General features: G+C 58.5%; 101 protein-coding genes and 1 tRNA gene (1 of these 102 running past the window's edge). 46 read left to right on the plus strand and 56 right to left on the minus strand.

Translation table 11 applies throughout. The annotated features are described in order from the left end of the window. Positions 1-187 precede the first annotated feature (187 nt). On the plus strand, positions 188-1,768 hold the full coding sequence (locus AEAC466_RS28895; protein ID WP_023457264.1) for a hypothetical protein: 1,581 nt from the start codon (positions 188-190) through the stop codon (positions 1,766-1,768). Between the two features lie 332 nt (positions 1,769-2,100). On the opposite strand, the gene AEAC466_RS28900 is transcribed toward AEAC466_RS28895, so the two are convergent. Further along, positions 2,101-3,627: a tryptophan halogenase family protein gene (locus tag AEAC466_RS28900; RefSeq protein WP_031238397.1), complete on the minus strand. Its 1,527-nt coding sequence runs from the start codon at positions 3,625-3,627 to the stop codon at positions 2,101-2,103. A gap of 220 nt (positions 3,628-3,847) precedes the next feature. Further along, positions 3,848-6,811 carry a TonB-dependent receptor gene (locus AEAC466_RS28905; protein ID WP_162148933.1) on the minus strand — a complete coding sequence of 988 codons (2,964 nt, stop codon included), beginning with the start codon at positions 6,809-6,811 and terminating at the stop codon, positions 3,848-3,850. Between the two features lie 613 nt (positions 6,812-7,424). Here AEAC466_RS28905 and AEAC466_RS28910 point away from each other — a divergent pair. Beyond that, the gene (locus tag AEAC466_RS28910; RefSeq protein ID WP_023457268.1) at positions 7,425-8,432 is read left to right on the plus strand and encodes a LacI family DNA-binding transcriptional regulator; all 1,008 of its coding nucleotides are present in this window, start codon (positions 7,425-7,427) and stop codon (positions 8,430-8,432) included. 172 nt (positions 8,433-8,604) lie between these two features. On the opposite strand, the gene AEAC466_RS28915 is transcribed toward AEAC466_RS28910, so the two are convergent. The 4 genes from AEAC466_RS28915 to AEAC466_RS28930 form a co-directional block, all read right to left on the minus strand. Then, positions 8,605-11,349: a TonB-dependent receptor gene (locus AEAC466_RS28915; protein ID WP_031238399.1), complete on the minus strand. Its 2,745-nt coding sequence runs from the start codon at positions 11,347-11,349 to the stop codon at positions 8,605-8,607. A 523-nt stretch (positions 11,350-11,872) separates the two neighbouring features. Continuing rightward, a complete protein-coding gene (locus AEAC466_RS28920; RefSeq protein ID WP_023457270.1) occupies positions 11,873-13,726 on the minus strand; it encodes a glycoside hydrolase family 35 protein in 1,854 nt (617 codons plus the stop codon). A gap of 327 nt (positions 13,727-14,053) precedes the next feature. Beyond that, positions 14,054-14,836 carry a FadR/GntR family transcriptional regulator gene (locus tag AEAC466_RS28925; RefSeq protein WP_023457271.1) on the minus strand — a complete coding sequence of 261 codons (783 nt, stop codon included), beginning with the start codon at positions 14,834-14,836 and terminating at the stop codon, positions 14,054-14,056. Between the two features lie 89 nt (positions 14,837-14,925). After that, positions 14,926-16,401, minus strand: coding sequence for a glycoside hydrolase (locus AEAC466_RS28930; RefSeq protein WP_052025077.1), 1,476 nt, complete (start codon positions 16,399-16,401; stop codon positions 14,926-14,928). Positions 16,402-17,175: 774 nt separating this feature from the next. Between AEAC466_RS28930 and AEAC466_RS28935 the strand changes: the two genes are divergently transcribed. Beyond that, positions 17,176-18,813: a sodium:solute symporter family transporter gene (locus AEAC466_RS28935; RefSeq protein ID WP_023457273.1), complete on the plus strand. Its 1,638-nt coding sequence runs from the start codon at positions 17,176-17,178 to the stop codon at positions 18,811-18,813. A 219-nt stretch (positions 18,814-19,032) separates the two neighbouring features. After that, positions 19,033-20,298: an MFS transporter gene (locus AEAC466_RS28940; RefSeq protein ID WP_155913533.1), complete on the plus strand. Its 1,266-nt coding sequence runs from the start codon at positions 19,033-19,035 to the stop codon at positions 20,296-20,298. Here AEAC466_RS28940 and AEAC466_RS28945 read toward each other — a convergent pair. Together AEAC466_RS28945 and AEAC466_RS28950 are read right to left on the minus strand one after the other, a co-directional pair. Next, positions 20,295-22,037, minus strand: coding sequence for an SLC13 family permease (locus AEAC466_RS28945; protein WP_023457275.1), 1,743 nt, complete (start codon positions 22,035-22,037; stop codon positions 20,295-20,297). The two genes, AEAC466_RS28940 and AEAC466_RS28945, sit on opposite strands and share 4 nt — an antisense overlap. Positions 22,038-22,370: 333 nt before the next feature. Then, positions 22,371-22,457, minus strand: a tRNA-Leu gene (locus AEAC466_RS28950). A 216-nt stretch (positions 22,458-22,673) separates the two neighbouring features. Here AEAC466_RS28950 and AEAC466_RS28955 point away from each other — a divergent pair. Together AEAC466_RS28955 and AEAC466_RS0122220 are read left to right on the plus strand one after the other, a co-directional pair. Continuing rightward, the gene (locus AEAC466_RS28955; protein WP_023457276.1) at positions 22,674-23,651 is read left to right on the plus strand and encodes a complex I NDUFA9 subunit family protein; all 978 of its coding nucleotides are present in this window, start codon (positions 22,674-22,676) and stop codon (positions 23,649-23,651) included. 265 nt (positions 23,652-23,916) lie between these two features. Further along, positions 23,917-25,605 carry a methyl-accepting chemotaxis protein gene (locus tag AEAC466_RS0122220; RefSeq protein ID WP_023457277.1) on the plus strand — a complete coding sequence of 563 codons (1,689 nt, stop codon included), beginning with the start codon at positions 23,917-23,919 and terminating at the stop codon, positions 25,603-25,605. Between the two features lie 57 nt (positions 25,606-25,662). Here the strand turns inward: AEAC466_RS0122220 and ahcY are convergent, their stop codons facing one another. Both ahcY and AEAC466_RS28965 read right to left on the minus strand, forming a co-directional pair. After that, entirely contained in the window at positions 25,663-27,054 is a 1,392-nt protein-coding gene (gene ahcY / locus AEAC466_RS28960; RefSeq protein WP_023457278.1) for an adenosylhomocysteinase, read from the minus strand. Positions 27,055-27,143: 89 nt separating this feature from the next. After that, the gene (locus AEAC466_RS28965; RefSeq protein ID WP_162148934.1) at positions 27,144-28,247 is read right to left on the minus strand and encodes an aspartyl protease family protein; all 1,104 of its coding nucleotides are present in this window, start codon (positions 28,245-28,247) and stop codon (positions 27,144-27,146) included. 96 nt (positions 28,248-28,343) lie between these two features. Between AEAC466_RS28965 and bioB the strand changes: the two genes are divergently transcribed. The 3 genes from bioB to AEAC466_RS28980 all read left to right on the plus strand — a co-directional run bounded on the left by bioB (position 28,344) and on the right by AEAC466_RS28980 (position 32,502). Further along, positions 28,344-29,318, plus strand: a complete 975-nt coding sequence (gene bioB / locus AEAC466_RS28970) for a biotin synthase BioB (protein WP_023457280.1) — start codon at positions 28,344-28,346, stop codon at positions 29,316-29,318. Between the two features lie 61 nt (positions 29,319-29,379). Beyond that, positions 29,380-30,900: an AMP nucleosidase gene (locus AEAC466_RS28975; RefSeq protein ID WP_023457281.1), complete on the plus strand. Its 1,521-nt coding sequence runs from the start codon at positions 29,380-29,382 to the stop codon at positions 30,898-30,900. 198 nt (positions 30,901-31,098) lie between these two features. Further along, positions 31,099-32,502: an anthranilate synthase component I family protein gene (locus AEAC466_RS28980; RefSeq protein ID WP_023457282.1), complete on the plus strand. Its 1,404-nt coding sequence runs from the start codon at positions 31,099-31,101 to the stop codon at positions 32,500-32,502. 109 nt (positions 32,503-32,611) lie between these two features. Here the strand turns inward: AEAC466_RS28980 and AEAC466_RS28985 are convergent, their stop codons facing one another. The 3 genes from AEAC466_RS28985 to AEAC466_RS0122225 form a co-directional block, all read right to left on the minus strand. Beyond that, positions 32,612-33,208, minus strand: a complete 597-nt coding sequence (locus AEAC466_RS28985) for a TadE/TadG family type IV pilus assembly protein (protein WP_023457283.1) — start codon at positions 33,206-33,208, stop codon at positions 32,612-32,614. Further along, entirely contained in the window at positions 33,208-33,741 is a 534-nt protein-coding gene (locus AEAC466_RS28990) for a TadE/TadG family type IV pilus assembly protein (protein ID WP_023457284.1), read from the minus strand. The genes AEAC466_RS28985 and AEAC466_RS28990 overlap by 1 nt, the downstream gene beginning before the upstream one ends. A gap of 103 nt (positions 33,742-33,844) precedes the next feature. Next, complete coding sequence (locus AEAC466_RS0122225) at positions 33,845-34,279, minus strand: pilus assembly protein N-terminal domain-containing protein (protein ID WP_235074188.1); 435 nt, start codon at positions 34,277-34,279, stop codon at positions 33,845-33,847. A gap of 435 nt (positions 34,280-34,714) precedes the next feature. On the opposite strand from AEAC466_RS0122225, the gene AEAC466_RS28995 reads away from it, so the two are divergent. The 10 genes from AEAC466_RS28995 to AEAC466_RS29040 all read left to right on the plus strand — a co-directional run bounded on the left by AEAC466_RS28995 (position 34,715) and on the right by AEAC466_RS29040 (position 44,551). Then, positions 34,715-34,897, plus strand: a complete 183-nt coding sequence (locus tag AEAC466_RS28995) for a Flp family type IVb pilin (RefSeq protein WP_023457286.1) — start codon at positions 34,715-34,717, stop codon at positions 34,895-34,897. A gap of 136 nt (positions 34,898-35,033) precedes the next feature. Beyond that, complete coding sequence (locus AEAC466_RS29000) at positions 35,034-35,201, plus strand: Flp family type IVb pilin (RefSeq protein WP_235074189.1); 168 nt, start codon at positions 35,034-35,036, stop codon at positions 35,199-35,201. A gap of 172 nt (positions 35,202-35,373) precedes the next feature. After that, on the plus strand, positions 35,374-35,919 hold the full coding sequence (locus tag AEAC466_RS29005) for an A24 family peptidase (RefSeq protein WP_235074191.1): 546 nt from the start codon (positions 35,374-35,376) through the stop codon (positions 35,917-35,919). Between the two features lie 225 nt (positions 35,920-36,144). Further along, complete coding sequence (cpaB, locus tag AEAC466_RS29010; RefSeq protein WP_023457289.1) at positions 36,145-37,083, plus strand: Flp pilus assembly protein CpaB; 939 nt, start codon at positions 36,145-36,147, stop codon at positions 37,081-37,083. A gap of 44 nt (positions 37,084-37,127) precedes the next feature. Then, the gene (locus tag AEAC466_RS29015) at positions 37,128-38,639 is read left to right on the plus strand and encodes a type II and III secretion system protein family protein (protein ID WP_235074193.1); all 1,512 of its coding nucleotides are present in this window, start codon (positions 37,128-37,130) and stop codon (positions 38,637-38,639) included. Positions 38,640-38,647: 8 nt separating this feature from the next. Then, entirely contained in the window at positions 38,648-39,346 is a 699-nt protein-coding gene (locus AEAC466_RS29020; RefSeq protein WP_023457291.1) for a CpaD family pilus assembly protein, read from the plus strand. 51 nt (positions 39,347-39,397) lie between these two features. Then, entirely contained in the window at positions 39,398-40,879 is a 1,482-nt protein-coding gene (locus AEAC466_RS29025) for an AAA family ATPase (RefSeq protein ID WP_023457292.1), read from the plus strand. Positions 40,880-40,930: 51 nt separating this feature from the next. Then, positions 40,931-42,520, plus strand: a complete 1,590-nt coding sequence (locus AEAC466_RS29030; RefSeq protein ID WP_052025079.1) for a CpaF family protein — start codon at positions 40,931-40,933, stop codon at positions 42,518-42,520. Positions 42,521-42,524: 4 nt separating this feature from the next. Next, positions 42,525-43,526: a type II secretion system F family protein gene (locus tag AEAC466_RS29035; protein WP_023457294.1), complete on the plus strand. Its 1,002-nt coding sequence runs from the start codon at positions 42,525-42,527 to the stop codon at positions 43,524-43,526. An 8-nt stretch (positions 43,527-43,534) separates the two neighbouring features. Further along, positions 43,535-44,551 carry a type II secretion system F family protein gene (locus tag AEAC466_RS29040; RefSeq protein ID WP_023457295.1) on the plus strand — a complete coding sequence of 339 codons (1,017 nt, stop codon included), beginning with the start codon at positions 43,535-43,537 and terminating at the stop codon, positions 44,549-44,551. A gap of 254 nt (positions 44,552-44,805) precedes the next feature. On the opposite strand, the gene AEAC466_RS29045 is transcribed toward AEAC466_RS29040, so the two are convergent. From AEAC466_RS29045 to AEAC466_RS29055, 3 genes are all read right to left on the minus strand, one after another. After that, positions 44,806-46,623 (minus strand): ribonucleoside-diphosphate reductase subunit alpha, encoded by a 1,818-nt coding sequence (locus tag AEAC466_RS29045; RefSeq protein ID WP_155913550.1) that lies wholly within the window; start codon positions 46,621-46,623, stop codon positions 44,806-44,808. A gap of 322 nt (positions 46,624-46,945) precedes the next feature. After that, entirely contained in the window at positions 46,946-47,311 is a 366-nt protein-coding gene (panD, locus tag AEAC466_RS29050; protein ID WP_023457297.1) for an aspartate 1-decarboxylase, read from the minus strand. Positions 47,312-47,443: 132 nt separating this feature from the next. Beyond that, complete coding sequence (locus tag AEAC466_RS29055) at positions 47,444-48,118, minus strand: TetR/AcrR family transcriptional regulator (protein ID WP_023457298.1); 675 nt, start codon at positions 48,116-48,118, stop codon at positions 47,444-47,446. A 270-nt stretch (positions 48,119-48,388) separates the two neighbouring features. Here AEAC466_RS29055 and AEAC466_RS29060 point away from each other — a divergent pair, with 270 nt between their 5' ends. Next, on the plus strand, positions 48,389-49,465 hold the full coding sequence (locus tag AEAC466_RS29060) for a glycosyltransferase family 4 protein (RefSeq protein ID WP_023457299.1): 1,077 nt from the start codon (positions 48,389-48,391) through the stop codon (positions 49,463-49,465). A gap of 20 nt (positions 49,466-49,485) precedes the next feature. Here the strand turns inward: AEAC466_RS29060 and phnD are convergent, their stop codons facing one another. Further along, the gene (gene phnD, locus AEAC466_RS29065; protein ID WP_162148935.1) at positions 49,486-50,514 is read right to left on the minus strand and encodes a phosphate/phosphite/phosphonate ABC transporter substrate-binding protein; all 1,029 of its coding nucleotides are present in this window, start codon (positions 50,512-50,514) and stop codon (positions 49,486-49,488) included. A gap of 307 nt (positions 50,515-50,821) precedes the next feature. On the opposite strand from phnD, the gene AEAC466_RS29070 reads away from it, so the two are divergent. Beyond that, complete coding sequence (locus AEAC466_RS29070; RefSeq protein ID WP_023457301.1) at positions 50,822-52,093, plus strand: type III PLP-dependent enzyme; 1,272 nt, start codon at positions 50,822-50,824, stop codon at positions 52,091-52,093. A 121-nt stretch (positions 52,094-52,214) separates the two neighbouring features. Here AEAC466_RS29070 and AEAC466_RS29075 read toward each other — a convergent pair whose 3' ends face one another. Further along, positions 52,215-53,237, minus strand: coding sequence for an AraC family transcriptional regulator (locus tag AEAC466_RS29075; RefSeq protein ID WP_023457302.1), 1,023 nt, complete (start codon positions 53,235-53,237; stop codon positions 52,215-52,217). Between the two features lie 528 nt (positions 53,238-53,765). On the opposite strand from AEAC466_RS29075, the gene AEAC466_RS29080 reads away from it, so the two are divergent. After that, a complete protein-coding gene (locus AEAC466_RS29080) occupies positions 53,766-54,821 on the plus strand; it encodes a 1,9-bis(guanidino)-5-aza-nonane synthase (RefSeq protein ID WP_023457303.1) in 1,056 nt (351 codons plus the stop codon). A gap of 424 nt (positions 54,822-55,245) precedes the next feature. On the opposite strand, the gene AEAC466_RS29085 is transcribed toward AEAC466_RS29080, so the two are convergent. Continuing rightward, on the minus strand, positions 55,246-56,802 hold the full coding sequence (locus AEAC466_RS29085) for an ArnT family glycosyltransferase (RefSeq protein WP_023457304.1): 1,557 nt from the start codon (positions 56,800-56,802) through the stop codon (positions 55,246-55,248). A gap of 135 nt (positions 56,803-56,937) precedes the next feature. Between AEAC466_RS29085 and AEAC466_RS29090 the strand changes: the two genes are divergently transcribed. Beyond that, positions 56,938-57,237 (plus strand): hypothetical protein, encoded by a 300-nt coding sequence (locus tag AEAC466_RS29090; RefSeq protein ID WP_023457305.1) that lies wholly within the window; start codon positions 56,938-56,940, stop codon positions 57,235-57,237. On the opposite strand, the gene AEAC466_RS29095 is transcribed toward AEAC466_RS29090, so the two are convergent. From AEAC466_RS29095 to AEAC466_RS29120, 6 genes are all read right to left on the minus strand, one after another. Beyond that, positions 57,234-57,902, minus strand: a complete 669-nt coding sequence (locus tag AEAC466_RS29095; RefSeq protein ID WP_023457306.1) for a MarR family winged helix-turn-helix transcriptional regulator — start codon at positions 57,900-57,902, stop codon at positions 57,234-57,236. The genes AEAC466_RS29090 and AEAC466_RS29095 overlap by 4 nt on opposite strands. 91 nt (positions 57,903-57,993) lie before the next feature. Continuing rightward, positions 57,994-58,737, minus strand: a complete 744-nt coding sequence (locus AEAC466_RS29100; RefSeq protein WP_023457307.1) for an inner membrane-spanning protein YciB — start codon at positions 58,735-58,737, stop codon at positions 57,994-57,996. Next, positions 58,734-59,687, minus strand: a complete 954-nt coding sequence (gene ftsY, locus AEAC466_RS29105) for a signal recognition particle-docking protein FtsY (protein ID WP_023457308.1) — start codon at positions 59,685-59,687, stop codon at positions 58,734-58,736. Before ftsY ends, AEAC466_RS29100 begins: the two co-directional genes overlap by 4 nt. Further along, positions 59,684-60,955 (minus strand): tRNA (N(6)-L-threonylcarbamoyladenosine(37)-C(2))-methylthiotransferase MtaB, encoded by a 1,272-nt coding sequence (mtaB, locus tag AEAC466_RS29110; RefSeq protein WP_023457309.1) that lies wholly within the window; start codon positions 60,953-60,955, stop codon positions 59,684-59,686. Before mtaB ends, ftsY begins: the two co-directional genes overlap by 4 nt. Beyond that, a complete protein-coding gene (gene dapF / locus AEAC466_RS29115; protein WP_023457310.1) occupies positions 60,952-61,785 on the minus strand; it encodes a diaminopimelate epimerase in 834 nt (277 codons plus the stop codon). Before dapF ends, mtaB begins: the two co-directional genes overlap by 4 nt. Before the next feature lie 227 nt (positions 61,786-62,012). Further along, a complete protein-coding gene (locus AEAC466_RS29120) occupies positions 62,013-64,127 on the minus strand; it encodes a M3 family metallopeptidase (RefSeq protein WP_035429438.1) in 2,115 nt (704 codons plus the stop codon). A gap of 161 nt (positions 64,128-64,288) precedes the next feature. On the opposite strand from AEAC466_RS29120, the gene AEAC466_RS29125 reads away from it, so the two are divergent. The 3 genes from AEAC466_RS29125 (at position 64,289) to AEAC466_RS29135 (ending at position 67,179) form a co-directional block, all read left to right on the plus strand. Further along, the gene (locus AEAC466_RS29125; protein WP_023457312.1) at positions 64,289-65,155 is read left to right on the plus strand and encodes a glutamate racemase; all 867 of its coding nucleotides are present in this window, start codon (positions 64,289-64,291) and stop codon (positions 65,153-65,155) included. 2 nt (positions 65,156-65,157) lie between these two features. Then, positions 65,158-66,159 (plus strand): TraB/GumN family protein, encoded by a 1,002-nt coding sequence (locus AEAC466_RS29130; RefSeq protein WP_023457313.1) that lies wholly within the window; start codon positions 65,158-65,160, stop codon positions 66,157-66,159. Positions 66,160-66,231: 72 nt separating this feature from the next. Further along, complete coding sequence (locus AEAC466_RS29135) at positions 66,232-67,179, plus strand: TraB/GumN family protein (protein ID WP_023457314.1); 948 nt, start codon at positions 66,232-66,234, stop codon at positions 67,177-67,179. Between the two features lie 73 nt (positions 67,180-67,252). On the opposite strand, the gene ahpF is transcribed toward AEAC466_RS29135, so the two are convergent. The 3 genes from ahpF to AEAC466_RS29150 all read right to left on the minus strand — a co-directional run bounded on the left by ahpF (position 67,253) and on the right by AEAC466_RS29150 (position 70,148). Next, complete coding sequence (ahpF, locus tag AEAC466_RS29140; RefSeq protein WP_031238410.1) at positions 67,253-68,836, minus strand: alkyl hydroperoxide reductase subunit F; 1,584 nt, start codon at positions 68,834-68,836, stop codon at positions 67,253-67,255. Between the two features lie 97 nt (positions 68,837-68,933). Then, a complete protein-coding gene (gene ahpC, locus AEAC466_RS29145) occupies positions 68,934-69,497 on the minus strand; it encodes an alkyl hydroperoxide reductase subunit C (protein WP_023457316.1) in 564 nt (187 codons plus the stop codon). A 120-nt stretch (positions 69,498-69,617) separates the two neighbouring features. After that, positions 69,618-70,148, minus strand: a complete 531-nt coding sequence (locus AEAC466_RS29150) for a carboxymuconolactone decarboxylase family protein (RefSeq protein ID WP_031238411.1) — start codon at positions 70,146-70,148, stop codon at positions 69,618-69,620. Between the two features lie 85 nt (positions 70,149-70,233). Here AEAC466_RS29150 and AEAC466_RS29155 point away from each other — a divergent pair, with 85 nt between their 5' ends. After that, entirely contained in the window at positions 70,234-71,154 is a 921-nt protein-coding gene (locus AEAC466_RS29155) for a hydrogen peroxide-inducible genes activator (protein ID WP_023457318.1), read from the plus strand. A gap of 84 nt (positions 71,155-71,238) precedes the next feature. Further along, positions 71,239-71,670: a hypothetical protein gene (locus AEAC466_RS29160; RefSeq protein ID WP_031238412.1), complete on the plus strand. Its 432-nt coding sequence runs from the start codon at positions 71,239-71,241 to the stop codon at positions 71,668-71,670. A 41-nt stretch (positions 71,671-71,711) separates the two neighbouring features. Here the strand turns inward: AEAC466_RS29160 and AEAC466_RS29165 are convergent, their stop codons facing one another. Next, complete coding sequence (locus tag AEAC466_RS29165) at positions 71,712-73,748, minus strand: NAD(+) synthase (RefSeq protein WP_031238413.1); 2,037 nt, start codon at positions 73,746-73,748, stop codon at positions 71,712-71,714. A 241-nt stretch (positions 73,749-73,989) separates the two neighbouring features. Here AEAC466_RS29165 and AEAC466_RS29170 point away from each other — a divergent pair, with 241 nt between their 5' ends. The 3 genes from AEAC466_RS29170 (at position 73,990) to AEAC466_RS29180 (ending at position 76,209) form a co-directional block, all read left to right on the plus strand. Further along, on the plus strand, positions 73,990-75,192 hold the full coding sequence (locus AEAC466_RS29170) for a threonine ammonia-lyase (protein WP_023457321.1): 1,203 nt from the start codon (positions 73,990-73,992) through the stop codon (positions 75,190-75,192). Between the two features lie 73 nt (positions 75,193-75,265). Beyond that, positions 75,266-75,691 (plus strand): FKBP-type peptidyl-prolyl cis-trans isomerase, encoded by a 426-nt coding sequence (locus AEAC466_RS29175; protein ID WP_023457322.1) that lies wholly within the window; start codon positions 75,266-75,268, stop codon positions 75,689-75,691. Further along, positions 75,691-76,209 (plus strand): FKBP-type peptidyl-prolyl cis-trans isomerase, encoded by a 519-nt coding sequence (locus AEAC466_RS29180; RefSeq protein ID WP_023457323.1) that lies wholly within the window; start codon positions 75,691-75,693, stop codon positions 76,207-76,209. The genes AEAC466_RS29175 and AEAC466_RS29180 overlap by 1 nt, the downstream gene beginning before the upstream one ends. Before the next feature lie 56 nt (positions 76,210-76,265). Here the strand turns inward: AEAC466_RS29180 and pgi are convergent, their stop codons facing one another. From pgi to AEAC466_RS29205, 5 genes are read right to left on the minus strand one after another with little or no spacing between them, the layout of a single operon-like run. Beyond that, positions 76,266-77,870 (minus strand): glucose-6-phosphate isomerase, encoded by a 1,605-nt coding sequence (gene pgi, locus AEAC466_RS29185; protein WP_023457324.1) that lies wholly within the window; start codon positions 77,868-77,870, stop codon positions 76,266-76,268. After that, on the minus strand, positions 77,867-78,835 hold the full coding sequence (locus tag AEAC466_RS29190; RefSeq protein WP_023457325.1) for a glycosyltransferase family 2 protein: 969 nt from the start codon (positions 78,833-78,835) through the stop codon (positions 77,867-77,869). Before AEAC466_RS29190 ends, pgi begins: the two co-directional genes overlap by 4 nt. 43 nt (positions 78,836-78,878) lie before the next feature. After that, positions 78,879-80,027 carry a tRNA epoxyqueuosine(34) reductase QueG gene (gene queG / locus AEAC466_RS29195; RefSeq protein ID WP_023457326.1) on the minus strand — a complete coding sequence of 383 codons (1,149 nt, stop codon included), beginning with the start codon at positions 80,025-80,027 and terminating at the stop codon, positions 78,879-78,881. A gap of 45 nt (positions 80,028-80,072) precedes the next feature. Further along, positions 80,073-80,774, minus strand: a complete 702-nt coding sequence (fzlA, locus tag AEAC466_RS29200) for an FtsZ-binding protein FzlA (RefSeq protein WP_023457327.1) — start codon at positions 80,772-80,774, stop codon at positions 80,073-80,075. A gap of 9 nt (positions 80,775-80,783) precedes the next feature. After that, a complete protein-coding gene (locus tag AEAC466_RS29205) occupies positions 80,784-81,755 on the minus strand; it encodes a cation diffusion facilitator family transporter (RefSeq protein WP_023457328.1) in 972 nt (323 codons plus the stop codon). 183 nt (positions 81,756-81,938) lie between these two features. On the opposite strand from AEAC466_RS29205, the gene AEAC466_RS29210 reads away from it, so the two are divergent. Both AEAC466_RS29210 and AEAC466_RS29215 read left to right on the plus strand, forming a co-directional pair. Further along, on the plus strand, positions 81,939-83,135 hold the full coding sequence (locus AEAC466_RS29210; protein WP_023457329.1) for a citrate/2-methylcitrate synthase: 1,197 nt from the start codon (positions 81,939-81,941) through the stop codon (positions 83,133-83,135). Between the two features lie 140 nt (positions 83,136-83,275). Next, positions 83,276-84,085 (plus strand): undecaprenyl-diphosphate phosphatase, encoded by an 810-nt coding sequence (locus AEAC466_RS29215; RefSeq protein WP_023457330.1) that lies wholly within the window; start codon positions 83,276-83,278, stop codon positions 84,083-84,085. On the opposite strand, the gene AEAC466_RS29220 is transcribed toward AEAC466_RS29215, so the two are convergent. From AEAC466_RS29220 to AEAC466_RS29230, 3 genes are read right to left on the minus strand one after another with little or no spacing between them, the layout of a single operon-like run. Further along, positions 84,086-84,496 (minus strand): DUF3597 domain-containing protein, encoded by a 411-nt coding sequence (locus AEAC466_RS29220; protein ID WP_023457331.1) that lies wholly within the window; start codon positions 84,494-84,496, stop codon positions 84,086-84,088. A 59-nt stretch (positions 84,497-84,555) separates the two neighbouring features. Next, positions 84,556-85,380, minus strand: a complete 825-nt coding sequence (locus tag AEAC466_RS29225; protein WP_023457332.1) for a TIGR03915 family putative DNA repair protein — start codon at positions 85,378-85,380, stop codon at positions 84,556-84,558. Next, entirely contained in the window at positions 85,377-86,624 is a 1,248-nt protein-coding gene (locus tag AEAC466_RS29230) for a putative DNA modification/repair radical SAM protein (RefSeq protein WP_023457333.1), read from the minus strand. Before AEAC466_RS29230 ends, AEAC466_RS29225 begins: the two co-directional genes overlap by 4 nt. 56 nt (positions 86,625-86,680) lie before the next feature. On the opposite strand from AEAC466_RS29230, the gene cutA reads away from it, so the two are divergent. After that, a complete protein-coding gene (gene cutA / locus AEAC466_RS29235) occupies positions 86,681-86,995 on the plus strand; it encodes a divalent-cation tolerance protein CutA (RefSeq protein ID WP_052025081.1) in 315 nt (104 codons plus the stop codon). On the opposite strand, the gene AEAC466_RS29240 is transcribed toward cutA, so the two are convergent. Next, the gene (locus AEAC466_RS29240) at positions 86,992-87,792 is read right to left on the minus strand and encodes a class I SAM-dependent methyltransferase (RefSeq protein WP_023457335.1); all 801 of its coding nucleotides are present in this window, start codon (positions 87,790-87,792) and stop codon (positions 86,992-86,994) included. The two genes, cutA and AEAC466_RS29240, sit on opposite strands and share 4 nt — an antisense overlap. A gap of 102 nt (positions 87,793-87,894) precedes the next feature. On the opposite strand from AEAC466_RS29240, the gene AEAC466_RS29245 reads away from it, so the two are divergent. Next, entirely contained in the window at positions 87,895-89,019 is a 1,125-nt protein-coding gene (locus AEAC466_RS29245; protein ID WP_023457336.1) for a serine hydrolase domain-containing protein, read from the plus strand. Positions 89,020-89,025: 6 nt separating this feature from the next. On the opposite strand, the gene rarD is transcribed toward AEAC466_RS29245, so the two are convergent. The 3 genes from rarD to AEAC466_RS29260 all read right to left on the minus strand — a co-directional run bounded on the left by rarD (position 89,026) and on the right by AEAC466_RS29260 (position 91,585). Continuing rightward, positions 89,026-89,931 carry an EamA family transporter RarD gene (gene rarD, locus AEAC466_RS29250; RefSeq protein ID WP_023457337.1) on the minus strand — a complete coding sequence of 302 codons (906 nt, stop codon included), beginning with the start codon at positions 89,929-89,931 and terminating at the stop codon, positions 89,026-89,028. Positions 89,932-90,008: 77 nt separating this feature from the next. Continuing rightward, complete coding sequence (locus tag AEAC466_RS29255) at positions 90,009-91,037, minus strand: aspartate-semialdehyde dehydrogenase (protein ID WP_023457338.1); 1,029 nt, start codon at positions 91,035-91,037, stop codon at positions 90,009-90,011. A 131-nt stretch (positions 91,038-91,168) separates the two neighbouring features. Further along, entirely contained in the window at positions 91,169-91,585 is a 417-nt protein-coding gene (locus AEAC466_RS29260; RefSeq protein ID WP_235074195.1) for a response regulator, read from the minus strand. 206 nt (positions 91,586-91,791) lie between these two features. On the opposite strand from AEAC466_RS29260, the gene AEAC466_RS29265 reads away from it, so the two are divergent. Further along, on the plus strand, positions 91,792-92,631 hold the full coding sequence (locus tag AEAC466_RS29265) for an NAD(P)/FAD-dependent oxidoreductase (protein ID WP_023457340.1): 840 nt from the start codon (positions 91,792-91,794) through the stop codon (positions 92,629-92,631). A gap of 85 nt (positions 92,632-92,716) precedes the next feature. Beyond that, positions 92,717-93,844 carry a cell division protein ZapE gene (gene zapE / locus AEAC466_RS29270; RefSeq protein ID WP_031238417.1) on the plus strand — a complete coding sequence of 376 codons (1,128 nt, stop codon included), beginning with the start codon at positions 92,717-92,719 and terminating at the stop codon, positions 93,842-93,844. Positions 93,845-93,847: 3 nt separating this feature from the next. Here zapE and AEAC466_RS29275 read toward each other — a convergent pair whose 3' ends face one another. Continuing rightward, entirely contained in the window at positions 93,848-94,633 is a 786-nt protein-coding gene (locus tag AEAC466_RS29275) for an HpcH/HpaI aldolase/citrate lyase family protein (RefSeq protein WP_023457342.1), read from the minus strand. A 147-nt stretch (positions 94,634-94,780) separates the two neighbouring features. Between AEAC466_RS29275 and AEAC466_RS29280 the strand changes: the two genes are divergently transcribed. Then, a complete protein-coding gene (locus AEAC466_RS29280) occupies positions 94,781-95,530 on the plus strand; it encodes a Bax inhibitor-1/YccA family protein (protein WP_023457343.1) in 750 nt (249 codons plus the stop codon). Positions 95,531-95,602: 72 nt separating this feature from the next. Here the strand turns inward: AEAC466_RS29280 and AEAC466_RS29285 are convergent, their stop codons facing one another. From AEAC466_RS29285 to acnA, 5 genes are all read right to left on the minus strand, one after another. After that, on the minus strand, positions 95,603-95,950 hold the full coding sequence (locus tag AEAC466_RS29285) for a DUF2794 domain-containing protein (RefSeq protein ID WP_023457344.1): 348 nt from the start codon (positions 95,948-95,950) through the stop codon (positions 95,603-95,605). Positions 95,951-96,291: 341 nt separating this feature from the next. Next, positions 96,292-96,930 (minus strand): glutathione S-transferase family protein, encoded by a 639-nt coding sequence (locus AEAC466_RS29290; protein WP_023457346.1) that lies wholly within the window; start codon positions 96,928-96,930, stop codon positions 96,292-96,294. 8 nt (positions 96,931-96,938) lie between these two features. Next, positions 96,939-97,253: a hypothetical protein gene (locus tag AEAC466_RS29295; RefSeq protein ID WP_023457347.1), complete on the minus strand. Its 315-nt coding sequence runs from the start codon at positions 97,251-97,253 to the stop codon at positions 96,939-96,941. A 2-nt stretch (positions 97,254-97,255) separates the two neighbouring features. Continuing rightward, positions 97,256-97,528 carry a hypothetical protein gene (locus AEAC466_RS29300; protein WP_023457348.1) on the minus strand — a complete coding sequence of 91 codons (273 nt, stop codon included), beginning with the start codon at positions 97,526-97,528 and terminating at the stop codon, positions 97,256-97,258. A gap of 114 nt (positions 97,529-97,642) precedes the next feature. Then, positions 97,643-100,348 carry an aconitate hydratase AcnA gene (gene acnA / locus AEAC466_RS29305; protein ID WP_023457349.1) on the minus strand — a complete coding sequence of 902 codons (2,706 nt, stop codon included), beginning with the start codon at positions 100,346-100,348 and terminating at the stop codon, positions 97,643-97,645. 191 nt (positions 100,349-100,539) lie between these two features. Between acnA and ccmA the strand changes: the two genes are divergently transcribed. Next, positions 100,540-101,175, plus strand: coding sequence for a heme ABC exporter ATP-binding protein CcmA (ccmA, locus tag AEAC466_RS29310; protein WP_023457350.1), 636 nt, complete (start codon positions 100,540-100,542; stop codon positions 101,173-101,175). Next, positions 101,168-101,845: a heme exporter protein CcmB gene (gene ccmB / locus AEAC466_RS29315; protein WP_023457351.1), complete on the plus strand. Its 678-nt coding sequence runs from the start codon at positions 101,168-101,170 to the stop codon at positions 101,843-101,845. The genes ccmA and ccmB overlap by 8 nt, the downstream gene beginning before the upstream one ends. A gap of 3 nt (positions 101,846-101,848) precedes the next feature. Here ccmB and AEAC466_RS29320 read toward each other — a convergent pair whose 3' ends face one another. Further along, positions 101,849-102,145: a hypothetical protein gene (locus tag AEAC466_RS29320; protein ID WP_023457352.1), complete on the minus strand. Its 297-nt coding sequence runs from the start codon at positions 102,143-102,145 to the stop codon at positions 101,849-101,851. 109 nt (positions 102,146-102,254) lie between these two features. Between AEAC466_RS29320 and ccmC the strand changes: the two genes are divergently transcribed. The 3 genes from ccmC to AEAC466_RS29335 are packed head-to-tail and all read left to right on the plus strand — an operon-like array spanning position 102,255 to position 103,682. After that, complete coding sequence (gene ccmC, locus AEAC466_RS29325) at positions 102,255-102,974, plus strand: heme ABC transporter permease CcmC (protein ID WP_023457353.1); 720 nt, start codon at positions 102,255-102,257, stop codon at positions 102,972-102,974. Between the two features lie 10 nt (positions 102,975-102,984). Then, positions 102,985-103,146 carry a heme exporter protein CcmD gene (ccmD, locus tag AEAC466_RS29330; protein WP_023457354.1) on the plus strand — a complete coding sequence of 54 codons (162 nt, stop codon included), beginning with the start codon at positions 102,985-102,987 and terminating at the stop codon, positions 103,144-103,146. Then, on the plus strand, positions 103,143-103,682 hold the full coding sequence (locus AEAC466_RS29335) for a DsbE family thiol:disulfide interchange protein (protein WP_023457355.1): 540 nt from the start codon (positions 103,143-103,145) through the stop codon (positions 103,680-103,682). Before ccmD ends, AEAC466_RS29335 begins: the two co-directional genes overlap by 4 nt. Here the strand turns inward: AEAC466_RS29335 and AEAC466_RS29340 are convergent. Both AEAC466_RS29340 and AEAC466_RS29345 read right to left on the minus strand, forming a co-directional pair. Beyond that, positions 103,676-103,879 carry a SlyX family protein gene (locus tag AEAC466_RS29340; RefSeq protein WP_023457356.1) on the minus strand — a complete coding sequence of 68 codons (204 nt, stop codon included), beginning with the start codon at positions 103,877-103,879 and terminating at the stop codon, positions 103,676-103,678. The two genes, AEAC466_RS29335 and AEAC466_RS29340, sit on opposite strands and share 7 nt — an antisense overlap. After that, positions 103,876-104,739, minus strand: a complete 864-nt coding sequence (locus AEAC466_RS29345; RefSeq protein WP_023457357.1) for a prephenate dehydratase — start codon at positions 104,737-104,739, stop codon at positions 103,876-103,878. Before AEAC466_RS29345 ends, AEAC466_RS29340 begins: the two co-directional genes overlap by 4 nt. A gap of 328 nt (positions 104,740-105,067) precedes the next feature. On the opposite strand from AEAC466_RS29345, the gene AEAC466_RS29350 reads away from it, so the two are divergent. Then, on the plus strand, positions 105,068-105,802 hold the full coding sequence (locus tag AEAC466_RS29350) for a c-type cytochrome (RefSeq protein ID WP_023457358.1): 735 nt from the start codon (positions 105,068-105,070) through the stop codon (positions 105,800-105,802). 95 nt (positions 105,803-105,897) lie between these two features. Here the strand turns inward: AEAC466_RS29350 and AEAC466_RS29355 are convergent, their stop codons facing one another. Then, positions 105,898-106,758, minus strand: a complete 861-nt coding sequence (locus tag AEAC466_RS29355; RefSeq protein WP_023457359.1) for a C40 family peptidase — start codon at positions 106,756-106,758, stop codon at positions 105,898-105,900. A 157-nt stretch (positions 106,759-106,915) separates the two neighbouring features. Further along, positions 106,916-108,313: a leucyl aminopeptidase family protein gene (locus tag AEAC466_RS29360; RefSeq protein WP_023457360.1), complete on the minus strand. Its 1,398-nt coding sequence runs from the start codon at positions 108,311-108,313 to the stop codon at positions 106,916-106,918. A 122-nt stretch (positions 108,314-108,435) separates the two neighbouring features. Between AEAC466_RS29360 and AEAC466_RS29365 the strand changes: the two genes are divergently transcribed. Together AEAC466_RS29365 and AEAC466_RS29370 are read left to right on the plus strand one after the other, a co-directional pair. Further along, positions 108,436-109,326 carry a tetratricopeptide repeat protein gene (locus AEAC466_RS29365; RefSeq protein ID WP_023457361.1) on the plus strand — a complete coding sequence of 297 codons (891 nt, stop codon included), beginning with the start codon at positions 108,436-108,438 and terminating at the stop codon, positions 109,324-109,326. A gap of 234 nt (positions 109,327-109,560) precedes the next feature. After that, on the plus strand, positions 109,561-110,619 hold the full coding sequence (locus AEAC466_RS29370) for a ribonucleotide-diphosphate reductase subunit beta (protein WP_023457362.1): 1,059 nt from the start codon (positions 109,561-109,563) through the stop codon (positions 110,617-110,619). A 291-nt stretch (positions 110,620-110,910) separates the two neighbouring features. Here AEAC466_RS29370 and AEAC466_RS29375 read toward each other — a convergent pair whose 3' ends face one another. The 4 genes in view from AEAC466_RS29375 to AEAC466_RS29390 are tightly spaced (at most 8 nt apart) and all read right to left on the minus strand, a layout consistent with a single transcriptional unit that may run on beyond the window. Further along, positions 110,911-111,267, minus strand: a complete 357-nt coding sequence (locus AEAC466_RS29375) for a carboxymuconolactone decarboxylase family protein (protein ID WP_023457363.1) — start codon at positions 111,265-111,267, stop codon at positions 110,911-110,913. 8 nt (positions 111,268-111,275) lie between these two features. After that, on the minus strand, positions 111,276-111,581 hold the full coding sequence (locus tag AEAC466_RS29380) for an ArsR/SmtB family transcription factor (RefSeq protein ID WP_023457364.1): 306 nt from the start codon (positions 111,579-111,581) through the stop codon (positions 111,276-111,278). Beyond that, positions 111,578-114,862, minus strand: coding sequence for an efflux RND transporter permease subunit (locus tag AEAC466_RS29385; protein ID WP_023457365.1), 3,285 nt, complete (start codon positions 114,860-114,862; stop codon positions 111,578-111,580). Before AEAC466_RS29385 ends, AEAC466_RS29380 begins: the two co-directional genes overlap by 4 nt. Continuing rightward, positions 114,859-115,088 carry the 3' portion of an efflux RND transporter periplasmic adaptor subunit gene (locus tag AEAC466_RS29390; protein ID WP_023457366.1) on the minus strand. It continues 796 nt past the right edge of the window, so the window shows 230 of its 1,026 coding nt (coding positions 797-1,026); its start codon lies off the right edge, out of view — the gene reads right to left on this strand; its stop codon occupies positions 114,859-114,861. The genes AEAC466_RS29385 and AEAC466_RS29390 overlap by 4 nt, the downstream gene beginning before the upstream one ends.

A 115,088-nucleotide genomic window follows, 5' to 3' on the forward strand; every position in this document is an offset into this window, starting at 1 on the left:
CACATGGAAAAATTCGGATAACGGCGGATAGTGAAGTCGGCATGTATCGGTGAAAGTGTCTTCATGACAAGCCAATCTGGGGCATTTTTAACAGCGCTTGCTCGCGTTGAAAAGATGCCCGACTTCCTTTCACTATAGAATCCACACTAACATCTTCGTTATTTTTACAATTATAGCGAGATAATGTATGAGCCGTCTAAAGGCCGAGCTTGCAAGAAAGAAGTTTCCCAAGCTCAAGGCAAACATAGGAGAAGTACTGTCGGCCGCAGACCCTGAATCTTTCTGTCAGCTTGTTTGGGCAGTCTGGGGGTTACAACAGTCGGAACCGGTACGGCGGGCGGCAGAGATTATCTCGTACCCAGTTGAAGCTATGACAAACGCGATCGATAGTCGTTGGGCAATTCAACCATGGGAAATTGAAACACTGATGAATCTACATTTCGAGGCTGGTCGTGACCTGCGTCGGCGGCTTGATTCACATGATCAATTCGGCTTGATTGGCGAATTGTGTAATCGCCTTCGCAAATTGGAAGACGTCGAGTCCGCAACGTATTTGGACGAAACCAGCGTACTTATGGAGCTGCATAGAATTGCTCATAGGCAATTCAGTTGGCAGAGAGGATTTGTAAATAGAGCTGATTTTTATCGCTATTTTTATCTTTACGGGATCGGCAACTGTGCTGCTTTTTTTGATGATTATTATGGCCTATCGGTAGAGCAGTTCACGAAGGCGGGCTTTGCATTGCTGGCACTATTCAGCCAACGCCCATTGGCGACAAAACCGTTAGATTTTAGTGCTATTGGACTTAATAAAGCCACTGCTGAGCGCGCCGCATCGCTTATGACAATCTCGCACGCCGAAACTGGCGATGCGTTTCAGGCCTTGCTTAAAAACCTAGACGCTGAAATGCAGCCAATCGCGTATCGCCCGAGCCTTCTCAGGCGAAAGCCAATTATCGCGTATGGACGACATGGTACAAATCTCAGAGCACCATTGCCGCCTCTCATAATGCTTCGCGTTTCGGGAGGAATGTATTACGATTTGCAGCCAGGGGGTGGAGCTATTCGAGATGAGGTGGCGCGCCAGTTCGAAAACTATGTCCGCAGGTTTATTGCTACAGTAATGCCCCGCTTTAATGTCGAGGGAGAATATCGTTACAACCGACCGGGTTTAGGGACGCCTGTCGATTCCCCCGACGCAATAGTATTAGATAGAGGACGTGTCGCAGCCGTCATAGAATGTAAAGCAACGAAGCTGACATTTTCTGCCCAATATGCGGGCGATCCTGCGGTGGCCGCAAGCGATAAATATGACGAGCTGGCGAAAGGCGTGTTCCAGCTTTGGAGATTTTTCTCTCATTGTCGCAGAGGCCTGACGCGCCATCAAATTGATGATGCCACACATGCTCTGCTTCTGACCGTGGACAGTTGGCTCTCCATGTCTCGCAACCTTCAAGTTCACGTGTTAGACCGGGCTAAAGTGAAGGCAAAGAACGAGCCGGGCATCGAATTGCAAGATCAAAAGCCGATAATATTCGCGTCAATTCAGTATTTTGAGAGAGTTCTTCTCCAGGCCGACGAGGACTTGTTTCTTGGCACACTTGCCATTGCGAGAACTGAGAAATTTACAGGTTGGCTTTTGCCTGACATCAAAAAAGAGCTTAGAGACGATGTGGAAGAAAAGCCTTACCCCTTTGATCCAGGCGAGATAATTCCATGGTGGGACGAACTTAACGTCGAAAGCAGACGTGCCCAAAAAGGGGTATGATGCGGTTTTGGAGCGTGATGCAAGCGTAGTGCAAGATTAAAGCAATGGCTCCATACCATTCGCAAAGCCTTGTCTGCACGTCGTTTAGAGAACTCGTCACTCCGTAATATTGTTTTTCATGTGCAAGTTTGTTGGCTTCGTGTTTTCCGCCGTCCACACATGGTATAAGGTGTGGTCTTTGCGCGGGGTCGAAAATGATGGCGACGGCATTTGGGGCGTAGGCCAGTCTATATTGTGGCCGTTTGTGCGCGGCTTTGATTTTGCTCAGGCGCGCCGCGATACTGCACGGTGATCTATTCCTGAGAGATCGGTCTAGGCGCTCAGCGATGGCCCTAAATTGGACTGGCTGCACAATATCGCGCGATGAAGTCTTCGTGCCTCGGCATCAGCGCCACGTTTGATGCCACTACCTTTTCCACGTGATCGACGAGAGCCTGCATGTCTTCGTTTTTGACCCAATCTACAGCCGGGTGGTAGCTGCGCGGCATGATTCCCTGGCCCAACATCACCTGTACCCAGCTGGTTAAGCCAAACAATTCAGTGCCTTCGCGGAAGAACTGACCATTGGCGGCAAACAAATCGATATAGGATTTCACCGAATCCGGGACACGCATGGTTCGCACATAGTTCCAGAATTCGGAATCACTGCGCTCGGTGGCGTAATAATGCAGGATGATAAAGTCTCTGATCCGCTCGTACTCAAACTGCATTTGCGCATTATAGACGTCTTGCAGCACCGGTTCAAAATCCGATTGAGGGAACAAGCTCACCAAGCGCGATATGCCCGATTGGATAAGGAAAATGGCGGTTGATTCCAGCGGTTCGATAAACCCTCCGGCCAGGCCAATCGCGACGACATTCTTATCCCAGAGTTTTCGCCGCTTGCCGGTCGTAAAACGTATGGCTTTCGGATCGGAAAGCGCCCGGCCATCCAGCGAGTTGAGCAACAGATCCGCGGCTTCGGAATCGCTGGTGAACTGGCTGCTATAGACATATCCATTCCCGGTGCGATGCTGTAGCGGGATACGCCATTGCCACCCCGCCGAACGCGCTGTGGACCGCGTGTAAGGGGTTGGCGGCCCAACCTTCTCACACGGCACGGCCAGGGCCCGGTCACAAGGCAGCCAATGCGTCCAGTCCTCAAAACCGGCATGCAGCGTGTCTTCAATCAACAAAGCGCGGAAGCCGGTACAATCGATAAACAGGTCGGCCGTAATCGTCGCCCCGTTTTCAAGCGTTACGCTTTCAACAAAGCCGCTCTCCTTATTCTGATTGACAGCAACGACCTTACCTTCTGTACGCACGACGCCTTGCGCCTCTGCGCGTGTGCGTAAAAAGCGGGCGTAAAGGGTCGCGTCGAAATGGTAGGCGTAGGCGATCTCAGCCAGTGGAGAGTTCGCGGGGGCGTCGCGCGGCGGCGCCATGAACTTGCCCATAGGCGCGGCCACGGTATTGAGTGAGTATTGGCTAATTTCCTTTGCCTTGCGGGCGAAACGGGCCTTCAACCAGTATTGGTGGAAAGGCATTAAGCCCAGGTCACGGCCGATTGTGCCGAATCCGTGTATATAGGAATCGCCAATCTTGCCCCAGTCGTTGAACTGGATACCCAGTTTGAAGGTCCCCTTGGTTTCTCTGACAAACTCCGCTTCATTAATCCCCAACAAGCGGTTGAAGGCTGAAATGTGTGGTACGGTCGCCTCACCCACCCCGATCAGGCCAATCTCTTCAGATTCAACCAATTGAACCAGGATGTCCGTGCCGAATGATTTGGAGATAGCCGCAGCGCTCATCCACCCTGCCGTTCCACCACCGATAACCGCGACGGTTTTTATGGGGCGTTTGGCCTGTTGCAAAGTCATTGGATGTCCAGCGAAGGAAGAGGAAATAAAGGCTCAGCGCTCAGGCCGAGTTTAAAAACTATTCGACGGATAATAGTGGGAAAAATCGTGCTGCGCCAGCATGGCACGTAAATGCAAATTGGCTGGAGTTCAGCGGAATATAGCTCAACTGACTAGAGCAAGTCTGGCAGTGGTTAGGTTCCGGCATTCGCGCGGTGCAAATGCCGGAACCCATTCCGCATTAGAACTTAGCGCCGGTCGAGAGTCTGACCGTAAAGGGCGATCCTACGATGGGGCCGTTTTTGGTGTAAACAGGCTTCTCGCCGAAGTTCGGGAAGTAGACCGAGTTCGGATCGTAGTTGACCCAGTTGAACAGGTTCAGGACATCCGCCCGCACATAACCGTCAACGCCGCTGGGCAGCTTGAAGTTCTTTGAGATCTGCAGGTCGATCTCCTTGTAGCCGATGGTATCCTTCGGTCGTTCGCTAACGATCGTCTGAACGCTGCCGCCATAGCTGTTACAGACGGAGACATTAGGTGTCTGGCAGCCGTAAATCTGCATAGCCGATGTAGGCGTTGCCACTGACAGCTTGGCCGCCATCGACATGTCCCAAGGCAGATCGCGGGAGTAGGTCATGACCAGGCGGTGTTTTGGCACTGCCGTGGACTGCAGAAGCGGATAGTCGCTGATATTCGGGTAGTCGAACAGATATTGGTTGTTACCCACCGAATACGGGTTGATGCCGGCGACATTGTTCTGCTTGGCGTCAGAGTAGGTGTAGGAGACGGTCATGCTCCAACCCGATTCCTTGGTGTAAGGCTTTTGCGCCGCCAGACCGAGCTGGAGGTTTTCATCCTTACCGCCGTTATCCCACAGAATAAGCCCGCCAACACCCGGGACGCCTTGGGCGCCCCATTGACTGCCGTTCTGGAAGTAAGACCCGTCCGCGTAGCGATTACCCAAACGTCCGATAATCGAGTCGTAGCTGGTGATATAGGACAGGGTGGCCTGCGTGTTCCATTCCCCGAGCGTGTTGCGAATCCCAAGGCTGTACTGGTCTGAATACGGCGTCCTGATGTCGTTATTCAGCAAATCCACTTCGTGCGAGGAGGCATCGGTCTGAAGTGTTGAAAGCCCTGCCGGCGTCAGATAGGACGCGTCCCAGGCATAGCAGTGATGGGCCGGATTGACATCTGCCGCCGTAAAGCAGGCGCCAAACGCATCCTGGTTTATGGGAGACGGGAAGTAGATCTGCGGGTTATTGTTCAGGGCGACCTTGGTGGTTTCCAGGGCCAGGGTTCTGAAGAGATTGCGGTTATAAGAGCGGGCGTAACCGCCGAAGAGCACACGTCTGCCGTCACCAGTCAGATCATAAGAGAAGCCCAGTCGCGGCGCGAAATTATTCGGCGCCTTCCGGTTGGACCCCGTGCTGATATAGTTGTCCAGGTTGATGCCGGGAGCTCCGGGTTTGTTTGAAATCTGCAAAGCCAGAACTTGTTTATAGGTCAGAGTCGTGCCGGGATACAGGCTGTTAATCCCTGCCACAACGTCGGACGGCGTGACATAGTTCAGGTAGGCCGGCACCTCTTCGTGATCCCAGCGCAGGCCGAGATTGATTTCCAAGCGATCATTCACCTGCCAGTCGTCTTGAATATAGGCGCTGAATTGCTTGTCGGTGGTGCTCACGCTTGTGTTGGTATAACCCGGCACAATGTTTGGATATTGAACCAGATAGGGCGTTGCGGAAACGCCGCTCGCCGTGACAGCATAGTAATAGGTCGCATTGGACTTGTCAGAGCTGCCGTCCTGCGTGAACAGATCGATGCTGCCGTAGCTGACGCCTATTTTGAGGGTGTGATTGCCGTATGCCTCTAAATTGGCAAAGGTGAGGTCGTCCTGGAGGGTAAAGCCCTTCTGCGAGCTCACCGCACCAACACCTGAGCCCGGACCACCGACATTGATCAATCCGACAGAGCCAGCCGTAGGGTTGCTCACGCTCGACGCGTTTGGATAATATGTATAGGCAAACTGCGGGGAGCCTGTTGTCGTCGACGTCGACGCATTGGTGTCCTGATAAGACAGGCGCAGTTCATTTACCCAGGCGTCGGTGCTATGCTGCCACCGGATGTCCGAACGCTTGACATTATTGGTGTAAGGCGCCTCGGTCGATTTCGCGTTCTGGCCGGTGCCGCCGGTAAACATGTCTTCGAGACGATAGTTGAGGCTTGCCTCAATTCTGTCGTTCGGACTGGGCTCAAAGTCGATTTTCCCGAAATAGAGATCTTCCGTGAACGGATTGGTCAAGGGGCCATATTGGCTCGCGACGTTTGCGGGCAGCAAGGCCTGGGCTTGCGACAGCGATACACCTGCGCCGGGATAGACGTCACTCTGGTTCGACAAATCCTTGTGTTCCCACGTGACGAAGAAGTGCATACGGTCCTTGATGATAGGGCCGCTGAAGGCGAGACCATATTCCTTGCTGGGCGCCTTGCCCTTCTCGGTGCCAGACGCCTTTTCAGACGGGTACTTGGCACGCAAATTCTCGTCGGTATAGGTGCCGAAAATCTCGCCGTGGAACTTGTTGCCACCTGATTTGGTCTGCGCAATGATGATGGCGCTGGCAGCATCGCCATATTCGGCGCTGTAGTTGGAGGTAACAACCTTGTATTCGCCGATGGCGAGCTGAGGGAAGGGGTTGCCCGGATCGCCCGAACCGTTAACACCCGCGCTGCCGGCAAAGCCGGAACCGCCCTGGACGAAGTCCTTCTGCGAGACGCCATCGATATAGACGTTGACCGCAGAAGCCAACTGGGCGCCGCCACGCAGTGAGGTATTGTGGGTGCTGCCGCCGTCCACGTTAAATTGCACGCCCGGAACGGTATCGGCAAATTCCATGAAGTTACGCGTTGCCTGCGGCAAGGCCTGGATATCGTGCAGGGATACGAACTGATTGACTTGCGACGAACGAATTTCAACGGACGGCCTGCGGCCGGTGACTACCACCGTCGTGGTGCCGGTGCTTCCTGCCTTATCCGCACCAAAGTCATAAACCGCAACAGAGGCTACGGCCACCGAGACGTCGGCCGCTTCCTTATCGCCAGCCGTCACGTGATAATTGCCCGAGGGCAGGCCGGCAATGACATAGGTGCCATCGGCGCTGGCCTTGGCTTGGCGCACGGCGCCCGAATTAACGTCTGTGGCCACAACCGTCACGCCAGCCGGCGCCGTTCCGCGCAAAGTGGATCCAGCCGTTTGTGCCCAACCTGCGGTCGGCGCACTTAACGCGGCTGCAATCGCGAGCACCGCCAACGAACTACCTAATCTGGTCAGACTGGACGTCGTCCTTTTGCTGGTCTTTCTCATCGTGTTCCACTTCCTCCTGCTTGTGTAATCTTTTTAAGTTTCGCGTCCTTGGCGGGAGCGCGAATTAAGGTGCCTGCGCGTTTAAGTCTGCCAGGTCATGCCACACAGCGGCGCCCCACAGCGCTAACCGTGGAGTTTGTGCGTGTCTGGCATGCGCATTGAGGGCAAGGCTATCACCAATCATCGCGAAGGCAATGCACATTTGCGCAAATAGCGCTGCAACTTTGCGCCCTGTTGTAATTTTGAGACAATATTATTCTTGCAGTAGTGCGAATGAAATCAATCAATGGGAATTGAAAATTTTAATTAATATTTTGTTTTTTAACGGTTATTGATTTTTGGCATTCCCGGCCGCGCAAGAGTCACGTCATTCACGGCGCTTGATTTGTGATGCAAAGTTTGCATAACCTGTATGTAATTTGCGGAGAGCCGCCGCGCAAGGTAAATAGACTGCATGCAAAAAGAAGCCGCGCCACCCGTGACGCTACAACAGATTGCCCTTCAGGCGGGCGTGTCCGTTTCCACTGTATCCCGCGCATTGGCCCGCCATCCCGCGATCAGTGAGGAGACGCGCGAACTCGTTCTCAGGCTGGCAAAGGAGAGCAATTACGACATCAAGCGCCGCCAGGGAATCGACCATAGTCAGATTATCGTGGTGATGGCGGTGCCCGCCATCAGCACGCAGATGGCTGAGCCATTTCAGTTACGCCTGCTGGGCGGCATTGGAAGTGCCATGCGTGAGCGTCATATCGATTTTTCAATCTCTCATCGCGTGCCAAGGGACGCCGATGGCCTGGCCGAGTTGATGAGCGCTCATCCGACGGGCGGTTTTATTTTTCTTGGCCAGAGCCAGTATCACGAGGCCTTGAACAAGTTCAACAAGCAGGGAAGAGCGCTTGCTGTCTGGGGAGCGCAGCTTGAGGATCAGAATTATTGCTCGGTCGGAACAGATAATTTCTTCGGCGGGCAAAGGGCCACGAGCCATTTGTTGAGATTGGGCCGGCGGCGGATCGCTTTCCTCGGAGCGTGTGATGTGGCTGAAATTGAGCAGCGTCTGGCCGGTTACAAATCCGCACTGGCAAACCATGGCGTTGAAATGGATGCGTCCCTCATACAACACACGAAGCTGGTCTATGACTCAGGTTTTGAAGCCGTGAACGATCTTTTGGATCGCGGGGTGAAATTTGATGGTATTGTGTCTGCTTCGGATATGCTGGCCATTGGTGCGATGCGCGCCTTATCCATGCATGGCATCGTCGTGCCTGACGATGTTTCCGTCGTCGGGTATGATGACATAGATGTTGCCAGTTTTTCGAGCCCGGCGCTCACAACTATTCGTCAGGACGTCCTGAAGGCGGGCCACCTGCTTGTGACGAAGGCCATGCGCCAGCTCGCGGGGCATAATTCGCCATCCGAAAGGCTGCAGACCGAACTCATCGTCCGAGGCTCCTGCGGGGGCTGAGGCCGTTTGGATGTGAGCGCGTGTGCGCCCTGTGACGTCTACGCGCTTGGCGACCATGGCGCAAACACTGCCACGTAAGACTGACTACCTAAAGACCGGCCACCTAAAGAGAAGAAGGGCGCGCCCGAATGGACACGCCCCTCTCACATGTCAGCCAGTCCCTGACCTGCGATCAGTTATATTTGAACCGCAAGGACAGGCCGAGATAGCGGCCTTCGTCGCGGATATCGCGCACGAACGCTCTGCCCGGCTCATAGGTGTGGAAGTTGTGGAACGGCTGGGCCAGAATATTCGAGACATCGAGGTTGATCGTGTAGAAGTCGTTCGGTGAGTAGCTGAACGAGTAGTCCAGGCGATTCACCGCTTCCGTGCCTTCCCCTTCGACGCCGGCGTTACGATTGTCGTATCCGTTTATCCAGCGCGAACGGCCATTATATGAGAGGCGTGTCGAAATCTTGCCCTTCTCGTAAAACAGCGCCAGATTATAGCTCCAGTTCGATACACCCGGAATTTTGACCATTGCGCCGGTGCTGTCGATTGTGGCGGGCAACTGGTTATAGGCATCGATATAGGTCAGGTTCGCCTGAACGCCGAAACCACTCCAGGCGTCGGGCAGGAAGTCGAGGAAGGTCTGTCCGGCGATTTCGATACCCTTGATCTTGCCGTCGCCGGCATTTTCAGGCCGGGAGACTTCCAGCACCCCATAAACCGGATCATTCGTCCGGGTCGTGTAGTTATTAATGAAGCCGTTTACTTTGTGGTAGAATACGGCCACGCTCGCCGAAGTGTTTGGCGACGGATAATATTCCCAGGTTATATCGTAGTTGGACGACGTCAATGGCTTCAGATCCGGGTTGCCCGCCGAGCCATAGGCGTCCGCGGCGGTCGGACTTGGTGTACCGGTATACTGCGAAATACTGAGAGCAGGATTGAGCTGGCTGAAGTCTGGGCGCGTACGTGTCTTGGTGATACCCAGGCGAATCTGCATGTCGTTGGTCGGCCGCAGGCGCATGCTCACGTTCGGAAGTACGTCGATATAGTTCTGGGTAATACTCTTCGGAATGCCCTGTTGGACTCCGTCCCATGTCACGCTCGAAAAGCCGCTATATTTGCCGACCGTATTGACGACACGCACGCCGATATTGCCGTCGACATCCGAGTTGAAGAAGTGCGATTCGTAACGCCCCTGGAGATAGGCGGTGCGGGTCGCTTCCTTAGCATTGAAGCCTCGGTAAGGATTATACCCCATAAGATCGGGCGCCCAGTTTGCTATGCCACCGACATCGTTGAGCTGCGCCATGGCGGCGCGGGTTTCGGCCAGGAGAACCTGACGATTGCCGACAATCCCTTCACGCGACGGCTGAAGATAGCTGCGGAAGCCTTGCTCATTGCCGCGGAAAGTATCCTGAGTGAGAGACAGGTCGCCGACGCCGATCGACGTGAACGGAATCGCGAGCGGGAGAGTCCAGCCGTAACGGTCGTTGCTTTCGAGGAAGGCGTTACGGTCGGAGTATCGCAGCCCAGCCTTGATCTGCTTAAAGATACCCCAGTCGGTATCGTAGACCGCGTCGCCACGCCACTGGATGCCGTTGCCGCCGACCTTGTAAATGCTTTCGTAGTAACCGCGCCAGATGTAGTGGCTTGGGTCTGACACATCCAGGCCGACCGCAGTCCATGCCGCCCCGCCGCCGGCAGTGTAATTGATGTTGATTGGATAAGAGGTGTTGAGCGCCGAATCGAGGCTCCACGACGAGTTCGAATAGACGCTGTTCGTATAAGCCAGATCGGTCGATAGCTTCAGCTTGCCGCTGGTGAAGCTGCCGCCCACCGCGATCTGCTGCGTGTCGGTGCGGTCGTAGCCGGTCGAGCGATAGAACGAAATCGGTTCGCCACCGGTATTGGTCATGCTCTGGATCTTGTTGGTGCCGTCTTCAAACACCACATTCGTCTTCGTGCCGCTCCACAGGGGCGCCTGTGCCCAGTCATTGGAATGTTCAGCGCGATAGGCCTGCCAGAGCAAGTCCGCATAGAGTTCGACCTGCGCATTCGGTTTCCATTGCAGCGTGGCATTAGCGGATGGCCGCCAGCGATGGCCCGTATCCATGTATACGCCGACGGCATCAGGATATCTGGCGGTCTGCCCGGCCACAGTATTGGTTGCGATATATCCGGTCGCCCAACGCACCGCATTGCGGAAATCCTGTTCTGTATAGGACAGATTTAACAGGGCGCCGACTTCGCCGGCGCCGGTATTCCAGCGGTTGGTGATCAGTACGTTGCCATTGGTGTTGAACTTTTTATTCTGATCATTATAGGTTTCGCGGATCGCACCGTCGATTTCAAACCCTTTGAAATCGAACGGGCGGCGCGTACGCACATTGATGAGACCGGCAAGGCCGGGCTCCAGCAGGTCCGCAGTTCCCGACTTGTACACTTCAATGCCCGCCAACGCGCCGGAGGGGAAATCCTGGAGTTGGACACGACGCAGCTCGGCAGTCGAGATGTCGCGGCCGTTGACTGTCGTCGCGACATCGGGCAGGCCCCGCACCAGGACGCCGCTGCCTTCATCGCTGCCGTGAACAATCTGGATACCCGGCAGGCGCGCCAGCGATTCGGCTGCGTTGACGTCCGGGAGCTTGCCGATGTCTTCGGCGACAACGGCATCGACGATTGAGTCGGAGCGGCGCTTGATGGCCTGCGCGGACCGGAGGCTGGCGCGGTAGCCTTTAACAACAACGAGGGTCGAATCAGTCTTCGCCTCCGTAGACTCGGCTGTGGGCTGGGCCTTGGCGGTGCTTGCCTGCGGTGTAGCGTCTGCCTGCGTCGCGGCATCTGACGCTGACTGCGCAAAGGCAGTGCCCTGCGCGGCCAGCAGCACAATAGATGCAGACGCAAGTAGTCTAATTTTCGATTTCATATGTTCCTCCTGGATTTTTTATGAAGGCCGCTGATAACGGACGGCTCTTTGACTTTATTTGTAAGACAATATGACTTAATTTCCACCTTTGATTTTTCAAATCTGACTAAATTGTTGAGATGTGTCGAAATTGTTACAGGGAGGGTTAATGCTGGTAAAGGTGACCGCCTCTAAGGATGCGAAAATCAGCCAGAAAAGTTTATATATATTAGAAAAATCAGATAGATAGTGATATTTTAAGGGGTTGCGCTAAGAGTTCTAATCGAAATGGCTGTGCCGTTCGCCCAAGCTGGAGTCCACAGGGCAAAATTTAAATCATATCATTCAGAGTATCTGGCGGCTTTAAAACTGATTAGTCAGATGCAAAATTACGCAGACCATTGGCCCTGCCGTACCCGATTAGACAGCTTCTGACTGTCGCGCGTCTTAAGCCTGATAGTCGGCGCATTTCGCCATGGAGGCGCGAGTCGTCTTCACGAGACGAGCCCGCGAGATGGGCTTTCATTCGCGAGCATCGCGCCATCTAACCTTTTACCAGCCCAGGCAAATCCCAGATTTCGTTGGCTCCGCCCGCCAATGTGCGTTCCGCGCTCTCGTGCAGGTCCAGGACAACCACTTCGTTTTCGCCTGCCTTGAGCCACGGCCCCGGTACAAACATTGCGCGTTGCGGTCCAACCGACCAGTGGCGGCCAAGATTGTGCCCGTTGACGAAGACGTACCCCTTCCCCCAGCCCCGCATATCAAGGAATGTGAATCCCGGCTTTTCGACCGAGAACGTCCCGCGATAAAATGCGGGGCCGTCCGGGGCCTGCGCGCTGAAGGTCAGGCCCGTCAGGTTATCCATCGGCAGGCCATACTGCGCCCACCCTTCCAGAGGGATACCATTTAGGGTTACGCCACCGATAAGGCCCTTTTGGTCGCGACCAATATTCTTGCCGTAGTTACAATGACCATGGGTATCGACCAAGACGTCGAGCACAGCGCCTTTCGGCAAGTCCACCAAAACAGAGGTTTCTTTCAGGCGTCGGTCGAGGGTGGCTACGGTCTTCCCGTTTATCCGAACGAGGGCGTAGTCGCGAACATCGCCGAATTTGAGCTCTCCCTTGGCCGCGGCCTTTGCCTGATAGCGATACAGCATAAGGCCATGCATCTGTCCCGCGGCGTCCAGTGACTTAGGCGCTTTCTCAAGGGTTGGCTTTAGCAGCAACTGGTCAAGTGGTGCCGCCTGCCTTAAACGGAAGCGCGGTATAATTGCCGGAACTTCCGGTTCGGGAAGCGGCGCGAATGCCGAGGCGGGCAGGTAGTTCTTTAGCAGAGTGGACACTGCCTCGTACTTGGGCGTTGGACGCCCCGCTTCATCCAGGATGGCGTCGTAATCATAACTGGAAATATCCGCCGCGTAGCCCTTGCTGTCCCAGTTGGCGCCTGCGTACCAGGCGAAGGAGGTTCCGCCGTGCAGCATGTAGAAGCTGATGGACATCTTGTGGTCGAGCATCCACTTCAGGCTGGCAATCAACGGCGGAATTTCCATCGTGGCATGGAGATCGCCAAAGGCGTCGAACCAGCCGCCCCACAGTTCCGAATTGAAGAACGGACCATCTGGACGCACTTTCGCGCGAGCGGCAAATTCCTCCTCCGCCTTGTAGTTTGTGCCGAAATTGATGCCGGCTACCACGCCCGGAAGCGAGCCATTGGCGACAAACTGCGAGGGATCGGCGGTGTAAAGCAAGCCCGAGAAGCCGGCGTCACGCTCAGCCTGCATGACCTCAGCCATATAAGCATGGTCCGCACCAAAGGCGCCGTATTCGTTTTCGACCTGGGTCAGAATGATCGGGCCGCCATTGTCGATCAGAAGCGGGGTCAATTCCTGACCCAGCCGCTTAAACCACCGCTTCATTGGCTCAATGAATTTTGGATCGCTTGTCCGCGCAATACCGGTTTCCTCGGGAAACAGCCACGCTGGCAACCCGCCCCCGTCCCACTCGGCGCATACATAAGGCCCCGGACGTAAATTGACCCAAAGACCCTCCTCGTGGGCCATCCGGATGTAGGCAGCGATATCGAGATTGCCGGAAAAGTCGTAAACCTCCGGCGCTGTTTCGTGTACGTTCCAGAACACATATGTGGTCAGGGTGTTAAGCCCCAGGGCCTTAAGTTTGCGCAGCCGGTCCCGCCAATATTCACGAGGAATACGGGGATAGTGCATTTCACCAGCCAGTATCTGAAACGGTCTGCCGTCCAGCATGAACTGGTCGCCGGTGACGGTGAAGCGCGGGCTGGTCGCAGAAGCCGAGGCACCCTCAAAAATGGCGAGACTTGCGCCCATGGCGGCCACGGACGCGACAAAACCGCGTCTGCTCAGATGATGTGAATCCATTTGGCGCTTCTTCCTGCTCAATATGTCTTATTGCCCTGCTGCACCTAGGCCGCCCCGAGCCTTGCGGGAAGGACAGCGCTGCTGCGTATAGAGCGTTATTTTAAGTGCGATTTATTAAGGTGACCTCAGTTGCTTCGCCATGGCGGGCAGTTCAAAGCGTCCCCAGTGATCGCAAATTTATCCTTTTGTGTGCACCTGCCTGCTGAAATTGCAGACAGCGACAAATGATTAATAGTCAGGCAATATAAATTTGGCAATTATAAATGTGATTAAATGGGCGGAAATGTTGCCAAGGGGGAGCAATCCCTGGCAGGTCCTATTGACGAGCTACCCTTCGTTTGGCAGATTTTGACGCCGCTTTTGTGAGCGGCGCGTATCTTCCAGGGCAAATCGGACAAGAGATTCCATCGACCAGCGCGCGGCCCGACCATTGCCGGCTTCAATCGCCTCAAACACACGATAGTGATCCTGCCAGCTATTTCGGGCGTCTTTTGGGTCTGATGATTTCAGCCGCGTGGACCAGGCGATCGCGGCGGCAATGGAGCTGTTCAGGGAGATCAGCACCTCATTTTTAGTCGCGACCAGCAAGGTTTTGTGGAAGTCGATATCCGCAAGGCGGCCCGTCTCGGTCGCCAGGGTCTCGACCCGCATCACCTCCATTGCGTGGCGCATGCGATCGAGTTCCTCCGCCGTTCGGCGCTCGGCTGCCAGCTCCGCCGCTGCGGGCTCATTGATCAGTCTCAACTCAAAAAGACCATCAATGAACTCGTCCGTGGGCGTCGTCTCGAACATCCACCCCATAACCTCGGGGTCCAGCAGGTTCCATTGCGTGCGATCGCAAACACGCGTGCCGCGCTTGGGGCGACTCTCAACGAACCCCTTTGCCGATAAAACCTTCAGCGCTTCCCTGTAAGGTGTCCTGGAAATATTGAGCGCTTCACTGGAGTCCAGCTGATAGGGTAAAATATCGCCTGGCTTATAGACCCCGCGCAGGATGTCTACGGCCAGGCGATGCGCAAGCGTGCCGTGGAGGCGCCCGGTTGACACGGCTTCCTCATAGGTTCCTTCAGCGAAAACCTCGCCTTCGCCAGCATCCTCATGTTCCTGCATTCGTCCACCCGAGTCTGTTTCGATAGGCTTTATGATTTAGGTTGGTGATAGACACAAGATGTCAAGATCTCGGCACGTCCCCGTCCGCACTATCGCAGCTCCACACCGACAGGGCGAAGCACGAAGGTTGTGACCGATTTGGGCGGCGCGACAAGCCCACCGCTATCAAATGTACAAGCGTTACATAGATTTTCCGCTTGGTGGGTGGCGTCTGTGACGGTGGTGGATACCCTGTAAGTCCAGCCGGCGTCGAGTGACGGCAAATTCAGGAACAGGTGTCGCGAATAAAGTCCCGGATTGACATGCACCATAACCACGGTCCGATTGTCCGGCCGAAGGGCTACGACCGTGTCGGTGTCATCCACGGGAATGAACCTGTCGCCAGGCCTTATAAACCGCGAAAAATTGGCCATGGACCAGTATTTTGTCGTGATATGTACCTGCGGTGCAGTTGTGTTATCGTAGTTCATCTTTATTAGCCCCCAGTCGGAGCCTGACGAAGGCGGCTTGGCCTCGTTCTCAATCGCCTGCCACAACACCCACCCGACTGGTCGCAGGCGATTAATGTCGCTGACGATTTGCTCCCCCAGGGCGATCGCGGGACGCATATCATCAAAGGCCTGAGGCACGTTCGGTGGTGACAGATCGACTTCGGACATCCACAGGCGCTTACCGGTAGCCTGGGCGATATCACGTACGGCTGTCTTTCCGGTGGTGTCGTAACTGTGCACGTTGATCTGGTCTATGGTGTCGATAGCGGCCTGATCGAGGCCCGCCCAGTCCTCGACAAAGGTCTGGGCGTTCGTTTCATCCATGGCGGAAAGGGTTGTTGTCAGGCCCCGGTCGCGCAGAGCCTTGGCAACCGCAGTTATGATTTTTGCCTGGCGCGCGGGAGACCAATGCGCCCCCTCCTGCGTATTGCTGGCGTACCAATAGGGTGTATTGGGCTCATTTACGGGTGACAGGGTGCGGAAATGAATTTGGTGCCGCTGCTCAAGTTCCGCTGCAACCCTTACCAGATAATCGGCAAAAATGCCTTCATTTCCCGGCAGCAGATTGTCGGTCAGGCCGTCGACGTTTCCTGAAACTCGACCGCTGACCGTCATGAAATAGGGTGGAGAGTTTGAGAACGCTTCAAAAATCTGATCTTCTCTGGGCACACGCTCACGGATGGCATCCAGCCACCAGCGCTGCCCCGGATCCGCCAACCAATCCCATTGCGACGGATCATCAGGATTCCACCAGTCATTGCCCGATGCGCCCGCCGGCCGCTTCCAGAATCCTGAAATATTAGCCCCGCTGCGCAGGTAAGCCTTCTGTTCAGGCGCGTTGCCGCCGCCAATATTATATCTGGCGATATTAAATCTTAGGCCGTTCTCACCGTATAACAGGTCAGCCAGCCTATCCCGCTGGGCCGAAGGCAATCTCCCTGTCACATTAGCGAACCAGGCTAGTGCGGTTCCCCAGCCTTCAAAAGGCTTTCCGGGCTCCGCCCATTTGGGAGACACCGTTACCTTGACCTGTTGATCCGCTCGTGCGGCAAGGCAAGCCGCCTTATCCGACATAGCAAACGAATTCGAGGTCGTCGAAGCTCCCGAACAGATGGCGCCAATTGCCAAAATGGCGAGCCTTTTACGCAATTTAACACGCGATCCATAAGATTTATACTTCGGCATTATTTCCCCGCAGAGGCCCCTTCGTGCTTAGCCCCTTCTTATTGACGTATCCAGGACAAGTTCCCCGCGCATGGCTGCCTACTGAAATTCCGACACGCAAAATCGGATGGAGGAGGTGCAGCACATACGCGGGGCGACGATGAAGAAGCCTTCAGTCGAGTCAGGGGGTGGGTCAAAGAGTTGCCTCTTCGGTGTCAGAGCCGCTGAAAATGCCAAGATCCGGCAGGCTCAGCAGCCACTCCATCAGGGAGGGATGGCGTGTCAAACATCAGCGACAATAAATCGCATTTAATATTTGGCAAGTCGATTCTATTTTTTGTCTATGGTGCCCACCTTTGTGATTATCTTCATTGGAGATGCAAGCCCGGCATACAGACCAAGGGGTGAAAATTACATTCTTGTTAAAAACCAGACAGATGCGTAATTTGCGGGCTAAATGCCTCTCGCCCGGACTATATTCCCGGGTGCGGGAACGTGCTACGCGCCGATATGACCGGCGGTCATTCGGGCAAAAAATGTGACTATAAAAAGCAATCGGTTGAAACCTTTTGCGTTCTGCGTATTGAACAAATCTGCGTTCTCCCACCTTACCCGTCGCTGAATTTTCAGCTACGGCTAAAGAAATCACTTCCACTGACACACGTAAGGCAGGGCCGGCCCGCAATGACAGCGAATAGCTTATCGGCTGTCGATATCGCGATCACTATCGCTTACGCTATTGGTATTTTTATTCTTGCCCAATATGTCACGCGACGTCGGCCGGAATTGCAAACAAGCACAGAAGGGTACTTTTTCGCCGGCAACCAGCTCCCGTGGTGGGCGATCGGCGCTTCACTGATTGCGGCAAATATATCTGCCGAACAAATCATCGGCATGTCAGGGTCCGGATTTCGTATCGGCCTTGCGGTCGCGTCGTATGAATGGATGTCGGCGGCGACGCTTCTGCTCGTCGGTAAATTCGCCCTGCCTGTCTTTTTCAGTAGCGGCATTCGGACAATGCCCGGATTTTTGGCTCAGCGATTCGGGCCAAGCGTCAGATACCTCATGGCCGTATTCTGGCTGGCCCAATACATCCTGATAAATCTCACAGCCATACTTTGGCTGGGCGGAACCGCTGTCACCACAGTGACCGGTATGGATCCTATGCTCGCTGTCATTCTGCTCGGCTGCTTTTCCCTGGCGTACCAGCTATCCGGCGGCCTCAAGGCCGTCGCGCTGACGGATATCGTGCAGGTGTCGCTGCTCACGCTTGGCGGCCTCATCATTGTCGCGGTGACATTGTCCCGTATCGGCGGACATCCGTCCCCAGCAGGTGTAATAAGGGGCGCTGGCGAATTGATGCGCCAGTTCCCCGAACACTTCAAAATGATCCTGCCGAACTCAAGCCCGTACTACAAAGACCTGCCCGGGATCGCCGTATTGGTCGGCGGCATGTGGATCATGAATATCTCGTATTGGGGATTCAATCAGTACATCATCCAGCGCGCCTTGGCGGCGAAATCGTTGTCTGAGGCGCAAAAGGGTATCGCATTCGCCGGCTACCTTAAACTGCTCATGCCGTTGATCGTGGTCGTACCAGGCATGGCTGCCCTTATTCTGGCTCCGGAGATCAGCCGGTCCGACCAAGCCTACCCAACCATGATGACGCTATTGCCGACCGGATGCCTGGGCCTGGTCTTTGCGGCGCTCGTAGCGGCGATTGTTGCGTCATCGGCATCCAAGATAAACTCCATAGCCACCATCTTCACAATGGATATCGTAAAACCCCTTAATCCGGCCATTCCTGACGGGAAGCTTGTCGTTATAGGTCGCTTCGCTTCGGCTGTTGCGCTTCTGACCGCTATTTTAGTCGCAAAACCGCTGCTTGGCAGCTTCGACCAGGTCTTTCAATTCGGGCAAAGCCTGACGGGCTTTTTTGCCCCCGCGATTGTTGTTATCTTCGTGCTTGGCATGGGGTGGCGACATTGCACAACCGCAGGGGCATTCTCCGCCGTTGCCGTAGGCTTCGCGGCGTCCTGTCTATTTTACCTGGCGTCTCATCTTCACCAGCATCCCTCGCCGGATATGGTTTCGCATTGGGTGGTCAGCCACCTACCGGATATGCCGTTCCTCAACCGCGTGGGATGGGTCTTCTGGATATCGCTGGTAACGTGTGTTGGCGTGTCACTGCTCACGGTTGAGCCCCCGTCCGACACCGCCATCGACCTCGGCAAAATCGATTTTAAGACGTCGAAGGCATTCAACGCTGCTGCCTTGGGGATACTTCTCATATTGACCGCCCTTTATGCGATCTTCTGGTAACCCGCTCCCAAATCGCAAACATATATAATAAATCATATGATTTATGCGAAAATTGACAAATTACAGTAGGGTGTCGCGCGAATCTCTTGTGAATTGGCATTGACCTACATTATATAATGCGATTTTTATGCAGGTCACGGTTGGCCGTGATAACGCTACCAGCCTTGATCTTGCCTCCCATATAATCCCTTAGAAGGTTTCATCGTGGCGAAGAGCCGAGTGCAGCCGGCAGAAACTGTCTCCTCGCTTGAAGCGAACGTGGCCAAGTCGGCGCCGGCGCAGCAAGGGACATTAATGCGCCAAGCGGTGTTCTATGCTCTGCTTTGTGCCGGCACGGGCGCCAGCCTGCCTTTTATTCCGTTGTGGTTGGGATACAAAGGAATGTCGGCGGGGCAAATCGGCTGGATACTCGCTATACCTCTGATTGGCCGGGCCATCACAGGCCCTCTCTCCGGAGTTTGGGCGGACAGATTTAAAAAATACAGAACCCCGATTATGTACTTGGGACTGCTTTCGGTCCTGTCCTATGGTCTGATGGGATTGGGGGCGGGGACAAACCAGACCCGCTTTATGCTCTATATGGCACTATATGGGCTGGGCTATACAGGCATATCCAGTATCACGCCGTTACTGGACGCCATGACCTTGCAACTGTCGCGATCCGAGCGATTTGCCTTTAGCACCGCCAGAGCCGCCGGTTCAGCCTCATTTATATTTGCCAATATTTGTCTCGGCTATCTGTTGCAGACCGCAGGTATAAACGCTGTCCTTGTATGGACGGTGATATCGGCATCAACTGTGGCCGTAGGCGCCAGATTTATCCTTCCGTCTCATTTCCGGCTTGACCCTACACTTACGCCAAGCGACCAATTCGTTCCGCGGGTTCGACTGGCGACACTGGTTCGTAACAGGGACTTCATCCTGGTGATGGCGGCCGTCGGCTGCCTTCAGGCCGCGCACAGCTTTTACTATGCCTTTTCGACCATCATCTGGGAAAAAGCTGGCCACAGCTCAACTGTCTGCGGCCTCCTGTGGGCAGTGGCGGTTTTGGGCGAACTCCTTTTCCTGGGGTTAGGCGGCCCGCTTCGACGACGGCTCGGTCCTTGGCGTCTGTTGATACTTGGCGCCGTCGCGGGCGTTGTGCGCTGGACCTTATTGGCAAACGTGTCGGAGCTCTGGCTCCTCTGGCCATTGCAGCTTCTGCATAGCCTTAGCTTCGTGGCTGTATATTTGGCAGGTCTGGAACTTATATTCCAGATCGTGCCCGCCGGCTACGAAGGTCTCGCACAGTCCATAAATTCGGCCTACGCCAGTGGCGTCATGACCGGTATATGTACTTTGCTTTCCGGCATGTATTTTGATCATCTTGGCGCTGGCGGCTATTACCTGATGGCCGCTTTGGCGGGGATTGGCCTGATAGTTTCAATTTGGCTTTTCTGTCGCCGCAAACAACGCATGCTCGATATATCGCGCACAGGCATTTAGCCATACTGGAAACTCAGAACAATCGCCGTTGTGATGATCACCAATGCCGACATGATGGCCCCGACGCGTGAGTAATCGCCAAACCGATAACCGCCCGGCCGCATGATCAGCAGATTGTTCTGGTGACCGATCGGTGTCAGAAAATCGCAGGATGTCCCGACCAGCACCGCCAGCAGCATGGCGTCGGGTTGAACATGCAGCAAGGTCGCGAGTTGGATCGCCAGAGGTCCCATGATTACCGCCGTGGCCACATTATTAAGCAGTATCGTCAGGCACAGGGTAAGCGCGCACATGGCACCGATAGCCATGGGCAACGGGAAACCCGTCATCACACCGCCGACGCTTTTGGCTATGATATCCGCAGCCCCAGAGGTCTCAAAACTGCCGCCAACCGGGATCATCGCTGCCAGCAGTACCAGTATGCTCCAGTCGATCGAGCTATAGACCTCTTCCTTGGGGATCAGACGCAGGGCGGCGATCAACGCCGCCGCGCCCAGGAAACTGAGGCTCGGCGGCACGTCGGTAAAAATCACCACCAGAATTGCCGCCGCGAATATCGCCACGGTTTGGATGGCCGTGCGTAGATTGACCGGAATCGAATCCCGCCGGTCCAGTTCGATCAGACGCTCATTGGCGGCGAAACGCGCGATATCCGCCGCCGGGCCGCTGATAAACAACTGGTCGCCACTCTGGATCGGCACCATCGATAGCGAGCACCGCAAAGTGGCGGCACGCGGCCCCACAGCGGTAACTTCCAACCCGCCGCCGCTGCGTGACTTTACTGCGTCGTGGGTTTCGCCGATCAGGCTCGAATTGTGCGGCACCATCAGACGGGCCGTTACATGTCCCTGTTCCGCGGTCTCGCGGCCACGCGCGAAATTGATCGATTCACGGATTTGCGCCGGCAATGACCGCGAAATCAGCAGCAACCGGTCGCCGGACTGCACGCGATTGTTTTTGGGCCACTTGACCGCCTTGTTGCGGCGCAGCAGGCTCAGTATGCGTGTCCGGGTCTGGCGCAACTGCCGGGCAGTGTCCTCTCGGATTAGGATTTTGCGCGCATCGAGCGGCAGTTCTAGCACTCGCCAGGGTGAATCCGCCGTCATCTCATTACCCTTGCGGTGCGGTAGCAGGCGCCAGCCCAGCAGGACCAGATAGGTCAGTCCCACCGCACAGACGGCCAGCCCCACCGGCGTCATGGTGAAGAACCCGAACGGCGCGCCGAGCGCCTTTTCGCGAAACGACGACAGGATCATGTTCGGCGGCGTGGCGATCAGGGTCGTCATGCCGCCAATCATGGTGGCAAAACTGAGCGGCATCAGCACCATGCCCGCCGGCTTTTTGCTTTGGCGCGCCAGTTCGGTCGCCAGTGGCATCATGATCACCAGGGCGGCGATATGGTTCATAAAGGCGGACAGAAAGCATGCCCCCAGCAAAAGCATACTCAACCGTGCCGTAAAGCCCGCCTTTTCGGGGATGACCGAGCGCGCGATCCAACTGGCAACGCCGGTCAGTTCCAGGGCCCGCCCTACCACCAGCACGGCTGCCACTGTAATGACGGCCGGATCGCCAAACCCCTTCAGCGCATCGTCGAATTTTACCAGACCTGTAACGAGACAGGCGAATAGGGCTGAAAGCGCGACAAGGTCGTGACGCACCTTGTCGGTGATGAAAAGCGTCAGCGCGCCGATAAGAATGACGCCGCACAGCAGCGGCGGGGACACGTAATCAGTCAGCAATAGAGGCCCCGGGAACAATTGCACCCGAGTTCGGGTAGCGTTTAGGAGTGACCATTAGCCGCCGGACGACACTAAAATTTCAATGATGAGATGTGTTGCTATTTGAAAGGCGGCGGCGCCGCCGTTTTGCGCATATGTGTACAACTTTAGAGTAAAAGTGCCATAACGTCTGTCCCATTTTTAGGACCGAACCGCGTAGAGTGACCCCCAATATACCCCCAAACAGCGGCGGATACGGGCGAACTCCGCCGGAAGGAGTTGAACTCAGCGTCTTATAACTAGCACATTTTTAAGGGTTTTTCCAGCTTTCGCGGACGAAAGCGAACAACCTAATGGTGCCCAGGAAAGGACTCGAACCTTCACGGCCGTTAAGCCACTGGCACCTGAAGCCAGCGCGTCTACCAATTCCGCCACCTGGGCACTTAGTCTTAGGTGGTAGTCTCTGCCGATTGCTCGGCGAGGCGGCGACCTATAGGGGGAAAGTTTTCGCCGGTCAACGCCTTTGATGACGATTTTCACAAATCTTTTTCGGGGGCTGACTTAAAGGCGTTGCTTCGGTAAAAACCTTGCGTTATCGAGAGGTTCGCACGTTGACGTCAGTCAGACGTGGGCCAAGCGTATTCAAGGGATAAGATCATGGCAAAGATGGTCACGGTGTTCGGCGGTTCGGGGTTTTTGGGCAAGCAGGTGGTACGCGCCCTGGCCAAACAAGGCTGGCGAGTGCGCGTGGCGGTCCGCAAGCCAGCGATTGCCTATGACCTGAAGCCGCTGGGCGATGTCGGGCAAATCCAGGTGGTGCGTTGTGACGTGCGTCGCGAAGGTGACATCGCCAGTGCGCTGGAAAACGCCACAGCCTGCGTCAATCTGGTCGGCACCATGTATCAGGGGGGCGGTCAGAATTTCGATCTGGTCCACCGTCAGGCTTCGACCTGGATGGCCGATATCTGCAAGCAGCGCGGCATTGCCGATTTTGTGCTGATGTCGGCGCTGGGCGCCAATCCTGAGGCCGCGTCGGCCTATTCGGCCAGCAAGGGCAAGGCGGAAGTCGCCGTCCGCAAGGCCGTCCCGACGGCGGTTATCCTGCGTCCGTCGATCCTGTTCGGTCCGCAGGACGGATTCTTCACATCGCTGGCGGCGCAGATCAAGATGTTCCCCGTCATGCCAGCGATCGATGGTGGGGAAACCAAGTTCCAACCGGCCTATGTTGGCGATGTCGCGGCGGCGGTGGCGCGCGTACTTGGCAATACGGATGCCTATGGTCAAACATTTGAGTTGGGCGGCCCGGAGGTCTTTACGTTCAAGAGCCTCGTTCAATATGTCGGTACGGAGGTCATGAGCCCCCGTCCGCAGATATGGATGCCGGTCTTTGTGGCTCGCCTGATCGGTTTGGTCGGTGATGCTCAGGCATGGGCACGTGGAATGCTGCCGGTGATTCCGGCGCCGCTTCTGACAACGGATCAGGTTTTGCTGCTGGCGGTCGACAATGTGGTGAGCCAGGGCGCCAAGGGCTTTAAGGATCTGGGCATCGCTCCGACCGCGGTGGAATCGATCGTGCCGACCTATCTCTGGCGCTTCCGTAAGAACGGCCAGTTCGCCGTTGCCGCCCAAGGCTGAGGCCACAACTGCCGGCGAAGGCAGTCGGTTTACGTTACGTCCGTAGTCTGCCCGATACCTTAGCTGTTACCTCGGGGTGACACCTGCGTTGTCTGGCGAAGGGCTGGCTGGACGCCAAGACCGCGCACAGCAGTCCGGTATCTGGATGCTTTCTGATGTGGCCAGGAATATAAGCGATACCTTTCTCCACCGACGGTAGATATTATTTCTTAACCACACCTGCGTAATTTTCACATAATCGCGTTTTTTGATTATGGGTGCTGTCATGAAATTTTCCATTGGTCACAAGCTTGCGGCCGCATCTTTGGTGTTCGTTTTGGCAATGGGGGCATTTGTTGCGGGGGCTTGGGCGTCGCTATCCCATCTGCGCCACCTCCAAAATCGTGGCATTGTACTGATGCAAACCTCGTCGGCGGCGCAAGCCCTGTCGGGTCAGGGGGCGGCCCTGTACCAGATCATAGCTGATGCGGAAATCAACCATGAACTGGACCAGACGCAGACGGACTGGGCCAAGGAAAAGAGCCAGACGGAGGCCTTGTTCGCTGATTTGCGCAATCAGTTGAAAGAGGCCGATGAGACCGTCCTGCTGGAACAGGCGATGGCGGGCTACCGCAGCTATATCAACATGTTCGAATCCGAGATGATGCCTGTACTGAAAGCCAGCGACGTACTGACGCCTCAGTCTCGCGCCTTGGATGGCCAGATCGATGACGCGTGTGTCAAGATGGTCGAGCCGCTGATGGCATTGTCAAAGCTGACAGTCGGCAAGGCCAATGAGGCCGATGCCGCGTTCGATAAATTGTCAGGTCAGGTTTTGATGATAGGGAGCCTCATCGGTGTTCTGGCGCTTTTGCTCGGTAGTGCCGTTAATTTCGTGACGGTCCGCCATATCTCCCTTCCTCTCAAACGTCTGGCCGGTCTGCTCCACAAACTGGTCAGCGGCGAGGCCGTCTCTCAGGTGCCTTACGAAAATCGCCGGGATGAGGTAGGAGACATCGCGCACGCTGTGTCGGCGTTCAAAGATAACATTGCCGCGGTGGCGCGGCTGGAGGCAGAGCAGTCTGCTGCGCGCGCCAGGATGGAAAGCGACAATGCCCGTGCTGTGCAGGTGCTGAAAAGCGCGGAAGCGTTCGAGCGTCAGATCAAGTCCGTGGCGGCGCGTGTCGGTCAAACCTCGACGGACTTGAATACAGCAGCCCTCAGTCTGGATCAGGCCGCACGCGATGCCGATCAGCGCTCGACCTCGATGGCCAGCGCGACGTCTCAATCCTCTTCCAACCTGCAAACGGTTGCGTCAGCCACCGAAGAGCTGTCAGCTTCGATTAATGAAATTAGCCGTCAGGTCGAAGAGACGACGATGATGACTCAGGCGGCAACGGCCGAGGCCCGCCGGACGGGCCAGACGGTCGACAACCTGACCCAAGCGGCGTCGAAAATTGGCGACGTCGTGGCGCTTATTCAGGACATCGCCTCTCAGACAAACCTGCTGGCGCTGAATGCCACCATCGAAGCCGCCCGGGCGGGCGAAGCCGGTGCGGGTTTCGCTGTGGTGGCGGGAGAAGTGAAGAACCTATCGGCCCAAACCTCGCGCGCCATAAGCGAAATTCGTGACCACATATCAAGCATGCAGGTTGTGACCGAAGAAACGGTCGGCTGCATCAAATCGATCAGCCAGACGATTGAACGCATCGACGCGGTAGCGACTTCAATCGCTGCGGGCGTGACTCAGCAATCCGCGGCGACGGCCGATATCGCCAACAATGTTGCCCAGGTGGCCAATGGCGCGGATACGATCAATGCCGATCTGAGCCAGGTGTCGCGGGCGTCACAGGTCACGACTGAAACATCGGCCGAGGTGCTTAAGGGCGCCGGCAGCCTATCGGAGCATGTCAAGGCCATGTCGGAAGAGGTCGATGCCTTCCTGGGCCTGATCCGCGTTCAAAAGGCAGCTTAAAAGGCCATAAAAAAGCCCGCCGGTTAGGGCGGGCTTTCTGTCTTAGTCGCGCCAGTCTTAGTAGCGATAGTGATCCGGCTTGAACGGGCCTTCGACCGGCACGCCGATGTAGTCGGCCTGTTCCTTGTTCAGCACGGTCAGCTTGGCGCCCAGCTTGGCCAGGTGCAGCAGGGCGACCTTCTCGTCCAGATGCTTGGGCAGGGTGTATACCGACTTGTTATACTTGGCAGCGTTGGTCCATAGTTCGATCTGGGCCAGGGTCTGGTTGGTGAACGAGGCCGACATGACGAAGGACGGGTGGCCGGTGGCGTTGCCCAGATTGACCAGACGGCCTTCGGACAGGACGATGATCTTCTTGCCGTCCGGGAATTCGACGTGGTGGACCTGCGGCTTGATCTCGTCCCATTTGTAGTTGCGCAGCGACGCGACCTGAATTTCCGAATCGAAGTGGCCGATATTGCAGACGATGGCATTGTGCTTCATCTCGCGCATGTGTTCGAGGCGCAGGACGTCCTTGTTGCCGGTACAGGTGACGAAGATGTCGCCGACGGCGGCTACTTCCTCGACGGTACGGACTTCATAGCCTTCCATGGCGGCCTGCAAGGCGCAGATCGGGTCGATTTCGGTAACGATGACGCGGGCGCCGCCGTTACGCAGCGAAGCCGCCGAGCCTTTGCCGACATCACCATAGCCCAGGACCACGGCGACCTTGCCGGCCAGCATGACGTCGGTGGCGCGGCGGATGGCGTCGACCAGGGATTCGCGGCAGCCATAGAGGTTGTCGAACTTGGACTTGGTGACGCTGTCATTGACGTTGATGGCGGGGAAGGGCAGGTCGCCCTTTTGCGCCATGGCGTACAGGCGGTGAACGCCGGTGGTGGTTTCTTCCGACACACCCTTGATGGCGTCGCGGATGGCGGAATAGAAGCCCGGCTTTTCTTTCAGGTAGCGCTTCATGACCTTATAAAGCGCTTCTTCTTCTTCGTTCTGCGGATTGTCGAGCAAGGTTGCGTCCTGTTCGGCCTTCGGGCCGAGGACGCAGAGCAGGGTAGCATCGCCACCGTCATCGAGGATCAGGTTCGGGTATCCACCGTCATGCCATTCGAAGATCTTGTGCGCGTAGTCCCAGTATTCTTCCAGGGTTTCGCCCTTGATGGCGAAAACCGGCGTGCCGGTGGCGGCGATGGCGGCGGCGGCGTGATCCTGGGTCGAGAAGATGTTGCAAGATGCCCAGCGGACTTCGGCGCCGAGGGCTTGTAGAGTTTCGATCAGGACAGCCGTCTGGATCGTCATGTGCAGCGAACCGGCGATACGCGCGCCCTTCAGGGTCTGGGTTGGGCCGAATTCCTCGCGCGTGGCCATCAGGCCGGGCATTTCGCCTTCGGCGATGTCGATTTCCTTGCGGCCCCAGGCAGCGAGAGACAGGTCTTTTACAATATAATCAGCCATGGTCGATTTTCCGTTTCAAGAGATATGAAACGGCTTATAGCCGCCCGCGCGGAAGTTGGCAATAAAGATATAAAGATGTCTTTATATGATTAGTAATAGTCTTGAAGAGTCAAGGTTCGCGTTTCGCCGCTGGCGACGGTCAGGCGTACGGTTTGCCGGCTCGGATCGCGTTTCCAGTCGTCAATGGCAGCCATTTGCGCAATCGGCGTGCCGTCTATGGCCGTGATCAGGTCGCCTTTGCGCCAACCGCCCGCTTCGGCAGGACTCTGCGGCGCGACAAAAATGACGTTCAGGCCGTCGCCCTGCGGCAGATAGGCCAGGCCGGAGCGTTCGCGATCGAAGGGCCGCGCCAAATGGTCAGGCGTGGTCGATATCCATAGACGACCGGCATCGATATCCCAAAAGGACCTTAGCCGCAGGAAAAAGTCGAGGCCCAGATTGACGTCATAGGTGAGCCGGTTGTCGGAGATTTCGACCGGTATATCGTGGAAGGTCAGCCCGCCGAATGTGGCGCGACCGACGCTCGACATCGTGACCTGATGCAGGCCGGTGACATCTCCGCCCAGCCACTGCGATATTTTGCGGCCTGTCAGAAGGCCGTTGCGCTGGGCCCAATCGGCTTTCAGGATCAAAGGCGTATTACTGCCGGTATCGACGCTGGCGCGGACTGGAACGCCGTCGATTTCCATATCAATGGCCAGGGTGCCATTTGCGCTGCGGTTGAGCGCCAAGGCTGTCATATTGCCCAATGGCGGTTGTCGCGTTTGAAAGGTGGCGCGTAAGGCGGGCCCATCCAAATCCAGCCTGTGTCCATCCAGGATGTCGCGACCGACAATCATATCGCTGGTCAATCCGGCCTGTTTCAACGGCATGATCATCAGCGGCGCGGTATAGGCGGTATCGCCCGCCGCGATCAGAACCGGCGCGCTTTGTGCCGTGCGGATCGATTTGTAGATGGCGTTGCCCTTGCGTTCGCGATCAATGGTCAGGCCCAGGCTGGCGGCCACGCTGCTATCCATCAGCGAAGCGCTGGCGCCGCAATCGAGTATGCCCGTAAGCGGCCGGCCCTTCACGATCACAGGCATGATCAGCCCCTCATTGCTGAGGCGCAGACCAAAACCCGCAGACGCCGCATTGGCGCTAGAGGCCAGGCCCAAGGCGGCAATACCGGTTAACAGGTGGCGGCGGTTCATTTCCATGGAGTCTGGATAGCAGACGATAAGGGCAAAAAGGGGGTGCCTAAGTGGCGCCGATGGATTAGATCATGGCGTGAACCTAAGGAATTGATGATGAACGCTCCCGCCTTTTCCCTGCGCCACGACTGGACACGTGACGAAATTGCCACCCTGTTCGACCTGCCGTTTATGGAACTGGTTTTCCAGGCAGCGAGCGTTCACCGTCAACAGTTCGACCCGTCCGAAGTGCAATTGTCTCAGCTTCTGTCGGTCAAGACAGGGGGATGCGCCGAAAATTGCGGATACTGTTCGCAGTCGGCACACTTCGATACCGGCCTGAAGGCGTCCCGGCTGATGGCGGTCGATGCTGTAATGGCGGAGGCGGAAAAGGCAAAGGCCGGCGGCGCGCAACGGTTTTGCATGGGTGCCGCCTGGCGCGATCTGAAAGACCGAGATGTGCCGGCGCTCGCCGCCATGATCGGCGGCGTCAAGGCGATGGGTTTGGAAACCTGCGCCACACTCGGCATGATTACGCCCGACCAGGCCAGGGCGCTGAAAGCGGCAGGCCTCGACTACTACAATCACAACCTCGATACATCGCGTGAATATTATGAAAGCGTGGTGACGACCCGGACCTACGCCGAACGGCTCGATACGCTTCAGGCCGTGAGCGATGCCGGCATGAAGACCTGTTGCGGCGGCATAATGGGCATGGGGGAAGCGCGTGCGGACCGGGTTTCCTTCCTGCATCAACTGGCCACCTTGCCGCATCATCCAGATTCGATCCCGATCAACAATCTGGTCGCCATATCGGGCACGCCGCTAGGCGATAAGGTCGGCTCAGAAGGCGGGATTTCAGGTCTGGAATTCGTGCGCACCATCGCCGTAGCACGGATCGTCTGCCCGAAATCAATGGTGCGACTGTCGGCGGGCCGCGCCGAGATGAGCGAAGAGTTGCAGGCCTTGTGTTTCCTGTCCGGCGCCAATTCGATCTTTATCGGCGACACCCTGCTAACGACGCCCAATCCGCAGCCCGGCACGGATGCTCACCTGTTGCGCGAACTGGGCCTGCGCCCGATGCAATCGTAGCCCACTTCAAAATTACCGGCATGATCTGGCGAAGACGGGTTCTGTATGCTATTTGCGCGGAATGAAAAAAGAAAAGAAGAAGGACGCCCACCGGGGCGCCAAGGTCCAATCCGCCGCTGAAATCGTCCGCCAGCTGAAAGAGATTTACGCTAAGGCCGTCGCCAATCTTCAGGCCGACCTGCATGCCTATCTCGAACGCAAGGAAAAGCCGTCGCGTCATCTGCGCAAGGAGGGGCGTTACTGCTACCCGAAGCTGACCGTTGTGTGGAAAGGCGTATATGACGATGAAGAAGAGGGCGTTGTCCTCGATCATCGCCACCCGCAGGTTAATCGCGCCTTCGCGCGGTTTTCCCGGCCGGGAAGCTATTCCAGTTCGATAACGCGTCTTGATATCTTCGGCGACTATATCGAAGAACAACTGAACTTCCTGATCCGCGATTACGGCGCCGACTGTTCGGTGTCGATATCCGACCAGGAAATCCCATACCCCTACGTCCTCGATGGCGCCGGGCTCGATCTCAATAGTGTCTCGGCCATGGACCTGTCGCGGCATTTCCCCGCCACGGAACTGGCCCTTATCGGCAACGAAGTGGCCGATGGAATGGACTTCATCGATAGTCACGGCCATCGCCCCCTGGCCCTGTTCGATGGCCTGCGCACCGATTTCTCGCTGGCGCGCCTGCGCCACTATACGGGTACGCCGGCGGATCACACTCAGGGCTATATCCTGATGACGAATTATAATCGCTACGTCGATGTGTTCGTCGCCTACGCCCTGGAGCAGCTGCAAAAGCCGGACAGCCCCTATACGGCCCTGTCGTGCTGCGGCAATTTCGTCGTCACCAAGGACACGGTCAATCCGCTGGAGCTGATTGTCAATTCGCCGTGGCGCGCCAAGCACCAGATGCCGGCCTATCACCTGATGGCGCCGGATGGCCGCGGCATCACCCTCGTCAATATCGGTGTCGGTCCGTCCAACGCCAAGAACATCACCGACCATTTGGCCGTCATGCGTCCGCATGCCTGGCTGATGATCGGACACTGCGGCGGTTTGCGCGCGTCGCAAAGCATCGGTGACTATGTTCTGGCGCACGCCTATCTGCGGGACGATCACGTCATGGATGACGTTTTGCCGATCGAAATCCCTATTCCCCCGATCGCCGAAGTCCAGCAGGCCTTCCATCAGGCATCTGTACGCATCACCGGCCAGGACGGCGACGACCTGAAAAAGCGGTTGCGCACTGGCACGCTGGTCACGACCGATGATCGTAACTGGGAACTGAAATATAGCCTGTCGGCCCGTCGGTTTTCGCAGTCGCGCGCCATTGCCATTGATATGGAGTCGGCTACCCTGGCGGCGCAGGGCTATCGCTTCCGTGTCCCCTACGGCACGTTGTTGTGCATTTCGGACAAGCCGTTGCATGGTGAACTGAAGCTGCCGGGCCAGGCCAACCATTTCTACGAACGCGCCATAGCCGAGCATATCCAGATCGGGATCGAGACGGTCAGTATCCTGCGCGACTTTGGGGCACGCCTGCATTCGCGCAAGCTGCGCTCCTTCGATGAGCCGCCGTTCCGGTAAGCGTTATATAAAAACAAAAGGAGCGGGTTGCTGTGACGCAATCCGCTCCAGTCAGATCAATGGACCTCCATCCATAGGGTTCATCCGCAGCGGGCGGGCGTCGCCGCGATCGCGGGCGGTGCAGGCTTGTCGCTGGTGGCTAAATCCTGATATCATTTTGAGCCCTTTGGCTTTCACTATCGAATCAAGTTGCTGTGAATGTTGCCGTTTTCGGCGATCGACCTGTCCTGTAGCGCCGTGAAGGCCTTGTCGTACGAGCCGCCCGGCTCGCGCCTCGACGGCTGGCTGGCCCATACTCTTGCGGCAGGCTTCCTTTCCGATGGCGGACCGTTGGGCCGCTACAGCTATCTGATGGCGGATCCGGTGGCACACGCCGAACTGACCTATGACGATCCGCGCGAAACGACCGCGTTTTTGGCCGAAGTCACGGCTGCGATCACGCCGGATAACGAAATGCCGAAAATCGGTGACACCCCCACTCCACCGTTCACTGGGGGACTGGTGGGCATGGCCACGTTCGAACTGGGGTTGCGGCTGGAAGCGATGAAGCGCCGGCCCTTCCGTATCGCGGGCCGTAAGGCGTGGCCCGAACTGACCGTGCTGTGTTATCCAGCGGTGCTGGTTTTCGATCATCACCGCCAGACGCTTGCGGCCATAGGTCGTGGGGCCACATCCGCCGAAGCAGTAGCGGCGTGCGACCGGCTTATCGACCTTTATGAAGGCACACCTGCTTCGGCGGTGGTGTCCGGCGGTTTTCTCGACGAACCCTTGTGTCTTGAAACGCCCGATGGCGTACATGAGGACAAGGTGGCGGCCTTGATTCAGCAAATTCATGCTGGAGACCTCTTCCAGGCAAATCTGGCACGGGGGTGGACTGGCCGCTTGCGCCGAGGGGTAAGGCCTGGTGCGGTGATGGCTGCATTGCATGCGGCGGGACCGGCGCCGTTCGGTGGCTTTCTGGGATTGGACGAACGGTTCGTGGTTTCTAATAGTCCGGAACGCTTCATTCGCCTGGATGCCGACGGTCGTTTGGAAACCCGGCCGATCAAAGGGACGCGTCCGCGCGGCCGCACGGCGGGGGAGGATAAGGATCTGGCCGTCGAACTGAGCGCCAGTGAAAAAGATCGCGCGGAAAATCTGATGATTGTTGACCTGATGCGGCATGATCTATCGCGCGTCGCAGACGTGGGAAGCGTTATTGTGCCGGCATTACATGTACTCGAAAGCTACCCGAATGTGCATCATCTGGTGTCGACCGTGACGGGGCGGCTGCAAACCGATAAGACGGCGGCGGACGTGATCAGCGCGACCTTCCCGCCGGGATCGATCAGCGGAGCGCCAAAGGTCCAGGCGATGAAGGTCATTCACGAGATGGAAGCGGCGCGGGGGCCTTATTGCGGCTCGCTGTTCTTTATCGACGCGGGCGGCGCGATGGATTCAAATGTCCTTATCCGCACCCTGGCGATGGAACGCGACCAGGCAGGTAGATGGAATATTCGTGCCTGCGCCGGCGGCGGCATTGTCGCCGACAGCGTGCCGCGCGCAGAGCGTATCGAGACCGAGACCAAGTTGTCCTTGATTAAAGGTGTGCTTGAAGGCTAGAGCCTCATGCCGAAAAGTGGACCCCACTTTTCGGAAAAACGTGAGGCGTTGCAAAAAATGTGAGCCATGAGGCGGCTCAATTGGGCCGACGAATGCTCTAGGCGCGGGTTTATGGCGTTGGGCACGATGGACACTGCACCGCCGTGCCGCTACGCGGGTGGTGGTAGAAAACGTCCTTGAACTGCGTGCCGGTGGGGACAAAAAAACCGCCCAGTGGTGATGTATAGTCGTACTGGATTTCCGTCATGACAAGGCTTTCTCCCGCCGCGATCTGCGTGGTCGTGATGGCCGTAATTTGCGCACCTTTTTTGTTATGCGGGTAAGCCGACTCTTGGGAAGAAACGCTCCAATTTACAATCGCATGGTTGGTCGCATCCATAGTGACGGATGTCAGACGCATCTTCAGGCTGGTACCTGACGCCGCGTCCGGTAACATGCTTTTACCGATTTGCCACAAATCGCTGATATTATCCGTGGTCAGGGTTTCAGACTGCGCTGCCAGATCGCCAATGGTAGCCGCCAGGTGGGATGCGCGACGCGACGCCATCATGCCCAGCGTCAGTTCGGCGAGGCCAAGATAGGCGGCAACCAGAATTGGTGCCACAAGCGCGAATTCAATCGCTGACACGCCGCCATTATCACGGGCGAACTTGCGGCCAAAGGCTTTCAGCGTGGTGATGTGGTTGAGACGACGTAAAGATATCATCAGAAGGGCTCATTTCTAAATACGGAGCTGGATCGGATGACGACGTCGTTATTGCTGAGTGTGGTAAGGCCCGCCGACAGGAACGGTGTGAACATTGGCCACTCGTAATAGGCATTGACCATCTGGATTTCGGAACCGGCGCCGATCGTGTACGAGAAACTCGACGCCGGAATGAACTGGCCGTTTTGAATCGCTGTTGGCGCCTTTACATCATTAAAGGTTTTGAACGTAGAGACATCGACGCGCAGGCTGTCGGTACAACTGGTGGACAGCCATCCCATATTGCTGCAGATCTTCGCCTTGAAAGCCGTCGCGTTCGGGGTGTTGGACATGGTAGTCAGGCCAGTACGTATGTCGCGTGCCGCTATGTCAGTCGCGTTGTCAAGCGTGACGGACAGCAAAATAATCACGGCCAGCTCAATGCAGCCACATATCATTACGATCAATGGGCCGGCCACCAGCGCGAATTCCAGGGCCGCCGCACCGCGCGTGTCCTTAACCGCCCGCTTCATATTTTTGAATTTGGCAAGCATTGTCGCCCCGCGCCTTCTGTTCAGCTAGGCCGGATACTACGATGTCTGCGTCAATAGTCCGTTAAGGGGCGCAATTCCTTCGGGAAGACCCTATGGAACGATATCAGTGGCTGACCGATTGCATGGCGACGGGGGCAGTGGTAACCGTCGGCGTGGTTACCGGCACCGAAGGAGCAGAAGCGCTCGTGTTTTCCGAAGTTGCGTCTTCCGATATGCAAACAGTGGAGCACACGGTCAGGGAAGACTTCAGACCTCTGTAGACGTTAATAGCGCCTTTTTGGGAGGTGGTGACGAAAATTTCGCCGTCGAACAGTGTGCGGCCATCGCGTCCAGTGACGGTAATGGCGCTGTTTCCGAAGCCCTTGCCGACAATATATATAGTCCGCGAGTCTATCACCTGGACATCGGCAATGTCCGGGTTGGCGACAATCACCGCCCCCGCCGAACCGTTGAGTGCGACGCGCATCGTGTGGTTTTTGGCGACCGTAAGGCGTTGGCCGGCTTCAGCTGAGCCGGCAAGGGTAACTACGCAAGCCATAGAGGCCGCCAGGATACAGAGTCGTGTTCCAATCATGTGTTTCGTCATCCTAGGCTCGTATCCGGTCTTGCAGTCAGGTGCTTCGCTACGATCATAATGCATCCGCGCACCATAATTAGCGCCCATGAGGTGAGGGGCTCGTTATGAAAGAAGGTAAGCAAGAAATCTTTAAATTTACTAAACGCAATATTAACGCGTAAAATATCTTGTAAATACAATATTGATATTGATTAATTAAAGTTAAGGTTAATGATAATTAATGGTAATTACATTTTAGCCATAGAATAATTTGAAATTTTTTTGAGTGTTTACTTGGCTTTAAGCATGGGTGTGTAAATTGATCTCGTGTTCGGGAGCAATTGAGCCGGTTATCGGTGGCCCGATACGACAAACGGTTCAACTGCTTATTATCAAACTTAACCTGGAGAAAACCACATGACCAAGTTCCTCAACCAATTCGCTCAAGACGAATCCGGCGCCACGGCTATCGAATACGGCCTGATCGCCGCTCTGATCGCCGTTGCCCTGATCACGGTTCTGGGCACTGTCAGCACCCAACTGAGCGGCACCTTCTCGAAGGTCGCTGACAAGCTGAAGACGGCTAATGCCGCTGCTTAATAGCAGACAGGTTTAATGTCTGATATTTTGAAGACTTAAAACCACGCGGGCCGCAGATGATCAGCTTATCTGCGGCCTGTTTTTCTTGAATGGCCAAGTCGTTGCTGGCCAGGTTGGAATTGGCGAAGATATGGTGATGGGATTCCTGAAAGACGAAAGGGGGGGGACTGCGATCGAATACGGTCTGCTCGCCGCATTTATGTTTCTGGGCTGCATTACCGCGTTCTACGCCTTTGGTGACAGCGCCACGGCCATGTTCAATCGGATTGGCGCAGCGATTACGGAAGTAACAAATCGCCCCTGACGCCGGATGTACTGACGAACCGCACTCAGCACATGAATATATTGTAGATGCAGCAAGCCTTGGGATTTCCCTGGGCTTTTTTGTTTTGTTAACCGGAGTTCCAAATAGGACATCCTTAACCGCTGCTCTGTTAGAACCCTTAGCCTGTTTATCATATTAAGGTTTGCTGTCCGTGCCGATCACGACCCTGCTCGCCGTCATCTATCCGATCTGTCTGGTTTGGGCGGCCTATTCCGACATCACGACCATGACCATACCCAACCGCTTGACGCTTGGGCTGGCGATCGCCTTTGTTCCGGTCGCCCTGTTGAATCAGATCTTCGGCCAGCCGCTCAGTCTGCAGGATTGGGGGTTTCATTTTGTCATTGGCTTGGCCGGCTTGGTATTGGGAATGGCTCTGTTCGCCTTTCGTGTCATGGGCGGTGGCGATGCCAAACTGATCGCTGCGGCAGCACTTTGGATCGGGCCGGGTCTTCAGACCTGGTATAGCGCCGTCGCGGCCCTGTTGATCTATACGGCTCTCTTCGGTGGGGCGCTTTCGATTGTTATTCTCCTAGCGCGTAAGTTCTTTTGGGGTCTGAAACCAAGCCTGCCGGAATGGGCGGGGCGTCACCTTGAGGCTAACGGGGATATTCCTTATGGCATCGGCATCTGCGCGGGCGGTCTATTCGCTGTCGGTGAAAGTCAGTTTCTCCACGCGCTCAAGTTTTGGTCGTGATTCGGCCTGCCCGGCTGGCCCGAAAAGCTTTGGCGTGAAAACGCGGCTTGTGCAGAAACCATCTAAATCCCGGCAAAAATTACGAATTTACCCCTTGGCAAGCATTCTTTAGGCGAACGTTAACTAACCTTAAGCGAAGCTTCCCTAAGGCAAGACATCAAACTGATTTGGTCCATATAGACATTCGCAGGTGCGGAGACCAGATATTTCAGGGGAATTGGGTAGATGAAGACGTCACGATACGTCGTATTCGGTATAGCCGCCGTCGCTGCGCTTATTCTGGCATTCCTTGTCCGCGGCATGATTGGCGGAAAGGTTACGCACGAAGCCGCCGCGACGGTCCAGGCGCCTGCGGTACCGACCGCACGCGTTTTGGTGGCGACTCGCGACATTCCGGCGGGGACGCGTTTGGTCGATGGTGATATGGCGTGGCAGGATTGGCCGGTTAATACCCTAAACCCTGCCTATATCGTTGACGGAGGACGTCCGGACGCAGGGGCTTCGTCCGCAACACCTGCCTCTGGCGCTGAGGATGCCGCAGCGAAAGGACCGGTCGCGGTCAAGAAGCCGGGCAACGGCGTGCTTCAGGCCGTGGCGGACAAGGTTGCGCCGTCACCGAGCAAGGAAGCTTATGTCGGTGGTGTTGTGCGTGAGGCCTTGCTGGCCAATGAACCTATTATTCCTGCCAAGATCGTGCGTGCCGACGAAGGCGGTTTCATGGCGGTCATGCTCAATCCGGGTATGCGTGCCCTGGCAGTCCCGGTCAGCGTCGATAACACAGCGGGCGGCTTTATCCTGCCCGGCGACCGGGTCGACATATTGGCGACCCACCAAACGCCGCGTCAGAATGGCGGCAGCGGCACAATCGATAGCGTCCAACCCGTCTTGCGCAATATCCGCGTTCTGGCGATCGATCAGCAGGTTTCCGCCGAAGAGGGTAAGCAAAGCGTCATAGGCGCCACCGCCACGTTGGAAGTAACGCCCTCCGATGGCCAGATTCTGACCCTGGCCAAGGCATCGGGCACGTTGTCGCTGATGTTGCGATCCTATGCCGATGCCGCTGGCCCCTCCGGCGCCGTTATGCAGGAACCCGTTGGCGCCAGTGATCAGTCTGTTCGCGTAATTCGCCCCGGGTCGACTTCAGAGGTGTTGGTGTCACGATGATCTCTAAAATCCGTAAAACAGCTGTTTTAAGCGCGGGCGCGGTTTTGAGTGTTGCCGCAGTGTTCGGCGCCGGAGCAGCCTTGGCGGAACCGAAAGCCTACGCAAATGCGTCGGTAGGCCATTCGGGTGCCGTATCCGGTATTCAGGTGCAAACCGGGGCGCCGGTGAAGGTTCAGGTGCTTAACCTGCCCAAGGGGCGCTCGGCGGTCATTGACCTTCCCGTCGACGCATCCGATGTCTTCGTCTCCAATCCGGCCGTAGCAGATGCCGTTTTGCGTACGTCGCGCCGAATCTTTGTGCTGGGCGTTGCGACAGGCAGTTCGGACGCCATCTTCTTCGACGGGATGGGCCGTCAAATCCTGAATTTGGCCATACGCGTCGATACGCCGACTGACGGCCTCAGCGATACCATCAGCCGGCTGTTCCCCGATGCGCACGTCGAGGTTCAGACGATGAACGGCTATGTCGTATTGTCCGGCATTGCCCAGAACGACGCTCAGGCGGCGCAAATTTCGCGCCTGGCGGAAAGTTATGCTGAAAAGCCGGAAAACGTACTCAACATGATGAGTATTGCGGGCAAGGATCAGGTTACGCTGAAGGTTAGAATTGTTGAGGTCAATCGGTCCGTTATCAAGCAACTTGGCCTGTCGACCGACATCACCTACAGCTACGGCACACAGTCCTACAGTTTCGGCAATTCGTCAGGCTACAGCACCAATGGTGCGTTCCAGGGCGGCAAGGGCGCCTGCTATAATCAGGCGGGTACAGCCACCTTTAACGGGACCAATACGAATGTAGTCGGAACTCCCGGCGCGGGTAATTCCAGCACGACGACCAACACGGGTACGGCCTCTTATGGCATGTCAAACAAATCCTGCCTTCAGGCCTTTGAACGCGTAGGGTTAGCCCGTACTCTGGCGGAGCCCAACCTGACTGCTGTCTCCGGTGAATCGGCGAAGTTTTTGGCCGGTGGTGAATTCCCCGTGCCGGGTGGGACCGATTCGCAGGGCCGTGTTTCCATTGAATTCAAACCGTTCGGTGTCGGCCTCGGCTTTACGCCGGTCGTCTTGTCCGGCGGTCGAATTTCTTTGAAAATTTCCACCGAAATATCTGAACTGACCAATGTTGGGTCCTTGGTGGTGGGCAGCACATTGACCATTCCGGGTCTGACGGTCCGCCGTGCCGAAACCAGCGTGGAAATGCAATCGGGTTCATCCCTGATGATCGCTGGCCTGCTTCAATCCAAGTTCAAGCAGTCGATCGATAGTTTGCCCGGCCTGACCTCCGTACCGGTGCTTGGCGCGCTGTTCCGTTCGCGCGATTTCCTAGACGACCAGACGGAAATGGTTGTTCTGGTCACGCCGTATATCGTCGATCCGACGCATCCCGCAAACATGCAGACGCCAGCGGACAATCTGCGCCCGGCGAACGATCTGAACACGGTCTTCATGGGTAACCTCAACGAAATCATCAAGAAAAAGGGCGGCGAAATCGCGGGCGACGCTGGCGGAGAGACCGCTGGTTATCAGGCGCCCGTCGGCTACGTGATTGAATAGGAGCTGTCATGACTGCATTTCTTTTCAAACCCACCCTAAAGGTTGCCGCGTTATTGGCTGCTTCGGGCTTTGGCTTGGTCGCCTGCACGACGACGACGGGCAGCCATGCCAATCTGAACACGCCTAAGCCTATAACGCCGATTGATCAGTATCCACTTCAGGCGCAAACCCTTCGCAAGACGATCAACCTGCGTATCAATCCCAATGGCCTGTCGCAGAATCAGCGGACCGCGCTGGATCAGATAGCCGATAAGGCCAACTGGATAGATGGCGAACCGGTAAATGTTGAAATCGTCACCAGCGGCGAACCGGGCGCGATCTCAGCCGGTCGCGGTGTCGTTTCCTATCTGCGCGGCCGGGATGTGGCAGAACCGAATTTGACGATCCTGAGCGCCCGTGAACAACCGACCGATATCATTACCGTCAATATGGTATTTTACCGGGCCCGGACTTACGCCTGTAATCAGTCATGGGAAAACCTCAGTCAGACCTTCAATAATGGGCCCTATGACAATTTTGGCTGTGCGGTGAATGCTAATCTGGCGGCCCAGATTGCAGACCCGCGTGACCTGGATAGTCCGCGCACGGCTACGCCCACCGATGCAACTCGGAAAACGACGATTATCGGCAAGTATCAGAAGGGTGACGTGACATCGGCGCAGGCCGATTCCGCCGCCGAAGCCAAGATTTCGCAAGCCATTAACTAACACACCCGAATCGACCCCCGGCCAGCAACATTTGGCAGAGCAAGGCAGACCATGGTAAACCCCGCCAAACATACCGATCCGTTCGACAGCCTCGACGACCTTGATGACGAGTTCATCGACTACAAGGCGCGTTTGGATGCTGAGGATGACTATGGCAGCCAGGCGGCCGCTCAACGCGTTGACGAGCCGGTGAGTGATCCCTTTGCCGACGATGATTTTGACACGGCTGAAGCCTTCGAGCCGGAAATGGCGACGCAACGCCAAGCGTTTGCCACGCCGGCGGCAGCGTCCTCACCACTGGGCTTGCATAGCATCGCAGAAGATGAAGATATTGGTGCGGTCTCAATTCCTCGCATTACGATTCATTTTTTCCCCGAAAGCGAAGTCTCGCTTGCCGCATGTGATACGGCCTCCCTCGATCGTCGAATGGCCCGTGCGCAGTGTATCGTCCGCCGGGGTGGCATTTCGGAAGCTATCGACACTTACCGCCATGAACCGACGCCGTCCTTGATTTTTGTCGAAAGCGCGGCGCGGGGGCGCGACCTTCTGGATCAGCTTGGGCAATTGGCCGAAGTGTGCGACGCTAACACCAAGGTGGTGGTCATCGGCGCCCATAACGACATTTCTCTTTATCGGGAATTGATCCGTCAGGGCGTCAGCGAATATATGGTGTTGCCGGTTCAGCCGCTGCAACTGATCAAGACGACGGCCGGGCTGTTTGACGATCCGGAAACGCCGTTTGTCGGTCGCACCATAGCCTTTGTTGGCGCGCGCGGCGGTGCCGGCTCGTCATCCATCGCCCACAATTTCGCCTATAATCTGTCAGAACAGATGCAGTCGAACACGGTTATTGTCGACTATGACCTGCCGTTCGGCACGGCGGGTTTGGATTTCAATCAAGACCCACTGCACGGCATGGCCGATGCGCTCAATGAACCGGAACGTCTGGACAACGTGCTGCTGGACCGCATGCTGACCAAGTGCACGGAGCGTTTGTCGCTGTTTTCTGCGCCGGCAACGCTTGATCAGGACTATACGGCGGATCAGGAAACCTACGAAGAAGTCACCCGCAAGATCCGCGCAGCCGCGCCATATATCGTCATGGATTTGCCGCACATCTGGACGCCGTGGCTGAAATCGAACCTGATTTCCGCCGATGAGGTTATCATCGTTGCCACGCCGGATCTGGCCTCATTGCGCAATGCCAAAAACATCATCGACCTGCTCAAGCAGTACCGGCCGAACGACACGCCGCCGCGTCTGGTGCTTAACCAGATGGACATGCCGGGGCGCCCGGAAATTCCGGTGAAAGACTTTACCGCCGCGCTTGGCGTCGAGCCCGCGGTACTCATTCCCTTCGATGCCAAGCTGTTTGGTCAGGCCTCGAATAATGGCCAGATGATCGCCGAATGCGGTCCGGCCTCCAAAGTGGCTGACAGCCTCATGCAACTGACTTCGAAAGTCACCGGCCGAAATCCGGAACTCAAGACGAAAAAGTCGGTATCCTTCCTCGCCAACCTCTTCAAGAAGTAAGGCACACGCAACGTGTTTGGAAAACGTCCGACAGATGACAAAAAGGCATCGATGGCGGCGCGGCCAGCGTCGGCACCGGCGTCGCCTTCGGAGGTAAAGCCGCAGGCGCTTAGCCAGGGCGTGAGTAATGCTGCGCCGCCACCCGCCTCCGCCAATTCGGACATCGCCACCCGTCCCCAGAAACTCGACGCCAAGACGCCGTCGCAAAACACAGCGCCCAAGGTGGCACTGCCTGAATTGAGCCAGGAAAAACGTGTTGGCGGTTCATCCGGTGACAAGGCAGCCAACGGCGCGGCAAACACGAAGCTGGCTATGGGCCTCGAGCAGATGCACCAGGCGCAGGCCGTGACAGAGATCGTGCGCGAGCAGTCCGATTACTATCACGCCACCAAAACCGCGATCTTCAATGCGCTTCTGAACACGATCGACCTGTCGCAACTGGCATCGCTCGATCACAAGGCGGCGTCGGAAGAAATTCGTGACATCGTCGCCGAACTGGTGGCGATCAAAAACGTTTCGATGTCGGTGGCGGAACAGGACAACCTTGTCCAGGATATCATAAACGACGTCCTGGGCTACGGGCCGCTCGAGCCTTTGCTGGCGCGCGACGACATCGCCGATATCATGGTCAATGGCGCGACCCGTGTCTTCATCGAAGTCGGCGGCAAGGTTCAACTGACGAATGTGCGTTTCCGCGACAATCAACAACTGATGAACATCTGCCAGCGTATCGTCAGCCAGGTAGGTCGACGCGTCGATGAAAGTTCGCCGATTTGCGACGCCCGCTTGCCGGACGGCTCGCGTGTCAACGTCATCGCGCCGCCGCTGGCGCTCGACGGTCCAACGCTCACCATTCGTAAGTTCAAAAAAGACAAACTGACAATGCGCAACCTGGTGGAGTTCGGCTCCATCAGCCCGGAAGGGGCGCGCGTCCTCGGTGTCATCGGTGCCTCGCGCTGCAACGTTCTGATCTCCGGCGGTACCGGTTCCGGAAAGACAACCTTGCTGAATACCATGACGGCCTTCATCGATCCGACCGAACGGGTCGTGACCTGCGAGGACGCCGCCGAACTGCAACTGCAACAGCCGCACGTGGTGCGTCTGGAAACCCGGCCGCCCAACCTGGAGGGGCAGGGGACTATCACCATGCGCGACCTCGTCAAGAACTGTCTGCGTATGCGTCCCGAACGCATCATCGTCGGCGAAGTCCGTGGCCCGGAGGCTTTCGACCTCCTCCAGGCCATGAATACCGGCCACGACGGTTCGATGGGGACGCTGCACGCCAACTCCCCGCGTGAAGCCGTTTCACGTCTCGAGTCGATGATTACAATGGGTGGTTACGGCCTGCCGTCGCGGACGATCCGTGAAATGATCGTTGGGTCGATCGACCTGATCATCCAGGCCGCCCGTCTGCGCGACGGTTCGCGCCGCATTACCCACGTGACCGAAGTCCTAGGCCTGGAAGGTGATGTTATCGTCACCCAGGACCTGTTCCTCTATGAAATCGAGGGTGAAGACAAGCAGGGCAAGATTATCGGTCGCCATCGTTCAACCGGCATTGGCCGCCCGCGGTTCTGGGACCGCGCCAAATATTATGGCCTCGAGCGCGAGCTGGCCGAAGCCCTAGACGCGTCCGAGTAAAACCATGCTTTTAACCCTTTTGATCGCTTTTCTGAGCTTCGTGATCCTGGCCAGCCTGGGCTACGCCATAACCGGTGGCGGAAGCGGATCTTCGGCAGCCCTGACCAAGCGCACCCAGACTATTGGCCTTGGAACCAGCACGCGCGCCAAGCACCGTCAAAAGGCTCAGGCAAAGACGCCGGAAGAGCGCCGCAAACAGATCAGCGAACAGCTCAAAGAGGCGGAAAAGCGTGAGCGCAAGGCGCGACTTACACTGCGTGCCCGCATGTTGCACGCGGGGCTTGAGCCGGACGTCGCCAAGTTCTGGATATTCAGTGCCATTCTGGGCGTCGTCGCCTTTTTCCCCCCTTTTATTTTTCTTGGCCAGATGCCGGTCTGGGGCCGTCTGTTGGTTGGACTGGGCGCATCGTTCATCGCTTGCTACGGCTTACCCCGTTGGGTGCTCGGCATGATGGCCGGCAAACGCGTCAAGAAATTCACCGAGGAATTTCCCAATGCCATGGATATTATTGTTCGCGGTATCAAATCGGGCTTGCCGGTCAATGATGGTCTGAAACTGGTTGCCAAGGAATGTCACGCGCCGCTCGGGCCGGAATTCCAAAGACTGGTCGAAAACGTAGGCGTCGGTATGTCGCTCGACGGTGCGCTGGAAAAAATGAGCGAGCGTATCCCGGCGCCGGAATTGCGCTTCTTCGCCATTGTCATTTCCATCCAGGCCAAGACCGGCGGCAACCTGTCGGAAGCGCTCGGTAACCTGTCGAACGTGCTGCGCGCGCGGAAGATGATGGGGGAAAAGATCAAGGCGCTGTCATCCGAAGCGATTGCCTCGGCCTCGATTATTGGGGTTCTGCCACCTGGCGTCGGCACTATGATCGCGTTGACGCGGCCGGAATATATCGCGCCGATGTTCACCGATGTCCGCGGGCAGCTGATGTTGTTGGGCGGCGCGGTTTGGATGTTCATGGGCATCATGATGATGCGCAAGATGATCAACTTTAAATTTTAGGGGGGCATATGAAAGACTTCGCTGCATTCATCATGAACCCCGGCAATCTGATCGCCGGCGTCGTGGCCATCCTGGCCTTTCTGACCTTTGTCACCTTGGGTCGCAGCATGACGTCGGGCGATCAGCTCGACAAACGTATGAAGTCGGTGGCCAACCGTCGTGAGGAACTGCGCCGACTGTCACGTCAGAATGTGGGCAAGGACGGTGCGGGCGGCTTGCGGCAAAGGGATGAAGGCCTGGCGCACAACGTCGTTGATCGTCTTAACCTGAAGACCCTTCTGGAAGACCCCAAGGTGGTCGAAAACCTGGCCATGGCGGGCTACCGCGGGCCCAAGCCTGTCTCCACCTTCTATTTCTTTCGCTTTGCCATGCCCTTCGTCTTGGGCGCCATTGCCGCCTTTGAGATGTTCGTGGTGGATGTCGGGCACTATTCGTTTCAGATCAAGATGTTGATCATAGTTGGAGCTTTCGTCATCGGCTATTATGCGCCGAACATCTATATCAAAAACCGCGCGACGAAGCGTCGTCTGTCGATCATGCAGGCCTTTCCGGACTCGCTTGATCTGTTGCTGATTTCGGTCGAAGCGGGTATGTCGATTGAAACGGCTCTGCAAAAAGTGGCTGCCGAAATGGGGCCGTCTTCGATCGAACTGGCCGAAGAACTGTCCCTGTTGGTGGCGGAGCTTTCCTATCTCCCAGAGCGTCGTCAGGCCTATGATGGGTTGGCCAGACGCACCGGCCATCCGGGTATTAAGTCGGTGTGTACGGCTATGGTGCAGGCGGAAAAATACGGCACCCCCCTCGGTACGGCCCTGCGTGTCATGGCCAAGGAAAACCGTGATATGCGTCTGTCGGCCGCCGAAAAGAAGGCCGCTGCATTGCCGGCGCAGCTAACCGTTCCGATGATTGTTTTCTTCCTGCCGGTGTTGTTCCTGGTCATTCTTGGACCGGTCGTTCTGCGCGTCACGGATATGCAAAAGGCTAAGCCGGATGCGCCTGTGATCAATGGCGTCAGCACGAAATAATAAACTTAATAAACTTATGTGTTCAAAAAAACAAAAGGCTTCGGGTGAATGTCCGAAGCCTTTTGTTTTCGGATAACAGGCACTGCCCGTTTCGGGACGTGTACGCCAGACGCTACAGGCGTCCTCAAACTCTTGTGGATATGGCGGTTTGAAATGACACGTCGTTAGAGATGAGGCACGCGAGTGCCCATGGTGTACATATAGAAAACGCGGAGCCTTGGCCCCGCGTTGTGTATTGTCATATTCAGTGAAACCTACTGACAGGCCAGGCACTCTTCGTAGTCGGTACGCGGCGTATCCATCTTTTCGACGACCTCGCGGGCTTCGGCGCCGGCGTGTGCTGCGCGCTGAACCGACTTAGAACGGAGATAGTATAGCGACTTGACGCCCTGTTCCCACGCAGTCCAGTGCAGCATGTGCAGATCCCACTTGTCGACATCGCCCGGCAGGAAGATGTTCAACGACTGCGACTGGCAAATTTCCGGCGTACGGTCGGCAGCCAGTTCAACCACCCAGCGCTGATCGATTTCGAAGGCGGTCTTGAACAGGTCTTTTTCATCCGGCGACAGGGCGTCCAGATGCTGGACGGACCCTTCATGCTGTACGATCGAGTCCCAGATTTCCGAGCTGTTCAACCCTTTTTCTTCGAGCAGGGCGACTAGATAAGGATTCTTGACGGCGAAGGACCCCGAAAGTGTCTTGTGCGTGTAGATGTTGGCCGGGATCGGCTCGATACCGGCTGAGGTGCCGCCGCAGATGATCGAAATCGAGGCGGTCGGGGCAATGGCCAGCTTGTGCGAGAAGCGTTCCATGACGCCGCGTTCCTCAGCATCGGGGCAGGCGCCGCGTTCTTCGGCCAGCTTGACCGACGCCTTGTCGGCTTCGCGGCGCAGATGCTTGAACAGGCGCATGTTCCATGACTTGGCCATGGCTGATTCGAAGGCCACGCCCTGGGCTTGCAGGAAGGAATGGAAGCCCATCAGGCCGAGGCCGACCGACCGTTCGCGCATGGCCGAGTAGATGGCGGGGTCCATGGACGACGGGGCGCACTGGATGAATTCCTCCAGAACGTTGTCGAGGAAACGCATGATGTCTTCGATAAAGCCCGGCTGATCGCGCCACTCCAGGAAGGTTTCGGCATTGACTGACGACAGGCAGCATACCGCTGTGCGGTCGCGGCCCTTGTGATCGACACCGGTATGCAGCATGATTTCCGAGCACAGGTTCGACTGGCGGACCTTCAGGCCCAGTTCGCGCTGGTGCGCGGGCATGGCACGGTTCACCGTGTCGGAGAAGATCAGGTAGGGTTCGCCGGTTTGCAGGCGAATCTCGAGGATTTTCTGCCACAGCGAACGGGCGTCGATGAAACGCAGGACTTCATTGTTCTTGGGCGAACGCAGGCCGAATGGTGTACCGTCGCGAACTGCTTCCATGAACTCGTCGGTGATGCCGATGCCGTGGTGCAGGTTGAGCGATTTGCGGTTGAAGTCGCCTGACGGCTTACGGATTTCGAGGAATTCTTCGATTTCCGGGTGGAAGACGTCGATATAGACGGCGGCCGAACCGCGACGCAAGCTACCTTGCGAAATGGCCAGGGTCAGCGAGTCCATGACGCGGATGAACGGAATGATGCCGGAGGTCTGGCCGGCGCCCTTGACCTTTTCACCAATGGAGCGGACGCCGCCCCAGTAAGTGCCGATGCCGCCGCCGTTGGAGGCGAGGGCGACATTTTCATTCCAGGTCGAGACGATGCCTTCGAGGTTGTCGGGCACGGCGTTGAGGAAGCACGAAATCGGCAGGCCGCGCGCCGCGCCGCCATTCGACAGGACTGGCGTCGCTGGCATGAACCAGAGGCGAGAGATGTAATCGTAGATGCGCTGGGCGTGCTCGGAGTCGTCGGCATAGGTGGTGGCGACACGCGCAAACATGTCCTGATAGGATTCGCCGGGCATCAGATAGCGGTCGTCTAGCGTCGTCTTGCCGAAATCGGTCAGCAGCGAATCGCGCGACGGGTCGGTGACGACATGCTTGACCAGCTTGAACTCCGGGCGCGCCTTGGGACGCACAGCCATATTCGCCTTGGTCGAGGGGGCTGCTGTTGATTCACGCTTGGCTGCTTCGTTCGCTGACATCTTCACTCTACCCTTAGTCTCAAACCGCTCCGTGCTCGGAGCTACCCATATGGGGGACGCAAACAACTATATCTAGTGTGTTGGGCGCCCCCGCCGTCGATATATGGGGCCATAGGCCAGAGTTTTCGTCAAGGATCAAGTCGATGTTTTGGCGAACTTTTTCGTTAATAAGGGGTTAAATTTCCGCTTTCTCCATACCGCTCAAAGGCTTGCGAATGCGACACGAATTTTCGCCCGATTCACGAAAGCTGTGAACGAATCGTCACACAGTTTGCGCCGGACCTTCGGACAGGTAGCGGTCAAGTTTATTGTGCCGGTCGACCAGCACGACGCTGGGGATAATCGGCGCGTCGGTCAGCTCGAAACCCATGATGATGATCTGTTCCGACTCACTGATCAGATGGGCGGCTGCACCGTTCATGGCGATGACGCCGGAATTGCGTTCGCCCTTGATGACGTAGGTTTCGAGGCGATGGCCGGATGTATTCGACACCACAAGGACGCGTTCGCCTTCCCAGAGGCCGACGGCCTCCATCAAGGATTCGTCTATGGTGATCGATCCAATATAGGCCAGATTGGCTTCGGTGACATAAGCGTTATGGATCTTCGAACGCAGAACGTGACGCATGGGACTACTCGCTAAGGACAGTTTCGGCTCCCTTACGCGCCCACGTCCCCTTCGTCCACCACGAAGATTTCGCTGCCAGGGTTGATGACGTAAAGTGTCTTTCGAGCGTCACGGGGGCTCCGCAGTGAAGCCTTACTCGCCCCACAGGTCGGTGACGTCGCCCTTGCGGTTGAGCATGTGGATGGCGCGCTTGATGACGGTCAGCACGTTTTCGACCCGGGCGTCCGATTCATAGGTCAGAGCCGCGCGATGCATGCCGTCAAGGGCGAACCGTGCCAGATCGCGGCTGGCCTGGAAGCGGGCGTCGGCCCCGGCCATGATAAAGCCGGGTGTAGCACGACCCATGGCGGCTTTGTCGAAGGCCTCCTGAGCGGGACGGATTGCCTTGGCAACTTCGCTGTCCTGTCGGCCGGCCCGCTCCAGCGCCAGAAATGCGGCAAACGGTACGGAACTCAGCAGGCGCCAATAGGCATCGATCGCGCCATCAAGGGCGTCCTGGCCGGGCTTCAGCTTCTTGGCTTCCGCCTCAAAGGCGACTTCGCGGGCGGCATGGATATGCCAGGCGGCGGCCTCAACCAGGTCTTCGCGGGTCGGAAAGTGGTACAGCATGGCGCCGCGTGTCAGGCCGCAGGCCTCGGCGATCGCAGCATTGCCGGAGCGGTCATAGCCCAACTCGGCGAACAGGCGCATGGCTGTTTCCAGAATTTGCACGCGGGTACGGCGCGATTTGGGCGTGTCTTTCGCCCCGCCGTCACGGGATGGCGTTTCTTTATCCCGCAGGTGCGCAAGTTTTGGTGGCTCGCTCATGGGTCTTTCTGGGGTCTTTCTGGAATCCCGTATATTGTCGTTTGACAATGGAGGTATCGGAATCCGTCCTCACATTTAAAAATAAGGGATTTTGGACTTTAAGCAAGCTGCAAACCGCGCGCCGGCCTGTGATTTTGTCTCCCTCTGTGTAATTTGTGCATAGCACAAGAAAATTCAGGTCGGCAAACAGCGATGACGGCTGTTGCTTGCCAATTCCGGACAAACCGGGCAATAGGGAGCTGAGACATCCGCCCCTGAGGACAGACGAATTTGCGTATCTTGCTGGCAACCGACGCGTGGGAACCTCAGGTGAACGGCGTGGTGACGACGCTCCGCCGCACTATCGAGGAGTGCGAAAAACTCGGTCACGAGTTCCATATCATTGACTACAACCAGTTTAAGACCGTGTCCTGGCCGGACTATCCGGAGGTCAAGCTCGCGCTCGGCTGTTACGAGGAGGTGCGTGGCATCATTCTCGACTATGAACCGGATGCTATCCATATCGCGACCGAAGGCTTTGTCGGCATGGCGGCCAGGCGTGTCTGCCAGGAATTCAAGCTGCCTTTCACGACCAGCTACCACACCAAGTTCCCTGAATATGTATCGGCGCGGCTGCCGATCCCATTGTCCTGGGGCTACGCCTTCATGCGCTGGTTCCACAAGCCGTCCGGCCGGGTGATGGTGGCGACGCCGACCCTGCAGAAGGATCTGGAGGCGCGCGGTTTCAAGAATATTTCGCCGTGGACGCGCGGTGTCGATACGGTGACCTTCAGGCCGGGCCTGGAGCCGATCTTTGGCGACCTGCCGCGTCCGATCATGACCTATGTCGGCCGGGTGGCAGTCGAAAAGAACATCGAAGCCTTCCTGTCGTTAGACCTGCCCGGCACGAAGGTGGTGGTGGGCAAGGGGCCACAATTGGAGGAGCTGAAGCTGAAATACCCGGATGTGGTTTTCACCGGGCCGCGCTTTGGTGAGGAATTGGCGCGTTCCTATGCGGATTCTGACGTCTTCGTCTTCCCGTCTCTGACGGATACCTTCGGCCTGGTGATTACCGAAGCCATGGCGGCGGGGACGCCGGTGGCGGCCTTCCCGGCGCACGGACCCATAGACATCATTCCGGGTTCCGGCGCGGGGGCGATCAATGACGATCTCTCCATTGCCATCCGGGAGGCCCTGAAGATCGACCGCGGCGATGTCCGCGCCTACGCCGAAAAGTTTTCCTGGCCGGAATGCGCCGCCGAGTTCATCCGCAACCTGGAGCCCTATCCTGAGCCGGCCAAAACAAAATTGTGGACGCGGCTGCGTCAGTTGCCGCGCAAGATCCGGCGCAAGCCAGAAGCGGCCTGATCAGACCCCTCGTTCGCCTGTCAACCGGGGTTGGATTGACGGTCGGCGGGCAGTTGCGGCGCAGTGTGCGCATCGAGCATACGTTGCTCGGCCCTGGCCTTTCTGAGCGCCAGGCGCGCTTTTTCGATCGTGTCCGTATTGCCGCCGCGCTCGGCCTCGGCCATGCCCACCGACGCCTGCATCAGCTTGATCGGAATGAAATGGGTATTGTCTTCTGGGGTGAAGCTCTTGATCCGCAGCGCGCCCAGAATACCACGCTGGCGGTCGCCATCGACACCGGCGGCGCGGCCGTAGCTCAGGAAGAAGGATCGAAGCTTCTCCTTGGTGACGGGGTCAAGATCCTGACTATAGATCAAGGCGTCGTCCGGAAGGGGATTGGAAGCCCAGATGACCTTAAGCTTTCGAAACGCCGCGTCGTCGGTTTGCTGGAGGGCGAACAGGGCAGTGGTGTCGGTCGCGGCGGCATCCAGCTTTCCGCTCAGCACGGCGGAAATATTGCCTTCAGGCGTCCCTGTGGTCATAGTCTTGAAGCATTGCGCCATTGCCAGATTTTGCGGCTGGAACAGATAGTATTGCGGCGCGAGGCCGGACGCGGGCGCGTCACGTTCACCCAGGGCAAATGTCAGCTTGCGGTCGCATTTCAGGAGATCTTCCGGCGTCACCTTTGACGTCGCCGGTACGACGATCAGTCCCTGCAACGCGGTGACGGCGTCTGCCCTCGCAAAGACCTCACCGTGGCCGCGTGTGATGGCCTCGATGCCTTTCAGGTCTGCGAACCACCCAATGTGAGCCTTGTGGGTGCGCAAGGCTTCGACCTGGGAGGCGTAATCTTCAGCGAAAACGGGTTTGACCTTTAAACCGGTCTGATCCGCCAGGTCATTGAGCAGCGGCATCCACGACGCCTCTGCCAGCGCCGCACTATCAGGCGACAATATGGAAAAGGTGATGTCTTTACGGGTACCGAGATCGGCCGTGCGCTCACAGGCGGCAAGCGCCCCCGCGCCAGTCGCCAGCAAACCGTATAAAAATGCCTTGCGAGATAAAGCCATCGGCAGCATGCCGCAGAGTTCCCATTGCTGTCTTTAGTTCCGCGCCCACAAGAAACATATGGGAAGTTTGCCGCCAGTGGCAACTGTTTTAACGGCCTGCCCTTGGCGGTCGCCGGGCGAAATTTTTTTACCGGCTATTCTTTACATAATTTCCTATTCCTCTATATAGGGCATTCTTCCGGCGGACCCCGAGTTCATACAGGTCCTGCCTCATTTTCCGCAAAAAGGTGATGTACCTTTCGCGGAATGAGGCTCAGGCATCGCTGCTAACGCCGGTCTGGGTTAACTTAATTTAGGGTGCACTGTGGTGGAAAACTACCAGTCAGCCCTGGACCTGGTCCGCAAGCAGCCTCCGGAACGTCCCGTCGCACTCGTGCGACGCGCGCCCGTAACAGTTGCCGCGCAATGGTTTCAGGCTAATTTCAAAGGCGATGTCTTTTATGCCGTGAAGGCCAATCCGTCTCCGTGGGTGCTTGAAACCCTGTGGGCGGCCGGTGTCCGGTCTTTCGATGTGGCCTCGATCCAGGAAGTCGAGTTGGTGCGTACCACGCTGCCGGCGGCGCGCCTGGCCTTCATGCATCCGGTCAAGAGCCGGGTATCGATCGCCCGTGCCTATTTCGATTTTGGTGTTCGGACCTTCTCGCTGGATACGCACGAAGAACTGGTCAAAATCCTGGATGCGACCAATCACGCCAAGGATCTGAACCTGATTGTGCGCCTGGCGACGTCGGGCGAGGGCTCGAACCTGCCCCTGACCAACAAGTTCGGCGCCCAGACTCACGAAGCGCCCAGCCTCTTGCTGGCCGCGCGTCAGGCGACCCAGGACATGATGGGTATCTCTTTCCATGTTGGGTCGCAATGCATGCGTCCGACCGCCTATGCGGCGGCCATGGCATCCGCCTCGCGGTCATTGGTCCGCGCCGGCGTCTTCGCCGATGTCGTCGATGTCGGTGGCGGCTTCCCGTCGGTATATCCCGGCATGATCCCGCCGGCTCTGTCGGAATATATGGACACCATCAACCGTGCCTTCAACGAAATGAAGGTGCATGATGAAACGCAGCTTTGGGCCGAGCCTGGCCGTGCGCTGGTGGCGGAATCGACCTCGGTCCTGACCAAGGTCGAGTTGCGCAAGGGCGATGCCCTGTATCTCAATGACGGTTCCTACGGCAATCTGTTCGATGCCACCCACGCCAAATGGCCTTTCCCGGTGCGCCTGCATCGTCAGGATGAGGCTGAGAGCGAGACCCTGAAGCCGTTCCGTTTCTACGGACCGACCTGCGATTCCATCGATTCCATGCCCGGCCCCTTCTGGCTGCCGGCAGATGTCGATGAAGGTGATTATGTCGAAATCGGCATGCTGGGCGCCTATGGCGTCACCATGGGTACGCGTTTCAATGGCTATGGTGAGACGGAGACGGTTTTCCTAGACGACGCGCCTATGGCGTCCCTGTTCGGCTTGGGGCCGCGTAGCCTGAGCAACCCGCGTTCGCTGTTCGATGTCGACGACAACAAGGTCGTCCGCCTCAATCGTCCTAAGGGCGGCAAGCGTGGTAAGAAGCGGGTCAAGGCCAAGGCATAGGATTTTTCAAGGCCGGTACGCGTACCGGCCTTGATTTTTACATCGCTATGTTACGCTTTAAGGCGGTATGCGCCCAGACATTAGGCCCCATTGAATGGACGCCCACGCAGTTTCCGAAAAACTAAAGCGCCGACGGGCCCTTGCGGCGGGTCTCCGACGGCGATTCCCCGAACAGCTCTGTGTAATACTGAGCAAATCTCCCGGCGTGGGGAAAGCCATGCGCCGCCGCGACGTCGGCGATGGAGCGGCCGTCGCGGCCTTCCATCAGTGCCTGACGCGTCATCTTCAGGCGCATGGTCCGCAAATAGGCGTGCGGCGTGACGTCAAGGTGAGCGCGGAAACTGGTTTCCAGTGTCCGGACGCTGATATTCGCCGCCTTTGCCACATCGGCCATGCTCGGGTTGTTACGCGCTTCGCGTTGCATGTAATCGCGCGCCAGCCGCAGATAATTCGGCATGGGGCCGGCCTTGGTCGTCTGCATGCGGTCCGAATAGCGGTGCGGGATGCTTTCCAGCAGCAGGTGACTGAAGGTCTCGACCAGGCGATGTTGCAGGCTGGGCGACAAGTCACGGCTCTGGAAGGTGAAGGCATCGGAACATAGGGTGGAAATCAAACGCGACAGGACACGCGCCTTGGGCGTGCCCAGATCGATGACCGGGCCGAGGCGCAGATCGCGTTCGACAGGTAGTTGCAGAATATCAAACAGGAAGCGCTGCACCCAGTTGAACGACACCTTGATGATATAGGCTTCGCAGGTTTGGCCGTCGGCGACGTGCGACACATGTGTCTCGCCCATCGGCTGGTAGATCATTGCCTGACCGGCGGTGACCTTCTGCACCGCATTTCCGCGACGCAGATTGAGATATCCCTTAACCGGCATGATAATAATGACATCGTGACTGGCGGTGGTTTGAATCTGCACGAAGCCTGAGGTCGAAATCAGGCGCGCCATATGGATTTGCGGGTCGTTGCGGTCTTCCTGGGATTTCAGAACGCCAAGGTTCATCTGCCATTGGAAGTCCGGGCCGTCACTTTCCTGAGCGCAGTTCCAGTGAAAGAATGTGCAGATGGCATCCTGGAATTTTTCAAAGCTGTCGCCGACGCATTGCCATGTTTCAACGGAATCCAACGGATTTCCTTCCATGACATTCTTCCCCGTAAACCGTTTTTGAGTGATCGACTGCTCGGAATCGGGTAGTAAAGGAAAAGCTTTCATGTGCAAAGGTAACACTTGTCCAGTAATGAAAGGCAAAAGCCGCTAAGCGAAAAAAACAACGTGGACCTAAAAATAATCCACAAAGTGAAAAATACAAAACTTAGAACGATTTAGAATTGTAGGTACTTTAAAAAAATATCCATAAAGAGCGAAATTTAATCCAAATGGCGCAATAGACTGTATCTCGATATTGGCGGTTCGATTTCAGCTCATGCCGCTGTTATCATAAATGTTTTGCGAAAATGCGGTAGATTTGGGCCGAATGCCGCGACCCAATCAAATCTTTACAAAGTCGAACGGTGTTCGATTGAAGTCATTTGCCAAAGTCGGGGCGATAGTCTATACGCGCCGCTCTGATAACCCTCCCCATCGCACCGTCTGGGGGATTGAGGGCAAATGACGGGCGTCCACCTTTACCCACCCCGCTGCCGGGGCGCTTCTCAAAGGAACGCAAACATGACTGCAGATACTGCACCTCTTTCCAACATTAAGGCCACGCTCCTCGCCGAGACGGTCGAACACGTCGACATCACATCCTATGATGCGCGTCCGATCATCGATTCGATGCGCAAGATGTCCTTCTCGTCGCGCGACACGGCGCGCGCTGCCGACATCTTCAACATGGCTCTCGCCGACAAGGGTTGCTCGACATGGCTGATTCTGGCCGGTTCGACCTCTGCCGGCGGCTGTATGCATGTCTATCGCGACATGGTGAAATTCGGCATGATCGACGCCGTGGTCGCCACGGGCGCGTCGATCGTCGACATGGATTTCTTCGAAGCCCTGGGTTTCAAGCACTATCAGGCCGCCGGCCAGGTTGACGACAATGTGCTGCGCGACAACTATATCGACCGTATCTACGATACCTATATCGATGAAGAAGAGTTGCAGAACTGCGATCACACAATTCTCGAAATCTGCAACCAGTTGGAACCGCGCCCCTATTCGTCGCGCGAATTCATTTGGGAAATGGGCAAATGGCTGGCCGCCGGTAACGCCAAGAAGCCGGGTTCACTGATCCAGACAGCCTACGAAGAGGGCGTGCCGATCTTCTGTCCGGCGTTTGTCGATTCTTCGGCCGGTTTCGGTCTGGTCAAGCACCAGAAAGAACGCATAGCCGCCAAGCAGCCTTACCTGACCATCGACGCGGTTGCCGATTTCCGTGAGCTGACGGATATCAAGATCGCTGCCGGCACGACCGGTCTGTTCATGGTCGGCGGTGGTGTTCCGAAGAACTTTGCCCAGGACACGGTTGTCTGCGCGGAAATCCTCGGCGTCGAAGCCGACATGCACAAATATGCGGTTCAGATCACCGTGGCTGACGTGCGCGACGGCGCCTGCTCGTCCTCGACGCTGAAGGAAGCGGCGTCGTGGGGCAAGGTTTCGACTACCTACGAACAGATGGTTTTTGCCGAAGCCACCACTGTCGTTCCGCTCATTGGATCCGACGCCTACCATCGCGGCGCCTGGCAAGGTCGTGAAAAGCCGCGTTGGGCCAAGCTGTTCGCGTAACCTCGGCATCTATGGCTTTGCGCAATAATGTGTTCAAAAATACGTGAGACCGAGAAAATATCCCTTATTTTGCGTAGATATTTTGTGCGTCGCACTAGCATTTTTTGCGCAAAGTATTAGATACAGTTCTAACGCAGACCGCTGAATGAGTGCTCTCATCCAGCAGTAAAGCAACAAGTTCGTCACCGGGATCATCCCCCCCCCTCGAAACCGGTGGCATGCGACGGAGACCATTGCCCCCCAATGGTCTCCGTTTTGCGTTTTGGGTGCCGGCAATGGTCGCAGACCATAGCACCCCATCAGGGTCTCTCGTCGTTTTGCGTTTTGGGTGTCGGCAATGGTCGCAGACCATGCACCCCATCAGGGTCTCTCATCGTTTTGCATTTTGCCCTATCCCTTTTGGGCCCGCGCCGAAGACCGCCGATCAGTGTCCCGGCTTGCGCGTGTAGACGTTAAAGCCGTCCCAATCCCCCCGAACCGTAGAGACGTGGACGTAGTCTGCATCCAGCCGCTTGTATATCTGCGGTATACGATCGCGGTTGAGACAGCCCATCACATAGGCCATATCCGATAGCAGGATGTATTGCGGACGGCTGTCAAAGGCGGCGCCCAGGGGATCAGCATCGGGTGTGGGGAAATTGCACAGGAGGTGCATGGCGTTGAAGTATTTTGCCTTTGGCAGGGTCTGGGTAAACAGGTAGACGTAGTGCCCGCGGCTCAGGACCAGAAGGTTGTCGCCGGGCTTTATGCCCTGCTTGCGAAGGCTTTCCGCCGCAAGAACACTGGCCCTGTAATCCGGGATCGCCAGGTATCCGCCGGGAAACAGGTCTTCCCGTTCCATGATCATTGGCTGCGCGACGGCGGCCGTCATGTAGAGCGCCATGTAGAGGTTGCGTTGCCGGCGCTTGAAGTCGATGCCGTGGCACAGGACGCCGACAAACAGGATCAGTGTTGGCGTCATCAACGGGAACCCGCAATACAGATCGGGCGATTTGACCATCAATACGCCGATGGCTGCCATGATATACCATAAAAGGGTGAGGGTGATCAGGGGCGGAGCGACGGCGCGTACGCGCCCCAGTCGCAGCACGGCCAGAAGGGCGCCCGCCGTGATCACCAGAAGCGGCTTGATCATGACCAGAAAGTTTAAAGGCCGCCGAAAGACTTTTATCAGGGGCGATGCCGTCTGGCTCCACATGTCGAGCTGCGACCGCTGCAAGGCGGACATCACCACACCGTTAAACGCCTCGGTGAAATGGCCGGCGGCCGCAAAATACAGTCCGAAGCCGAGCGTGGGGAGGGTCGCGACACCACAGAACACGGCCAGAGGCCACACGATCTTGCGCTGCCAGCACTGCCAGGCCAGCCATCCGAACAGGGCCAGGCCTTCGAAGGCAGCGGTCTGTTTGACCATGACGGCGCAGCCGATCATCAGGCCGCTGCGCGCCAGCATGCCCAGTGCGCACCGTTCATCGGCCCGCCCGGCGTCAAGCATAAGCCGGAAAGCTGCGACGGTAAGCGCCATCTGGATATGCTGTGTCGGGAAGGTAGTGCCTTCCTGGAACAGGGAATAGACCGGGTAGAGACCCGCCGCCCAAAAGGCCATGGCCTGCGATCCGCGATCTGTCAGCATCCGGTGCAGGCTATAGGCGCCCCAGGCAATGAACAGGATCTCTATCGCCTTGACTTGCGCCAGTCCCGAACCGACGACAAACTGGACAGCGGCAAAGAGGGCGAACATGCCTGGCGCCTTGATGTCGTAACTGGCCACATAGGGCAGCTCCCCGCGCAGCCATCGGCTGGCAACCACACTGAAGAAGGCTTCGTCATCGCCGATCACATGTATGAAGGGGAGGCGAACAGCGAGGGTCCACAGCAACAGCACAAGCCCGGTGGTCAGACGGGGGTGTTGTTCCGCAGTTTGACGCAGAACGCCCAGGAGGCGCGGACGGGCTTCTATCTGAGGCGAGATCGAGGGCATCAGGCGGTATACAGGTTAAACCTGAAAAATATGGTTACTCGCACGCCGGACGCGCCTTAAGGCACCGTAAGAGAAATTAACACCGCCTTAAGTCGTGTTAACCATTTAAATACCTGAAATAGCTAAGCCTTGGGCATGACCACGCCGATTCGCCCCTCACTCGCCCAAATGCTTAATCCGCAGGCGGCCGCACCCAAACCGGTCCAACCGGAAGGTGGCTTCGCTAGTGCGCTTGCCGCGCAAAAGGCGTTTTTCCAGCAGGTCACTGCTCCCAAGGTGACGCCGGCCACCTATACCGCCGCCGATGTCGCCAAGGCGACGGCCCCAGTGCAAACCAGTGTAAAGACCAGCGCGTCTCCAGCGACCACACCTCCAACACAGTCGGCCGATCAGCCGTTGCGTCGTCCCGGCTCCTATCTGAACATAGTGGTTTAGACCGAAACGGCCTTTACGACCGGCGCATGGACCAGTTCCTCGGTGGTGGCATCTTCCGAGACGCCTTCAGACAGGGGCGGGAAGGGCAGCTTCTTCATCTTCTTGCCCGACACCTTGTCTTTTTTCTTGCCGCCCTTCTTTTCCTTTACAGGCTTTTCGACATCGCTGACGGTGTCTTTGCGCGGCTTGATTTCACCCGACAGGGCCTCTTCCCGGGCGGCGGTCAGCTTGCGCAGCAGCTTGACGAAGCTGTCACGCTTGGGGGCGGACAAGAGGCTGAGAATTTTTTCATCGGCGGCGGCAACGCGCGGTTCCATTTCGGCGAGAGCCGCCTTACCGCCTGGTGCGATCTGGACCAGATTGGCGCGGGCGTCGGTCACGGACCGTTCGCGTGCCACCAACTCCTTGGCCAGCATGCGCGACACCAGGTCGGCCAGGGTTGAGCGATCGATGCCCGTCACCCGGACTAGATCGGTCTGGGACAGGCCTTCCGAACCCTCCAGGGCTTTCAGGACGGCATATTGCCGTTGCGACAACGCCCCTTCGCCCGCTTCCTCGCTGTAGATATCAAGCGCAATTTGTAGCACCCGGTGCAACAAATGCGACGGCGAGGTATCGAGCCCATTTTTCGACATGACCTTGTCGCCGTGCTTTGATTTTTTCATGATGTCCAGCCGCTTTCTTTTTGCCGCGCCATATAGTGACATGACTATATGACGTATTCACGACATTTCAATCAGAACACGGAGTAAATAATCAATCCGCTTTTTCCTCTGGCGGAGTTTCGAGGTTCTTCATCAGGAATGGGAGCAGAACAATCGAAAAGGCGATAGGCCCGCCGATCATGGACACCAGTTTCCACGTCACCCAGAAGTTGTTGTCTTGCGTGCGCCAGATGACTTCGTTGGCTGCGGCCATGGCATAGTAGAATAAGGCATAATAGACGGTCAGCTTCGGCCAGGCGGCCGCCTTGAGCTTTAGGCTGTCGCCGAGCAGGGCCTTCAACGGCTCCTTTTTCAGCACCAGCGCCCCGAGCAGGATCGAGCCGATGATGACGTCGACAATGGTCATCTTGATCTTGACGAAGGTCGGATCCTTGAAGACGACCGTCAGCACACTGAACGGGATGGTGATCAGGCAGGACATCAGCGGTATCCACGCCACCCGCTTTTCCATGATGAAGCCGGCGATCAAGGCAACCACGGATGCAGCGCCGAGCACGCCCGATGCCCATACCAAAGCTTCAGACTTATCCGTGAGCTTCAGTGTCGAGCAGGCGAAAAAGGTCAGACCGAATGCCAAGATAGGCCCGTAGTCCACGGCCATTTTGAGGTAGTTTTGCTTCGGCGCTTCGGCTTTTAGTGCGAGCTCCGGATTGGTTTCGCCCAGTTTCTCTGCCAGCTTTCCCATGGCGCGATCGACAATCTGATCGCCAGCCTTGATTTCCGTACCCAGATCAATGGGCTCATGACCTTCTGGGGGTTCGGTTCGGGACGTCATTGCGTATCTCCCAACGGCTCGAGGCCGACCATGGAGCGCGCGAAGTCACGCGCCTTGAAATCGTGCAGGTCCTCGATGTCTTCGCCGACACCGATCAGCTTGATGGGGGCGTCCGAGGCCTTGGCGATAGGGATCAGAATGCCGCCGCGTGCCGTGCCGTCCAGCTTGGTCATGACCAGGCCGGACACGAAGGCTTGGCGGCCGAAAATCTGTTCCTGGCTGAGCGCGTTGCGCCCGACCGTGGCGTCGAGCACCAGAAGGGTCTCGTGCGGGGCCTCAGGATCGACCTTCTTGATGACGCGGACGACCTTCAACAGTTCGTCCATCAGTTGCTGCTTGTTCTGCAAACGGCCGGCGGTGTCGATCAATACCACGTCATAGCCTTCTTCCTTCGCCTTGACGAAGGAGTCGTAGGCCAGTCCGGCGGCATCTGCCCCGGTCTTGCGGCCCATGAAATCGGCATTGGCGCGCTGGGCCCAGACCTTGAGCTGCTCGACGGCCGCCGCGCGGAACGTGTCGCCGGCGACGATAAGCACCTTGGCGCCGCTCTTGGTCAGCTTGGCCGCGATCTTGCCGAGCGTAGTGGTCTTTCCCGACCCATTGACCCCGACAAACAGTACGACATAGGGACGTGGGCCGGCGAGAGGATCGAAAATGCCTTCGTGTCCGGACAGTTCGTCGGCCAGGGCGTCGGCCAGGGCGGAGCGGACGGCATTCGGGTCCTTGGCCGAAGAAAAGCGCTGCTGCGCCATCTTGCCGGCAATAGTGGCGGCAATCTGCGGCCCCAGGTCGCTTTCGACCAGCAGGTCTTCCAATTCCTCAAGCGCGGCATCGTCCAGCGCTTCCTTTTGCTGGAATACCTGGGTGACGGATTCGGTCAGGGTTTGCGAGGTGCGGGACAGGCCCGCGGTCAGGCGCTGAAACCAGCCTTTTTTCTTATCTTCGCTCATACCGCCTGCTGTAGCTGAGTTTGGGCCAGCGTGCCAATGACATGTTTGCCATCGTGGCCGTGGATACGGATGTCGCTGAGGCCGCCGACCGTCGCTTCGCCGTCAAAGACGACTTCGGTGAAGTCGGCGGCGCGGGCAAAGCCGGGCTTTTCGACGACGCACGACAAAACGCGGCCGTGCTGGCGCGCCAGATGACGTGTCAGGGCCTCTTCGGCCTTGGCGCGCAACCGGGCGGCGCGCTCCTTGATTAGCGGGCGCGGCAGTTGCGGCATCTTTGCCGCCGGGGTCTGCGGACGCGGGCTGTAGGGAAAGACGTGAACGAATGACAGGTCACAGGCATCGACCAGTGACACGGCATTGGCGAACATCTCTTCGGTCTCGGTCGGAAAGCCAGCAATCATGTCGGCGCCGAAGCTGATATCCGGGCGGGCGCGGCGCACCTTTTCGACCAAAGCGATGGCATCGGCGCGCAGGTGACGGCGCTTCATCCGCTTAAGGATCATGTCATCGCCATGTTGCAGCGACAGATGCAGGTAAGGGGCCAACCGTTCTTCCTCGGCGAAGGTGCGCAGCAGCGTATCGTCGATTTCGGCGGCGTCGATGGAAGATAGACGCAGGCGCTTGAGGTCGGGCACGTGCTTCAGGATGCGCGTCACCAGATGGCCCAGTTGCGGATTGCCGGGCAAATCGCCCCCCCAGGAGGTCAGGTCAACACCGGTCAAGACAATTTCGTTATAGCCCTGGGCCACCAGGGTTTGGGTCTGCGAAATCACATCGCCTGCCGCTGCCGAGCGCGAATTGCCGCGGCCATAGGGGATGATGCAGAAGGTACAACGGTGGTCGCAGCCATTCTGAACCTCGACAAAAGCGCGGGCGCGGTCCTTCAGTCCGTCGATCAGGTGGCCGGCCGTGGTCTTGACGCTGAATACGTCGTTGACGACGACGCGCGCCGAATCGGGCGTCAGCCGGTAAGCACCGGCCTTTTGCTTGTCGGCATTGCCGATGACGAAATCGACCTCGGCCATATTCGCGAAGGTGTCGGGATCGGTCTGGGCGGCGCAACCGGTAACGATCAGGCGCGCGTCGGGATTTTCCTTACGGGCGCGACGGATGGCCTGGCGCGCCTGGCGCACGGCTTCGCCCGTTACGGCGCAGGTGTTGAAAATGATGGCGTTGTCCAGCCCGTCCTCGGCGGCGGTCTTGCGGATGACCTCGCTTTCGTAGGAATTCAGGCGGCAGCCAAAGGTAACGACATCGACCTTGCTCACAATTGCCCCTCGAACTCGACCTCGATCGGCCCGGTCATGATGACATGGTCGTTTTCGGCCCAGGCAATATGCAGTGGGCCGCCGTCCATGATGATGGTGGCGGCGCGATCGGTCAGGCCACGCCGGACGGCGGCGACCAGTGTGGCGCAGGCACCGGTGCCGCACGCCTTGGTAATCCCCGCGCCGCGTTCCCATACGCGCATGCGAACGGTCTGGCGGTCGATCACCTGGGCGAATTCGACATTGACGCCTTCCGGGAACAGGGGGTGGTTTTCGATCAGCGATCCGGTCGCGGTGACATCGACCGTCGCTATGTCATCGACGAAAAAGACGACGTGCGGATTGCCCATGCTGACCGCCACCGGCGTGTGGTACAGCGGCGCATCGATCGGGCCGACCTGCAATTCCAGCTTGGCGGTATTCATTTCTTCGGCCAACGGGATTTGCCGCCAGTCCAGGCCCGGTTTGCCCATATCGACGCTGGCCGTCCCGGTCCGGGCATCGGCGCGAAGCACGCGGGCGCGGGCCTGACCGCCAAGGGTGTCTATCTTCAGCGTCCGATCGCTGGCATCGCGGTTGAGGTACCAGGCGACGCATCGCAAAGCATTGCCGCAGGTCTCCACCGTACCGCCGTCCGTGTTCCACACGCGCATGAAGGCGTCGCCTTCGGCGCTGCCTTCTATGGCGATCAACTGATCAAAGCCGATGCCGGACGCGCGGTCGCCCCAGGCGCGGATCTGCTCCGGCGCGGGTGCGAAAGCCTGATCGCGGGCATCGATGACAATGAAATCATTGCCAAGGCCATTCATCTTTAGAAAGGGGCGGGTCATGGTCAGCGTGCGGTCACTTGATTAAGTGTATCGTCACTTAGGCGTGACAATGGCGCTATATAGTCGCAAAACCGGCATAAATGTAGGATTTTGTGAAAATAATGCCCTCGTATTGCGCAGAGGAAGAGCGCCCACGTGATCGCGGTCATGCTTGAGGCTTTATCCGGGCGTTCGAAGGCCAGCGGGAGGCTGACCTTCGAACGCCTGAATCGGAGTGGCGCTGACGCTTAGGCGAAACCGCGCTGACGCATCAGGGCGTCGCGATTGACGTCGCGGCCGAGGAAGTTGCGATAGGCGACGTCCTGCGGAATGGTGTCACCGACGCTGAGGATATGGTCGAAATAATTCTTCGCCGTCGGTCCCTCGAACGGGCCGCCTTCCTTCATGAACTTTTCATAGGCGTCGGCGACCAGGGCATCCGACCACAGATAGCTGTAATAGCCGGCCGAATAGTCGTCCGATGAGAAGATGTGCGCGAACTGGGTCGGGCGGTGACGCATGACGATTTCCTTCGGCATGTTCAGCTTGGTCAGTTCGGTCTTTTCGAAGGCGTCGATATCGATGTCGGCTTCACCGGCCAGGTGATACTTCATATCGATCAGGGCGCAGGCCAGGTATTCGACCGTGGCAAAGCCCTGGTTGAACTTCGACGACCGGACCAGCTTTTCCTGTAACTCTTTCGGCATCGGCTTGCCGGTTTCGTAGTGGATGGCGAACTGGTTGAGCACGACTGGCAGGGGCAGCCAGTGTTCGTTGAGCTGCGACGGGAACTCGACAAAATCGGTCGCGGTATTGGTGCCGGCCTGCGACGGATACCAGGCGTTTGACGACAGGGCGTGTATGGCGTGGCCGAATTCATGGAACATGGTTTCGGCATCGTCCCACGAAATCAGGATGGGCTGGCCTGGCTGCGCCTTGATGAAGTTGCAGTTGTTGGAGCAGATGCAGATGTGTTTGAGCATCCCGGACTGCGACTGGTATTCGGTTTCCCACGCGCCCGATGATTTGCCTTCGCGGGCATAGGGGTCGTAATACCAGACGCCGACCTGCTTGCCGGCCCGCATGACCTTATAGGTGGTGACATCGGGATGGAAGACAGGGACGTCGGTGATTTTGATGAACTCAAACCCGTACATCTTGTTGGCGCACCAGAACATGGCGTCTTGAATCTTGTCGAGTTGCAGGTACGGCTTAATTTCCGACTCATCGAGATCGTATTTCGCCTTCTTCACCTTCTCGGCATAGAAGCGGTAATCCCATGGCGCGATCGTAATATTGGCCCCTTCGGAATCGGCGATCTTTTGCATGTCGGCCACTTCTTCGTGGACACGATTGACGGCGGGGCCCCAGACGGCTTCCATCAGGTTCATGGCGTTTTCCGGCGTCTTGGCCATGGCGATTTCCAGGCGCCAGTGCGCATGGGTCGGGTAGCCATAGAGCTTGGCGCGGCGGGCGCGCAGCTTGAGTATTTTCGCCCCGATCGCCTTGTTGTCCCACTGATCGTTATTGTCGCCGCGCATGACATAGGCGCGCCAGATTTTTTCACGCAGGTCACGGCGTGTCGAATAGGTGGTGAAGGGCTCCATGGCTGAACGGGTATTCTGTACGGCGTATAGCCCGTCCTTGCCCAGATCCTTCGCCTTGGCGGCCAGGGCGGCGATGAAGTTTTCGGGCAGACCCGCCAGATCGTCCTTGGTGATGAAGGTCGCTTGCGCTTCGTCGTGCTTCAGGTTTTTGGAGAAGGCGTCGAACAGGGTGGCCAGTTGCTGGTTGATGTCGGCCACTTCCTTTTTCTGCTCGGGGGTCAGTTTGGCGCCGGCGCGGACGAAACTTTTGTACTTTTTCCACAGAAGGCGGTCCTGCTGCGGGTTGAGCTTCAGTGTGTCACGCTGGTTGTAGACGGCTTCGATGCGTTGAAACAGGTCGGGGTTCTGCTTGATCTCATCGCCGAATGCGGCCTTGACAGGTGACAGTTTGGCAGACACGGCCTGGAAGTCATCGGTCGACAGGTTGGAATCCCAGACGCTGTAAACCGATCCGACGCGGTCATAGGCCTGGCCTGAGAGTTCGAAGGCCTCGATAATGCTCTGGAAGGTCGGCGCCGAACGCTTCATGGTGATGGCGCGGATCTCGGCGCGCATGTCGTCCATGGCGGCCAGGGTTGCCGGTTCGAAATCGGCGATCTTTACCTTGTCGAAGGGCGGCACGCCGCCATAGGGACCGCTCCACGGCTGGGTCAGATAGGCAGACGCGATCGCGCCGCCGCCCTGTGCAAAAACGGGCGCGGCAAACGCAACAGTACTGGCCCCGGCCATCAGGCCCAGTGCGGTGCGGCGGTTCATATTCGACATGCGGGTGTCCCTTCGGGTACGCGTTTGTTTACTTTGACTATTTTGTTATCTTTAAGCCTGTTTACGGCTGGCCGCAAAAGGCGTATCGAGTGAAGTTATAAGGCCGATGAGATGCGGCCAAATTAAGTTTTAGTAATATAGGATACCATTTCATGGCCATAGGCGTTTTTGACTCGGGGATCGGCGGGTTGAGCATTCATCGCGCGCTCGTCGACAGGTTGCCCCGGGCCGATTTTGTCTATCTGGCCGACCAAAAGCATACGCCATACGGTGACCGTTCGGGAGAGGAAATCGTCGAACTGACGCGACTGGGCTGCGAAACCCTGTTCGACGCCGGTGCGTCGCTGGTGGTCCTGGCCTGCAATACCGCTTCGGCCGTGGCGCTGCGCCGCCTGCAATCAAGCTGGCTGGCCCAGTTTCGCAAGACGTATAAGCGCCCGGTCAATGTGCTGGGCATCATTGTCCCGACCATCGAAGCCGCCACGGGCCTACCCTGGGAACATGAGGCGGAGCGTCGCGGTCCCAAGATTGAAAAGCTGGACGTCATCGGCGTCTTTTCCACGGTTGCTACCGCCCGGTCGCGCGTCTACGAAATCGAAATCGACAAGCGCCGCCAGGATCTCGCGGTCTTTACCGAAGCCTGTTCCGGGCTGGCTGACATGATCGAGCAGGGGGCCGAGCGCGCGCAATTGTCGGCCAAGATCAAGGGCCATGTCGACAGCCTGAAAATCCGGATAGGGCGCTACCCCGACCGCGCCATACTGGGCTGCACCCATTACGAGATCGTCGCTGACCTGTTTCGCGAACATCTGCCGGCTGGAACGCCGCTCATCCACCAGCCGGAGCCGGTCGCCAAGGCTTTGGCCGACTATATCGGCCGCCATCCCGAATATAATATCGGCGATAGCGGACGCCGTGCCTTCCTGACCACGGGCGCGCTTAAATCCCAGTCCGCCCTGGCCGAGGCCTTCTGGGGCGGACCGCTCAGCTTCGAAACCCTCCAAGAGTTTCCGGGCTAGTTATGAAGGCGCGTGCGGCACTCTTTTCGCTCCTTTGCCTAGTGGGAGCATCCGGAGCCGAGGCGGCAACGAAACGCGCTGCGCCGTCGCCCGCCGTTCAATCCGTTCCTTCTCAAGCCAGCGAGGGCGCATCGGGGCAGGAATGGTCGGATGTGACCGAGGTGGTGGTGCGCGCCAAGGTGTCCGGCCCGGCCATGTGGAAACTCAAGCGCGGCGACGCCACCGTGTGGGTAATGGGCGTTCCGGTTGAAACGCCCCAGGATCTGCAATGGGATCAGACGCGATTGAAGCGCATCCTGAAGGGCGTCAACTTCGTCATCGTGCCGGGCTTTTCGCGCGGCAGCAGCCAGGCCGACAAGCGCTGGCTGGCGGGTTCGGAACTGCCTTACGGCACGCATCTGGAAGACGTGGTGGCGCCGAAGACCTATGCCCGTTTCAAGGCCGCGGTCGCGCACGAACCCGGACTTCGAGCCGCCGATTACATACTTGACCGCCCCATGCGTGCGGGCATGGAATTGTTCGAGGATGTGCTTAAAGCCAGGGGCATTCGCCGCTACGACATGACGCGTCAGGTCATGGCCCTGGCCGATGCCGCCGGGGCGCGCACAAAGATAGCCTATACGGTTAATGCCGACCTGTTGTCTGATCAGTGGCTGCTGCTTGACGCCAAGGGTAATGAAGCCTGCCTGACCATCTTCCTCGACGGCATAGACAATTTGAAAAGCCTGCCTGGCATGACGCGCGCGTGGTCGGAGGGGGATGTCAAAACGGCGCTGGCCAGTTATCGCGACTCAGCGATGCTGACATGCAACCTGACGACGCCGGGCTGGCGTGAGCAATATGATGCGCTGTTCATCGGTGGTATGGTGAGCAGTATCGGTGAGGCACTGGCCAAGCCGGGCAAGAGCCTGGCTGTGGTCCCTTTCAGCGACCTGCTGCGCAAGGACGGGGTACTGGATCGCCTGCGTGCGCAAGGTGTGGAAGTCAGCTCGCCTGTCGAGTAACGGTAGGTCGAGTAAACGGTAAAACGGTCACAAAAGCGTTGTAGTCTGACGCCGCGTATCCGGAGACTTTTGATGTTCAAGCGCCTGTTGTTTGCCCTGGTCCTTCTCATAGCCTCGATCATCACGGCCTCGATTGCCACAGTGTCAGCGGCGCAGGAAACCTGGTCGGAAACGGAAGTTGTGGTGCGCGGCAAGGCGGCCGTCGGTCCGGCCTTATGGCGCATCAGCGACGGCGATAGCCAGGTCATCATACTCGGCATCCTGCCGGTATTTCCGAAAAAGCAGAAATGGAGCACGCAGCGGATCGAAAACGCCCTGCGCGGCGCCAATCGCCTGATCACCCCGCCGGCCAGCAGTATTGGCCTGGGCGATATGTGGATGATGATGTCGAAGAAGGGGCTGCCGGATCGCGGCACGCTGAAGGACAGTCTGCCGCCGGCGCTTTATGACCGCTATGAACGGACGGCAAGGCGCGCGGGCGTGTCCATCAAGGACTTTGCGCGCGACAAGCCGATATGGGCAGGGGCGCGTCTGCGCCGCGAAATCTTGCAAAAATATGGCTTGAGCGACGACGAACCCGTTGCCACGATTCGGCAGCTGGCCCGCTCCGCCGGCGTGCCGGTTAAGGCGGCCGGCCGCTATGATATTGGTCCCATGTTCAAGGCGGTCAACGCGATGAACGAAGACAGCAGCGAAGCCTGTCTGGTCTATACACTGGATGATATCGACTTCGATATCGACCGTGCGCCGTTGGCGGCCCGCGCCTGGGCGGTCGGTGATATCGCGACGGTGCGCACCAATTATCAGGGATCGGCCTTGATCAAGTGCCTGTCGGGGTCTTCGCAGTCGGCGGGCATAATGGATCGCGGTGTCGGGGATTCGGTCACCGCCGTGTCGGCGGCCCTGGCCAAGCCCGGCAAGACGGTCGCCGTTTTACCGCTGGGGCTTTTGCTGCGCAAGGGCGGCATTCTGGATCGGCTTCGCGGCATGGGCTACAACGTATCGGCGCCCCAGGATTGAACAGGCCGAAAAAAAGGCCGCGAAAAAAGGCCGGAAGCATAGCCTCCGGCCTTCCATAATGCCCTTTTCCGGTTCAGGCCGCTATATCGGCTGGGGCCGTGACCCGGATCAGATGATCGAAGGCCGACAGGGCTGCCTTTGACCCTTCACCCATGGCGATGACGATCTGCTTGTACGGCACGGTGGTGGCGTCACCGGCGGCGAAGACGCCCGGCACCGAGGTTTCCCCGCGCGCATTGATCTCGATCTCACCGCGCGGCGACAGGGCGATCGTGCCCTTCAGCCATTCGGTATTGGGCAGAAGGCCGATCTGCACGAAGATGCCTTCCAGTTCGATGCGATGCTCAATGTCGTGGATACGGTCCTTGTAGCTGAGGGCTGTAACCTTGGCGCCGTCGCCATGTACTTCGGTCGTCGCTGCGTTGAGGATGACCGTGACGTTCGGCAGGCTGAACAGCTTGCGTTGCAGGACGGCATCGGCGCGCAGTTCCGGGGCGAATTCCAGCAAGGTGACCTGGGCTACGATGCCGGCCAGATCGATGGCCGCCTCGACGCCGGAATTGCCGCCGCCGATCACCGAAACGCGCTTGCCCTTGAACAACGGACCGTCGCAGTGCGGGCAATAGGCCACGCCCTTATTGCGGTATTCTTCTTCGCCGGGCACGCCCATCTGGCGCCAGCGCGCGCCGGTCGACAGGATGACCGTGCGGGCCTTGACCGAGGCGCCGGACGCCAGCTTGATTTCGGTCAGACCGCCGGGCAGGGCGGCCGGGATCAGGGCCGTGGCGCGTTGTAGGTTCATGATATCGACATCATATTCCTTGACGTGCTGTTCCAGCGACGCGGCCAGTTTCGGACCCTCGGTGTGGGAGACGGAGATGAAATTCTCGATCGCCATTGTATCGAGCACCTGGCCGCCGAACCGCTCGGCCACGACGCCGGTGCGAATGCCCTTTCGTGCCGCATAGATGGCGGCCGAAGCGCCCGCCGGGCCACCGCCGACAACCAGCACGTCGAATTCCGACTTGGCATTGATCTTCGCGGCTTCGCGTTGATGCGCGCCGGTATCGATCTTGGCCAGAATTTCTTCCAGTCCCATGCGGCCTTGCGAGAAGGCTTCGCCGTTCAACAGGACGGTTGGCACGGCCATGATCTGGCGCGCTTCGACTTCGGCCTGGAACAGGGCGCCGTCAATGGCGACATGCTTGATCTTCGGATTGAGCACGCTCATCAGGTTCAGGGCCTGCACCACGTCGGGACAGTTCTGGCAGGTCAGGGAGAAATAGGTTTCAAAGCGCAGCTCGCCGTCGATTTCCAGCGCCTTCACTTGGTCGATGACGTCCACCTCGACACGGGGCGGATGGCCGCCAACCTGAAGCAGGGCAAGCACCAGTGAGGTGAATTCGTGTCCCATGGGCAGGCCGGCGAATATGACGCTGATGTCGCTGCCCGGACGGACGATGGCAAAGGACGGCTTGCGGGCATCGGCGCCGTTGGTCTTAAGCGAGACCTTGTCCGACGCGGCGACGATATCGTTCAGCAACTCGACCAGTTCGCGCGACTTGGCGCTGTCATCGATCGAGGCGATCAGTTCGATGGGGGTGCGAAGGTTTTCCAGATAACCCTTCAACTGTGCCTTCAGGCCGTCGTCCAACATGATTTTACTCCGAAATGAAATGGGGGCCAGGCGCGCGGGCAGCAGGTCGCCACCGCGCGCAGCCTGTTGGCGACGCACGGTGGCGAAGCCTTGAGGTTTAGATCTTGCCGACGAGGTCGAGCGAAGGCGCCAGGGTCTTTTCGCCTTCTTCCCACTTGGCCGGGCAGACTTCGCCGGGGTGAGACGCGACGTATTGCGCGGCCTTGACCTTGCGCAGCAGTTCGGCGGCGTTGCGGCCGATGCCTTCTGCAGTGACTTCGGTGAACTGGATCACGCCGTCCGGATCGACCAGGAAGGTGCCGCGATCAGCCAGGCCGATGCCTTCACGCATGACTTCGAAGTTGTTGGTGATCTGGCCCGACGGGTCGCCCAGCATGGTGTACTTGATCTTGCCGATGGCCGGCGACGTGTCGGCCCAGGCCTTGTGCGAGAAGTGCGTGTCGGTCGAAACGCTGTAGATCTCGACGCCCATCTTCTGGAAGGTGTCGTAGTTGTCGGCCAGGTCTTCCAGTTCGGTCGGGCACACAAAGGTGAAGTCGGCTGGATAGAAGAAGAAGATCGACCACTTGCCCTTCAGGTCGGCGTCGCTGACGTCGACAAACTTGCCTTGCTTGTAACCGGTGGCTTTGAACGGCTTGATGGTGGTGTTGATGAGGGCCATTGGGGGCTTTCCTTGAATTGAGTTGAACCGGGTTAAGCGGAACGAGCGGACAATCGCAAAAAAAACACCATAGAGCAAATTTGTTTTATTTTATTTTTGAATAGATTTTATTTATAACGCTTAAAGCGTCGCCGCCTCGGCGCGCACGACGGCGGATATGGCGTTGACAACGGCGCCGATCCGCAGCGCCGCCTGACACTGAATCGCGCCGACCCCATGGCTGCGCAAGACTTTTTCGTGACTGTCCATGCACAGGCCGCAGCCGTTGACGGCCGATACGGCCAATGACCATAGCTCAAAATCGACCTTATCGACGCCGGGGTTAGTCAGGATGTTCATGCGCAGCCCTGAGCGCATCGTCTCATATTCCTTGTTATGCATCAGGTGCAGGGCGCGGAAGTAGACATTGTTCATGCCCATGATGGCGGAGGCGGCCTTGGCAGCGGTTATGGCCTCGGGCGAAATGACCTGCGCGGCGGCGGCTTCCAGATGGGCGAGCACAGGCGCGACACCCACCGCATGGGCGCAGGCCAGGAAGGTGCCCCATTTTTGCTGATCGCTGAGCAAGGTTTCGGCCAGCAGATTATCCAGGTTCAACGCCAGGTCGCGTCCGTAGGCGGGGATCATTTGGCGAAGGGCGTCGATGGACATGGGCATCTCTCAATAAAATCTATTCATTTTGACATTTTGATAAATTTGATTTATAAAACGCCAGTGTATTCCGTGAAAGTGTTCCATGCTTCCGACCCTGCGACAATTGCAATATCTAAAACTTCTGGCTGAACATAAAAGCTTCAACGGCGCGGCCGAGGCGGCCTTCGTGTCGCAGCCGGCCCTGTCGTCGGGTATCGCCGAACTGGAAAAAAACCTGGGGACGCGGCTGGTCGATCGGTCACGCGGCCAGGTCATTCTGACCGCCGTCGGCGAGGAGACCCTGAAGCGGTCCGAGGATATCCTGGCGCGTACGGAAGACCTGGTAGAAGCCGCGCGCGGCGCCAACCGGCCGTTGACCGGGCGGTTCCGGCTTGGCGTCATTCCCACCATCGCCCCATTTCTCCTGCCCAAGACCCTGCTCAAGCTGCGTCGCGACTTTCCCGATTTGCGCCTCTTCCTGCGCGAAGACCAAACCTCGCGCCTGATCGCGTCGCTAAAGTCGGGCGCGCTCGATGCGGCCGTGATCGCACTGCCGTATGACCTGTCGGGACTCGACAGCGCCTTTATTCTCAAGGACGAAATCCTGGCGGCCACGCCGAGCAATCATCGGCTTGCCATCAATGACCGGATTTCGCCGGAGGATTTAAAGGGCGAGGAGCTGATTCTGCTCGAAGACGGGCATTGCCTGCGCGATCACGCCCTGGCCGCCTGTTCCTGGACCTCTCCGACCGGCACGTCGGAAAACCTGAGCACCTATACGGCCAACCACGGTGGCGGCTTCGCGGCGACCTCGCTGAATACCCTGGTCCAGATGGTCGGTTCGGGTCTGGGCGTGTCATTGGTCCCGGCCATGGCGGTCGAATCCGGTCTGGTCAAGGCGGCCGATGTCAGCGTGCGGCCCCTTGCGTCGGACCACGCCTTCCGCGATATTGTGGTCGTGTGGCGGGCGGGCTCGAGCCGCGCACCAGAGGCCAGACTTCTGGCCGAGTCTCTAAAGTCCTAAGTGGCCAGACTTCTGGCCGACTCGCTAAAGTCTTAAGTGGTCAGGGTTCTGGCTGCCTCATTGAATCCGAGAGTGATCGACCGCATGAAACGCGTCCTGTGGCTTGGTTGTGTGGTGTTGGGGCTGCCGCTTCTGGCCGCCTGCTCGAAGCCGGCGCCTGAGGCGGAAGAGACGTCCGTTTCCGCCACGCCGCCGCCGCCGGTGGTCGATCCCTGGCCGGGCAATTATGAAGGCGAGCTGATGGTTCGTATCAGCGGCGGCTCCGGCACGCACAAGGTCGTGCTGGTCGAAGCCGAGACAGACTGCGATGGCGATGTCGGATTGGCCGGCGGGGAACCGGCTCGCGACGTGTCGGCGACGGAGCTTCGCGTGGTCCTGAAACCGGACGACAAGACGGTCTGCACCATCCGTATTGTCCGCGATGGCGGCAAGGTCACGGTCAGTGAAACGGGCATTTGCACCGCCTATCATGGCCTGTCCTGCCCCTTTGAAGGCACGGCGTCGCGGGTCAATTAGAGCGCCGGGCTGCGCCTTCGGATTTCATCCTCGAACGGGTATTAGTCCGGTACGTTCCGGTTCAATTCGTCCAGCCAGATGCGGGCATTGGCGTCCGACGGCATGCGCCAGTCACCGCGCGGGGAAAGCGCACCGCCCGAAATCAGCTTTGGCCCATTGGGCACGGCAGACCGCTTAAACTGAGACATAGAGAAGAAGCGGGTCAGGAAAACCGACAGCCATGCCTTGATGTCCGCAAGCGCATAGCTGCGCCGCTTGTGCACAGGGAAATCCTGCGGCCATTCGCCGCCGGCGGCATCGCGCCAGGCATGGTAACTGAGAAAAGCAACCTTGGACGGCTTAAGCCCGTAGCGGGTGATGTAATAGAGATTGAAGTCCTGCAATTCGTAGGGACCGACCTTGTCTTCGGTTCTCTGAATGGCGCCGGCATCAATAGGAATAAGCTCCGGTGAGATTTCGCGCTCCAGAACCGATTGCAGGATGCGGCCTGTCCTGGGGTCGAATTCACGGTGTGCCGCCCAGCGGATCAGGTGCTGGATCAGGGTCTTGGGTGCGCCGCAATTGACATTGTAGTGGCTCATATGGTCGCCGACGCCATAGGTGCACCAGCCCAGCGCCAGCTCCGACAGGTCGCCGGTACCGACCACGAAGCCTCGCTTTTCACCGGCCAGGCGGAACAGGAAGTCGGTGCGCAGGCCCGCCTGAACGTTCTCGAAATTGACGTCATATACTTTTTCGCCGCGCGAATAGGGATGGCCGATATCGAGCAGCATGCGTTTGGCCGCTGGACGAATATCCAGCACTTCCGAGGAGATGCCCAACGCCTTCATTAGCCTCAGCGCATCGTTCTTCGAGCCTGTCGATGTGCCAAAGCCTGGCATGGTGTAACCGTGAATGTTTTCGCGCGGGATGCCGAGGCGGTCGAAGGCCTTGCAAGCCACAATGACGGCATGGGTCGAATCCAGGCCGCCGGAAATGCCGATTACGACGTTGCGGGTGCCGCTGGTTTCCAGCCGTTGCATGAGGCCATGGACCTGGATGTTGAAGGCTTCGTAACAGTCTTCGTCCAGACGTTCCCGATCCGTCGGCACATAGGGAAAGCGCGGGACCTGCCTGTGAAAATCGGTCAGGTCGTGCGTTTCGTGATCGAACAGGGTGACGGATACGTCGAACGGCACCGTCCGGCGGGCGTCATTGAACGTGACGGTACGCAGCCGTTCGGCGGCGATGCGATCGACATCGACATCGGCCAAGGTGACGCTATCGGACGTAAAGCGCGGTCCTTCGGCGATCAGGTCGCCGAGTTCATAAATCAGCGACTGGCCGTCCCAGGCCAGGTCGGTGGTCGATTCGCCCGGTCCGGCGGCGGAATAGGCATAGGCACAGAACAGACGCTCAGATGCAGCGGCACACAGGCGTTTGCGCGCCCGCGATTTGCCGACCACGACCGGGGATGCCGACAGGTTGACGATGATATTGGCACCGTGCAGGGCCAGCGGCGTCGATGGGGTCTGCGGCACCCACAGGTCTTCGCACACTTCGACCCCGAAGGTGAAGGCTTCGAAATCAAGCGCGCGGAAGATCTGGTCCGTGCCAACATAGACCGGCTGTCCGGCCAGTTCGATGTGCGTCGGCGGCAAGTCTGCCGCAGAGGCGAACCAGCGTTTTTCGTAATATTCACGGTAGTTGGGCAAAAAGGTTTTCGGTACGATGCCGAGTGCCCGCCCGCGATGGATGACGGCGGCGCAATTATAGACGGCGCCCTGAATGCGCATCGGCAGGCCGACCACCAGCACCGGACGGATGTCGCCGGACGTGGCGATCAGTTCGCTGAGTGCGCCCTTTACCGATTGCAGCAGGATATCCTGGGTAAACAGGTCGTCTATGGCGTAGGCCGACAGCGACAGTTCCGGAAAGACGACCAGATCGGCCCCGGACGCGTCGGCGCGACGGGCCAGAACCAGATGTTCGGTCAGATTGGCTTGCGGATCAGCAATATGTACCTTTGGCGTGACGCAGGCGATGCGGACAAAGCCGTGAACGGCCGGTGACAGGAAGTCTGACATTTCGATGGACATTTCATCATCTCCGGCAGGGTTTGGCATCAGGATACGTCTTTTGGGTAGCTAAATCAAAATAATGACGACGTAGCTATGAAAATTTGCCGTCATTTTTCGTAATTCGCGCTTATGGCCTGTGTAAATTCGCCTATTTCGTTTCTATAGAAACAATGGGTGGCGGCGGTGCGTTAGGCCTTTTTTATTCCCCGCGCCATTTTTTAAAAGCGCGCCTCCCGCGCCTCTGATATGGGAGGCCATCATGACCGTAACCTTCCAAGACATCGAAGCGGCTGCCGAACGTATCAAGGGCCATGTCGTTCGCACGCCCTGCACCTTCAGCCAGCGCCTGAGCGCGGCTTACCGCACCAAGCTGTGGCTTAAGTCGGAAAACCAGCAATATACCTCGGCGTTCAAGGAGCGAGGCGCGCTTAACAAGCTGCTGCAACTGAGCGACGCCGAAAAACAGCGCGGCGTCTTTGCCGCCTCCGCCGGTAATCACGCGCAGGGGCTGGCCTATCACGCCAAACGCCTCGGCATTCCCGCTACTATCGTCATGCCGGTCGGTACGCCGTTCGTGAAGGTGGAAAAGACGCTTGGTTACGGCGCCGAAGTGGTCATCGACGGCGCCAATTATGACGAAGCCTCCGCCATCGCGCAAAAACTGTGCAGCGACAAAGGGGGCGTCTACGTCCATCCGTTCAATGACGAACAGGTCCTGACCGGCCAGGGCACCCTGGTTATCGAAATGTTGCAGGATGTGCCTGAACTCGATGTGCTTCTGGTGCCGATCGGCGGCGGCGGCCTGATCGCCGGTGCGGCAATTGCTGCCAAGGCCATCAAGCCATGGATCAAGGTCATCGGCGTCGAAGCGGCCATGTTCCCGTCCTTTACGGCCCGCCGCCGCGACATGCCCCTGCCCATGGGCGGATCGACCATCGCCGAAGGCATAGCAGTCAAGGCGGTGGGCGACCTGACCTTCGCCCTGGCCAATCCGCTTGTCGACGACATATTGGTCATCGACGAATCGGATTTCGAGCGCGGCATCGCGGCCCTGGCCAATATCGAAAAGACGGTGACCGAAGGGGCGGGCGCCGCCGGCCTGGCCGCCGTCATGCGTTTCCCCGAGCGGTTCGAAGGCCTCAATGTCGGCCTGATTCTGTGCGGCGGCAATATCGACCTGCGCCTCTTGGCCTCGGTGCTGCAACGGGAACTGGTTCGCGAAAAGCGGCTTGTCACCTATCGTATTTTGGGTGACGATCGTCCCGGCATGCTGTCGCGCATGGCCGACGTCATCGCCGACAAGGGCGGCAACATCGTGGATGTGGCGCACAATCGCCTGGTTCTGGATGTGCCGGCCAAGGGAGCGGAATTCGACATCATGGTCGAGACGCAAGGCCCGCGCCATGCCTTTGAAATTTCAGAAGCCCTCAGGAGCACCGGATATGCCTTACGGATGGACTAAAACGTCTGGCACGTGGACCAAAAAACTCCCTCTCTTTGCAATCGCCTTCCTCTTAGCTGCGTGTGGACAAGCCATGGACAAGACAAACGCCCAAACCGTTTCGGAACAAAATCTGCAAAAAGGTCAGGCCTTCCTGGCCGACACGGCCAAGGTGCCGGGCGTCGTCGTCCTGCCGTCGGGCGTGATGTACAAGACGGTATCGAAATCGCCGACACCGGGCGCTCAGCCGACCGTCGCTGACAAGGTGACCATCAATTACGAAGGCAAGTTGCTCGATGGGTCGATTTTCGATTCCTCCTATGCTCGCAACGAACCGGCCAACTTTCCGCTCAACCGTCTGATTTCCGCCTGGCAGCAGGTCATTCCATTGATGCATGTCGGGGACGAGATCGTCCTCTATACGCCGCCGACCTCGGCCTATGGCGAGCGCGATCTGGGAGAAATCCCGCCCAATTCGACCCTGATCTTCCGTGTGCAACTGCTGGGCATCAACCAGTAATGCGTATCCTGACATGTGCGGCGCTGGCGCTGGTGACCGCTTCACTGGCCTTGACCGGCTGCAATGACCGCTCGACCTCGGCCCAACTTGAGGCCATGCAGGCGTCGGCCGATGCCGCCGCCGCCCAGAACCTGAAGGACGGCGAAGCCTATCTGGCCGACATCGCCAAGCAGCCGGGCATCGTCAAGCTGCCGTCGGGCGTGATGTACAAGATCGTGTCGCGCGCGCCGCAACCCGGCCCGCAACCGAAGCCAAGCGACCAGGTGACCATCCAATATGAAGGCAAGCTGATTAACGGCAAGGTGTTCGATTCGTCCTATGCCCGCAATCAGCCGGCGACCTTCCCTCTCGCGCAACTGGTGCCGGCGTGGCAGGAGGTTATTCCCTTGCTGCATGTCGGTGACGAAGTGACCCTATATACGCCCTCTTCGTCCGGTTATGGCGAACGCGACATGGGCGACATCCCGCCAAATTCAGCTCTGGTCTTCCGGATACAATTGCTCGGTATAGCCCCTTAAAGAGATGGCGCGACGTATCAGTTCCATGCGCGCGCCATCCCCTTAAGCCTCAGGTCTTACCCCTTGATGCGTTGGATCAGGGCGGTGGTGGACGGATCGTGCGGCGCGATGGCGGCGCCCTGGATGTCTTTCAGCACATTGACCCCCAGCGTCTTGCCCAGTTCGACGCCCCATTGGTCGAAGCTGTTCAGGCCCATGACGATGCCTTCGACAAAGGTCTTGTGCTCGTACAGGGCCAGAAGCGCGCCCAGTGTTTCCGGCGTCAGTTCCTCAAGCAGGACCAGGGTCGATGGCTTGTTGCCCGGGCATACCTTCTGCGGCGCGATCTGGGCCGTTCTGGCCTCATCGAAACCGAGCTTGCGGCATTCCTCGACCGAGGTCTCCATCGACTTGCCGACCATGAAGGCTTCGCCCTGGGCGATCACGTTCGACAGCAGCTTTTGCTGCATGTCCAGGCTGGCTTCGCTGTTTTTAGCGGCGGCGATGAACTCCAGCGGGACGATATCCTCGGACTGGTGCAGCATCTGGAAGAAGGCATGTTGCGCATTGGTGCCTTCGTCGCCGAAGACCACCGGACAAGTCGCCGTCGTGAGCACATCTCCGGTCGGCGAGGTGCGCTTGCCGTTCGATTCCATTTCTAGCTGTTGCAGGAAGGCGGCGAGGCGGCGCAGCCGGTGCACATAGGGAATGACCGCGCGGCTGGTGCGGCCGAGCCCGATGCGGTTATAGATCTGGGCTGCGGCCAGAAGGACCGGCGCGTTCTTTTCCATAGGCGCGGTCAGGAAGTGCTGGTCCATGGCGTGCGCGCCGTCGAGCAGGCGCTGATAAACGTCGTAGCCGAGCGCAATGACGACTGACAGCGATACCGCCGACCACAAGGAGTAACGGCCGCCAACCCAGTCCTTGAACCCGAAGACACGATCGGCCGGAATGCCGTAGGCGCCGGTCTTGTCGGGTGCGGCAGATACCGCCGCCAGATGGGCCTTGGCGGCCTCTTCACCCAGGCCCTGGATCAGCCAGTCGCGGGCGGCCAGGAAGTTGGCCAGGGTTTCCTGGGTGGTGAAGGTCTTGGAGACGGCGATGACCAGGGTTTCCGCCGGATCGAGGCCGGCCAGTGCAAGGGCCAGTTCAGAGCCATCGACATTGGCGACGAAGCGGATATCGATCTGCGGCTGAAGCGGCGTCAGGCCCTGGAAGACCAGACGCGGACCGAGGTCGGAGCCGCCGATGCCGACATGAATGATGGTCTTGAACGGCTTGCCTGTTGCGCCGGTAATGCGCCCGGCACGAATGCCATCGGCATAGGCCTTCATGGCGTCGCGCGCCGTCTTGACGTCGGTGGCGATTTCGTCGCCGCGCAGGCGCTGATTTTCACTGTCGGTATCGCGTAGAGCGACATGCAGTACGGCGCGGCCTTCGGAGACATTGATCGTCTGACCGGTCCACATTTTCTCACGCGCCGCGGCCAGACCGCTGTTTTCGATGGCGGCGATGGCGGTGTTGAAGCCGGCCCGCGACCAGCTTTGCTTGGACAGGTCGACATGAATGCCGGCAACATCCAGGCTCATGCGCGCCAGACGGTCGGGGTCTGCTGCGAATTGATCAACGATCTTGAGTGAGGCGTCGGCATAGGCCTGTGTTTTCAGGGCATCGAGGGTCATTTCAGTCTCCTGTGGTCCAGATCGCGGGTGACGATTTTCAATGGGTTCCATGTCAAGCTTTTAGCCAGCCGTAAAGAGCCTAGCTGTCGTGTTTTTTGAATAAATTTTCTATGTTCAAGAATTGGTCTTAGGCCTTGCCACGCGTCCACAACGGCACTACACACCAATGCTCCCTTGCCTTTGAGCGTGTCTTTTACCGCCCCCACCAGGGTCATACCAATATGTATGGGCAGGGTGGCGATCAGAAGCCCCGTCGGCATGGATTTGAGATATAGCCATATTCGGTTGCGGTAACCGTGATAGAGCGCGAAATCCGACCGCACGCCCAGACTGGCCGAACCGACGTGACGAACGATGGCGTTGGGGACAAGCAGGCAACGCTCACCGGCCATTCGGGCACGGAACCCCAGGTCGGCATCCTCGCAATAGCAGAAGAAGTCTTCGTCGAAGCCGCCCAGTTGCGCCCACAGGTCGCGATGGATCAGCATGGCCGCACCGCAGGGGGCAAAAACCTCGGCGATCTCTAGTCCGTCCGGACGGGTATGGCCAATGCCGGCGCGATAGGGAAAGCCGAAAAAGGTCAAGGCATCTCCGGCGCCGTCCAGTCGGTCGGGGCGGTCATCATTCAGTTGCAGCGAGGTGAACAGCCGAACATCGGGATAAGCGGCAATGGCGTCGCGCATGGCGTCGAGCCAGCCGGCATCGAGGAAGGCGTCGGGATTGATCAACCCGATCCATTCGCCGGTGCTTTCGGCGGCCGCGCGGTTCATACCGACGGCAAAACCGAGATTGATCGGGTTGGCAATCTGGCGCACCGACGGATATTTCGCGGCAAGGGCGGCCATGTCGAGATCGCCAGGCGAATTATCGGCATGGATGATTTGCGCATCCTGCGCCGTCAGGGCGGCCAGGCAGCGATCGATGTTTTCGGCAGAACGATAACTGAGCGTAATGAGGCTGAACATTAAGTCCCAATCTCCCTGCCTGCGGGTGGGGGCGCCAAAACCGTCAGTCATACAGGCCGTTCCATTCGTTACGCACGCTGTCATCCGCCTCATCGTGGGCATATTGGGCCTGAAGCACCATGAAGGCGTCCGCGCTCAAGCCCTGCTTCAATCCCCATACCGCCGCTCCGCGCACAACCGCGCTGTCATCGCTCAGGCCCGCCCGCAAAGCTGTTGCCGCCTCCTGGTCCCCGGTGTGGCGGAAATGGTTGCCCAGTGCGTAGTTCACATTGCGCAGAAATGAGGCGCGTCCAATGCGCTTGATTGGCGACTTGGAAAACAGGGCGCGAAATTTGGCGTCGTCCAGCCGGGCCAGGTCGGTCAGTTTCAACCCGTCGAACCCGTCGCGAGCCTGCAATTTGGCCTCGTGCGTGGCCTCGGCGAACTTGTTCCATGGGCAGGCGGCCAGGCAGTCGTCGCAGCCATAGATACGGTTGCCCATGGCGCGGCGGAACGGTTCAGGCCAGTGCCCGCGCGTCTCGATGGTCAGGTAGGACAGGCATCTGCGCGCGTCCAACTGGTACGGTCCCGTAAAGGCATTGGTGGGACACGCATCGAGGCAGGCGGTGCACGATCCACAATGATCGCGTTCGGGCGTGTCGTCTTCCAGCACGCGGTCCAACAGGATAACGCCGAGAAACAGCCATGAACCGAACTCACGCGACACCAGATTGGTGTGCTTACCTTGCCAGCCAAGGCCGGCCAAGGCCGCCAGCGGCTTCTCCATCAGAGGCGCCGTATCGACGAAGACCTTCAGTTCGCAGCCCGTCTGAGACACGATCCACGTCGCCAGTTGCTTGAGCTTCTTCTTTATCAGGTCGTGATAGTCGTCGCCGCGGGCATAGACGCTGATATTGGCCATTTCGGTCTGGTCGAGCAGGGCCAGCGGATCGCTGTCGGGGCCGTAATTATAGCCGAGCACCAGGGCGGACCGTGCGCCCGCCCACATATTGCGCGGATGTTGGCGGCGTTCCAGCGTCTCTTCCATCCAGCTCATGTCACCGTGAAACCCAGCTTCAATAAAGGTTTTCAGCCGGTCGGACGCCGCCCATGCCTCCGGCAGCGCGGCAAAACGCGCGGCGCTGAACCCGAGCGCTTTGGCCTCGGTGCGGATAGCGGTGGCAAGGTCGGTAATGGGCTGATGCTGGCCCATGGGCGCTTTCCCCAAATGTGCCGTACGGTTCTGGACGAAAAGCGCCTAGAAATCGAGTTCTTTGTAATGGGTCGATGCCGCCACGCCCGGCAGCTTGTCGGCCAGGAGTGGCCGGAAGCACGGGCGTGATTTCATCACCATGTACCAGGTCTTGAGGTGCGGGTAGCGGGCCCAGTTGATCTCATCGAAATAGTCGAGGATCGATAATTGGCCGGCGGCGGCAAAGTCGGCATAGCTGAGCGCGTGCCCCGCCAGCCAGTTGCGTGCGCCGAGCAGGCTTTCGAAATACCGCAGGTGATCCTTGAGCGCTTCGCGCCCGGCCCGCATGGCGGGAATGTCGGGGACGCCGCCGCCCATCAGGCGCTTTTCCATTTTTTCGTGAAGCAGTAGCGCATTGACCTCATAGTCGAACTTGCGCTCGAACCAGCCGACCAGGCGGCGGGCTTCGGCGCGTTCGTTGACATTGGCCGGCCACAAACGGATGTCCGGGTAGGCCTCTTCGAGGTGCTCCATGATGGCGCGGTCCTCGCAGATGCGATGGGTCTGGCCGCCGGACTCCTGCTCGGGCATCTCGACGAGAATGGGCAGGAGTCCCGACGGGTTTAACCTGAGGATGGTGTCGTCCGGTTCCCAGTAGCGGACCGGGATCTCTTCGAAGCTGAGCTTTTTTTCGCCCAAGGCCAGGCGAATCGTCCGGGAATGCGGGTCGAAGGCGAAATGGTAGAGCTGGCGGGTATAGGCTGTCATTGCGGTGACTTATGCCTTATTCGGCGCGTTTAAGTCAAAACCTGTTGGGGGTTCTTCACCGAAAACGCCGCCATGCGGTTCTGCCAGCCCCTGGGGGTCGGCATGGATCAGAATATCGGCGTTGGGAAAGACATCCAGCAGGCGCTTTTCGGCACCGATGATGATCTTGTGCGCGGCATCAAGCGACAGGGTCGGCGACATTTCTACGTGGGCCTGGATCAGAATATAGGGCCCCATCAGGCGCGTGCGCAATTGATGGACACCCAGCACTTGCGGGTCTTGCTTTATCAGGTCGGTGATGCGGGCAACGTCTCCGTCTTCAAGCCCGCGGTCCATCAGGTGATCGGCGGCTTCACGCAGGACCTTGAGGGCGCCCCAGACGAACCAGGCGGCCATGGCGAAGCCGGCGATGGCATCCATCTGCACAAAGCCCATGGCCGCCGCGACCACGCCGATCAGGGCGATCGAATTGCTGACCAGATCGGTGACATAGTGCATGCGGTCGGCGGATATAGCGACCGATTGGCTGCTTTTCAGGGCCAAGTTCTGAAACAATACCAGGCCGATGGTCAGAATGATGGAAACGATCAGCACCCCGATGGCCAGGCTGGATTGCGTAACCGGCTGTGGATTTTTCAGATGCTCGACGCATGACTGCATGATCAGCGCTGCCGAGGCAAAGACCAGTCCGGCCTGGACCAGGGCGCTGAAGGCTTCCGCCTTGCCGTGACCGAAGGGGTGCTCCTTGTCCGGCGGTGCCTTGGCGTAACGCACGGCGGCGAAGGTGATCAGAGAGGCCAGAAGGTCGAGGCCCGAATCGGCCAGCGACGCCAGGATGGATTGCGACCCGGAAAAATAGAGGGTGATCCCCTTCATCACCACCATGACACAGGCGACGACGACCGATAGACTCGACGCCAGCAATACCAGATTGCCCGAAGAGGGCGTAGAGGCGGGCGGCGGCGGTGCGGATGGGCTCATCTATCTGTCTTAGCACTTCGCCTGTGGCGTGCAAGTGTGTGGCTCATGACGCAGGTCAGTAAAAAGGTGTTAACAAAATGTAAAAGTGGGTTGGAGCTCGGCGGCGAACCATGTAGCGTCGGAAATAATCAATCTTGATAATTCTGTCGGCTTTCGTTTCGTTAATTGCACAGGGACACGAGCATGTCACGCGTTTGGATCAGCCGCAGCGAAGCCTTGGCGCGTCTCGAGGTCAAGCCGCAAACCCTCTATGCCTATGTCAGCCGCCAGCGAATCGCGGCCAAAAGCGATCCGAGCCACCCGCGTATGAGCCTGTATGCGCTGGACGACGTTGAACGTTTGTCGCGGCGGGCGCCGGGACGTATCGCCCGCACATCGACGACACCGTTGCCGATGCAGACCCTGTCGGGCGGCACAATCACCCGCGGTGAAGCCGCTATCGATACCGAGATCGCCATCACGATCGACGGTCATCACTATATTCGCGGTCGAGACCTCGTCGATTTGGCGGCGACGGAGAATTATGAAGCCGTGGCCGCTTTGTTGTGGCGGTCAGAAAGCAATAACCCGTTTGGGCCGCTAAAACCGCGTCCCGATGTCAACTTTCCCGGCGGACCGCGCACCCGCGTGCTGTCCATGCTCAGTCGTCGCCTGGAAGAAGACGCCTTGTCGGATGTCGATCCTCGGCGCGATCTCGCCCTGGAAGCAGCCAGCCTGGTCAACGAAATGTTCGATTCGGTCACCAATGGCGGACCGCGTCTGTTCTTCCACCAGCGCCTGGCGCGGGCATGGAAGGTCTATGACAGCAAGGATGTAGACCTGTTGCGTCGTGCGCTCGTCCTGTCGGCGGACACCAGTCTAGACGAGGCCACGCTGGCGGTACGTGTCTCCGCCGCGACCATGGGCCCTCTGGCTATCGCCGCGATGGCGGGATTTGCCACCTTGACTGGACCGCGCCTTGGCGGACGTATTTCGCGCGCCGAATCCTATGTCACCCAGGCGCGCCGCACCGGCAATCCGGTGACCCTTGCCAAATCGCTGCTCGACAAGGGCCTTGAACTACCGGGATTTGAAAAGGACCCGTCGCCGTCGGAGTCTTTGCGCGCTCGCGCCCTGATTGATGCCGCGCCGCATATGGGCGAGGACCTGAAGACAATCCTCAAGGTTGGTGAAGACTTGACCGGACAAAGTGTCGGCATGTCATTGGCGCTTGCCTTGATCGGTCGCCATCTCGACCTGCCACGCGAAGCGCCGATGACATTGTACGGCCTGGGCCGAAGCGCCGGATGGCTGGCCCATGCCATCGAGCAGATGCAGACCGGCGGATCGCCTAAGGCGCGCCTGCGTTACATCGGTATCCACCCCCATTCGGCGGGGTGATCATCTGTTGGCAATAGGTGCGCGCGGAAATCAACCCAAAGCGTTCGCACACGCAAAAATTACCTTCGAAAATTGCGCGAATGACGATTTCCTTTGCTGAAATTTCCCTCTAAGACTGTTGCATCTTAGAGGGTTTTTTCATGCATTATCTGTTGGCTGCGCTTCTCGGTCTGATCGAAGGACTGACGGAGTTCCTTCCCGTTTCCTCGACCGCGCATCTGCTGATCGCCGAAAAGCTGATGGCCTTTAGCGATCCGGGCGGCAATTTCGCCGTCATGATTCAGCTGGGCGCCATCTTGGCGGTCGTCGTGCTCTATTTCCAGCGTCTCTTCAAGGCGGTGATTTCCATTCCAACCAGCGCAGACTCCCGCCGCTTTGCCATCAGCGTACTGGTTGCCTTTTTTCCGGCGGTTGTTATCGGCGTAGTGGTGAAAAAATCCGGCCTTCTGAGCGATTTTTTCGAGAACGTGCCATTGATCTGCAGTGCCCTGATCGTTGGCGGCATTGCCTTGTGGGCGGTCGATAAATTTGCACCGAAGCCCGTCTATCACGATTCATCGGCACTGGATGTCAAGACGTCGCTGCTGATCGGGCTGTTCCAGTGCATGGCCATCATCCCCGGCATGTCGCGTTCGGGCTCAACCCTGATCGGCGCCATGGTGTGCAAGGTGGATAAGAAGGCCGGGGCTGAATTTTCATTCTTTCTGGCTATCCCGACCATGCTTGGCGCCTTTGCCGTCGAATTCGCCGACAGCCACAAGCTGCTGACCGCCGATCAATACGGCCTTATCGCCATCGGCTTCGTCGTCGCCTTCCTGTCGGCCCTGCTGGTCATCAAGCCTTTTATTGGCTTCGTGCAAAAGCGTGGCTATGGGTTGTTCGCCCTGTGGCGCATTCTGGTGGGTGTCGGCGGTCTGGTCTGGTGGTTCGGCTTTGCCCACGCTGGCTGATCAGCCCTTCAGATCGTCCGGCACGCGCCCGCCGCCTTCTTCCAGTTTGCGCATAACCGCCTTATGCAGCCAGATGTTCATATGGGCCGTATCGCCCTTGTCGCCGATATAACCGAGTTCATCGGCCAACTGACGGCGGTGTTCCAGGCTGGAATCGAGCCCGACCAGCTTCATCAGGTCAACAATGGAGTGGCGCCAGTTGAGCGCCTCGCCAGCCTGCTCCGCCGCCGTGTCCAGAATGGGCGCGACATCAACCAGCTCTGTTTCCAGTATAGCCGGCGTCGCCATGGTGGTGGCCGGAGCGATGGCGGAGGTGTGGACCGGTGGCACCGGCGCGGCCATGGTCGGGGTGCCCGGCGATTGCAATTGCTTGTGAAAAATGAAATCGCGGATCGTGGTGAACAGGCCCATGACGTGGCTCCTTATGATATTACCTATATAGGCTACGCCCGGCGGATATAAAGATGCGATTACGGTTTGCGCCCGTGCAGCCGTTCATGAAATTTAGGCACGGTGTCGCTGGCCTGGCGGGCGGCCATGTCGCGGCCCCTGTGTTCGGCTCCGGCGATCAGGTCCGGGATCAGGTCGGCCTCCGGCAGGTTTTTCCAGTACTTCTTCGGCATTTCCGTCTGCATCATCTTTACCTTGAGGCGGGCCGGATTGAAAATATTGGCAAAATAGGTGCGCCACAGGTCGTCGGCGTCATCCTGGATGTCGGGCTTGTCAGCAGGTGCATCACAAAACCGCACGTCTGTGCCGTCCCAAGATATCGCGCCTTTGGGCGTCGCGATCAGCCAGTCCATGTCGGCAAAGCGGCGGCGAAAAAAGCCGGCATTGCGGGCGACGATGAAATGGTCGGGTTCGAACCACGATACAAAGGCGCGGCGTTGGCCGCTGGCGGGGACTTCCTTGAACCGGACGAAGGCGTGCATCTTGTGGCTATCGCGATGGACGGACCGGTCGAACGCGTGTGCGCGGGCCACATCTGGATCGGATCGGATGTGTAGCAAGGCATGTTCGGTCTGCAATCGCCACAGCAGACGGTAAGCCAGGTCGAAGCGCGACGGATCGCTATGACAGATCAGACTTTCGGCCAAAGGCAGGAACGCCTTGGGCACTGATACCGGTGCGGCCCCACCGATGGGCGGCGATGCGGGCGCCGAAAACAGATCGCTGCCGGCCGCATCCTCGCTAACCCATTCGATGTCGCGCGGCACCGTGCCCTGGCTCAGTAGAGCCCGCGCCGCGGTTCGCCATTCCTCGAAATCGCCACGCGCCCGCAGAACAATCCTCACAGCAAAACCAATTGCTGGGGTTCCGGCACGAACAGACTGCGCAAATCGCTGCGGTCGATCAGCTTAAGCGGCGACCAGCCACTGGCGGTAACGAAGGCCTGGACTTTTTTCACCGACACCTTCAGACGCATCAGATCACCCATGGCCAACCGTTTGAACTGTCGTGCCGACAGGATGGCCTTGACCGTCTTTGTACCGAAGCCGGGCACGCGCAGGAGCATCTCCTTGTCGGCGGTATTGATATCGACCGGAAACCGTCCACGATTTTCCAGCGCCCAGGCCAGTTTCGGATCGATGGTGAGGTCGAGCATACCGTCGGGGCGTCCGGCGGTGATTTCTTCGATGCCGAAACCATAGAAGCGGTAGAGCCAATCAGCCTGATACAGGCGATGTTCGCGCACCAGCGGCGGCTTAATCAGCGGCAAGGCCTTGCTGGCGTCGGGAATGGGGGAAAAGGCCGAATAATAGACGCGGCGCAGTCGATACGCGTCATAAAGACCGGCGCTGGTCCCCAATATGGTGGCGTCTGACGCCTCATCGGCGCCGATAATCATCTGGGTCGACTGCCCGGCCGGCGCAAAGGTCTTGCGGCGGCGGGTCCGCAGCGTCGGTTCGCCGGCTTCATCTATTTTCGTTTTCAACTCGCCCATTGAGCGGCGAATATTGCGCGGGTGCTTTTGCGGGGCGAATTTTTCGACCCCGGCATCCGTCGGCAGTTCGATGTTGATCGACAGGCGGTCGGCGAAAAGTCCGGCTTCCTCGATCAGCTTCGCCGAGGCGTCGGGAATCGTCTTGAGGTGAATATAGCCGCGGAAATTATGCGTTACGCGCAAATCGCGCGCGATGCGCACCATCTGCTCCATGGTGTAATCCGAATTGCGGATAATGCCGGACGACAGAAACAGGCCCTCGATATAGTTGCGGCGGTAAAATTCGAGTGTCAGCCAGATGACCTCCTCCGGCGAAAAGCGCGCGCGCTCGACATTGCTCGATGAGCGGTTGATGCAGTAGGCGCAATCATAGATGCAGAAATTGGTCATCAGAATCTTGAGCAGCGAAATGCAGCGGCCGTCCGGCGCATAGGCGTGGCAGATGCCCGACCCTTCGGTAGATCCCAATCCTCCCGATTCCTGGCCACCCGACCCCGACGAATCGCGTCGGGTGGTCCCGGACGAGGCGCATGACGCGTCGTACTTGGCCGCATCGGACAGAATGGCCAGACGCGCTTTCAAACTCTTTTTCATAATTGTTCATGATATGTTCTGTTTGCGAACGCGTCAATCCATGTATGGTGGTCGCCATGAACGATATCGTGATTGTGTCCATCGCCTGCGCCAACGAAGCGGAGGCGCAAAGCCTGACCGGATTACTGGTCACCGCCCGTCTGGCTGCGTGCGTGCAAAGTCACGAAATCCGCTCGGTCTATCGCTGGAAAGGCGAGATCGACCGCGCGGATGAAATCATGCTGACAGCCAAGACCCTGACCGACCGTCTGCCGATGCTGGAAGCCCTCGTCAAGCAGCACCACAGCTATGACGTGCCGGAAATCATCGCGACGCCGGTGGTCTGGGCCAGCGACAGCTATGCCGCATGGCTGCGCGAGGCTCTCGACTAGGGCTTGTGGAATTTCAGCGTCATGCGGTCCGATTCACCGATGGCGTCGTATGTCTGGCGCTCGGCGTCCGTCAAGGTGCGAGTGTTATCCTTGCTCTGGCGGACCGGCGGCAGGGTCCAGACACCGAAGGGATGATCGCGCGTATCCTTTGGATTGGCGTTGATTTCCGATCGGCCGTCGAACACAAAGCCCGCCTTTTCCGCCGCCTGAATGACATAGGATTCCGGCACGTAGCCGGTTCCCGCCTTCGGGTCCGCACCCTCCGGCGCGCGATGCTGCTCGACCGCCAATATGCCGCCCGGTTTCAGGGTGGTGTAGAAGATTTTCAGGTAGGTATCGGTGGTTTCGCCCTGACGCGCCCAGTTGTGGAAGGCGCGTGCCACCAGTAGGAAATCGGCTGAATTGGCCGGCAGATCGCTGCCTTGCGGTGTCAGCGTCTTGGCCGATACGGTGCCGTAGATGGCGGTATCCGCCACTTCCTTCCAGAAGGTCTCATCCTTCGGGTTCCGCAAAGCCGCGATATAGTGCCCACCGGTCGCCTTGGCATAGGGCGCCAGGATTTCAGTCCACCATCCCTTGGCGCCGGGGTCGACCTCGACAATGGTCATGCCGGGCTTGAGCCCCCAGAAGGCCAGCGCCTGGGCCGGATGGCGGTAGGCGTCGCGCGCCTTGTTGACATCGCTGCGCCAGGCGCCGTTTATGGCGGTTGTCAGGGCCGCGTCGTCGGCGACGGCGGGCAGGCTTGTGCATAGGCTTACGGCGGCAAAGGCGGCGATCAGGGTACGGCGGGCAATCATGGGGTCCTCCTGTTTTGCGAAGCCTTAGCAAGACTGGCGGGCTGTGTCTTGTCACAACGCCGTCAGGACGATACACACGAGCAGAGATCAGTGAGGTTGTTCATGACAGAGATTTCGGGCATCTGCCCGCCCCAGTTCGCCGCCGTCAAGGATGCCTTCGCCGCCAATTTCGCCAACGGGCTCGAACGCGGCGCGCGGTTCACCGCGGTGATCGCCGGGCAGACGGTTTTGGATATATGGGGCGGCAATGCCGACCGCGAAGGTGCGGTGCCGTTCAGCGATCAGACCCTGACGCCGATCTTTTCAACCGGCAAGGCGGTCATGGCGACGCTGATTGCGCGCTTGGTGGACACGGGCAAGCTCGATTACGAGACCGCCGTGGCGCATTACTGGCCGGAATTCGGCCAGAACGGCAAGTCGAACATCACGGTCGGGCAACTGATTTCCCATCAGGGCGGCTTGCCCGGTTTCTCTCCGCCCCAGGACCCCAGCATCTGGTTCGACGTCGAGGCCACGCTGAAAGCGCTGTGCGACCAGACACCCCTGTGGACGCCGGGCGAGGGGTCCGGTTATCACCCTATCGCCGGTGGCTACCTGCTGAATGAGTTGCATCGCCGCGTCGATGGCCGGACCATGGGGACGGCCTTGCGCGAAGACATAGCCGAACGTTTCGGCCTCGATCTTATGATCGGCACGCCGGACGCCTATGCGTCGCGCATCTCGGTCATGCAAAAGCCGACCAGCGCGCCTGACCTGGGGACGCTCGATCCCATCAAACAGGCGGCATTCCTCGACAAGGGCTCCGCGCCGGCAGGCAAGGGCTCGGCCGATTGGCGGCGCATGGAAATTCCATCCGCCAATGCCCACGCCACTGCATTGGCGCTCGCGGATTTCATGCAGATCATCGCCAACGGCGGGCAACTGAAGGGCGAGAAGCTTCTGTCGGTCAATACCCTGGGCCAGGCGACGCGCGAACGCGTCTATGGGCAGGACCGGGTCTTGCCGTTCAAGCTGTCCTGGGCGGCGGGATTCCTGCGCAACACCGGAATCCGTATCTACGGCCAGAACGAACGCGCCGTGGGCCACAGCGGCTGGGGCGGGTCATGCACGCTGGCAGACCCCGAGCGCAAGCTCAGCATTGGCTACGTCATGAACAAGCAATCGGCTTACCTGATCGGTGACCCTCGCCCGGTCGGGCTGATCGACGCTCTCTACGCCTGCCTGTAAGCTCGACTACGCCTCCAGCGGCTTGATCGCCTTCAGCCGCCGCCAGGCGCCGAAGGCGAAGACGAGGGCGCCCAGCCAGATAAACGCGAAGGATATGCCGCGCAACAGGGTGAAGGTTTCGCCCTGGAACAGACCGATGACGAGCGTGCTGGTCGGCCCGATAAACTGGATAAAGCCCATTGTCGATAACGGCAGGCGGCGGGCGACATAGGCGAACAGGACCAGCGGCAGGACGGTGACGGGGCCGGTCAGGACGAACCAGAAGGCCTGGGACGGCACAAAGAAATGGCCCTGCCCGGTGCCTTCGAACCAGATGAGATAGATCAGGGCGGGCAGGAAGAGATAGGCGCACTCAACAAACAGACCCGCCAGGGCCGGTATGACGAGTTGCTTACGCAATATGCCATAGGATCCGAAGGTGGCGGCCAGGAACAGCGCGATCCACGGTACATGGCCGATGGCCAGCGCCTGAATAACGACGCCAACAGCGGCCAGCGCAATCGCGCCCTTGCCCCAATTGTCCAACCGTTCCTTGAACAGCACCGCGCCTGCGGCCATGTTGAGCAAGGGGTTAAGGTAGTAGCCGAGCGAGGTTTCTATCGTGTGGCCATTGGTCACCGCCCAGACATAGACGCCCCAATTACCGGCGATGAGCAGCGAGGTAACGGCGAGCATCGTGCGCAAGTGCGCGGATTTGAACGCCGCGAAGACCTCGGGCCATTGCCGGGTCATAAAGACCAGGCCGCCGGCCCAGATCAGCGCCCATAGCGAGCGGTGGGCGATGATTTCGATCGCGCCGCCGCCGAAATGGTGGATCGGAATGTAGAACAGCGGCACGAACCCCCAGATCAGGTAGCACATGACGGCCAGGCTGATGGGCGAAGTGACGGGGTTGGACGTCTGGGACGACATATCGAATATCCAGAAAGAAAAAACCGGCGGAACCTGTTCGTTCCGCCGGCTTATAAAAACTTACAGTGCGAAGTTTCTTAAGCGTCTACGGAAGTGATCACACCGCGTTCGTCGAGCAATTGCGCAATCTGTACGGCGTTGAGCGCCGCGCCCTTGCGCAGGTTGTCCGCCGCGCACCACAGCGAAATGCCGTAGGGCACGGTGGTGTCGTTGCGAATGCGCGAAACGAAGGTGTCGAATTCCCCCACGACTTCGATAGGGGTGACGTAGCCACCGGCTTCACGCTTGTCGATAACCTGGATGCCCGGCGCTTCGCGCAGGATCTCGCGGGCTTCGCGTTCATCGAGCGGATTGTGGAATTCGATATTGATCGATTCGGAATGGCCGACGAAGACCGGGACACGCACCGCGGTCGGCACGACATCGATCGTCGGATCGAGTATCTTGTGCGTCTCGACGATCATCTTCCACTCTTCCTTGGTGTAGCCGTCGTCCATGAAGACGTCGATGTGCGGAATGACGTTGAAAGCAATCTGCTTGGTGAATTTCTTCGGGGTCTTGTCGCCCATGCCGTAAATGGCCTTGGTCTGGTCCCACAGCTCGTCCATGCCCGCCTTGCCGGCGCCGGCGACCGACTGATAGGTCGATACGACCACCCGCTTGATCTGGGCGGCGTCATGCAGCGGCTTCAGCACGACCAGCATCTGTATGGTCGAACAGTTGGGGTTGGCAATGATGTTCTTTTTCTTGCAGTCCCAGATCGCATCCGGATTCACTTCGGGAACGATCAGCGGCACGTCCGGGTCCATGCGCCAGGCCGAGGAGTTATCGATGACGATCGGACCGGCCTTGCCGATCTTTTCCGACCAGGCCTTCGAGACGTCGCCGCCGGCGCTCATAAGGACGATATCGACCTTGGAAAAATCGAATGTTTCGAGGTCAACGCATTTGAGGGTTTTTGTTCCGAAGGAAACCTCAATACCCACCGATTTACGCGAAGCGACGGCGTAAATGTCCGAGACGGGGAAGTTCACTTCTTCGAGGATCGTCATCATTTCACGACCCACGGCGCCGGTGGCGCCGACAACGGCGACCCGATAACCCATAATGCTGCTCCTTGATAATCTGCGGCGTCGAAATCCGCCACGGGCAAATGACGCTTTTTACCCGCAATTACAAGGGCGAATTGAACAATTCGCCGCGAATGTCCGCGCTTTGGAGATTGGCTGCCGTGAAATCAGCGCAGCGCTGCGACGTTTTGCAGGCCTGACCGATTGGCCGAGCGCAGTACGCCATCAAGCGCGCCGATCAGGGCTTCTGAGGTGAACGGCTTGGGCAGGAGGCCGTCGCCGCCCGCTTCGAAGCTCTGGTCCGCCAGGCCGCAGGCCTCGGCGCACCCCAGGAAAAGGATGGGCGTATAGGCGAGGTGATGGCCATCTTCGACTTGACGTATTTCACGCGCGGCTTGAAGGCCCGACATGACCGGCATTTCCATGTCCATCAGGACCGCATCATATTCGTTGACCTGATAAGCTTCTACGGCTTCGCGGCCGTCCACGGCGAAATCGACATCTATGCCCGTCGTCGCCAGCATGAGATCGATCATCTTGCGCAGAGTGGAATTGTCTTCGACGCACAAAAGTCTCATAGCCATACTCCTCCTGAGGGCGCGGTTACGCTGACTGATTCGCGCCTGTAACAATGTTATACAATCCGTGTCTTAGTGAAATCTGAACGCGCATTGTTTTTTTATACGGTCCCGGATTGGGAAAATGGCCGGGCCGCACATGGGTATGTGCATGAGCCATGCCTGGAGCGGTTTGCCTAAAGGGTAGTCACGGAAATGTGTGAAGTAGGGTCATGAACAGGGACGTGGTGATTATTGGCGGCGGGCCGGCGGGCGTTGCCTGCGCCATATGGCTTAAAAAACTGGGCGTCGATTGTCTGTTGCTGGAAGCCTCCGGGCGGTTGGGCGGCCTGCAGACACGCAGTCCCTATGAAAACTTGTGGATTCCGGGCGTTCAGGGCAAGACCGGCCAGGCAGTCGCCGCCAGTCTGGAAGCTCATGCCCGGGCATTGGATATCGATATGCGTATGAATAGCCCTGCGCTGTCCGTAGACGGCCTGCGCGTGGCGACGGCAGAGGGCGTTTTCGATGCACGGTTCATAGTGATTGCCACGGGCTCACGTCCGCGCGCGGCCGGTTTCAAAGCGGCCCAGGTCGTGGCCATCGGACCGGGCGAACCGATGGAGGCTCTGGATGTATCAGGCCGCCGGGTGGCTATATTGGGCGGCGGTGACAATGCCTTCGACCAGGCACGCTTCGTGCGTGATCGCGGCGGACAGGTAACGGTTTTTTCGCGCACGCCGCCGCGGGCGCAGGCGGGGTTGCGCGCCCTTGTGTCGGATGTGCCCGTTGTCGTCGGACCTTATGAGGCGGATCAGGCGGCGATGACGGTCAATGACAGGCCGTTCGATGCGTTCGGCGTCATGTTCGGTTTCGAGGCGGTAATCCCGGCAGGCCTGTCCTCGAAATTGGAAAACGGCTATGTGGCCGTCGATCGTGAGGGGCGAACCTCCCTGCCCGGCGTCTACGCCTGCGGCGAAGTCACTGACTTCTGGCACCCTTGCGTCACGACCGCCACGGCGCATGGCATCCAGGTCGCCAAACAGATATCGCTGCGCCTGATTGGTTCTTAACGCATCCGCAGCATTTTTTTGACGCGATTTTAAACCGGATCGTCTATGGTGCCGTCACAGATAAGTGGTGGTGGCTGAATTTTCGATGCCGAATATCAGATCCGAGTACAAGCGCCTGTTGAAATCGGGCGAGATCAAGCCTGATGCGGCGCAAAAATCGGCCATTGAAGCGTTGGTCGTCCTCGAACGCAGAATCCGTCAGAGCCGGGCGACATGGCGCCGGCTGCTCGGCATTCAGCCCCGTGTGTGCGGGCTGTACCTGTGGGGACCGCCGGGACGCGGCAAGTCCATGATGATGGACCTTTTCTACAATAATATCAAAAAGATAACACGTCGACGCGTCCACTTCCACGCCTTCATGGCGGAGGTCCACCATAATATCCGCCTGTGGCGCGAAAGCGATGCCAGGACGCGCCGGATCAATTTCGGCTCGCCGGGCTTCGCACGCAAATGGGGCGACGACCCGATCGCGCCGGTCGCCAAGCTGATCGCCGATCAGACCCAGCTTTTGTGCTTTGATGAGCTTCAGGTCACCGATATCGCCGACGCCACCATCCTGTCGCGTCTGTTCGAAGCGCTGTTTGCGCGCAAGGTGATCCTGGTCGCGACCTCCAACCGGCCGCCGGACGATCTTTACAAGGATGGCCTGAACCGCGAACATATCCTGCCGTTCATTGCCATGATCAAGGCGCGCACCCAGGTTGTCGAAGTGGCGGGCCCCAGGGATTTCCGCATGGATCGTCTGCGCGGCGCCAAGACCTGGTTCTGCCCGTCCAGCGATCCGGAGGCCGTGGCCGGTTTTAACGTGCTATGGAGCGACATGAAGCACCTGATGACGGAGATGGAGTGTGTTCTGACCGTCAATGAACGCAAGATACGCTTCGCCCGCGCCGCCGGTCCCATGTTGCGCGCCACCTTCGCCGAGCTGTGCGGTGCGGCCAATGGTCCCGCCGATTACCTGGCCGTAGCCGACCGCTTCACCACGGTGTTTGTCGAACATGTTCCGGTGCTGTCGCCGGCCAATCGCAATGAGGCCCGTCGCTTCGTCACCCTGATCGACGCCCTGTATGAAGCCGGGGTGAGGACGGTCATTCTGGCCGACGCCGAACCGGCTCAGCTTTATCCCGCGGGCGATGGCGCATTCGAATTTGAACGCACGGTCTCGCGTCTGGAAGAAATGCGGTCGGAAGATTACGTCAACCGCGCCGGATAAACCTTATATCGCCAATATCCGCCGCGCCTGCTCCAGATGCAGACGTTCGACCATTTCCCCGTCGACCGATACAACACCCGCCTTGCTGCCGTCAAAAGCCGCCACGACGGCGTGCGCCCATGCCCGTTCCGCAGCCGACGGGCTAAAGGCCGCCTCAGCGCCTGCAACCTGCGACGGATGGATTAAGGTCTTGCCATCAAACCCCAGGCTGCGGCCGTGTTCGCATTCGGCCATAAATCCGGCCTCGTCCCGGAAGGCATTGTAAACCCCGTCCAGTACGACCCGGTCGTGCGCCCGGCCATGCAGGACGATCTGCGACAGAGCAAGAGCGATGTCCGCCCGGCCGTCCATAGGCCGCGTGCGCAAATCCTTGCGCAGGTCATTCGGTCCGGCGATCAGGCCTCTGAGTGGTAAGGCGGCGATGTCGCCCAGATTGACGACGCCTCGCGCCGTTTCAATCATTGCCCACAGTGGTACGCCGGGCCAGACATGGGCGACGCCTTGGATATCGTCGACCTCATTGACCTTTGGGACGACAAGACCGCCGATCGGCAATCCGGTCAGCGCCTTGTGAATGGCGTTGAGGTATTGCGGATGAATGCGGACCAGGAGGGTCTTGGCCACGAACGCGCCGCGCAATGTCTCCGCCAGTGTGGCCAGGGCGTTGTCCCGTTCGGCATCGCCCACAGCGTCTTCGAGGTCGAAAATCAGCGCGTCGCAGGCCAGCGTCGCGGCCTTGGCCATGGCCCGCGCATTGGCACAGGGGATAAACAGGACAGAACGGTACATGGTGGCATTCCTTTTACGATCACAGACCCTTTATAACGCTGTGACGGAGAAAGCTCTTGTCAGAAAAAGATAGGATCCCCATATTACCTCTACGCCCGCCGTGGCAAGCGCTACGGCTGACCAAATATTGAAACAGGGGTTTCACCTATGAGCGATATGGACACAAACTACGTAGCCTTGCCGTCCGTCGAAGAACAAGCGAAGGATATGGGCCTGCGCAATTTCCTGATGGGCATCTATCAAAAGATGGCTCTCGGTCTTGTGCTGACAGGGGCAATGGCGTGGGCCGTCGCCAATACGCCAGCCATCACGCATTTGCTTTATGATTTCCGCGGTGACATTCGCGCGGGCTACACCCCGCTCGGCTGGATATTTGCCTTCGCTCCGCTGGGCCTCAGCTTCATGTCCGGCATGTTTATGAACCGTCTGAATGCAGCCGTTTCCGGCGCCTTCTATTGGGTGTTCGTCGCCGTAATGGGCGTGTCGCTATCGTCGATCTTCCTGGTCTATACAGGCATTTCGATCGCCAATATCTTCTTCATCACCGCCGCCACCTTCGGCGTGGTCAGCCTGATTGGCTATACCACCAAGGTCAACATGACCGGTTGGGGCGGCTTCTTCTCCGTGGCCGTTCTGGGCATGATCATCGCGGGCCTTGCCAATGCCTTCTTCTTTAAGAGCGGCATCATGATGATGGCCATGTCGGCGATCGGTGTCCTGCTGTTCTCGGCTCTGATCGCCTATCAGACCCAGAGCCTGAAGCAGATGTATTATGCGGTCGGCCAGGCCTCCGCCAATCATCGCGCGGCCCTGACCTATATCGGCGCCATCAGCCTCTATGTCAGCTTTATCAACCTGTTCCTCAGCCTGCTGCAACTGTTCGGCGGCCGTCGCTAAGCGAAAAAGACCCAAATGCGAAACCCCCGGAAGGCGACTTCCGGGGGTTTTTGTATCTGCGTATGGGATGATCTACAGCACGTCGAATTTGCGTTTGTCGAGCACGGCCAGCACGGGACCCAGCTCGCGACCCCGTTTCAGGATCAGGCCGCTCTGGTTATAAACGGCAAAGGCGCCCTGCTTGCGGGCCAGGGCCGGGCGTTTCTCGATGCGGTATAGGGGGGCTTCGCTGGAGCGGCGGAAAATGTTGAAAGCAACCGCATCGGCCAATTGATCGATGGCGTAGTCGCGCCAGTCTCCGGAGGCCACATGCTGACCATACAGCCGCAGGATCAATTCCAGTTCCTTGCGTTCGAAGAAGACGGGGCCCTTGGGGCTGGCGGCGCCATTGAAAGCGCCGCTGAAATCCTGAATACTCATAAGCACAAGACTCTTGGATGAATTCCAGAGGGGATTACGCCCCAAGCGCCTGAATCGCGCAAGTAAATTTGTCGCGCGAAATCGACCCGCCGATTGTATCCGATCTTTATAGGATCGTTATGAAATGGTCGCGGAATGACCTCAATTTGGCCCTTTCGGCGCCGGGTTCCGCAGCGATTATCTATCTGTCGGCCAAGGGCGACGTGCTTTGGGTTCCCCCCTGAACAGCCCCCCCAGCCCCCGGGAATTCGAGTACGCCTTGGCCGGCAGATATTTTCTATCCTTGAGATTTCTTCCCCCGAGATTCGCTGGCGCTGTCACCCCTGGTGACGGCGTCTTTTTTATGCCGTCGCCCACAATCCGATATCGTGGCGAGGCATGGCTTCGAAATAGGGTAGGGCTTCGATCCGTCCCAGCCAGGCCGAAATCTGCGGATAGGGTGTCAGGTCGATGCCGCCTTCCGGTGCGTGAGCAATATAGGCGTAACAGCCCAGATCGGCCAGGGTCACAGATTCGCCCACCAGCCAGTTCTGTTCCGCCAGATGCAGGTTCACCACGGCCAGAAAATCGTTACCCATGCCCTGCGCCGCCGATATGTCGAACGGGGCATTGAACAGGTTGATGCGCCGCGCCAGGGCAAGCCCGTAGGAGATCGGACCGGAGGTCTTGGCCAGCCAGACCATGACCTGGCCGAACAGGGCCGGATCGCGGGGCAGAAGCGTGCCGTCATCGTAGGTCAGGCCGAGATAGGTCAGGATGCCGACGGAATCCCAGATAACCTTGCCGCTATCGTCGATCACCGGCACCTGACCGAAGGGGTTCATCGCCAGGAAGGCGTCGCTTTTCTGTTCCTTTTCGCGCAGGTTGACCTCAATCAGCTCGTAAGGCAGGTCGAGCGCCTTCAGCGTCAGCAGGACGCGGTGCGCATTGCCCGACAGTTGCATGGAATAGAATTTGATCGGTTGAGCGGGCTTGGTCATGTGTGGCCTCAGGCGGACAGGTGAATAAGAAAGAACAACAGGTCGGCGAACAACAGGCAATAGAAGGCGACAATCGCCACCCGATAGCCCGCCAGCACGACCCGGGCGTATAGGGTCATGGCTACATCGTCATCCGACTGGAATATGTCAGCGGAGACGGCATGGCGCAGGCTGAAATTTTCCCAGAAGCCGGGTTTGCGCCACGTTGAGGACGTGCGTGTGAAATAGTGGTCGCGGTATGCGCGATGGGCCAGAACCGCAATCAGCCAAACGAAAAGGGCGGCGATAATCGACCCGGTGATCAGATTTAGCCCCCAATCCATCGTCAGCCGGCTTTCAGATGCAGTAAGACCCGCATTCCCGCGTCGGCGAGCACGAACACCGACGGGCCGATCATGGCGATGGCCAGGAAACGCCACGCGCCGCCGTTGCGCAAGGTGACGATACCGATGCCCAGCGCGACCAGGGCCGCCAACAGGCTTTCGATAGCCAGGACATTGCCGGCAGACGCATCCGACGCCGGCGCCAGGTTGAGCACGATGGCAAAGAAGGCGGCGACCAGTCCCGCTACGGCGATCAGTGTGGCGCGATGTTTCATGATCCTCTCTTACTACGGCGACGTACGGACGCAAATCGTCCGCATCCTGTCGCCAAAGAAAAAGCCTTCCGGCCATTTGACCGGAAGGCTTCTTTTATACAGACGACGTGGAGCTTATTCCGCCGCGTCAGTCGTGACGGCGCCGCGCGCCAGGTTACGCAGGACGTACGGCATGACGCCGCCGTTTTTGTAATATTCCAGTTCCGTCGGTGTATCGATGCGGCAACGGACCGGGAAGCGGGCGACCTTGCCGTCCGAAGCGCGGAACAGCTCGACGATCAGTTCCTGACGGGGCTGGAGGTTTTCCAGGCCGCGAATGGTGACGATTTCCTCGCCGGTCAGGCCGAGCTTGGCCCAGCCATCGACCTTGAATTGCAGCGGCAGCACGCCCATGCCGACCAGGTTCGAACGGTGAATACGTTCGAAGCTTTCGGCGATGACGGCGCGGACGCCGAGCAGCTTTGTGCCCTTGGCGGCCCAGTCACGCGACGAACCGGTGCCGTATTCCTTACCCGCAAAGACGACCAGGTTGCGGCCTTCGGTTTGGTAGCGCATGGCCGCGTCGTAGATCGACATGATGTCGCCCGACGGGAAGTGCTTGGTGACGCCGCCTTCGATTTCCGGGGTCATCTTGTTGCGGATGCGGATATTGGCGAAGGTGCCGCGCATCATGACTTCGTGGTTGCCGCGGCGCGCGCCGTAACCGTTGAATTCCGAAACGGGCACGCCACGGTCGATCAGGTACTTGCCGGCGGGCGAGGCGGCCTTGAACGAACCGGCGGGCGAGATGTGGTCGGTGGTGATCGAGTCACCGAAGACGCCCAGGACGCGGGCTTCTACGATATCGGTGACGCGGTCGGGCGTCATGGTCATGCCGTCGAAGTAGGGCGGGTTGGCGACGTAGGTCGATGACGCGTCCCAGCCATAGGTCTGACCGCCGGCGACCGGAATGGCTTGCCAATGCGTGTCGCCTTTGAAGACGTCCGAATAACGGTTGGCGAACATGGCATTGGTGACGTGCTTGCGTTGCAGCTCGACGACTTCCTGCGTGGTCGGCCAGATGTCCTTGAGGTAAACCGGCTCACCGTTGGAACCGGTGCCGATCGCGTCTTCCGACAGGTTGATCTTAAGCGAGCCGGCCAGGGCGTAGGCAACAACCAACGGCGGCGAGGCCAGGTAGTTGGCGCGGACGTCCGGGTTGACGCGGCCTTCGAAGTTGCGGTTGCCGGAAAGGACCGATGCGGCGACCAGATCGCCGGCATTGACGGCGGCCGAGATGGCTTCCGGCAGCGGGCCCGAATTGCCGATACAGGTGGTGCAGCCATAGCCGACCAGGTTAAAGCCCAGGGCATCCAGGTCTTCGGTCAGGCCGGCGGAGTTGAGGTAGTCGGTGACGACCTGCGAACCGGGCGCCAGCGAGGTCTTGACCCACGGCTTGACCTTCAGGCCAAGGGCGCGCGCTTTGCGGGCGACCAGACCGGCGGCGATCAGAACCGATGGATTGGAGGTGTTGGTGCACGACGTGATGGCCGCAATGACCACGTCGCCATGACCGACATCGAAGTCGGAGCCTTCGACCGGTACGCGCTTGGCTTCATCACCGGCCTTGCCGAACTCGCCTTGCAGGGCGGAGGCGAAGGCGGAGGCGGCATCCGACAACAGGACGCGGTCCTGCGGACGCTTGGGGCCGGCCAGAGACGGCAGGACCGAAGCGAGGTCGAGTTCGAGCGTGTCGGTGAATACCGGCTCATGCTCGGGCTCGAGCCACAGGCCCTGGGCCTTGGCATAGGCTTCGACCAGGGCGACGCGTTCCGGCGTGCGGCCGGTTTCGGCCAGGTAGTTGATGGTCGGCTGCGAGATCGGGAAGAAGCCGCAGGTGGCGCCGTATTCGGGAGCCATGTTGGCGATGGTCGCCTGATCTTCCAGGGTCAGGTTGACGAGGCCGTCGCCGTAATATTCGACGAACTTGCCGACAACGCCCTTCTTGCGCAGCATCTGGGTGACGGTGAGCACGAGGTCAGTGGCGGTGGCGCCTTCCGGCAGCTTGCCTGTCAGCTTGAAGCCGATGACTTCCGGGATCAGCATGGGGATGGGCTGGCCCAGCATGGCGGCTTCGGCTTCGATGCCGCCGACGCCCCAGCCGAGGACCGACAAGCCGTTGACCATGGTGGTGTGCGAGTCGGTGCCGACGACCGTATCCGGATAGGCCACTTCGCCGCCGTCGGCGACGTTGGTCCATACGGTCTGGGCCAGGTATTCCAGGTTCACCTGGTGGCAGATGCCGGTGCCGGGAGGCACGACGCGGAAGTTATTGAAGGCGGAAGAGCCCCAGCGCAGGAAGTTGTAGCGTTCGATATTGCGCTCATATTCGCGATCGACGTTCTGGGTGAACGAGGTCGGCTGGCCGAAATAGTCGACCATGACTGAGTGGTCGATAACCAGATCGACGGGGTTCAGCGGGTTGATCTTCGCCGGATCGGCGCCGAGCTTGACCATGGCGTCGCGCATGGCGGCCAGATCGACAACGGCCGGAACGCCGGTGAAATCCTGCATCAGGACGCGGGCGGGACGGAAGGAAATTTCGTGTTCGACGCTGCCCTTGTTCTTGGCCCATGCCGCCATGGCGCGGATGTCGTCGGCCTTGACCGTATCGCCATCTTCGTTGCGCAGCAGGTTCTCAAGCAGAACCTTGAGGGAGGCGGGAAGCTTGGAGACGCCCTCCAGGCCGTTGGCCTCGGCCGCCTTGAGATCGTAATAGGTGTAGGTTTTATCGCCGACCTTCAGTTCGGCTTTTGACTTGAACGTATCAACGGAAGACATATACGCAGTGTCCTTCTCAGGTTAACCGCCCGGCCGCCCCGATGGCGACCGTAAATACAAGAACGCGCGTGAATGAGGGACGCACAGGGTCTCGACATTGCGCTGCAATACCTTGAAGGCGGAGCATCTGCCTTCTAAACTTCTTATTTGTTTTCGTCTATGTAAGCCGTAAGGCGAAAAGGGTTATTTTTATGGGCGTGAGTCTGAAGGTGAGGGAGCTGTCCCTGAAGAAGGGATATAACCTTTTGATTCATAATTTGAATTTTGACTTATTGCCGGGCCGGGCGATCAGTCTGACCGGTGAAAATGGCGTCGGAAAAACAACGCTTTTGCGCACCCTGGCCGGCTTTCTGACGCCCCATGCCGGAACGATACGTGCGTATGAGAATGATGTGCAGCTTGAATCGGAAATCTGGCAGAGCCGCATGGTCCATTTCCTCGGGCACCACGACGCCTTGAGCCCGTCGCGTACCGTGTTGCAGGAATTGCGGTTTCAGGCGGATTTTCTCGGCGGCGACCTGGCAGGTATCGGCGCGCTCAGGCTCGATACCCTGCTCGATCTGGAAACGCGCCATCTGTCGGCTGGCCAGAAACGCCGCCTGTCCTGTGCCCGGTTGTTGATGGCCAGGCGTCCCCTATGGCTGCTGGATGAGCCGATGGCGCCGCTCGATGTCGATCACCGCGCCTTGCTCGGCAGCCTGATGCAGGCGCATCTGGCCGACGGCGGCATGATCATCGCGGCCGTGCACGACGCGCTGCCGTTCGATACCCAGGCCTTGCGCCTGGAGCGCCCGACGATGCGGGATCGTGAGGCGGCCTGTGTCTGATTTCCGTCGCGCCGCCCTTGCCCTTATCAGGCGTGACCTGGGTCTGTCGCTCACCCGTGGCGGCGGACCGCTGCTGGCAGTTGGTTTTTACCTGACCCTGATGGCGATGATCCCCTTAAGCCTTGGTCCCGATCAGGCTGTTTTGTCGCGTATCGCCGCCGGCCTGACCTGGCTGTGTCTGGCGCTATCGAGCCTGCTGTCCCTCGAACGTTTGTTCGAGCGCGACTACGAAGACGCTGTCTTCGACACCCTGCGCCTCGGCCCCCTGCCGCTTGAACTGATCGCCCTGCTGAAGGTTCTGAGCCAGTGGCTGGGCACCGGCGTAATCCTGTCGCTGATGACGCCGGTGGTGATGATCATCCTGGGGGCGCCGGCGTCCTTGGCGCTAATGGGGCTTGTCTCCGCCTGTCTCGGATCGCTGAGCTTCGCGCTGATCGGAGGTATCGGCGCCTCGCTGGCGCTGGGGTCGCGTAAGGGCGGCGTCCTGATGGCCTTGCTGGTCCTGCCCTTCTATGTGCCGCCGGTGATTTTCGGGGCGGGGTTGATGCAGGCGACGCAGACGGGGGCTTCACCGGCCCAGGCCCTGGCCTTTCTCGGCGCCTATGCCCTGTTTGCCCTGGCTTTGGGGCCAATTGCCATGGGCGCTGCGTTGCGCGGTGCCTTGAGTTGACCCTTACCAGGGCAGAAAGCGCGTCGTCTTGATGTGGTGTTCGCGATAGACGCTGCGGCGGCTGGCGCCGAACCAGTAGCGGGCGGGGATGCTGAAAGCCACCATTGCCAGCACTGCGCCCTTGACCCACATCTGCATTTGCCCCTCTTCTTTGACGAAGTACCAAATGGCGACCGTCGCTGCGACCATGCCCATTGTCGCGATTGCGGCAATGCACCGGCACTCCTTGCGCATATCGACATAGTAGATGGTGAAGGTCAGAAGGGCGATTACGCCCAGAATAAACAGGTTAAACAACATGCTGCGCCTCCCAGCGTGTCTCCATCCTACTCGAAAACCGGAAGGAACTGGTTAACGTGCGACGGCGCATCCTCTTGCCCAAAAACACCAAACCCCCTATGTGCGAAGCATGATCAATTTCCTCGCCAATCCGGAACGCTTCACGCGCCTTACCCGGCCCTTGCGCCCATGGCTGGCCGGCATGGCAGGCCTGCTGTTCGTCTGGGGTCTCTATCTGTGTTTTGCCTCGCCCGAGGATTACCAGCAGGGCGATACGGTGCGCATCATGTACGTGCACGTTCCGGCCGCCTGGATGGGCCTTGCCGTCTATGCCGCCATGGGGCTGGCCAGCTTCTTCGGCCTGATCTTCCGTCATTCCCTGGCCGATGCGGCCGCTAAGGCGATTGCACCCATTGGGGCGGTTTTCACGGCGCTGGCCCTGGTGACGGGGGCTTTGTGGGGCATGCCGATGTGGGGCACGCCATGGCAATGGGACGGCCGCATGACGTCCGAGCTGGTGTTGCTGTTGTTTTATATCGGCTATATCGCCCTTCATGCCTCGATCGAGGATGAGGGCCGCGCCGCGCGTTCGACCGCCATCCTGGCCATGGTCGGTCTGGTCAATCTGCCCATCGTGCATTTTTCGGTGCAGTGGTGGAACAGCCTGCATCAGGGCGACTCGATTTTCGTCAAGGGCGGACCGACCATCGGTGCGCCCATGCTTTGGCCTTTGTTTGTCATGGTGGCGGCTTATCATCTGCTGACCGCCTGGCTGTTCCTGGTGCGGCTCGATTCTGAAATTCTCGCCCGCAAGTATCGCGCCCTGCGCGCGCGTCTGAGCTTCAACTAGGGAGATCGTCATGGACCTCGATATGGGCAAATATGTCGTTTTCGTCTGGGGCTGCTATGGCGCGACCGCAATCGGTTTGGGCGGCCTCATACTGGCGTCGCTTCGCACCCATATGCGTCGCCGAAAGGTGCTGGAGGCGCTTCAGGCCGCGGCGGATGAGGCGAAGACATGAAGCGCATTCTGGCCTTTGCGCCCCTGGTTCTGTTCGTCGGCCTTCTGGCGGTTCTCGGCTACTACAATTTCCACAAGAAGCCGCAATCCGAATTGCGCGCCATGGTCGGCAAATCCGTGCCAGACCTTTCGCTTGTGGATTTGCAAGACGGGACGCAAACCGAGCTGAAGGGCCTGGTCACGGCGTCGGGCAAGCCGGTGCTGGTCAATTTCTTTGCGTCGTGGTGCGCGCCCTGCATCAGCGAAAACCCGCAGCTGATGGCGCTGAAGGCCAGGGGGGTTACGATCATCGGCATCGCCTGGAAGGACGAGCCGCAGAACACGCTGAAATTTCTGGCCCAGCATGACAATCCGTTTTCCCGGACCCTGGCCGATCCGGACGGCCGGATGGCGCTGGCTTTTGGCAATTCCGGTGTGCCGGAAACCTATATCATCGCCCCGGACGGCACAATCACCGACAAGATCACCGGCCCGATCGTGCCGGCGACTCTGGATGAGGTCTATGCAAAGGTCAGCGGAAAGTCGCTGCCTCAGTAGTGCGGCGGCCGCGTCACCGGCGGGGCGTCGCCGGCGCCCGATTCGACGGTTTCAATGCGTTCGCCTAACCGCCCCAGCATGCGGCGCATCTGGTCGATGATCTTCCATTGTTCGGCCAACTGATCCGACAACTCGTCAATCGTCTTGACCTGATGAGCCACGGTTTCCTCTAGCGCGGTGACGCGGTCTTCAATCATCTTTGGCCCTCGCTGTTGCGGAACGGGTCTAGGGGATAGGTGCCGAGGATTTCGACATCGACAGCGAAGAAGTTGAGTTCTTCCAGGGCCTGTTTCAGGCCCTTGTCGTTCGGCCGTCCTTCGACATCGCAATAGAAGACTGTCGAGGCGAAGACGCCGTTTTCGATATAGGATTCCAGCTTGGTCATGTTGACGCCATTGGTGGCGAAGCCGCCGAGCGCCTTGTACAGCGACGCCGGTATATTCTTCACCCGGAATATGAAACTGGTCATGCACTCGACATCGGGCGCGGGGGCGACCACGCGGTCTTCCGTCGTCAGGATGAGAAAGCGCGTGGTATTGTGGCGGGCGTCTTCCATGTTGCGGCGGAGAATTTTGAGGCCGTACAACTCGGCCGCTGGTTCCGGGGCAATGACGGCGCGGTCCAGTTCGCGCGTCTGCGACAGGGCACGGGCGGCGCCCGCCGTATCGTGGAAGACTTCGGCGGTGATGTTCAGTTCGCGCAGGGCGTTTCGGCATTGCAACAGCGCCATGGTGTGCGACGCGGCAACCTTGATGTCTTCCAACTTGGCTTCCGGCACAGCCATAAGCATCATTTCGATCGGCAGGAAGCGCTCGCCGATGATCTTCAGGCCGGAATTCGGCAACAGGTGGTGAACGTCGGTGACCCGCCCGGCCACGGAATTTTCGATCGGGATCATACCCAGTTCACACGTACCTTCGCGCACAGCCGCGAAGGCGGCTTCGAAGGTCGGGAACGGGGTCGGGGTAAAGTCGCCAAACCAACGCTTGATGGCCTGATGGCTGAATGCCCCGGGCTCGCCTTGATAGGCGATCTTGCGATGGGTCTGCACGTTCATTTAGGTAACCTTCTCCGTCGAAAATGCCAAAGCCCGAAGAGCTTTGGCGGGTTGGTCGCGCGCCCGGCTATCAGGCCCCACAGCACGAAGCCGTCAGGCTTCGCACGGATGAGACGTCGAGGCGATTGGGCGGCAAAGGGTGCGACGAAATGCCACTATTGTGCCACTTTTGGGGCGTCGGTGGCATTTCGTCGCTTGCGCAAATGGCGGTAGCGTGTCAGAGAGCCAAAGGCAAGTAGATGAATGCGCGTTGCTTGCGCCGATATTGACAGTCGTGTCTGCGGCCTTAAGCTTCGTGAACAAAAGAATCACAGGGTGACTTGGCAATATGAGCGGCGACCTTCAAGTAAATAAAATTCTCGGTGCGGTTCTGGCGACCGGCCTCGTTATCATGGGCGTCAAGCTGGGCGCTGAAGCGATCTATAAGCGCGAAGCCCCGGAAAAGCCTGGCTATGCCATCGAAGTGGCGGAAGCCGCTGCCGGCGGTGGCGCCGCCGCTGTGGAAGTCCTGCCGGACTGGGGCACGGTCATTCCTAAGGCAGACCTCGCCGCCGGTGAAAAGACATTCCAGACCAAGTGTACCTCCTGCCATAACAATGCCAATGGCGGCCCGAACGCTACCGGCCCGAACCTTTGGGGTGTTGTCGGCCGTCCGACGGCGTCGCACGGCGGTTTCGCCTATTCCGACGCCATGAAGGCCCACGCCACCGATGCGCCGAACTGGACCTGGGACGCGTTGTTCCACTTCCTTGGCGCGCCGCAGAAGGTGGTCAAGGGTACCAAGATGACCTTCGCCGGCGTCAAGAAGCCGGAAGAACGCATCAACCTTATCGCTTACCTGCATAGCCAGGGATCGACTGGTTACGCCGTTCCGGCTCCCGACCCGTCACGCGCACCGGGTGCGGCTCCTGCCGCAGGTGCGGCACCAGCTTCAGGCGCAGCGCCTGCGGCGGGCGCGCCGACGACCGAAACCCCGGCCAAGCCGGCTTCGGGTGCCAAGGCGGATACGCCTCTGTCGGGTGGCTCCGCCGCCTCGTCTTCGGCCGCCGCGCCAAAGCCCTGAGTTTCAGGGGCCTGATCGGCTGGCAATTCAGATGCAAAAGCCCCCGCCGGATGACACCGGCGGGGGCTTTTTTCTGCGTCTTCAGGGCAGGGTCGTTATAGGCGACGGAAGGCGGTCGGCATTCCGGTGCCGCACGCGTCGATACGGTGAATGGCATCTACCAGCGGCTCAATCGCCACCTTCATGTGGTGCGCATTGGCGTGAATGATGTTGACGTCGTCGACCATGATGGCGACGTGGCCCTTCCAGAACACCAGATCTCCGCGCACCAAACCTTTCAGGTCGGCGCCGATGTCGAGCGACAGGCCCAGCTTGGCCTGCATGTCGGAATCGCGCGGGCATCCGTAGCCGGCGGCATAGAGGGCCTGCTGCAGCAGACCCGAACAGTCGAGACCGATACTTTCACGCCCGCCCCATTGATAGGGGGCATTGATATAGCTTTCGGCGACGCTGACGAAATCCGAGGCAAAGGTTTCGAAGGTCGACAGGTGATTGGCGAACACCCAGCCCATTTCGTTGATATAGGCAAAACCGTTTTCATAACGGGTCACCGACACCAGCGCGTTTAGGCTGATTGCCGCTATCGTCGATGATTTCAGGTTCGGGCCGGCGAAGACATAGGTCCGCAGCGTCGATACGAAATGGGTGGGCAGGTACCAGTCACGGCGGAAGGCGGCCACCGGCACATAGCCGACATAGCCGTCACGCAGGGCCTGGCCCCAGAAGAAGTCGTGCTTACGCTCGATGACCTTGAAGCGCTCACCCAGCAGAAGTTGATCCAGCTGTTCTGCGCCATGCTCCGGCTGCGCCAGGATCGGGGCGGTCGCGTCGTAACAGCTCAGGACTTCACCCGCGACATAGGTTTTGGCGCGGATCAGGCCTTCATGCGCCTGATCCGTCACACCGTCCTTGAACGGCGTGACGCGTTTGTCGAAAGGGTCATCGCGATGCGTCATCTAGCTTATCTGCCTTCTACAGGTCACCATCTGGCACATCATCCGGTTTCCCGCCATGCGCCTTTATATGTGCACATTAGCAGCCGGTTGCAAAGATCGCCTTAACGGCCACGGTCAACAGGAGATTTATGAAAGCTGAAGCAGGTCTTAACGGGTCTCAGTAGGATTTCAGCAACTGATAGACTGCGCGAAGCGTCTGGGCTTCGGCGCCGACGGGCCAACCCGCACGGCCGCGCGGGTTCCAGGCGTAGATGTCGAAATGCACCCATGCCCCTGTCTTGGGCGCGAAGCGTTGCAAAAACAGGGCGGCGGTCACCGATCCGCCCTGGGCCCACCCGGCGGGGTCGTTGCGCACATCGGCTATGTCGGAATCGAGCGCCGGATCGTAGCCCTTCCACAGGGGCATCCGCCACAAGGGATCGTATTGCGCGATGGCGGCAACCTCCAGACGGCGCGCGACATCCTCGTCATCGGTATAGAAGGGAATAACTTCGGGCCCCAGCGCCACGCGCGCCGCCCCGGTCAGGGTGGCGAAATCGAGGGTCAGGGCGGGCGCCAGTTCGCCGGCGCGGGCCAGGGCATCAGCCAGGATCAATCGACCTTCGGCATCGGTATTACCGATTTCAATCGACAAACCGGCGCGGGATGCAATGATGTCTCCCGGACGGAAGGCATTGCCGGAAATTGCGTTTTCGACGGCCGGGATCAGGACATGCAGCCGCATTGGCAATTGGGTCGCCATCACCCATTCCGCCAGGGCCAAGGCGTGGGCCGCCCCGCCCATATCCTTCTTCATCAGCCCCATGCCGGCGCCGCCCTTAATGTTGAGGCCGCCGGTGTCGAAGGCCACGCCCTTGCCGATCAGGACGACCGCAGGCAGGGTGTCGTCTCCACCGGCGGGCATCCATGAAATTTCGATGAAACAGGGCTGGTGATCGGAACCGGCGGCGCGTCCAACGGCATGGACCGCCGGGTAGTTTTCCCTCAGCAGGTCATCGCCGTAGATGACGGATATGTCGGCATTGTGCGTCTGGGCGATCCGGCGCGCCGCGGCTTCAATATCAGAGGGGCCCATGTCGTTGGCGGGCGTATTGACCAGGTCGCGGGCCAGAGAATGTGCGCGCACCTCGATCGCGATGGCCGCGCGCTCGGCGTCGCTGAGGTGTGTGTCGGCCAGCTGAACCTCGCCTGCGGAAGCGGCCGACTTGTAGCGCGTGAAGCTATAGGCGCCGAGGCCCCAGGCGACGTGGATCGCATGGCTGTCCAGGCTCTTGTCATATATGAGCGTCCAGGTTCCTTTAGGCAACTGGGCAGGCAAGCCGCGAAACGTCATCGGCGTGTAGGCCGCGCGCGATCCCAGTCCCAGCCAGGCCTTGACCCCGGTTTCGTCGGGTACGATGACCAGTGCGCCGGCCTTGCCGGTAAAGCCCTTCAAGCTGAGGAAGGCGGCCTGAACCGGTGTCAGGCCCGCCACCGCGCCGGCCGCATCCTCTTCGAAAACAGCAAAAAGGGTATGCTCGGCGGTGGTCTTCGGGGTTTTGATCGGCTTGGACATTTTTGGTTAATTCCGGTGGCGCAGCGTTAACATTTATTAAGAGCTTAACTCTATCTTCATACCGGTCACTGAAATCTTAATCGTCGCGCAAATCAAGTCCGCGCGCAGTCGGGGTTGCCGTCATGTCCATTCGTCTCACCGCCGTCAGCCTGATCGTTCTGGCTGCCCTCGCTGCACAGCCCGCCTCCGCGGGCCTGTTCGGCAAGAAGGATAAGACGCCTGACGCGGCTACTGCTCCGGCCGTGCCGACCACCACACTGGCCCAGACGACCTCTCAGGCCGAGGCCTTCACCCCGGCCACCAAGGCCGAAATCGAAGCCGCCTTGCGCGCCGATCCGCTGGCCCAGGCGACCTTCTTCAACACGCAATTTTCTCACAATCCGACAAATCCGCAAATCGGGCTTTACCTGTCCAATGCCTTGAGGGCGCTTGGCCGTTACGAAGAAGCCGCCGACACGGCGCATCGCGTCCTGCTGTTCGCTCCTGACAACCAGGATCTGTTGCTTGCGGCGGCCCGCGCGCATATTGCCGACAATAACGCCTTTTTCGCCATCGATTCATTGCAGCACGCGCTGGATCTCAAGCCCAAGAACTGGCAGGCCTGGTCGCTGCTTGGGGTCGCCTTCGACCAGACCAAGCGTCCGGACGACGCGCAGAACGCCTGGGCCAAGGCCTTGCAGATTTCCCCCGACAATCCCGTCGTTCTGACCAACATGGCCATGGCCAAGGTCACACGTGGCGATTTCGCCGGTGCCGAGCCGCTGTTGCGCACGGCCGCTGCGCAAACCGGGGCAACAATACAGGTCCGCCAAAACCTGGCCCTCGTCCTCGGGCTGCAAGGCAAGATGGCTGAGGCCGAACGACTCCTGCGTCAGGACATGCCCCCCGCGCAGGCCGACGCCAACCTGGCCTGGTTGCAGCAGGCTATATCCACCCACCCGGCGGCTACCGCGCCTGCCTCAGCCACCACGCCCGTACGGTCGTGGGATTCGTTGAAATCGAGCGGCAGCTAGCGCCTTCTGCGGCGTCATCCCCATCACAAATTGTTCCCGTTAACCTTTTCGGTTAGACGCTGCATCGCCATATGTTATGCGTGAGGCAGTACGGTGCGAGGTTGCGTCGGCTTGAGGCGGAAAAGAAATTATCCCCAAAAAGACACACCATATATAGACGTTAACCTATCCTTAACCACGAAATGTGGTGATATAGGTCTGTCACTGGCCTTTAGTATCGATTCGGGATTTTTTATGAGCAGTTCACTAATTTTGTCCAAGTCTTCCGCTGGCCTGCTGATGCCGAGCCACTCGTACAAGCCATTCCGCTACCCTTGGGCCTTTGAATTCTGGCGCAAACAGCAACAGGTCCATTGGATACCGGAAGAGGTGCCGCTGGGTGAGGATTGCAAGGATTGGGCGACCAAGCTCAGCGATTCCGAACGCAACCTGCTGACCCAGATTTTCCGCTTCTTTACCCAATCGGACATCGAGGTTCAGGACAATTATCTCGAACGCTACAGCCATGTCTTCAAGCCGACCGAAATCAAGATGATGCTGTCGGCCTTCACCAATATGGAAACCATCCATATTGCGGCCTATGCGCTGCTGCTGGAAACGATCGGTATGCCCGAGTCGGAATTTGGCGCCTTCATGGACTATCAGGCCATGCGCGACAAGCACGACTATATGGGCACGTTCGGCATGGATACTGAAGCCGATGTGTGTCGCACCCTGGCCATGTTTGGCGGCTTTACCGAAGGCCTGCAACTGTTCGCCTCGTTCGCCATGCTGATGAATTTCCCGCGCTTCAACAAGATGAAGGGCATGGGCCAGATCGTATCGTGGTCGGTCCGTGACGAAAGCCTGCACTGCGAAGGCATCATCAAGCTGTACCATGCCTTTAACAAGGAAACCGGTGCGGTCACCAAGTCGGTGGCGGACGATATTATCGACTGCTGCAAGACCGTGGTGAAGATGGAAGACAAGTTCATCGACCTGGCCTTCGAGCAGGGCCCGGTCCAGGGCATGACGCCCGAGGACATCAAGGCCTATATCCGCTATATCGCCGACTGGCGCCTGCGCCAGCTGGAGCTGCCGGAAGTGTTTGGCGGCGTTAAGGAAAACCCGCTGCCCTGGTTGCAGGTCCTGTTGTCCGGCGTGGAACATGCCAACTTCTTTGAAGCGCGCGCCACGGAATATTCCAAGGCCGCCACCAAGGGGCAATGGACGGGCGACGAGGGCGTCTGGGGCGCCTTCGATCAGCTGCTGAAAAAGCGCTCCGAAGCCACAAAAAATGGTGTGAATGTCTAAACAGAAGCCTCCGGAAACGGAGGCTTTTTATTTTTGGACACCGGAGATCGTGGATGACGATAAGCGGTCGTCGGATAATCATGGCTGGCTTATGGGTTACTTACCCGTCAGCTCTGGGGTTCGCGCCGCATCCTTATACTCTGGCCGCTAAGGTCTGAGGACTGCCAAAGTTTCACTGCGAAACACCTGGCAGGCCAACGGACCAGAGGCAGGCGAAGCCGGTTTTTTGACGCACCACCGTCCAAGGCTGCGCATGTTTCTGGTCCTTTTCGCATAGTGACATTCCGCCGGTTATTGTGCCGTGGATTTCGCAGAAAATTGCTCAAAGGCAGCCATAGCGTCGGCCGCGTACATAAGCGAAGGTCCGCCACCCAGATAAATAGCCATGCCCAACGCCTCTTCGACCTCCTGTGTTGTGGCGCCAAGCTTCACCAAGGCTTCGGCATGGAAGCCGATGCAGCCGTCGCAACGTGTGCTGACGCCGATAGCGAGCGCGATCAGTTCCTTGGTTTTTTTGGATAAGGCGCCATCTTTCAAGGCGCCTTGGGCCAGCGCTGAGAACCCCTGCATCGCCTCGGGTATGTCCTTGCGAAGGCCTTTCAGATTGGCTGAAATGTCTCGAGTGATTTGGATGTAGTCTTTGGACATGGGTATCCTCACTTGCCGTAAATATTGCAGAGTAGATCTATGACCTGACGCGCGGCATCATCGGCCAGACGGTAATAGATGGTCTGGGCGTCACGGCGGGTGTCGACCAGACCTTCCGCCTTCATTTTTTGAAGATGTTGAGATGCTGCGCCCTGGCTTAAGCCCACGAGCTCTGTCAGTTCGCCTGCGCTCTGTTCACCGCTGCTGAGTTTGCAAAGTATCATCAGGCGCTGTTCACTAGCCATTAGTTTCAGCAAACGGCTGGCCTTTTGAGCGTTTGCCGCCAGCACCATCGGGGAGGTGTCCTGCATCATGATACTTTACCTTTACTGCCTTGGCCGCCACGCATGACGACGTAGATAGCTGGAATAACAAGAACGGTCAAAAGTGTTGACGAGAGAAGGCCGAACAATAAGGATATCGCCAGACCCTGAAAAATCGGGTCCGTCAGAATCACACTTGCGCCGATCATGGCGGCCAGTGCGGTAAGCAGGATGGGTTTGAAGCGTGTCGCTCCTGCGTCAAGCAGGATATCCTGGAGCGGCCGTTTGTTGCCTTCGGCATCATACTTGTCGGCATGACGGATAAAATCGACCAGCAGGATAGAATTTCGGACGATAATGCCGGCAAGCGCGATGAAGCCTATCATCGAGGTGGCGGTAAAAGGTGCCCGGAATAATATATGACCGATTACTATGCCTATCAGTGTCAAAGGCACAGGCGTCAGGATGACCAAGGGCAGCTTGAAACTTTTGAACTGGCCGACGACCAGGACATAGATGCCAAGGAGGGCGACACCGAAAGCGGCGCCCATGTCGCGAAAGGTTACCCAGGTGATCTCCCATTCGCCGTCCCACAGGACGGTGGCCTTGCTTTCGTCGGTCGGTTGCCCATTCAGACGGATAGCCGGTGTTGGCAATTTGCCCCAGTCGGCGCTCTTGATCGCCTTATCTACGGCCAGAAGACCATAGATCGGCGCCTCATACTGACCGGCCATTTCCCCCATGATCATATCGACATCCCGACCGTCACGGCGGAAGATGTGCGTTGATGCGGTTGTCTGGGTGGCCGTCGTGACTTCGCCCAGCGACACGAGGCGGGGGCCAGATACCCCCGTTGAGGTGGCAACCGGCATCGCCTGCAGAGCCTGTCCGAAGGTCCGTTCCGTCTGAGGTATCCGCAGGGCTATTTCCAGGGGGTCGCGGCCGTCGCCACGGTCGGAATAGCCAAGTACCTGACCATTCATCAACGCGTTGACCGACGCATAGACCTGGCCGTCGGAGACGTTCAGCGCCTCGAGTCGCTGACGGTTGGCGACAATTGAGAGCTTGGGCGCCGGTACGCCGTAGCTGTCATCGACGTCAACTATGTAGGGGATCGATTTATAGATCGCCTTCACCTTTTCGGCCACTGTGCGGCGCGTGGCAGCGTCCGGGCCATAAACCTCAGCCAGGAGTGTCGCCATGACCGGCGGCCCCGGTGGAGCTTCGACAACTTTCAGGACGCCATTGGCAGGCAGGGGGATGGCTTTCAGGCGATTGCGCAGGTCGATGGCTATGGCGTGGCTGGCGCGCGAGCGCTTGTCCTTGGGCGCCAGCAGCACATTGAGATCGCCCTGTTCAGGATTGGTGCGAAAATAGTAATGGCGGACCAGACCGTTGAAGTTGAACGGCGTGGCGGTCCCCGCGTAGGCGTCGATGGCTTCGACTTCCTTCATCTGAGTGGTAATCTGGGCGGCTTGATTGAGAATGCGCTGCGTGGCTTCAAGCGATGTCCCCTTCGGCAGGTCGGCAATGACCTGAAGCTCGGACTTGTTGTCAAAGGGCAGGAGTTTCACCGTCACTGTCTTGGTCGCGAACATGGCGCATGACACCAAGGTCGCGACGCCGACACCGGCCAGGAAACGCCCGGCGCTTTTCTTGTCCTTGATGATACTGGCGGCAACCCGGCGATAGATAACGCCAATGACGCCTTCGCGATCATGACTATGTGCACCCTGCTCACCAGTCTTCAATGTCTTGCGGGCAAAGCGAATCATCAGCCACGGCGCCAGAATGACCGCGACGAAGAAAGAGAAGATCATCGCAGCAGAGGCATTGACCGGGATCGGCGCCATGTAAGGCCCCATCAGACCCGACACGAACAGCATGGGGAGCAGGGCGGCAACAACGGTCAAGGTGGCGATGACGGTCGGGTTGCCGACTTCGGCCACAGCGTCCACAGTTGCGGTAAAGTGGTTCCTGCCGTCTTTTGTTCCGACATCGGGCATGCCCCAGTGGCGGGAGATGTTCTCGATCATGACGATGGCGTCGTCCACCAGGATGCCGATAGAAAATATCAGGGCGAAAAGGCTGACGCGGTTGATCGTGTAACCCATCAGGTTTGAGGCGAACATGGTCAGCAGGATAGTCGTCGGTATGACGACCGCCGTAACGCCTGCCTCGCGCCAGCCAATGGCGAAGCCAATCAGGATGACGATGGAGACCGTTGCCAAGCCGAGGTGAAACAACAGTTCGTTGGCCTTTTCGTTGGCGCTCTCTCCGTAATCGCGGGTGACAGATACCTGGACATTGCTGGGAATCAGAGACCCCTTCAGGCTATCGACCCGTTCCAAGACGGCATGGGACAGAACAACAGCGTTAGCGCCCTTGCGCTTGGCGATGGCCAGCGAGACGGCGGGTGTCTGCCGCCAGACACCTTCCTTGATATGGGTGTAGCGGAACACGTGAGACTGCTCCTCGCGCGGCGCCTGAATAACGGTGGCCACGTCACGTACAAGGACATTCTGCCCGGTCACAGACGGTACGGTGATAAGCCCGACATCCGTCGCAGTTTGGATGGTTTGGCCTGCGCCGACGCTGACGGCCTGACCCTGCTGGCGTATCATGCCGCCGGGGAAACGCGTGTTGGCGCCTTTGATGGTGTTGATCAGTGTGTCGAGTGCAACGCCCCGAGCAGCCATGTTCGCGGCATTTGGCTCGATGCGGATTTCTTCGGGCCGGCCGCCAACGATAAAGGTCAGCCCCACATTATCAACCTTGGAAAGCTCGGTCCTGAGCTTGGTCGCCATATTATAAAGGGCCGTATCGTTCAGCGCATCGCCTGAGCCCGGCTTCGGCGACAAGGTGATGATCATGGCGGGCACGTCATTGATGCCGCGTGTCTGGACAAGCGGCGCGGCGATACCCACGGGCAGCCGGTCCATATTGGCACTGAGTTTCTCGTGGATGCGGATGGCCGCATTGTCGGGATCCGTGCCGACCTTGAAGCGAGCCGTCACCAAAACATGGTCATCGTCGATGAAGCTGTAAACGTGATCTACGTCGTTCACACTCTTCACGATGGTTTCAAGTGGCTTGGCGATCAGCTGCTCGGCATCTACCGCTTTCATGCCAGGGGCAGCGACGGAGATGTCGATCATCGGCACGCTGATTTGTGGTTCTTCTTCCCGCGGAATCGATATGACGGCCAAAAGGCCGACGAGAATGGCAACGATGAGAAACAGTGGCGTCAAGGGCGACGTCAATGTCGCCTTGGTCAGGCGACCGGATAAACCGAGGCTTTTGTTTTCGGGGGGAATGTCAGAACGGCTCATTGCGAGGCTCCGTATACCGCAACAGAGTCGCCAGCCGAGAGACCGCCAAGAATTTCGACCTGATCCGGATCGCCCGTTGGCGCCGTCTGCACGGTTGTTTCCAGAATGTTTCCGTTCTTTTGCAGGACCTGTACATAGTCCAGCCCATAGCGGGTCACGACGAAGCGCCGGGGCACGACAATGGCCTTGCGCTGGCCAACACCCACATAGGCGACGACCTTCTGAC

Origin of the sequence: Asticcacaulis sp. AC466 (assembly GCF_000495815.1) — a bacterium.
Taxonomy (GTDB): domain Bacteria; phylum Pseudomonadota; class Alphaproteobacteria; order Caulobacterales; family Caulobacteraceae; genus Asticcacaulis.

Coding starts and splice junctions, on each gene's coding strand:
- AEAC466_RS29205 (WP_023457328.1), bottom strand. CDS start 81,755: ATGAGCCCATCCGCACCGCCGCCGCCCGCCTCTACGCCCTCTTCGGGC.
- ahpC (WP_023457316.1), bottom strand. CDS start 69,497: ATGGCCCTCATCAACACCACCATCAAGCCGTTCAAAGCCACCGGTTAC.
- AEAC466_RS29240 (WP_023457335.1), bottom strand. CDS start 87,792: ATGATTGCCCGCCGTACCCTGATCGCCGCCTTTGCCGCCGTAAGCCTA.
- cpaB (WP_023457289.1), top strand. CDS start 36,145: ATGAAGACGTCACGATACGTCGTATTCGGTATAGCCGCCGTCGCTGCG.
- AEAC466_RS28930 (WP_052025077.1), bottom strand. CDS start 16,401: ATGTCGGATAAGGCGGCTTGCCTTGCCGCACGAGCGGATCAACAGGTC.
- AEAC466_RS28995 (WP_023457286.1), top strand. CDS start 34,715: ATGACCAAGTTCCTCAACCAATTCGCTCAAGACGAATCCGGCGCCACG.
- ahpF (WP_031238410.1), bottom strand. CDS start 68,836: ATGTTGGACGACGGCCTGAAGGCACAGTTGAAGGGTTATCTGGAAAAC.
- pgi (WP_023457324.1), bottom strand. CDS start 77,870: ATGACCCTCGATGCCCTGAAAACACAGGCCTATGCCGACGCCTCACTC.
- AEAC466_RS29380 (WP_023457364.1), bottom strand. CDS start 111,581: ATGATGCAGGACACCTCCCCGATGGTGCTGGCGGCAAACGCTCAAAAG.
- panD (WP_023457297.1), bottom strand. CDS start 47,311: ATGCGTCACGTTCTGCGTTCGAAGATCCATAACGCTTATGTCACCGAA.
- AEAC466_RS28915 (WP_031238399.1), bottom strand. CDS start 11,349: ATGAAATCGAAAATTAGACTACTTGCGTCTGCATCTATTGTGCTGCTG.
- AEAC466_RS28975 (WP_023457281.1), top strand. CDS start 29,380: ATGAAAAAAGAAAAGAAGAAGGACGCCCACCGGGGCGCCAAGGTCCAA.
- AEAC466_RS29340 (WP_023457356.1), bottom strand. CDS start 103,879: ATGATTGAAGACCGCGTCACCGCGCTAGAGGAAACCGTGGCTCATCAG.
- AEAC466_RS28925 (WP_023457271.1), bottom strand. CDS start 14,836: ATGCAGGAACATGAGGATGCTGGCGAAGGCGAGGTTTTCGCTGAAGGA.
- AEAC466_RS29170 (WP_023457321.1), top strand. CDS start 73,990: ATGACCGTAACCTTCCAAGACATCGAAGCGGCTGCCGAACGTATCAAG.
- AEAC466_RS29360 (WP_023457360.1), bottom strand. CDS start 108,313: ATGTCCAAGCCGATCAAAACCCCGAAGACCACCGCCGAGCATACCCTT.
- AEAC466_RS29300 (WP_023457348.1), bottom strand. CDS start 97,528: ATGAAACATCGCGCCACACTGATCGCCGTAGCGGGACTGGTCGCCGCC.
- AEAC466_RS29000 (WP_235074189.1), top strand. CDS start 35,034: ATGGGATTCCTGAAAGACGAAAGGGGGGGGACTGCGATCGAATACGGT.
- AEAC466_RS29095 (WP_023457306.1), bottom strand. CDS start 57,902: ATGAAAAAATCAAAGCACGGCGACAAGGTCATGTCGAAAAATGGGCTC.
- AEAC466_RS0122220 (WP_023457277.1), top strand. CDS start 23,917: ATGAAATTTTCCATTGGTCACAAGCTTGCGGCCGCATCTTTGGTGTTC.
- AEAC466_RS29320 (WP_023457352.1), bottom strand. CDS start 102,145: ATGTTGTTTAACCTGTTTATTCTGGGCGTAATCGCCCTTCTGACCTTC.
- bioB (WP_023457280.1), top strand. CDS start 28,344: ATGAACGCTCCCGCCTTTTCCCTGCGCCACGACTGGACACGTGACGAA.
- AEAC466_RS29080 (WP_023457303.1), top strand. CDS start 53,766: ATGACTGCAGATACTGCACCTCTTTCCAACATTAAGGCCACGCTCCTC.
- AEAC466_RS29135 (WP_023457314.1), top strand. CDS start 66,232: ATGTTCAAGCGCCTGTTGTTTGCCCTGGTCCTTCTCATAGCCTCGATC.
- ahcY (WP_023457278.1), bottom strand. CDS start 27,054: ATGGCTGATTATATTGTAAAAGACCTGTCTCTCGCTGCCTGGGGCCGC.
- AEAC466_RS29365 (WP_023457361.1), top strand. CDS start 108,436: ATGTCCATTCGTCTCACCGCCGTCAGCCTGATCGTTCTGGCTGCCCTC.
- rarD (WP_023457337.1), bottom strand. CDS start 89,931: ATGTCGTCCCAGACGTCCAACCCCGTCACTTCGCCCATCAGCCTGGCC.
- AEAC466_RS29160 (WP_031238412.1), top strand. CDS start 71,239: ATGAAACGCGTCCTGTGGCTTGGTTGTGTGGTGTTGGGGCTGCCGCTT.
- AEAC466_RS29295 (WP_023457347.1), bottom strand. CDS start 97,253: ATGGATTGGGGGCTAAATCTGATCACCGGGTCGATTATCGCCGCCCTT.
- AEAC466_RS29155 (WP_023457318.1), top strand. CDS start 70,234: ATGCTTCCGACCCTGCGACAATTGCAATATCTAAAACTTCTGGCTGAA.
- AEAC466_RS28955 (WP_023457276.1), top strand. CDS start 22,674: ATGGCAAAGATGGTCACGGTGTTCGGCGGTTCGGGGTTTTTGGGCAAG.
- AEAC466_RS28985 (WP_023457283.1), bottom strand. CDS start 33,208: ATGATATCTTTACGTCGTCTCAACCACATCACCACGCTGAAAGCCTTT.
- AEAC466_RS29090 (WP_023457305.1), top strand. CDS start 56,938: ATGACCACGCCGATTCGCCCCTCACTCGCCCAAATGCTTAATCCGCAG.
- AEAC466_RS29265 (WP_023457340.1), top strand. CDS start 91,792: ATGAACAGGGACGTGGTGATTATTGGCGGCGGGCCGGCGGGCGTTGCC.
- ccmA (WP_023457350.1), top strand. CDS start 100,540: ATGGGCGTGAGTCTGAAGGTGAGGGAGCTGTCCCTGAAGAAGGGATAT.
- AEAC466_RS29030 (WP_052025079.1), top strand. CDS start 40,931: ATGGCGGCGCGGCCAGCGTCGGCACCGGCGTCGCCTTCGGAGGTAAAG.
- AEAC466_RS29025 (WP_023457292.1), top strand. CDS start 39,398: ATGGTAAACCCCGCCAAACATACCGATCCGTTCGACAGCCTCGACGAC.
- AEAC466_RS29075 (WP_023457302.1), bottom strand. CDS start 53,237: ATGGAAGGAAATCCGTTGGATTCCGTTGAAACATGGCAATGCGTCGGC.
- AEAC466_RS29255 (WP_023457338.1), bottom strand. CDS start 91,037: ATGGGTTATCGGGTCGCCGTTGTCGGCGCCACCGGCGCCGTGGGTCGT.
- AEAC466_RS28935 (WP_023457273.1), top strand. CDS start 17,176: ATGACAGCGAATAGCTTATCGGCTGTCGATATCGCGATCACTATCGCT.
- phnD (WP_162148935.1), bottom strand. CDS start 50,514: ATGGCTTTATCTCGCAAGGCATTTTTATACGGTTTGCTGGCGACTGGC.
- AEAC466_RS28980 (WP_023457282.1), top strand. CDS start 31,099: ATGTTGCCGTTTTCGGCGATCGACCTGTCCTGTAGCGCCGTGAAGGCC.
- AEAC466_RS29220 (WP_023457331.1), bottom strand. CDS start 84,496: ATGGGCCTGTTCACCACGATCCGCGATTTCATTTTTCACAAGCAATTG.
- AEAC466_RS28900 (WP_031238397.1), bottom strand. CDS start 3,627: ATGACTTTGCAACAGGCCAAACGCCCCATAAAAACCGTCGCGGTTATC.
- ccmD (WP_023457354.1), top strand. CDS start 102,985: ATGGACCTCGATATGGGCAAATATGTCGTTTTCGTCTGGGGCTGCTAT.
- AEAC466_RS29215 (WP_023457330.1), top strand. CDS start 83,276: ATGCATTATCTGTTGGCTGCGCTTCTCGGTCTGATCGAAGGACTGACG.
- AEAC466_RS29100 (WP_023457307.1), bottom strand. CDS start 58,737: ATGACGTCCCGAACCGAACCCCCAGAAGGTCATGAGCCCATTGATCTG.
- AEAC466_RS29275 (WP_023457342.1), bottom strand. CDS start 94,633: ATGTACCGTTCTGTCCTGTTTATCCCCTGTGCCAATGCGCGGGCCATG.
- AEAC466_RS29355 (WP_023457359.1), bottom strand. CDS start 106,758: ATGACGCATCGCGATGACCCTTTCGACAAACGCGTCACGCCGTTCAAG.
- AEAC466_RS29345 (WP_023457357.1), bottom strand. CDS start 104,739: ATGAACGTGCAGACCCATCGCAAGATCGCCTATCAAGGCGAGCCCGGG.
- AEAC466_RS28920 (WP_023457270.1), bottom strand. CDS start 13,726: ATGGATTCACATCATCTGAGCAGACGCGGTTTTGTCGCGTCCGTGGCC.
- AEAC466_RS29290 (WP_023457346.1), bottom strand. CDS start 96,930: ATGACCAAGCCCGCTCAACCGATCAAATTCTATTCCATGCAACTGTCG.
- acnA (WP_023457349.1), bottom strand. CDS start 100,348: ATGTCTTCCGTTGATACGTTCAAGTCAAAAGCCGAACTGAAGGTCGGC.
- AEAC466_RS29280 (WP_023457343.1), top strand. CDS start 94,781: ATGAGCGATATGGACACAAACTACGTAGCCTTGCCGTCCGTCGAAGAA.
- AEAC466_RS28965 (WP_162148934.1), bottom strand. CDS start 28,247: ATGAACCGCCGCCACCTGTTAACCGGTATTGCCGCCTTGGGCCTGGCC.
- zapE (WP_031238417.1), top strand. CDS start 92,717: ATGCCGAATATCAGATCCGAGTACAAGCGCCTGTTGAAATCGGGCGAG.
- AEAC466_RS29130 (WP_023457313.1), top strand. CDS start 65,158: ATGAAGGCGCGTGCGGCACTCTTTTCGCTCCTTTGCCTAGTGGGAGCA.
- AEAC466_RS29045 (WP_155913550.1), bottom strand. CDS start 46,623: ATGGCTGTGCGTCCCAAGGCGCGCCCGGAGTTCAAGCTGGTCAAGCAT.
- AEAC466_RS29035 (WP_023457294.1), top strand. CDS start 42,525: ATGCTTTTAACCCTTTTGATCGCTTTTCTGAGCTTCGTGATCCTGGCC.
- AEAC466_RS29210 (WP_023457329.1), top strand. CDS start 81,939: ATGTCACGCGTTTGGATCAGCCGCAGCGAAGCCTTGGCGCGTCTCGAG.
- AEAC466_RS29350 (WP_023457358.1), top strand. CDS start 105,068: ATGAGCGGCGACCTTCAAGTAAATAAAATTCTCGGTGCGGTTCTGGCG.
- AEAC466_RS29180 (WP_023457323.1), top strand. CDS start 75,691: ATGCGTATCCTGACATGTGCGGCGCTGGCGCTGGTGACCGCTTCACTG.
- dapF (WP_023457310.1), bottom strand. CDS start 61,785: ATGACCCGCCCCTTTCTAAAGATGAATGGCCTTGGCAATGATTTCATT.
- AEAC466_RS29165 (WP_031238413.1), bottom strand. CDS start 73,748: ATGTCCATCGAAATGTCAGACTTCCTGTCACCGGCCGTTCACGGCTTT.
- AEAC466_RS29120 (WP_035429438.1), bottom strand. CDS start 64,127: ATGAACCGCCGCACCGCACTGGGCCTGATGGCCGGGGCCAGTACTGTT.
- AEAC466_RS29285 (WP_023457344.1), bottom strand. CDS start 95,950: ATGAGTATTCAGGATTTCAGCGGCGCTTTCAATGGCGCCGCCAGCCCC.
- fzlA (WP_023457327.1), bottom strand. CDS start 80,774: ATGACAGCCTATACCCGCCAGCTCTACCATTTCGCCTTCGACCCGCAT.
- AEAC466_RS29175 (WP_023457322.1), top strand. CDS start 75,266: ATGGACAAGACAAACGCCCAAACCGTTTCGGAACAAAATCTGCAAAAA.
- ftsY (WP_023457308.1), bottom strand. CDS start 59,687: ATGAGCGAAGATAAGAAAAAAGGCTGGTTTCAGCGCCTGACCGCGGGC.
- AEAC466_RS29190 (WP_023457325.1), bottom strand. CDS start 78,835: ATGTTCAGCCTCATTACGCTCAGTTATCGTTCTGCCGAAAACATCGAT.
- AEAC466_RS29260 (WP_235074195.1), bottom strand. CDS start 91,585: ATGGCTATGAGACTTTTGTGCGTCGAAGACAATTCCACTCTGCGCAAG.
- AEAC466_RS29020 (WP_023457291.1), top strand. CDS start 38,648: ATGACTGCATTTCTTTTCAAACCCACCCTAAAGGTTGCCGCGTTATTG.
- AEAC466_RS28895 (WP_023457264.1), top strand. CDS start 188: ATGAGCCGTCTAAAGGCCGAGCTTGCAAGAAAGAAGTTTCCCAAGCTC.
- AEAC466_RS29370 (WP_023457362.1), top strand. CDS start 109,561: ATGAGCAGTTCACTAATTTTGTCCAAGTCTTCCGCTGGCCTGCTGATG.
- AEAC466_RS29125 (WP_023457312.1), top strand. CDS start 64,289: ATGGCCATAGGCGTTTTTGACTCGGGGATCGGCGGGTTGAGCATTCAT.
- AEAC466_RS29055 (WP_023457298.1), bottom strand. CDS start 48,118: ATGAGCGAGCCACCAAAACTTGCGCACCTGCGGGATAAAGAAACGCCA.
- AEAC466_RS29040 (WP_023457295.1), top strand. CDS start 43,535: ATGAAAGACTTCGCTGCATTCATCATGAACCCCGGCAATCTGATCGCC.
- AEAC466_RS29085 (WP_023457304.1), bottom strand. CDS start 56,802: ATGCCCTCGATCTCGCCTCAGATAGAAGCCCGTCCGCGCCTCCTGGGC.
- AEAC466_RS0122225 (WP_235074188.1), bottom strand. CDS start 34,279: ATGGCTTGCGTAGTTACCCTTGCCGGCTCAGCTGAAGCCGGCCAACGC.
- AEAC466_RS29385 (WP_023457365.1), bottom strand. CDS start 114,862: ATGAGCCGTTCTGACATTCCCCCCGAAAACAAAAGCCTCGGTTTATCC.
- cutA (WP_052025081.1), top strand. CDS start 86,681: ATGAACGATATCGTGATTGTGTCCATCGCCTGCGCCAACGAAGCGGAG.
- ccmC (WP_023457353.1), top strand. CDS start 102,255: ATGATCAATTTCCTCGCCAATCCGGAACGCTTCACGCGCCTTACCCGG.
- AEAC466_RS28990 (WP_023457284.1), bottom strand. CDS start 33,741: ATGCTTGCCAAATTCAAAAATATGAAGCGGGCGGTTAAGGACACGCGC.
- queG (WP_023457326.1), bottom strand. CDS start 80,027: ATGGGCCAGCATCAGCCCATTACCGACCTTGCCACCGCTATCCGCACC.
- AEAC466_RS29230 (WP_023457333.1), bottom strand. CDS start 86,624: ATGAAAAAGAGTTTGAAAGCGCGTCTGGCCATTCTGTCCGATGCGGCC.
- AEAC466_RS29150 (WP_031238411.1), bottom strand. CDS start 70,148: ATGTCCATCGACGCCCTTCGCCAAATGATCCCCGCCTACGGACGCGAC.
- AEAC466_RS28910 (WP_023457268.1), top strand. CDS start 7,425: ATGCAAAAAGAAGCCGCGCCACCCGTGACGCTACAACAGATTGCCCTT.
- AEAC466_RS29245 (WP_023457336.1), top strand. CDS start 87,895: ATGACAGAGATTTCGGGCATCTGCCCGCCCCAGTTCGCCGCCGTCAAG.
- AEAC466_RS29335 (WP_023457355.1), top strand. CDS start 103,143: ATGAAGCGCATTCTGGCCTTTGCGCCCCTGGTTCTGTTCGTCGGCCTT.
- AEAC466_RS29375 (WP_023457363.1), bottom strand. CDS start 111,267: ATGTCCAAAGACTACATCCAAATCACTCGAGACATTTCAGCCAATCTG.